Here is a 115343-nt window from a genome sequence, read left to right as displayed (position 1 = left end):
CGTCCTTTTTCTCCCAGGTTTCGCAGACCTGATCCACCACTTCCACGGCGTGTTTCCAGCCTTCATGGGAGATGGCGTCGCCGTATTTATTGACCAGGTACACCGCGTCCATCAGTTCGCCAAAGATATCCAGCTGGATCTGGTCGTAAGCCTGATTGCCAATGCGCACCGGTATTGCGCCGCCGTGACCGGACAGGTGCGAGAGTTCGGTTTCCGGTAATTCCTGGCGGCCGTCAATGGCGTAGAGAATGTTGAGTTTCATCGATTTGCCGTGGCAATCGCTGACCCTCCCGCGTAGCCAGCGCATGTAATCATTGGCTTCCTGAACGAACCCCAGGCGCATGAACGCGTAGACGGTGAACGAGGCGTCGCGAATCCACGTGTAACGGTAATCCCAATTGCGCTCGCCGCCAGGCGTTTCCGGCAGGCCGAAGGTCGCGGCGGCGAGGATTGCGCCATGTTTGCGCGAGGTCAGCAGCTTCAGCGCCAAGGCCGAGCGATTGACCATCTCCCGCCAGCGGCCGCGGTAGTTGGATTGGCCGATCCAGTCGCGCCAGAACTTCAGGGTCCGCTCCAGGCAGATCGCGGCGGCGCCTTCCTTGAACCGCGGGTCGTCGATACCGCCAAGCATGAATGCGGCGCTCTGGTCTTGTTCGAGGGTGAATTCGGCGACCGCCGCATGGCCGTCTATACGTAAAACCTGGTCCGAAGACAGGCGCAGGGACGGCTGATCGGCGGCCTCGAAGGCCACGTCTTTTTCATCCATGCGTGCGCGGGTCTTGGCGCGAGCGTAGTCATGACGCACGGCGCAGCGCATGTGAAACGTTGCCTCGCCGCTGACCACACGAACCCGGCGCATCAGCACCGGCGTGTCATCTTCGCTGTCGCCGATGGGCATCAGATCGGTCACTTCGACGACTGCGCGGTCGCTGAGCCATCGGGTTTGCAGCACATTGGTGTCGGGCAGGTAAATCTGTTCGCGGCGAGCATCGGGTAAATCCGGGGACAGTTGGAAAATCCCGGCTTCAGGGGTGTCCAGCAGCGAGCAAAAGATCGACGGGCTGTCGAATTCCGGCCAGCAGAAAAAATCCACGCTGCCTTTGTCGTTGACCAGTGCCGCGCTGCGCATGTCGCCGATGATGCCATGGGCATCAATAGCGCTTTGTCGTTCGGAATGATGATCAGCCATTGCCGCGAAACTCCGGATAAAGGCTCATGCCGCCGTCGATGAACAGGGTGGTACCGACGATGTAGTCGGAGGCATCGGAGGCGAGGAAGACCACCGCGTTGGCGATGTCCTCGACATCACCGACCCGGCCATAAGGAATGAGTTTGAGCAGTTCCTGTTCGTGGTCGCCTTCGGTGGCGGCGCGATTGATCGCCGTGCGTATGGCGCCCGGCGCGATGCCGTTGATGCGGATCCGCTGGTGGCTGACTTCCTGGGCGAGGGTTTGCATCAGCATGTCGACGCCGCCCTTGGACGCGGCGTAATTGACACGACCGGCCCAGGGAATGCGTTGGTGCACCGAACTCATGTGGATGATCTTGCCAGCGGCCCGCGAGACTCCGTCGCGGATGCCTTGTTGGTTGAAAATTCGCAGGGCGGCGCGGGCGCAGAGGAACTGGCCGGTGAGGTTGACGCCGATCACCTGGTTCCAGTCGTCGAGGCTCATGTCCACGGCCGGTGCGTCTTTCTGCATGCCCGAGTTGGCGACCAGAATGTCCAGAAAACCGAAGGCTTCGAGGGTTTGTGCGAATAACCGTTCGACGTCTTCTTCTTTGGATACGTCGGCGCCAATGGCGATGGCTCGACCGCCTTCAGCATTGATCGTCCGGGCCAGCGCCTCGGCGGGGGCGGCCTGGGCGTTGTAGTTGATCACCACGGCGGCACCGGCGGCGGCCAGGGCCTTGGCGGCGCCTGCGCCGATGCCGGAACTGGCACCGGTGATCAGGGCGACTTGTTGGTCGAGGGAAATCTGCATGAACGCTAGCGCCTTGAATTGGGGGCCTAATTAGCTGACTGGCGGGCGGTAGAGAGAGTTCACGTCGAACCATGAAAAGATCGTCACCTGATCGTTCCCACGCTCCGCGTGGGAATGCCTCATTGGACGCTCTGCGTCCAATTGGGACGCAGAGCGTCCCTGGCTGCGTTCCCACGCGGAGCGTGGGAACGATCAGGTCATGGGGGCCTTCACATTCAACCAACAATTAGCCACTTTCCCCTCGCTCAGCCTTATGGCAAGTTGCAGGCCCTTGCTGAGACCCGAACCATGGCAAACCCCTACCGCGAACTATTCAACGCCCCCGGCAGCAGAGCCTTTGTGCTGGCCGGCATGATCGCGCGCATGCCGATTTCCATGACCGGCATCGGCCTGATCACCATGCTCTCGCAATTGCAGGGTGGCTACGGATTGGCCGGCGCGGTAGCGGCGACGTTTGCCCTGGCCACGGCGTTTTGCGCGCCGCAGGTCTCGCGGCTGGTGGACCGCTTCGGGCAGCGCCGGATCTTGCCGGTATCGGCACTGATCGGTGGCGGGGCGTTGTTGCTGGTGTTGCTTTGCACTCGTTTTCAGGCGCCGCACTGGACGTTGTTTGTGTTCGCAGCGCTGGCCGGTTGCATGCCGAGCATGTCGGCGATGGTGCGGGCACGCTGGACCGAGGTGTATCGCGGCCAACCTGAACTGCACACCGCTTATGCGCTGGAGTCGGTGCTGGACGAAGTCTGCTTTATTGTCGGGCCGCCACTGTCGGTGGGGGTGTGCGTGGTGGCGTTCCCCGAAGCCGGGCCGTTGGCGGCGTTGCTGATGCTGGCGATCGGGGTCACGGCGTTTGTGTTGCAACGTGACACCGAGCCGGCGGTTCATCCGCATGAAGAACATCATCAAGGTTCGATCATTCGTTCTGGCGAGATTCAACTGCTGATGCTGTTGATGGTCGCGATGGGCACCATCGTCGGTGTGGTGGATGTGGTCAGCGTGGCGTTCGCCCAGCAACAGGGCCAACCGGCGGCGGCGAGCATTGTGCTGTCGGTGTATGCCATCGGCTCGTGCCTGGCCGGGCTGGCGTTCGGGGCATTGCGCTCGAAACTGCCGCTGCCGCGACTGTTTCTGTACGGCGGGTGGCGACGGCGGTGACCACGTTGCCGTTGTTGCTGGCGACGAACATTCTGGGGCTGTCGCTGGCGGTGTTTGTCGCCGGGTTGTTCTTTGCGCCGACGCTGATTGTGGCGATGGCGTTGGTGGAGCGCATCGTGCCGCCGGCCAAACTGACTGAGGGCCTGACCTGGCTTGTCACTGGGTTGAGTATTGGCGTGGCGATTGGTGCGGCCAGTTCGGGTTGGCTGATCGATGCATTCGGAGCGCGTAGCGGGTTCTGGGTGGCGATTGCTGCTGGCGCCGTGGTCCTCGGTTCCGCAGTCCAAAGCTTTCGCCACCTTAAATAGGCATTCGTTCAGTGACATTCGCGGCGTCTCTTTCGCGGGCAAGCCTCGCTCCTACAGGCTCAAACCGGACCGTAGGAGCGAGGCTTGCCCGCGAAGTCGTCTTCAGAGACGACTAATTCCCCGCGGCGCTCATCCGTTCTCTATACAGACAACTTTTCGAGGTAAGCCCGGTGACCCAGCTGACATTGCTCTGCCTGCCCTATTCGGGCGCGAGTGCCATGGTCTACAGCCGCTGGCGGCGCAAACTTCCGGAGTGGCTCAAGCTACAACCCGTGGAACTTCCGGGGCGTGGCGCCCGGTTTGGCGAACCCTTGCACACCGACATGCGGCGCTTGGCGTTGCAACTTGCGCAGGAACAAAAAGCCACGCTCAAGGCGCCGTATGCGCTGTTCGGTCATAGCCTTGGCGCGTTGCTGGCCTGTGAGATGGCCCATGCGTTTCGCTCGCTGGGCTGCCCGGAACCGGTGGCGCTGTTTGCTTCGGGCACCGCCGCACCGACCCTGCGTGCCGACTACGATCGCGGTTTCGCCGAACCGAAAACCGATGCCGAATTGATCGAGCAATTGCGCACCCTCAATGGCACCAGCGAAGAGGTGTTGGCCAATGAAGAGCTGATAAGCCTGACGCTGCCAGTGCTGCGCGCGGACTTTCTATTGTGCGGACGTTTCGAACCGCAGCTGCGCCCGTTGCTCAAGTGCCCTATCCATGTGCTCGGCGGCAAGGCCGACTGCGCCACCACCGAGCAGCTGATCGGCTGGAGCAAGGAAACCGTTGGCAGTTTCTCGGTGGACATGCTCGCTGGCGGTCACTTCTTCATCCATGAGCACGAGGCCAAGGTGTTGCGGGTGATCAAGGATCAGCTCGACGTTCACCATCGCCGGCATGCCATGGCTGCCAGCGCCTGACACCGTCCCCCCTTGTAGGAGCCGAGCTTGCTCGCGATGGCGGACTGACATTCAACATCGATGTCGACAGTTACACCGCTATCGCGAGCAAGCTCGGCTCCTACAGGGTTCACCTTATATCCCGTAATCTCCCCTCGTTTTACCTCCTTTCTGATACTTGTTCTCATTCGCTAATTTTTCCGGTCTGCATTCGTTTTATAGGGACGACGTGCCTTTGTGCTTCCCGCCACTGATCCGGATGCTAAGAAATGAATGCTGAAGACTCCTTGAAACTTGCTCGCCGGTTTATCGGGTTGCCCCTGGAAAAGCGCCAGATGTTCCTTGCGGCCTTGCACAAGGAGGGCGTTGATTTCGCCCGGTTTCCGATTCCTGCCGGCGTAGACGCCGACGATCGCCAGGCGTTGTCGTACGCCCAGCAGCGCATGTGGTTTCTTTGGCAACTGGACCCGCAAAGCGGCGCGTACAACCTGCCCGGTGCGGTGCGTCTGACCGGGCAATTGAACCTGTTAGCGCTGGAGCAAGCCTTCGCCAGCCTCGTGGCGCGCCACGAAACCCTGCGCACGGTGTTCCAGCGTCCGGCCGACGGCAACCTGCTGCAAGTGCCGGCCAGTGCGCCGCTGGTCATTGATCAGGTGGATTTCAGCGCGTTGCCGGCCATTGAACGCGAGCAAGCAGTCGCCCGCGCGGCGGAGCAGCAATCCGTGCTGCCGTTCGATCTATCAGTCGGCCCGCTGCTGCGCGTCACCTTGCTCAAACTCGCCGAGCAGGAACACGTCCTGCTGCTGACCCTGCACCACATCGTTTCCGACGGCTGGTCGATGAACGTGCTGATCGACGAGTTCATCCGCTGCTACGACGCCTTTGAGGCGGGCGCGCAACCGCAACTCACGCCATTGCCGATCCAGTACAGCGACTATGCCCTGTGGCAACGCCGCTGGCTGGAGGCCGGCGAGCAGGCCCGCCAACTCGACTATTGGCAGGCGCAACTGGGCGACGAGCACCCGGTGCTGGAACTGCCCACCGATCACCCGCGCCCGGCGATGCCGAGCTACCGCGGCACCCGCTACGAATTCGCGATCGACGCGCAACTGGCCGAACAACTGCGGACCACGGCGCAGAAGCACAACATCACGCTGTTCATGCTGTTACTCGGTGCGTTCAACGCGCTGCTGCATCGCTACACCGGGCAGACCGATATTCGCGTCGGCGTGCCAATCGCCAACCGTAACCGCGCCGAGATCGAAGGCCTGATCGGCTTCTTCGTCAACACCCAGGTGCTGCGCACCAAGCTCGACGGCCAGACCCGGGTCGACGATTTGCTGCGCGCCATCAAGGAAACCGCCCTCGGTGCCCAGGCCCACCAGGACTTGCCGTTCGAGCGTTTGGTCGAGGCGCTGAAACTGGAACGCAGCCTCAGCCACACGCCGCTGTTCCAGGTGATGTACAACCACCAGCCGCAGGTTGCGGACATTTCCGCCGTCAGCACCGCGTCCGGTCTGGCGCTGGGCGCGATCGAGTGGCAAGGGCGCACCACCCAGTTCGACCTGACCCTCGATACCTATGAAAAGAGCGGCAAGCTGCACGCGGCGCTGACTTACGCCAACGACCTGTTCGACGCCGCGACCATCGCGCGTATTGCGCAGCACTGGACGCATTTGCTGCACGGCATGGTCAGTGATTCGCAACAACGCATCAGTGATTTGCCGCTGCTTGAGCGCGCGGAATATCAGCGCATCGTGCATGACTGGAATCGCGCTGACGAAGGCTTCGCCCAGGACCTGTGCATTCATGAGTTGATCGCCCGGCAAGTCGCTGCGAACCCGACTGCATTGGCAGTAACCTTCGCGACCAAACAGCTGACTTACAGCGAACTCGACACTCGGGCCAATCGCCTGGCCCACAAATTGATCGAACTGGGCGTTGGCCCGGAAGTCCGGGTCGGCGTGGCGATGCAGCGTTCCGAAAACTTGCTGGTGGCGTTGCTGGCCGTGCTCAAGGCCGGTGGCGCCTACGTGCCGCTGGACCCGGATTACCCCGCAGAACGCGTTGCCTACATGCTTGAAGACAGCCGCGCGCTGGTGCTGCTGACTGAACAGGCTGTCGCCGCGACATTGACCGTCGCCACCGACACTCAAGTGTTGCTGATGGACGATATCGAGTCGGCGCTCACCGCTTATCCAAGCAACGCGCCGATGACCCGCGTCACGCCGGATAACCTCGCCTACGTCATTTACACCTCCGGTTCCACCGGCAAACCCAAAGGCGTGGCCATCGCCCATCGCAACGTGCTGGCGCTGATCGACTGGTCGCAGTCGGTCTACAGTCGTGAAGACATTCAAGGGGTGCTGGCCTCGACGTCGGTGTGCTTCGACCTGTCGGTGTGGGAGCTGTTTGTCACCCTGGCCAACGGCGGTTCGGTGATCATCGCCCGCAATGCCCTGGAATTGCCGCAACTGCCGGCCCGGGATCAGGTGCGCCTGATCAACACCGTGCCGTCGGCGATCAATGCGTTGCAGCGTGACGGCCAGATCCCGCCGAGCGTGCGCATCATCAACCTCGCCGGCGAGCCGCTGAAGCAAAGCCTGGTGGACGCGTTGTATCAGCAGCCGACCGTCGAGCATCTCTACGATTTGTACGGTCCGTCGGAAGACACCACCTATTCGACCTGGACCCGCCGCGAGGCCAATGGCCGCGCAAACATCGGCCGGCCACTCAAGCACACCGCCAGCTATTTGCTGGACGCTGACCTGCAACCGGTGCCGCAAGGCGTGTCCGCCGAGCTGTACCTGGCTGGCGCTGGCATCACCCGCGGTTACCTGGCGCGATCGGGCATGACCGCTGAAAAGTATGTACCAAACCCGTTTTCCAGCAATGGCGAGCGCCTGTACCGCACCGGCGACCTGACCCGTTATCAGGCCGACGGCACGCTGCAATACGTCGGTCGCATCGACCATCAGGTCAAGGTCCGCGGTTTCCGAATCGAACTCGGTGAGATCGAAGCCCGGCTGTTGCAGCAGGACGCCGTTCATGAGCTGGCTGTGTTGGTGCAGGACGGCGTCAACGGTCAGCAACTGGTCGCCTACATCGTGCCATCCGATCCGGCCATGTTGCTGGATAGTGATGCTCAGGCAACCCTGCGTGAAACCCTGAAAGCTGCACTGCGTCAGCACCTGCCGGACTACATGGTCCCGGCGTTTCTGCTGTTCCTCGAACACCTGCCGCTGACCCCCAACGGCAAACTCGACCGCAAGGCCTTGCCGGCGATTGACGGCTCTGCGCAACAACGCGAACACGTCGCGCCACGCAGCGCTCTGGAAAAGGCCCTCGCGGCCATTTGGCACGACGTGCTGGCCATCGACAACGTCGGTCTTGAAGACAACTTCTTCGAACTGGGCGGCGACTCCATCGTTTCCATGCAAGTGGTCAGCCGTGCGCGTCAGGCCGGCATCGTGTTGAGCCCGAAAGACCTGTTCCAGCACCAGACCCTCCGCGGCCTGGCCCAAGCGGCCCGCTGCGGCGAGCAGCCGTTGATCGATCAAGGCCCTGCGGTTGGCGCGGTGGCGCTGGCGCCGGTGCAACAGTGGTTCTTCGAGCAAGCCATTCCTGAGCGTCAGCACTGGAACCAGTCGCTGCTGCTGGTGCCGCGCGAGGCGTTGAACGTCGAGGCGCTGAATCGCGCGTTTGAGCAACTGCTGACCCATCACGACAGCTTGCGCCTGCGTTACGAACAGACCGCCGAAGGTTGGCAGCAAGCCTACGCCGTGCCGACCACTGAGTCGGTGTTGTGGCAGCGTCAGGCGCAATCGGTCGCGGAACTCAACGCCTTGTGCGACGAAGCCCAACGCAGTCTCGATTTGCAAAATGGCCCGCTGATGCGCGCGCTGCTGGTTGCGATGGCCGACGGTACCGAGCGATTACTGCTGGTGATTCATCACTTGGCGGTGGACGGTGTTTCCTGGCGCGTGTTGCTCGAAGACCTCCAGCAGTTTTATAGCGGCGGTAATGTTTCGCTGGCGAAAACCAGCACCTATCAACGCTGGGTCGCCCGTCTGCACGATCATCTTCCAGCCTTTGAAAACAGTCTCGATCACTGGCAGGCCCAACTGCGCGACGCGCCGACCGATCTGCCGTGCGAGCGCCCAACCGGCGCGCTGGAAAACCGCTTCGAACAGAAACTCGAACTCAAACTCGACGCCGAGCAAACCCGCAAACTGCTGCAACAGGCCCCGGCGGCCTATCGCACGCAGGTCAACGACCTGCTGCTGACCGCCCTGGCGCGAGCGGTTCGCCGCTGGAGCGGGCAGGGCAGCACGCTGATCCAGCTCGAAGGCCATGGCCGCGAAGACCTGTTCGATGACATCGACCTGACCCGCACCGTCGGCTGGTTCACCAGCCTGTTCCCGGTCAACCTGATGCCTTCCAGCGATCTCGGCGCGTCGATCAAAACCATCAAGGAACAACTGCGCGCGGTGCCGGACAAAGGTCTCGGCTACGGTGCGTTGCGTTACCTCGGCACCCCGGCGATTCGCGCTGAACTGGCGGCGTTGCCGCAACCGCGTATCACCTTCAATTACCTGGGGCAGTTCGACCGTCAGTTCGACGATGCCGCAATGTTTGTCCCGTCCACCGAAGGCAACGGTGTGGCGCAGGACCCCTCGGCGCCATTGGGCAACTGGCTGACGGTCGAAGGCCAGGTCTACGGCGGCCAGTTGTCGCTGAGCTGGGGCTTCAGTCGTGAGATGTTCGACAGCGCAACCATCCAGTGTCTGGCGGACGATTACGCACTGGAACTCAACGCGCTGATCGAGCATTGCTGCACGCTTGAGGCAACCCAGGCCACACCGTCGGACTTCCCGCTAGCGCGTATCAATCAGGCGCAACTCGACACATTGCCGGTCGCCCTCTCGACCCTCGAAGACCTTTATCCACTGTCGCCGATGCAGGAGGGCATGCTGTTTCACACGTTGTACGAACCCGAAGTCGGTGCCTACATCAGCCAGCTGCGCCTCGACATTCAAGGACTCGATCCGCAGCGATTCGCTCAGGCCTGGCAAACCGCGCTGGAGCGTCATGACATTCTGCGCAGCAGCTTTCACTGGCAAGGCCTCGACACCGCGCACCAGGCGATTGTCCGCAGCGTTGCGTTGCCGCTTGAAGTGCTTGAAGCGACCGACACCGATGCGCTGGCCGACGCCGAACGCGCCGAAGGTTTTGAACTGGGCAGCGCGCCGCTGTTCCGCTTGAAGCTCGTCCGCACGGGGGCCAATGACTGGCACCTGATCTACTCCAGCCATCACATTTTGATGGACGGCTGGAGCAACGCGCAGTTGCTCGCCGAAGTGATCCAGCACTACGCCGCCGGGCAGTCGCTGCCGGCGCCGACCGGGCAATACCGCGATTATCTGGGCTGGTTACAGCAACAATCTGCGGTCGCTGGCGAGCAGTTCTGGAAAGCGGCATTGGCACCGCTCGAAGCGCCGACGTTGCTGGCCGAAGCCTTGCGACCTCCGATGGGCACTGAGGGAAGTGAGGAGTTACGCGTCGCCCTTGATAGCCGCGCGACCCAGCGTCTGGCCGGGTTCGCCCGTCAGCAGAAGGTCACCCTCAACACCGTGCTGCAAGCGGCTTGGAGCCTGTTGCTGCAACGCTACACCGGTCAGGATTGCGTAGTGTTCGGCGCCACCGTGGCCGGGCGTTCTGCTCCGTTGCCAGGCATCGAAGAGCAGCTCGGGCTGTTCATCAACACGTTGCCGCTGGTGTGCGCGATGAAGCCGGATCAAACCGTCAGCCAATGGCTGAGCGAGCTGCAAGGGCTGAACCTGGCCATGCGCGAGTTCGAGCATGTGCCGCTTTACGATATTCAGGGCTGGGCGGGGCAGCAGGGTTCGGCGCTGTTCGACAGCCTGCTGGTGTTCGAAAACTTCCCGGTGGCCGAGGTGCTGAAACAGGGTGCGCCGGCCGGGCTGTCGTTCGGCAACCTGCACAATCACGAGCGCACGCACTATCCGTTGACGCTGGGCATCGAACTCGGCGCAGGCCTGAGCCTGGACTTCAGCTACGACGCGGCGCGGTTCAGTGCCGCTCAGGTCACTGAGTTGTCGGCCAATCTGCAGCATCTGCTGACGCAATTGGTGGCGCTGCCGGATGCGGCATTGGGCACGCTGGAGTTGCTTGATGAGGCCGGAAAAAATGCTGTGCTCGTTGTCAGCCAACCGACTGCCGTTGAGTTATCCACAGCATTTTTGGCGCACGAACAGATCGCGGCTCAGGCCGCCGCTACCCCAGACGCGATGGCGTTGCAGGTGAACGGCCAGTCGTTGAGCTACGGTCAGTTGAACGCTCAGGCCAACCGCTTGGCCCATCGCCTGATCGACAACGGCGTCGGTCCAGGCTCGCGTGTCGGTCTGGCGCTCCATCGCGGTCCGCAACTGATCATCAGCCTGCTGGCGGTGCTCAAATCCGGCGCGGCCTATGTGCCTTTGGACCCGAAATACCCGGCCGAACGTCTGGCGTACATGATCGACGACAGCCGTCTCGACGTGCTGCTGTGCGAGTCTGGTCTGCTGGAAGATGTGCCAGGCGTGCGACATCTCAGCCTTGAAGACACTGCCGGTTACCCGGACAGCGATCCGCACAACCATGCGGTCGCCGAAGACCTGGCCTACATCGTCTACACCTCCGGTTCCACCGGCCAACCCAAAGGCGTGGCCATCGCCCATGCGGCGCTGCGCGAGTTCTGCCAGACCGCCGCCGACTATTCGGTGCTGTCGGCGTCCGACCGCGTGTTGCAGTTCGCGACCTTCAGCTTCGATGGCTTCGTCGAGCAGTGCTACCCGGCGCTGTGCGTCGGCGCGGCGTTGATCATGCGTGGCGATGACGTGTGGGACGCCGGCCGACTCGCCACCGAAATCGTCCAGCAGGGCGTGACCGTGGCGGACTTGCCGGCCGCTTACTGGTACTTGCTGGCCCGCGAATGTGCGAGCGGTGCGGTGAGCCACCTGGGTGATTTGCGCCAGGTTCACGTTGGCGGCGAAGCCATGTCGGTCGAAGGTCTGCGCTTGTGGTATCAAGCCGGTTTGAGCCACGTGCGTTTGCTCAACACCTACGGCCCGACTGAGGCGACGGTGGTGTCCAGCGTTCATGAATGTCGACTGATCGATGCCAGCGACGCGTTTGGCATCCCGATCGGTCGAGCCATCGCGGGTCGGGCGCTGTACGTGCTGGACGCGGCCGGTCAATTGTTGCCAAGCGGTGGCGTCGGTGAATTATGCATCGGCGCCCCGGCCAGCCTGGCGCAAAGCTACTTTGACCGCCCGGCGCTGACCGCCGAACGTTTCCTGCCAGACCCGTTTGCCCGTGAACCGGGTGCGCGTTTGTACCGCAGCGGTGATTTGGCGCGTTACAACGCTGAAGGGCATCTGGAATACGTCGGCCGCATCGACCATCAAGTGAAGATTCGCGGTTTCCGCATTGAAATGGGCGAAATCGAAGCGTGCCTGCAAGCGCGGGATCAGGTGCGCGAAGCGGCCGTGATCGCTCAGGACGGCACGCGACTGGTGGCGTACATCGTGGCCAGCGACGACACACTTATCCACAGTGCTGCGGCGGATCAGGCCGAATTTCTGGAAACGCTCAAGGTGGTTCTGCGTCAGTCGTTGCCTGAATACATGGTGCCAAACCACCTGATCCTGCTGGCCAAACTGCCGCTCAACAACAACGGCAAACTCGACCGCAAAGCCTTGCCGCGAGCTTCCGCCTGCGATGCACAACGGGCGTTCGTGGCTCCGGCCGAAGGGCTTGAAACGCAACTGGCGTTGATCTGGCAAGCGGTGTTGCAGGTCGAACGCGTGGGCCGCGACGACAACTTCTTCGAGTTGGGCGGGCACTCGTTGCTGGTGCTTCAAGTGATCTCCCGTGTGCGTCAGCAACTGCAGCGCGAACTGTCTGTGAGCAGCTTGTTCTCCGCCGCCAATCTGGCGCAATTTGCCGAGCGTGCTGCACTGGCGAACGCCAGCGGCCAGCCGGTCCTGCAACGTGCAACGGCCGATCAGCCACAGATCCTGTCGTACGCTCAACAGCGCCAATGGATTCTCTGGCAGCTGGACCCGCAAAGCTCCGCTTACAACATTCCCGCCGCGCTGCGCCTGAAGGGATCGCTGAACCGCGACGCCCTGCATGATGCCTTCGCCCAATTGCAGGCCCGTCACCAAACCCTGCGTACGACCTTCGAACAGGATGGCCAGCAGGCGCGTCCGGTGCTCCACGAAAACCTGTCGCTGCAACTGGAGGAGCGCCATTCAGATCAGTCCTCGATCGACAGTGCCGTCGCCGAAGAAATCGCCCGGCCGTTCGACCTGCGCAACGGTCCGCTGTGGCGCGTATTGCTGCTGCAAGTGAACACCGACGAACACGTGCTGGTGCTGACCGTGCACCACATCGCCGCCGATGGCTGGTCGATGCAGGTCATGGTCGATGAATTCAGCGCGCTGTATCAGGCTGCCGTCGAAGGTAACGCCGCCAACCTCAACCACCTGCCAGTGAACTACAGCGACTACGCCCGTTGGCAGCGCGACTGGCTGGAAGCCGGGGAGGGCGCACGCCAACTGACGTGGTGGAGCGAGCAACTGGCGGGCAGCCAGGCACCGCTTGAGTTGCCAAGTGAACTGACCCGTCCTGCCCGTCGCACCGATCGCGGCGCCAGCCTTGCATTGAACGTTGATCGCGAGTTGCTGGCCGGTTTGCGCCAACGCGCCCAGGAACAACAGGTGACGTTGTTCATGCTGTTGCTGGCGAGTTTCCAGACCTTGCTGCACCGCCAGAGCGGGCAGTCGAGCATCAGTGTCGGCGTGCCGAGCGCCGGTCGGTCGCGCCTCGAAACCGAAGGCCTGATCGGCTTCTTCATTAACACCCAAGTGCTGCGTGCCGAGATCGACGGACAGCAGACGTTCAGCACCTTGCTGCAACAGGTCAAACAGGTCGCATTGGGCGCGCAGGCCAATCAGGACTTGCCGTTCGAGCAGTTGGTCGACGCCTTGCAGCCTGACCGCAGCCTCAATCACAGCCCATTGTTCCAGGTGCTCTACAACCATCAACAGCAGTTGGGCGCGAGCGTTGAGCGCAGCGTCGCCGACTTGCAGGCCGAGCGTCTGCACTGGCAGCAGCACACCACACAATTCGATCTGGTGCTCGACACTCAAGAGCAGGGCGAAGCGCTGGATGTCAGCCTGACCTACGCCACGGATGTGTACGACGAGGCGTCGATGAAGCGCCTCGCCGAGCAGTGGCTGAACCTGTTGCGAGCGGTGGTCGAAGATCCGCAGCAACGCGTCGCCGAACTGCCACTCATTGACGGGTCGCAACGGGATGCTTTGGTGCAGCACTGGAACCCAGCGTTCGAGGCGCAACCGCAATCGCCAACCTTGCATCAGTTGTTCGAAGTTCAAGCCGCACAACGGCCGAACGCAATCGCGCTGGTCTACGAAGGCGAGCAACTGACCTACGCCGCGCTCAACGCCCAGGCCAATCGACTGGCGCGCAAACTGCGTGAGCAGGGCGTCGGGCCAGAGGTGCGGGTCGGCATTGCCACCGAGCGAGCGATGCCGCTGGTGGTGGGCTTGCTGGCGATTCTCAAGGCCGGCGGCGCCTACGTGCCGCTGGACCCGCACTACCCGGCCGAGCGCTTAAGCTACATGATCGAAGACAGCGGCATCACGCTGCTCCTGACCCAGCAACACCTGATCGACGGTTTGCCGTCCCGCGACGGCGTGCAAGTGTTGAGCCTGGAGTCGTTGCAACTGGACGACTACTGCGCCGACAACTTGCCAGCGCTGGCGTCCCCGGACAACCTCGCCTACGTGATCTACACCTCCGGCTCCACCGGCCGGCCAAAAGGTGCATTGCTCAGCCATGGCAACGTCGGGCGTCTGCTCACGGCCACCGCTGGCGAGTTCAACTTCGGCCCGGACGATGTCTGGACGCTGTTCCATTCCTACGCCTTCGATTTCTCGGTGTGGGAGCTGTTCGGCTCGTTGTGCACCGGCGGGCGTCTGGTGATCGTGCCGTATGACATCAGCCGCGAGCCGCAAGCGTTCCACCGCTTGCTCTGTGATGAGGGCGTGACGGTGTTGAACCAGACGCCGACTGCTTTCCGTCAACTGTTGCCGATTGCCTGCGCCAGTGAGCGAAACCTGGCACTGCGTCAGGTGATATTCGGCGGCGAAGCCCTGGAAGTCGCAAGCCTGCGTCCCTGGTTCGAACGCTTCGGCGACCGTCAGCCAACTCTGGTCAACATGTACGGCATCACCGAAACCACGGTGCACGTGACCTACCGCGCCATCCGTCTGGCCGACCTCGATGGCAAGGCCCAGAGCCCGATTGGCCTGCCGATCCGCGACCTGCGCTGGTACTTGCTCGACAGCCAGTTGCAACCGGTGCTGGTGGGTGTGGCGGGTGAGTTGTACATCGCTGGCGCCGGGCTGGCGCGCGGTTATCACGGACGTTTCGGCCTGACGGCCGAGCGTTTTGTACCGAGCCCGTTCGAGGTTTCGCAGCGCCTCTATCGCAGCGGCGACCTGGCGCGTCAGCGTGCCGACGGCAGCATCGATTACCTCGGGCGGATTGACCAGCAAGTGAAGATCCGTGGCTTCCGCATCGAACTCGGGGAAATCGAAGCGGCATTGCTGGCCCAACCGGGCGTGCGCCAGGCCGTATTGAGCGTGCATGCAGGCGACAGCGGGCCGCAGCTGTGCGCCTACGTGGTGGCCGAGCAAACCCCGCATGACCCAATCGCCTGGCGCGACAACCTGCGCGCCGCGCTCAAGGTGGATCTGCCGGATTACATGGTGCCGAGCCACTGGCTGCTGCTCGATGCCTTGCCGCTGACCGGTAACGGCAAGCTCGACCGCAAGGCCTTGCCGGTGCCCGATGCCCAGGAATGGCAACGACCGTTCGAAGCCCCCGAGAGCGATCTCGAACAGCAACTGGCCGCGATCTGGGCCGATGTGCTGGGCGTGGCGCAGATTGGCCGACGCGACAACTTCTTTGAACTGGGTGGGCATTCGTTGCTCGCCGCCCAGGCCAGTGCCCGTGTGGAACTGGAGCTGGGCATCGAGCTGCCGCTGCGCGCGCTGTTCGAATCCAACGACCTTCAGGCTTATGCCGCCATGGCCGGGCAACTCGCCCCGGCTGACAACGATGCACGTCTTGATGCGCTTGAGTCGCTTCTCGACGAGATGGAGATCAACTGATGGAATACACGACCGCCCAGCGTATCGCCACCCGCTTCGCCGGCCTGCCGGCTGACAAGCGCCGCGAGTTTCTGCAACGCATGCAAGAGCAGGGCGTGAGCTTCGGTCAATTGCCGATTCCGCCTGCTGCCGAGCCGCAAGCGACCTTCGAACTGTCGTACGCGCAGCAGCGCCAATGGTTCCTCTGGCAGCTTGATCCGCAGAGCTCGGCCTACAACATTCCTGCCGCGTTGCGTTTGCACGGGCCGCTGAATGTCGCGGCGTTGCAGCAGAGTTTCGACGTGTTGCTGGAGCGGCATCAGAGCCTGCGCAGCCGGTTCGTCGAGGACAACGGGCAGGTGGTGCAGACACTGGCCGAGTTCACATCGCTGCCGATCGAACAGATCGACCTGCGCGCCGAACCTCAGGAACAGCGCCTCGATCTGGCGATGAACAGCGTCGAGCAGGACATTGCCCGGCCGTTCGATCTTCAACACGGTCCGCTGTTGCGGGTCAGCCTGTTGCAGCTCGATGCCGAGGACCATGTGCTGTTGCTGACGCTGCACCACATCGTCACCGATGGCTGGTCGATGGGTGTGTTGGTCGAAGAGTTTTCACGACTCTACGCCGCGTATTGCCAAGGGCAGAACGCTGCGCTGGAAGCGTTGCCGATCCAGTATTCCGACTACGCGATGTGGCAACGTCGCTGGATGGATGCGGGGGAGCTGGAGCGTCAGCTCAACTGGTGGCGTGAAACACTGGGCAGCGAACAACCGCTGCTCGAACTGCCGACCGACCGTCCACGCCCGGCGCAACCGAGTCAGCGCGGTGCGCGTCTGGATTTCGCCCTCGATGCGACCTTGGCCAGCGGCCTGATGAGCCTGGCCAAACAGCGCGGCGTCACGCCGTTCATGCTGTTGCTGGCGAGCTTTCAGGCGTTGCTCTATCGCTACAGCGGCCAGTCCGATCTGCGGGTCGGCGTGCCGATTGCCAACCGTAATCGCGCGGAAACCCGGGGTCTGATCGGTTTTTTCGTCAACACCCAAGTGATGCGTGCCGTGCTCGATGGACGTCTGCCGTTCAGCCAGTTGCTCGACCAGACCCGTGCCGCGTCGCTGGATGCCCAGGCCTATCAAGATTTGCCGTTCGAACGTTTGGTGCAAGCGTTGCAAGGTGAACGCAGCCTCAGCCACAGCCCGTTGTTCCAGGTGATGTTCAACCACCAGCAAGCCAAACCGACGGCGGTCAGCGGCTTGCTCGCAGGCCTGCGCGTCGAAGCACTGAACGCGACGGCGCACACCACGCAATTTGACCTGCAACTGGATACTCAGGAAGAGGGCGACAAGCTGTTCGCTAGCCTGACGTATGCCACCGATCTGTTCGACGCCGAGCGCATCGAGCATCTAGCTCAGCATTGGCGCAATCTGTTGGCCGGCGTGCTGGCGAATCCGCAATGCCCGCTCGCCGAGTTGCCATTGCTGGACGCCAACGAGCGTCTGCGCATTCTTGATGACCTCAACGACACGGCTCAAACCTATCCGGGCGAAGTCTGCGTGCAGCGGCATTTCGAAGCGCGCGTGGCTGAAGACGGTGAAGCGACGGCGCTGGTATTTCAGGGCCAGAGCCTGAGTTACGCCGAGCTGAACCAGCGCGCCAACCGCTTGGCCCATCACTTGCGCGCCCAGGGCGTCGGCCCGGAAGTGCTGGTGGGAATTGCCTGCGACCGTTCGTTCGAAATGGTCGTCGGCCTGCTGGCGATTCTCAAGGCCGGTGGCGCTTATGTACCGCTGGACCCGGAATACCCGCTTGATCGCTTGAGCTACATGATCGAAGACAGCGGTATTTCGCTGTTGCTGACCCAGGAACATTTGCTGGCGCAATTGCCGACCCCGGACACCGTGCGCACTTTGTGCCTGCACGCCAAGGCCGATTGGCTGAGCGACTTGCCGGGCACCGATCTTGCGAACCTTGCAGTCGCGGAAAACCTCGCCTATGTGATTTACACCTCCGGTTCCACCGGTAAACCCAAAGGCGCGGGCAACCGCCATGTGGCGCTGCATAACCGTCTGGAGTGGATGCAGCAAGCCTACAACCTGCTGCCGAGCGACCGCGTGCTGCAAAAGACGCCGTTCAGTTTCGACGTGTCGGTGTGGGAGTTTTTCTGGCCGCTGATGAAGGGCGCCACGTTGGTCATCGCCGCACCGGGTGAACATCGCGATCCACAACGCCTCGCCGCGCTGATCGTCGAGCAGGCGATCACCACGCTGCACTTTGTGCCGTCGATGCTCTCGGCCTTCATCGGTGCCGATGAGGCGTTGGCCTGCACCACGTTGCAACGGATCATTTGCAGCGGTGAAGCGCTGCCGATGGAGCTGCAACGCCAGACCCTGCGCAGCCTGCCGCAAGCCAATCTCTACAACCTGTATGGTCCGACCGAAGCGGCCATCGACGTGACCCACTGGACCTGCGTGGAAGAGGGCCGCGACAGCGTGCCGATCGGCCGCCCGATCGCCAACCTGCGCACCTGCATCCTCGACAGTGAACTGCAACCGTTGCCGCTGGGCGCGGTGGGCGAGTTATACCTCGGCGGCGTCGGCCTGGCGCGCGGTTACCACCGTCGTGGCGCGCTGACCGCCGAGCGTTTCGTGGTCGACCCGTTCGGCAGCGGCGAGCGTTTGTACCGCACCGGTGACCTGGCGCGTTATCGCGCTGACGGCGCCATCGACTACTGCGGGCGTATCGACCATCAAGTGAAGATTCGCGGTTTGCGCATCGAACTGGGCGAAATCGAAGCGCGTCTGCAAGAGCATGCCGACGTTCAGGAAGCCGTGGTGCTGGCCCTCGTTGGTCCAAGCGGCAAGCAACTGGTTGCGTACATCGTGCCGCAAGATCGAGCCTTGGTCAGCGTCGATGCCGAGCAACAAGGCGCGTGGCGCGAAACCCTGAAAAGCCATTTGCTCGCCAGCCTGCCGGATTACATGGTGCCGGCGCAGACCGTGCTGATCGAGCAGATGCCGCTGAGTCCCAACGGCAAACTCGACCGCAAATGCCTGCCTGCGCCCACCGCGCAAGTCAGCCAACGCGCGTTCGAAGCGCCACGCAGCGAGCACGAGCAAGTGCTGGCGCAGATCTGGCAAGACGTGTTGGGTGTGGAGCAGGTTGGGCGTCTGGATAACTTCTTCGAACTGGGCGGCGACTCGATCATTTCGATTCAGGTGGTCAGCCGTGCCCGTCGTGCAGGCCTGAGCCTGCAACCGCGAGACCTGTTCCAACAGCAAACCTTGCAAGCGCTGGCCGCCGTGGTCAAGGAACAGGCGGCTCCGCTGGCACAACAAGGCCCAGTGGAAGGCCTGCAAAAACTCACGCCGATCCAGCGCTGGTTCTTCGACGAACCGATCCCGCAACGCGCGCACTGGAACCAGGCGGTGCTGCTGGTGCCGCGCGAAACCCTCGAATTGCCGCGTCTGCATGCCGCGCTGCAACGTCTGCTCAAGCAACACGATGCGCTGCGTTTGCGCTTCAGTCAGGTCGACGGCCAATGGTCGGCGCGCTATGTCGGGGCCGACAGCTGCGATGTCATCGACATGCTCTGGACCGCTCGGGTGGCCAGCGATGCCTCGCTGGAAGCGGTGTGCGATGAAGCGCAACGCAGCCTCAGTCTGCAAGACGGTCCGTTGCTGCGCGTCGCGCTAATCGCTCAGGCCGATGGCTCGCAGCGTTTGCTGTTGGTCATCCATCACTTGGCCGTGGACGGTGTTTCCTGGCGGGTGTTGCTGGAAGATTTGCAGGCGGCCTACCAAGAGCAAGACCTGCCGCCGAAGACCAGTGCCTTCCAGGCCTGGGCCGATAAGCTCGACGCTTATGCACGTTCCGAAGCCGCCGCCAGCGAACTGAACTGGTGGCAAGGTCAACTGGCTGATGCGAGCGACTCGCTGCCAGCCGCCAACGCTCAGGCCAGTCAGGCCGGGCATCTGCGTCAGGGCATCAGCATCGGGCTGGACCGCGAACAAACCCTCAAGCTGCTGCAACAGGCGCCAGCTATCTACCGCACGCAAGTCAACGACCTGCTGCTGACCGCGCTGGCCCGAACCCTCAGCCGCTGGACCGGCCACGAATCGGCGCTGATTCAGCTCGAAGGCCACGGCCGCGAAGAACTGTTCGACGACATCGACCTGACCCGCACCGTCGGCTGGTTCTCCAGCCTGTTCCCGGTGCGCCTGACGCCGGCCGCCGACCTTGCGGGTTCGATCAAGGCGATCAAGCAGCAACTGCGCGAAATCCCCGGCAAAGGCATGGGCTACGGCCTGTTGCGCTACATGGGCGATGCCGCGACCCAAGCGGCATTGGCCGCGTTGCCGCAAGCGCGCGTGACGTTCAACTACCTCGGCCAGTTCGACCAGAGCTTTGCCGAAGACGCACTGTTCATTCCGGCCCGGGAATCCAGCGGTACCGCGCAATCGGCGGACGCGCCGTTGCCGAACTGGCTGTCGGTGGACGGCCAGGTGTATGGCGGTGAACTGAAACTCGACTGGACCTTCAGCCGCGAATGCTTTGACCAGCGTGAGATCGAAGCGCTGGCGGCGGATTTCCGCAGTGAGTTGTTAGCGTTGATCGCCCATTGCCTGAGCGATGGCGCAGGCGGCGTGACCCCGGCGGACTTCCCACTGGCGCGTCTGACCCAGGCGCAACTCGACGGCCTGCCGGTGCCACCGGCGCAGATCGAGGACCTGTATCCGCTGTCACCGATGCAGGCCGGTTTGCTGTTCCACAGCTTGTACGAATCCGATTCCGGCGCCTACGTGAACCAGCTCAGCGTCGAAGCCCGTGGGCTCGATGCCGAACGGCTGGGCCGCGCGTGGCAAGCGGTGCTCGACACCCATCCGATCCTGCGCAGCAGTTTCCACTTCCCCGACGGCTTCGAAGCGCCGGTGCAGTTGGTCCACCGTCATCTGCAATTGCCGCTGACCTGCCTCGATTGGCGCAGCCGCAGCGATCAGGCCGAAGCATTGGTTCAACTGATCGACAGCGAGCGTCTGCAACTCGATTCGACTCGCGCGCCGTTGATGCGTTTGACCCTGGTGCAGCTGGACGATGAGCGTCAGCAACTGATCTACACCCACCATCACTTGTTGCTTGATGGCTGGAGTAACTCACTGCTGTTGAGCGAAGTCCTGCAGCGTTATGCCGGGCAAGCAGTGCAGGCGCCAACCGGGCGTTTTGCCGATTACATCGGCTGGCTGCAACGTCAGGATGCGCAGGCTGATGAACTGTTCTGGCGCGAGCAACTGGCGACCCTCGACAACCCGACCCTGTTGGCGCAGAGCCTGGCGCATGTCGATCTCAAACAGCAGGCGACGGCAGCGTTCGCCGACCATCACCAGACCTTCGATGTCGCCACCAGCAAGCGTTTCAGTGAGTTTGCCCGTCAGCAAAAAGTGACGCTCAACACCTTGGTCCAAGGTGCCTGGGCACTCTTGCTGCAACGCTACAGCGGTCAGCGCAGCGTCGCGTTTGGCGCGACAGTGGCGGGGCGTCCGGTGGACTTGCCGGGTGCTGAAAGCCAGCTCGGCCTGTTCATCAATACTTTGCCGGTGATCAGCACGCCGGACGCGGTTGAGAGCGTCGGCCAGTGGCTGACCCGCTTGCAGGCGCAGAACCTGGAATTGCGTGAGCATGAATTCACCGCCCTCGGTGATATTCAGCGTTGGGCTGGACGCGCCGGGGAACCGCTGTTCGACAGCCTGCTGGTGTTCGAAAACTTCCCGGTGGCTGAAGCCTTGCAACAAGGCGCGCCGGCCGGGTTGAGCTTCTCGATTGCGCAGAACCATGAACGCACCAACTTCCCGCTGACGCTGGCGGCCACCGCCGAAAGTCAGTTGAGCCTGAACTGGAGCTACCAGTGCAGCCACTTCAGCGCCGAGGCGATTGCCCGCATGAACGAGCATCTGGCGGCGCTGCTGGCGGCGATGGTCGCCGCGCCACACGCGGCATTGAGTGAGCTGAACCTGCTGAGCGCGCCGGAGCGTGCGCAGCAGTTGCTGGAGTGGAACCCACCGTTCACCGCAACGGAAAACCCGCTCTGCGTGCATCAGTTGATCGAGGCCCAGGCCGTCGCCCGACCGGACGCCACGGCACTGATCTTCAACGACCTGGAATTGAGCTTCGACCAACTCAACCGCCGCGCCAACCCATTGGCCCATCGCCTGCGCGCACTGGGCATCGGCCCGGAAGTGCGGGTCGGCCTGGCGATGCAGCGTTCGCCGGAGATGATCATTGGTCTGCTGGCGATCCTCAAGGCGGGCGGTGCTTACGTGCCGCTGGACCCGGCGTACCCGGCCGAACGCCTGCGCTATTTGATGGAAGACAGCGGCATTTCGCTGCTGCTCAGCCAATCGTGGCTGCGAGAAAAACTGCCCTTGCCGGAAGGCTTGTCGGTGCTGGAAATCGACCGCGAACCGCTGGCGTTCATGGCTGACACCAACCCGGTCAACCGGACCTGCGGCGAGAACCTCGCGTACCTGATTTACACCTCGGGCTCCACCGGCCGGCCGAAAGGCGTCAGCGTGGCCCACGGTCCGTTGGCCATGCATTGCCTGTCGATCGGCGAGTTGTACGGCATGACCCCGGACGACCGCGAGCTGCAATTTGCCTCGATCAGCTTCGACGGCGCCCACGAGCGCTGGCTGACGCCGCTGGTGTTCGGTTCGGCGGTGATGCCGCGCGACGACGAGTTGTGGAGCGTGGAGCGCACCTGCGCCGAAATCGAAAAGCACGGCATCACCATCGCCTGCTTCACCCCGACCTATTTGGCGCAGATCGCCGATTTTATGGGCGAAGCGGGGCGTGATTTGCCGATCCGCTCCTACACCCCGTGCGGTGAGGGCATGGCTAAACATGCGTTCGACGAGGTTCAGCAGGTGCTGCAACCGAAGCGCCTGATCAACGGCTATGGCCCGACCGAAACGGTGATCACGCCGCTGATCTGGCTGGCGTATCCCGATACTGAATTCGACTCGGCGTTCATGCCGATTGGTCGGCCGGTCGGCAACCGCAGCGCCTACATTCTGGACGGCGGTTTGCAGCCGTTGCCGGTTGGCGTGGCGGGCGAGTTGTACCTGGGCGGCGAGGGCGTCGCTCGTGGGTACCATCAACGTCCGGACCTGACCGCTGAACGTTTCGTGCCGGATCCGTTCGTGCCCGGTGCGCGTTTGTATCGCAGTGGCGACCTCGCACGGTTCCGCGCCGACGGCGTTGTCGAGTACCTCGGCCGCATCGACCAGCAAGTGAAGATTCGCGGGTTCCGCATAGAGCTCGGCGAAATCGAAGCCTGCCTGCTTGAGCACGAAGGTGTGCGTGAAGCCTTTGTGATCGATCGCGAAGGCCCGGTGAGCCGCCAGTTGGTCGGTTACGTGGTGCCGCGTGATCCGCTCGCTGATGAGCAGGATCTGCGTGAAGCGCTGACGGTGCACCTGCGCAGCCGTCTGCCGGTGCACATGTTGCCGGCGCACTTGATGTGCCTGGCCGCGTTGCCGCTGACGCCAAACGGCAAGCTCGACCGTCAGGGCTTGCCAGCGCCCGAAGCGTCGCGTCAGCACCACGATCAAGTGGCCGCCGCGTCGCCGGCCGAAGCGTTGCTGGTGGAGATCTGGCAGGAACTGCTGGGGCTGGAGTCGGTGGGTGTCACCGAGAACTTCTTCGAACTGGGCGGTGATTCGATCATCTCGCTGCAGGCGGTAAGTCGTGCCGGGCAGCGCGGGCTGGTATTCAGCCCGAAGCAACTGTTCGAGCAGCAGACGATTCGTGCTCTGGCCGCAGTCGCCAGCAGCCGTGAAGCAGCGTTGATCGAAGCGCCGAAAGTCCCTGCTTTTGCGCTGGTGCCGCACATCGACATCGCTGCCCGCGACGGTCTGCAAGATCTGTATCCGCTGTCGCCGATGCAGCAAGGCATGTTGTTCCATTGCCTCGATTCGCCGGAGCTGAACCCCTACGTCAACCAGTTGAGCGTGGCGGTGGATGGTTTGCAGGTGCCGCGTTTCCGTGCCGCTTGGCAAACCCTGGTGGAACGTCATGAAGTGCTGCGCGCGGCGTTCCGCTGGCGCGATGGTCTGGCCGATCCGCTGCAAGCGGTGTTCGCCGATGTCGAGCTGCCGATCGAAGAACTTGACTGGCGTGATCGCACCGACACCGATCAGGCGCTGAACGAACTGGCGGCTGCGGAACAGGCCAAGGGCTTCGACCTGAGCTGTCCGCCGTTGATGCGCTTCATTCTGGTTCGTCTGGGCGATGACCGTTACCAGATGATCTGGATTTACCATCACCTGTTGCTGGACGGCTGGAGTGCTTCGCGCCTGTTGGGCGACATGTTGCGCCTGTACCACAACGACAGCTTGCCGACCCCGACCGGTCGATACGCTGACTACATTGCCTGGTTGCAACGCCAGGACGGTGCGCAGGCCGAAGGCTTCTGGCGTGAGCGCCTGGCGTTGCTTGAAGAACCGACCATTCTGGCCAAGGCCTCGGGCGCCGCAGGTTCTGGTCACGGCGTGATGTACAGCAACCTCGACGCCGAGGCGACGCGCAAACTGCACAGCTTCGCCAAGCGTCAGCGCGTGACGCTGAATACGCTGGTGCAAGGCGCCTGGCTGCTGTTGCTGCAACGCCACAGCGGCCAACGCAGCGTCGCGTTCGGCGCCACGGTGGCGGGGCGTCCGACGGGACTTGCCGGGGCGCAGGACATGCTCGGCTTGTTCATCAACACCTTGCCGGTGATCCAGACCCTCGATCCGCAACAGCCGTTGGGCGAGTGGCTGCGCGACTTGCAGGATTACAACCTGATGGTCCGTGACTACGAGCACACGCCGTTGTCGGACATTCAGCGCTGGGCCGGGCAGGGTGGCCAAGGCTTGTTCGACAGCATCATCGTGTTCGAAAACCATCCGGTCGACCGTGCCTTGCGCGGGGGCGAAGAAGGTGAGTTGCGCTTTGCCGAAGTCGGCAGCGGCGGGGTGACCAACTTCCCGATGGACTTGATGGTCAGCACCAACGAAGAAGGGCTGGAGGTCGAATACCTGTTCCTGCGTGATCGCTTCAGTGAAGTGGAAGTGCAGTGGATTCGTGCGCAGCTCGAGGGATTGCTGCGTGCGTTGCCCGAGAATGCCACGCGCCTGCTTGGCAATATTGGCTTGCCTGAGGCGCGTTTGAGTCTGCCGCAGGTGTCCGACGACAACGCCGATTTGCTGCATGCCTTCAATCAGCATGTGCACACGCAGCCGCAGAAAATCGCCCTGATCTGCGAGGATCGGGAGGTCAGTTATGCCGAGCTTGAGGCTCAGGCCAATGAGCTGGCGCAGCGATTGATCGGTCGCGGCATCGGGCCGGAAAGTCTGGTGGCGGTGGCGCTGCCGCGTTCCGAGCGCACCATCGTCGCGTTCCTCGCGGTGCTCAAGGCAGGGGCGGCTTTTCTGCCGCTGGACCTCGCGTACCCGGCCGAGCGACTGGCCTACATGCTCAGCGATTCGGCCGCCAGCCTGTTGCTCTGCGACAGCGGTCTGGGTGATCGACTGACCCTGGCCGACAGCCCGCCACGTCTGTTGCTCGATCAACTGAACGTTGCCGCCAACGTTGCGTGCCCGGTTTCACAGCCGTTGCCGGGGCACCTGGCGTATCTGATTTACACCTCCGGTTCCACCGGTCACCCGAAGGGCGTGGCCGTGGCGCGCGGACCGATTGCCCGGCATTGCCGCGGCATCATCGAGCTCTACGAACTGGCACCACGCAGCCGCGAGTTGCACTTCATGTCGTTCGCCTTCGATGGCGCTCAGGAGCGTTGGCTGAGTGTGCTGTTGGCCGGTGGCAGTCTGGTGATCCGCGATGACAGTTTGTGGACGCCGGAGCAAACCCTGGAAGTGCTGCAGCGTCATGGTGTCACCGTGGCCTGCTTCCCGCCGGCGTACCTGCAACAGATGGCCGAAGTGGCTGAACGTCTGGGCAATCCACCCGCGGTCGAGGTGTATTGCTTTGGCGGTGATGCGGTGCCGGAGGCCAGTTTTGAACAGGTCAAACGCGCCTTGCGCCCGCAGCGTCTGGTCAATGGTTACGGCCCGACCGAAACCGTGGTCACGCCGCTGTTGTGGCGCGCCGAAGTCAGCGAAACCTGCGACGCGGCGTATGCGCCGATCGGTCGGGGTGTGGCCGGGCGTGGTTTGTATGTGCTCGACGCCGACCTCAATCCGTTGCCAGTCGGTGTCAGCGGCGAGTTGTACTTGGGTGGCGAATGCCTGGCGCGCGGTTACCACCAGCGTCCCGGCATGAGCGCCGAACGCTTCATCCCGGATCCGTTCGAGGCCGGTGGCCGCATGTACCGCACCGGTGACCTGGTGCGCCAGCGTGAATGCGGGTTGATCGACTACCTGGGGCGTCTCGACCAGCAAGTGAAGATCCGTGGTTTCCGCATTGAACTGGGCGAAATCGAAGCCCGACTGCGCGACTGCATCGGCGTGCAGGATGCCGCCGTGGTGGTGCATGACACGCCGACTGGCAAGCAATTGGTCGGTTATGTGGTGGCTGCCGGTGCTGTTGGGCTTGATCGCCGCTTGAAGTCTGAACTGCAAGCGCAACTGCCGGACTACATGGTGCCGGCGCGAATCCTGGTGCTGGAGCGCTTCCCGCTGTCGGCCAACGGCAAGCTCGACCGTCGCGCACTGCCTACGCCTGAATGGGCGCTCGGCGGTTATCGCGCGCCGCGTAATGCACTGGAAACGGCATTGACGGCGATCTGGCAAGAGGTGCTCGGCGTGCCGCAAGTGGGCATCGACGATAACTTCTTCGAATTGGGCGGCGACTCGTTGCAGGTGCTCAAAGTCATCTCGCGGGTGCGCAGTCAGCCGCAACTGGGCTTCGAGTTGAAGCTGCGGGATTTGATGCAGAAACCCTGCATCGCCGAACTCAGTGGCTATCAGGTCGCCGAGCCGACCAAGGCGCCGGACCCATTGCTGGCGCTCAATGCGCGGATCCCCAACGTGCCGGCGCTGTTCTGCCTGCACGCCGGTTTCGGCACGGTGTTCGACTACGAACCGCTGGCCCGTCGACTGGAAGGACGGCGCACGGTGTACGGCCTGCAATGCCGCATGCTGCTCGACCCGCACTGGCAGGACGAGTCGCTGCTGGCGATGGCTCAGGCCTACACGCAACGGATTCGCAGTCAGCAGGCCAAGGGGCCGTATTACTTGCTGGGTTGGTCCTTGGGCGGCGCGTTGACGCAACTGGTCGCTCACGAACTGGAAACCCAGGGTGAGACGGTCGCGTTTGCCGGGCTGGTCGACAGCTATGTGGCCGGCACCGCAGAAGCGGGGGACTGGCGTGAGGACCTGGGAGACTTCCTGACATTTGTGCTGGGCCTGCCGGCTGATGAGGCTCAGGCACTGATTGCGCTGAAAGCCGCTGATTTGAATGAGCGCGAGGGTGCAATCGCGGTGATTGAGGCGGCCATGCACGGCTCCAATGAGCAAGCCGCGTTGGGTGCCGGGGAACTCACACAGATCTTCGCCACCGGTTCACGGCTCAAGCAACTGGCGCTGGCTCAACGGCAGCTGCCGGCGATTCAGATCAAGGCGCATCGCTGGTGGGTGGCCGAGCGCGACGACGAACGTCGAGTGTTCGAGGCCCAGGTCGGCAGCCACGGCGTTGATCGCTTGTTAGCGGGCGGGCACTACGAGTTGCTGCGCGGTGACGAGTTGCTCGACGAGCTTGAAGACCTCTTGGAACGCCATCCAGCCATTGCATAACCGCTTTTTGTAGGAGCACGGCTTGCCGGCGATGGCGCACTTGAGATCGCCATCGCGGGCAAGCCTCGCTCCTACAGGTCCGGTTTCCTTGCCCGCTTTTTCATCTCATTATTTAAAGGATTCGTCCCATGGCTGTTTTGCCAGAACTTGAAGCATTTTTAGAACTCGCCGAGTTCGGCCGGATGACCGGCAAAAGTCGCGCGATGCATGAACAGTCGCCACAACAGGCGCGGATCGATTTTGAAGCGTCCTCCGGGTTTCTCGATGTGCCGCTGGACAGCGTTTCCTGCGAGGACTTCACCATTGCCGCGCGGGACGGCCACAGCCTGTCGGCGCGGCTGTACCGTGACGGGCAATCGGTCGCAGGGTTGCAACCGGTGGTGTTGTATTTTCATGGCGGCGGCTACGTGGTCGGCAGCCTTGATTCCCATGATGCGCTGTGCCGGCGGATGGCCTCCCAGGGTGGTTTCGCGCTGTTGACGGTGGATTATCGCCTGGCACCGGAATGGCGTTTCCCGACGCCGGTGCAGGATGCCTGCGATGCGGGAAACTGGCTGGTCCGCGAAGGCGCAGCACATGGCCTGGACGCGACGCGGGTGGCCGTGGCCGGTGACAGCGTGGGTGCGACGCTGGCGACGGTGTTGTCGATCATGGCGGTGCGTGAACCTCAGGAACTGGCGTTGAAGCCGAAGGCGCAATTGCTGGTGTACCCGGTGACAGATGCCACGAAGAAACGGGCGTCGCATCGGGATTTCGCCGAGGGTTATTTGCTGGAGACGCCGACGCTGGACTGGTTCTACGGGCATTACGGGCGAACGCCGCAGGATCTGGCGGATTGGCGGTGCTCGCCGTTGCTGGCGGCGGATCTGTCGGGTGTGGCGCCGGCGTTGGTGTATTTGGCCGGGCATGATCCGTTGCATGACGAAGGGTTGGCGTATGCCGATGTGTTACGTGCTGCGGGGAATGAGGTGACGTTGTTGGAGCAGCCGGGCATGACCCATGACTTTTTGCGCATGGCGGGGTTGTTGGGGGAGGTTGAGGGGATTCATGCGGAAGTGGCGGGGTGGGTGCATTCGCGGTTGTGAGCTGAAGTCAGATCGTTCCCACGCGCAGCAAAGGAATGCCGCCAGGGACGCTCCGCGTCCGCTTCTGGATGTGACGCAGAGCGTCACGGGATGCATTCCCACGCAGAGCGTGGGAACGATCAACAGCGCTTGTTTAATTCCCCGCAACGTTACTTCATGAAAGCTACAGCGCCTTGCGTCGTTGCCTACAGTTACGCCAGAATCCGCCGGCTTGTGCGTCTTGGGGCCGGTCGGTAACTTGGTTCCCGTCACTGATTGTCAGTGATCGGGTTTAGTAGCCCGGCTAAGGTAATTGCGGTCGCATGAGCATCATCAGTCAGGTTTCCGCCTGCGCTTGATGGTAGCTGTGCGCATGGCGTCCTCGGACGCGCCGGTTTTTGCTTACCTTTCCGGTCTACTAACTTGCGCACAGCTGCCACCCTTTCGTGTAGTAGCGAGATGGTTGCGGCCCAACTACCAAAGGGAAGCATCTATGTTCAAACCGACACCAAACCCGCCGGACACCGATCCGGCATCCCCGTATGAAAGCCCCGATTCAAAAAAACTCCACGAAGCCGCCGACCGCGCCCTCGATTACCACCTCAACCCTGCCGCTTTCATCAACGCCACCCCACGCAAACTCAGCACCATGTTCATCGTCAACCCGGAGCTCGATACCGAAACCCTGCTGGCCCATGCGTGCGAGTCGCTGGCATCGGCCAATGTCATGGCCATGGATTTGGCGGACCATATGGATGGGCCCAGTCGAAATTCCCTGCTGGGGATTGCGCAAGTCATCATGCTGGGGGAGCTGGCGGTGAACCGGGCGCTGGATAGGCTTGATTCGGCTGAGTAGTGACTGCTGTCCAGAACAGGTTTTTTTGCTGTCTCGACCATCGCCTTCGCGGGCAAGCCTCGCTCCTACAAGGTTAGCGTCGAGCCACGAATAAATGACCGACACTAAACCTGTAGGAGCGAGCGGTGCGGCGATCCGACTTGCCCGCGAAGACGGCCTGCCAGTCAGCACAAATCCATCGCCTATAAAAAATGCCCGCATCTCACGATGCGGGCATTTTCATTTCAGCTCAGCCACTCAGAAATCATACTTCGCGGTGAGTTGCAGGTTACGTGGCTCGCCGTAGAACGTGGTATCGAAGTTGCCCAGGCCCGTCAGGTACGTCTTGTCGAAGACGTTTTTGGCATTGACGGTGAAGCTCAGGTGGTCGTCGTACTGATAACGGGTCATCAGGTCCACGAGGGTGTAGCCGCCTTGCTTGATCTGGGTGTAGTCGCCGACGGTAGGGCTGTAGATCTTGCCGTAGAAAGCGCTCTGCCAGCTGACGCCGCCGCCGACGGTGAACTTGTTCATGACGCCTGGTAGACGGTAGGTCGTGAACGTACGTACGACGTGTTCCGGCCGGGTGGTGGACAACGGGTATCCGAAGATACGTTGCTCGTCCTGGTCACGGGTACGGGCGTAGGTGTAGCCGGCGGACAGGTTCCAGCCTTCGGCCAGTTCACCCGCCAGTTCCAGTTCCACGCCTTTGGTGGTGGCGCCGTCGATGGCTTTGTAAATGCCTTCGTTGGTGACCGGGTTGGTGCCGATCGATTCGGCGACGTTGTCCTGCTCGATGCGGAAGAAGGCCAGGCTGGCGTTCAGTTTGCCTTCAAAGTAGGCCGCTTTCAGACCGGTTTCGTAGGCGTTGCCTTCCACCGGTTCCAGGGTCGATCCGTTGGCGTCCTTGTAGATTTGTGGCTGGTAGATGTTGGTGTAGCTGGCGTAGGCCGAGTACGTGTCGTTCAGGTCATAGACCACACCGGCGTAAGGCGTGACGACGCCATGTTCCTTGTAGCTGGCATGGGTGTCGCTCAGGGTGCCGCCCGGATAGTAGGAGTAATCTTCGTTGTACTTGAAGGTGCTCAGACGGCTGCCGAGGATGAACGACAGGTCGTCGGTCGGACGCAGGCGCGTGGCTAGGTAAATACCGTTTTGGCTCTGGGTGCGTTCGTATTTGCCGTTTTTCGGGAACTCCTGTTTCGGCAGATTACCTTCCCAGTCATAGATGCTGCCCGGCACCAGTTGGAAGGCGCTGGTGTCGTAAGTCGAGCCGGTCTGGCGCGAGTGCGATGCCATGACACCGGCAACCACTTCGTGTTCGCGACCGCCGAGGGTGAACGGGCCGGAGACGTTTACGTCAGCGGTGTTCTGCACGCGATGGCCTTCCCAGCGACCCCAGTAAAGGAACATGCCTTCACCGGTGGCGCGGTCCGGGTTGCCGCCGCTGGCTGAGGCCAGTTGGGTGTCGTGATCTGTGGTTTTTTGGTCCAGGCTGACTTTGAGTTTCCAGTCATTGGCCAACGCTTGTTCCAGCGATGCGAAGTAAGTGGTGCTCTCGAAATCACGACGGCTCCAGTCGGCGCCCGGGTTGAAGCTGCGAGAGAAGTCGGTACGGCCGCCATCGGCGAAGTAGGTCGGGTTACCCGTCCAGGATGTACCGCGCGGGGTCGCACTGGATTTGTCGATGCCGAAGGTCAGCAGGGTGTCGTCCGTGAGGTCGGCTTCGAGGACGCCATAAAACAGGTCTTTTTTCTGGCTGTAATGATCCAGGTAAGAGTTGGCGTCCTGATAAGTGCTCACGAAGCGACCGCGCACGTTGCCGGAATCGGTCAGCGAGCCGGAAATGTCGCCTTCTGCGCGGTATTTATCCCATGAGCCGGCGGTGGCGCTGACCGAGGCCTTGAATTCCTTGGTCGGCTTCTTGCGGATCAGGTTGACCGTGGCGGAAGGGTCGCCGGTGCCGGTCATCAGGCCGGTAGCGCCTTTGATGACCTCGATGTGGTCCAGGCTGGCAGTGTCGTCGCTGTTGTTCGGGTTTTCACCGTAAACACCGTCGTAGATGGTGTTGACGCCATCGTACTGAAAGTTGGTGATGGCCTGGCCACGGGCGGAAAACTCGGTACGGTCGCTGTCGTACTTCTGCGACGAAATGCCAGGGGTGTTGCGCAAGGCGTCGCCGACGCTTTGAACGCCGCGATCGTCCATCTGCTGACGCGTGACAACGGTCACCGATTGCGGCGTTTCACGAAGGGTCAACGGCAACTTGGTCGCGGTGGTGGTCGCGCCGGTGGTGTAGGAACCGGTGTCTTCAGTGGTCAGGCCCAGGGCCTGGCCGGAAATGGTGGTGGCGCCCAGTTGCAGGCTCGAACCGCCGCCGGACACCAGGGTGACGCTGTTGCCGTTGATCTGGAACGAGATGCCGGTGCCTTGCAGCATGGCCTTCAGGGCGTCGGACGGTTCCAGCGAACCGGACACTGCGCGGGACTTGATGCCTGCAACCTGGTCCGGGCTGTAGAGGATTTGCAGATTGGTCTGCATACCCAGCTCGGTCAGCGCGTTGGAAAGCGATTGACCTGCAATGTTCACTTTCACAGGTGCAGCATTGGCCATCGAGCTCCCCAGCAAGGTGGCGGTCAGCAGTACGCTAGTGAACAGGGTGCGATGCAAAGTCGGGCGCTGTACGGCCAGCGCGAGAGGTGTGCGGCGTGTTTGAGGTCGCATTACTTACCTGAGCTCCTGAAAAAGTGTTGTGCAGAGTTTTTGTTAATAGGAATGATTATTAGACGCAGCACGAACGTGAAACCGGAAAGAAACCGGAAAAATAAATGTCGAAAGGCGGTTGTAGGAGCCAGGCTTGCCGGCGAGGGCGTCCTCAAGATCGCTTTCGCCGGCAAGCCTGGCTCCTACGGGGACCGGGTTGTCAGGCAGGGGCCAGCTCGGTGACGACCCGTCCGCTTTCCATGCGCACCAGTTGGTCCGCCACGTCGAAATAACGGTCATCGTGGGAGATCACGATGATGGTCTTGCCCAGACGTTTGAGGTCCGGCAGCAGCTCGGTGTAGAAAATCCGCCGGAATGTCGGGTCCTGGTCGGCCGCCCATTCATCGAACACCAGCACCGGACGTTCCTCCAGCCAGGCATTGACCAGGGCCAGGCGTTTGCGCTGGCCGGTGGAGAGGTCGGTGGTGGTGAAGTTGCCGTCCTTGACGCTGACCTTGTGCGCGATCTCCAGCCGTTGCAGGTATTGGTTGGCATCTTCGGGGATGTGCTGGTCGCCCTGGACCACATCATCGAACAGGTAATAGTCGGCAAAGATGGTGGTGAACAACTGGCGATAGTCATCGCGGTTCTGCGCGTCGATCGCCTCGCCGTTGACGCGGATTTCGCCCTGTTGTGGGGTGTACAGGCCCAGCAGCAGCTTGATCAGCGTGGTCTTGCCGCACCCGTTCTCGCCGACAATAAAGGTGATGTCGCCTTGCTTGATCGTCAGGTTCACCGGCCCCAACTGGAACGGTGCAGCCCCTTCGGCGGCCGGAAAGCTGAAACGCACATCGGCCAGTTTCAGTTCGTGTACCGCTTGCTTGACGTTGCCTTTATCGCTGAGCAGCAGATGAGGTTCCGGGGTGGAAAACTGCTCCGAGAGTTCGGCAATGCGGCGGAAGGCAATCTGCGCGCGGCTGACGATCGGCAGGGTGCTGATCAAATGCTCCAGCGGGCCTTTCATATAAAGCAGCACCAGCACAAAGCCGCTCATCACGGTTTTGTCGGCACTCGGCCAAAAGGATTGCAGGGCCAAGGCCAGGCCGATCACCACAAAGAACAGCATCGAGCCAAACGTCTTGGCGATCACGAACGTATTGATCGAACGCACCTGGGTGTTGCAGATAAACTCGGCCGTAGCCTTGATGCCCGAGACGAACATGCGCTGGCGCCGTGGACGATGAATGCGCAGTTCCTTGGCACCTTCGGCAATCGCGTTGTAGTGCTTTTGCAGTTCATCTTCGGCCTCACGGGCGGCCATGAAACCCTGCACGCCTTTGCTCTGGGCGTAGGCCTGGATCGCGGTTCCGATCAGGATGGCGGCGACCATGATCAGGAACATCGGCCACGACAGAATCGCCAGGTAACCCATGCAACCCAGGGTCACGGTGACGGAAATGGCCAACGGCGCGAAGGCGAAAGCGAAGTCGCTGATGGTGTCGACGTCGTGGGTCAGCACCGGAATCAACCGGTGGCTGCGATAGCGCTCGATTTGTTCGATCGGTGCCGACAGGACTTTTTCGCCCAACTGTTTACGCAGCTTGGCGATGATGTGCTGGCCGACATAGTTGGTGCCGATGTCCGAGCAGATCGAACTGGCCAGGGCCAGCAGGCACAGGCCGGCGAACAGGGTGACGACGCCTTGGGTCAGGCCAGTGTCTGAATGCAGGGCGTTGTTGATGGTCGCCAGCAATACCGTGACGCTCAGGCCGCCGACCATGCCCAGGAAAATGGACGCGGCAACGATGAGCCGAAAGGGTTTCAACAGGGCGAACAATTCGCCGATGGCGCCACGGGTAGGCTGGGTCATGGAAGACAGTTCCTTGGGTCGTGAAGGCAGATACCCAGTAGAACGTCTGGTGGGAGGCTTAATTTAGAGGGTCACCGACTGGTGGTGAGTCCGACTCAGAACACTGACTACACACATTGATCGTTCCCACGCAGAGCGCTCATCGTTCTACATAACTCTGTTTTCAAGTATTTTTGAAACTCGAAGAAATGGAGAACGAAGATTGAATTGGGCACAGGACGAAATGAAAACCGCCGACTTGGGTGATGGCCGTTTAAATGCCAGGCTCGCCAGCTTTTTAGGACGCCTAGCCGATCATCCCGGCAACAGCATCCCGACCGCTTGTCGAGGGCTGGCAGAAACCACGGCGGCCTATCGATTTCTTGATAATGAGAAAGTCACGTTCCAGAAGGTGTTGCGGCCCCATCAGGACGCGACCCTGCAACGGATGCAAAGCAGTCCCGTGGTGCTGTTGGCGCAAGACACGACCGAGATGGACAAATGGGTCAATCTCGGTCCCAAAGGAATGGGCACGATCAAGGCGCAGAAGAAGTTTTCTCGACGTCTGCACCCAACCATTGCCTTTACCCCCGAACGTATTTGTCTGGGCGTCGTCGATGCTCAGTGGTGGAGCCGCGATAAACCGAGCCCCCGCCATGAGCGCCGAGATAAAGGGATTGATGAGAAAGAGAGTCAGCGCTGGATTGACAGTTATCAAACCAGTTGCGCGATTCAGGGGCAGCTACCGCAGACCCTGGTGGTCAACCTCGCCGATGCTGAGGGCGATCTGTACGAATGGTTTGTTGATCATCAAGAGTTCAGTCCAGACACCCGGGCCCAATGGATCGTGCGGGCGGCTCAAGACAGGCGCTTGCTGGGGGCTGACAACGGGAAGTTGTGGTCGGCACTGGATCAGGCACCGTCCTTGGGAACACTCAAGGTTGAAGTCAAAGCTCGTCCCCAGCGCCCCGCCCGACTGGCTGATGTCACCTTGCGCGCGGCAACCGTGACCCTGCGTGCCCCCGACAGGTCGGGTTACAAATTGCCCAGTGTCTCGATCAATGCTGTGTTGGCCCGTGAAGAAAACGCCATAGACGGTGTTGAACCTCTGGAGTGGCTGCTGCTGACCAGTCTGCCGGTCACTAGCCTGGAGCAGGCGAGCACCGTGGTTGAGTGGTACGGGGTACGCTGGTCTATCGAAGTGTTTTTCAATGTGCTGAAGAATGGTTGTCAGGTCAGTCGATTGCAGCTGGAGACCGAGGAACGGTTGTTGCCCTGCATTGGTTTGTACCTGATCACGACCTGGCGTGTGCTGTACAGCCTGATGCTGGGACGTGCTTGTCCCGATCTAAGCTGCGAGATGGTGTTTGAGGCTTCGGAGTGGAAAGCAGCCTATATCGTGGTCAAACGGTGCCAACCGCCCACTGCGCCCCCTTCTTTAGGAGAAATGGTTTTACTGGTCACGAGCCTGGGAGGCTACTTGGGGCGTAAAAATGACGGACCTCCCGGCCCCAAGGCCATGTGGATAGGGATGCAACGAATACGTGAGTTTGTTATCGCATTAGACGCCCAGCGTGCGCTCATCGAGAGTTGTGTAGAACGATGAGCGCTCTGCGTGGGAATGCCTCAATGGACGCTCTGCGTCCGCTCTTGGGACGCGGAGCGTCCCGGGCTGCATTCCCACGCAGAGCGTGGGAACGATCAACGGCAGAAAGCTTACAACTCACGCACGATGCGGAAACCCATCCAGTCGCCGCGCTCTTGCGGGTACTGGCTGTTGCGGTTGCCGGAGCGGGAGAACACTGGCGCTTCACCCCAGTCATTGCCGCGAATCCGCACCGCTTCGCAAGTGGCTTCGACCCAGGCGCTGCCATCGGTGGGGGCACCGACGTAATCAGGGTGTTCGCAGTCTTCGACCCATTCGTAGACGTTGCCGTGCATGTCGTACAGGCCGAAGGCGTTCGGCGGGTAGCTGCCCACTGGCGAGCTGTAGCTGTAACCGTCCGCCGGGCCATAGGTGTTGGCGTGCTTGGCGATGCTGTATTCCTTGCCTTCATCGAACGGGAAGGGGAACGGCCCTTTGCTGCCGCCACGCGCGGCATATTCGCGTTGGGCCTCGCTGACCATGTGGTACTTCTGGCCGGTCTTCTTCGACAGCCAGGCGACGTAGTTCTTCACGTCATCGAAGTTCATGCACACCGCCGGCTGACGCGGGCTCTGCGGATAACGTGGCTTGCTGGCGACGCACTCGCGACCCGGCCGGGTGTCGCCATTGGCGATGGTCACGCCACTTTCGCGTACGTAGCTGTCCCATTCGCCGGCGGTGACCTGGAAGCGGCTCATGGCGAACGGTTTGGCAAAGGTCACCTTGTGCATCGGACTTTCATCAGGTTCGCGCCCGACTTCGTCATCGGGGGTGCCCATGGTGAAGGTGCCAGCCGGCAGCACGACCATTTCCGGGCAGTCCCGGCAGTCCTTGAACACTTTGCCCGGTTGCGCGGGTGCGGCCGCCTGAGCGGCAGTCGGCAGCAGTCCTGCGAGGAGGGCAGTCAGCGCCAGGGTCAACAGATCACGGTTCATGAGTCATCTCGATTAAAGGAAATCACACGCTCTTGCTCAACACAGCCATGAAACGGTCGATATCGTTTTCAGTGTTGAGCAGGCCGGGGGCGATGCGGATCACCGGGCCGACGTCGCGGTCCACCGAGTCGCAGACCACGCGGTTTTTCATCAGTTGGACAGCGACTTTTTCGCAGTCCCGATCCTTGATCCGGAAGAAGGTAAAACCGGCTGAAAGGTCTGGTTTTTTTGGCGTTACCAATTCGATCTGCGGGTGCTCCAGCAAACGGTTTTTTGCGTAGGTATTGAGCGCATGGATGCGCGCTTGCACCTCGGCCTTGCCCAAATCCAGGTGCAGCTTGAAGGCTTCATTCAGGGCCCAGCGGTGCTCAAAGCTGTGATAGCCGCCGGGGGTCATGATGGTCGAGAAGGTGGTGGCTTCGGAGAACGTCGGGATGGTTGGCGTCACGTCCTTGAGCTCGGCCGAACGCGCGCAGATGATCCCGGTACCGCGAGGGCCGAACATCCATTTGTGCGTACCGGCAATGAAGAAATCGCAGTGCATGTCAGGGAAGTCGAGGTCCTCGACGCCGAAGCCATGGACGCCGTCGACCACATACAGGATGCGGTCCTTTTCCTCGCGGTTGCGGTTCTGTTCGTCCACCAGTTTGCCGATCTCGCCGATCGGCAGTTTCACACCGCTGCCCGATTGCACCCACGTCATGCCGAGCACTCGGGTTTCGGGGCGAATGCCTTTGGCAATCGAGCCCAGTACTTCATCCACGGAAAGGGTGTAACTGTTCTCGAACAGCTTGAGCTTGCGAACCTTGACGCCGTCCTTTTGCTGGCGATACCCCAGCGCGTAGTTGGTCGCGTAGTGTTCGTGTTCGCTGGTGAGGATTTCCTGATCCGGGCGCACATGAATGCCGCCGTAAATCAGCGACAGGCCTTCGGTGGTGCTGCCAGTGAGGGCGATCTGCTCAGGCTTGGCCTTGAGATAACGACCGGCCCAGACGCGCACTGCTTGCTCGCGCTTTTCGGTTTCCCCCAGGTCCCAGTCCATGGCCCGACCGGGATTACGGTCGAGGTTGGCACGGTGCATGTCGATGGCTTCACGCACCGGTCTTGGGTGTGAGGTCACCAGAAAATTGGCGAAGTGCAGGTAATCCGGGTCCTGATTGAACAGCTGGCGTAGTTGCGCCCATTTATCCTTCGGCAGCGGCGCCGGATTGGCTGCCAACGCCGGCAGGTTCACGGCAGCACCCAGGGGCAGGCCGGCCACGAGAATACCGGCCTGCTTGAGGAATGAACGACGGTTGGTCATGAGCTCGGTTCGCTTTTGCAAAAGAGGGGATCAGTTTTTCGCCACAGGCTTGGAAGACTTCTGCACCTGGTCCCAGACCCGCAGGAAATTGCCACCCCAGAGCTTGGCGATATCGGCTTCGCTGTAGCCGCGGCTGATCAGCTCGGCGGTCACGTTGCGGGCCTCGCTGACGTCCTTCCAGCCATCCAGACCGCCGCCGTCGTTGAAATCGGAACTGATGCCGACGTGGTCGATGCCGATTTTCTTCACGGCATAGTCGATCGCGTCGCCGTAGTCCTTGAGGTTTGCCTTGGGCTCCTCGTCGACGATGGCGTAGAGCTGACTGGCGTACTCGCCGAAGCGCTGTTCGGACCAGACGGTGATCACCGGGTCCCCTGGCATCAACGCCATCTCCAGGCCTTGCAACGGTTGCAGGTCGAAGCGTGCGCGCAGGGTGTTGAGTTTGTCCTGGGTGGCCTGGCTCAGTGGGCGAATGTAGGTCGGGAAACCGACAATCTGCACCACGCCGCCGCTGTTCTTGATCAGCTGCATTTCCTGGTCGCTGAGGTTGCGCGGGATGTCCACCAGCCCGCGTGGCGCCGAGTGGGACGCGACCATCGGTGCACGGCTCAGCTGGGCAACTTGCTCCAGCGCCTTGGTGGACATCTGCGAAACATCGATGATCACGCCGAGGTCGTTGAGGCGGTGCACGGCTTGCTTGCCGATCTCCGAGAGGCCGCCGAGGGCGTCCCGCGAGTCATTGAAAAACGGCAACGGTCGGGATGAGTCGGCCCAGGCGTTGTTGCCCACGTAACTGAAGCCGAACATGCGCATGCCCCGGGCCGCCCATTTGTCCAGGGCGTTCAGGTCGTTACCCAGCGGATAGGCGTTGAGCATGCTCATGAAAATCGCGAACTTGCCTTCGCCGTGCAGGCGGCGGAAATCGTCGGGTGTGTAGGCGATGGCGACCTGATTGGGGAAGTCACGAACCAGGGTACTGATGATTTTGTAGCGGGTTTCCTGCTCGAACCGAGCTTCGTCGACGAAACCGGCGGTGGGGCGGTGCGGGGCGCTGGCGCCGTTCCAGATTTCCGGCCAGCCGAAGATCGTCAGCGCCGCGCCGGACAAACGTCCGCGCCCGGTCTTGACCAGGTCAAACTGCCCGGTGCCATCCTTGTCCGCTTCATTGCCGGCGGTGCCGAAGTCCAGCGGGACGGTGACGTGGCTGTCGAAGGAAAGGATTCGCTCGTGCAACTCATCGGCCTGTTTCATCACCTTGACCGGGTAACCGGGATTGTCCTTGAACCAGTAATCCCAAGCCGCAAAGCCTGCACCGGCGCTGATCGCCAGGGCCAGCGGCAGGCCGATGTAAAGCGCCTTTTTCGAACGTGGTTTTGTCATTGCCGTCTCAGTCAGGTTCGCCGTTGGGGTGCAGGCGCAGGGGCCATTGCTATCTGGGAAGAACGAGTGGTTGACCAAGGAATTTAGTGTTTGTAGTGATCGTTCCCACGCTCTGCGTGGGAATGCAGCCCGGGACGCTCCGCGTCCCTTCCAAAGCCGAACGCGGAGCGTCCGTTGTGGCATTCCCACGCAGAGCGTGGGAACGATCTTTCGGGGGGCACCATAAATTTGTAGAGGCAACAAACGTTCTAGCTTGGATAAAGCCTGCTTCATGGCTGACACAGGTAGGGCAATGACGATTTCTCGACGATGGTTCATGGCAGGCCTGGCGCTGACCGGCGCCGCCGTGCCTGCGGCTTTTTATGGGCATCGTGAATGGACGAAACCGGATCCGACGATCACCCCCGGCGAAGCGTCATTCGATGTCGCGGATGTCGCTGGCCAGCACCTGGCGAACACCTTGCGGGGTGTCTGGCAGATTCGTTTCGAAGGTCGTGACGCCGGCATCGAAGGCCTGCCACGGGACGGGCTGGAGGTGTTTCTCGACATCGGTCACAAAGGTCGCGGCTTGAACGGGTTCCTCGACACCGCCGAGCGCTTGCGTTCGAGCGAAGCGCCCCGTTATCGGGTACTCGGCGATCTGGCCGGCGCCAATCCGGCGCAATTGAGCTGGCGACTGCTCAGCGCCAGCGGCACAGCGGACTATGAATTCAGCATGGCGCTGGACGAAGTCTGGGCCGGTTTCGGCAACGCCGGCAGCGGCACCCTCAGTGGTCGGGTGTTGAATCTGGACCGTCCGTTGATGTTGACGGCGCAGGACAATCGCTTCATTGCCGTCAAGCGCGTGTTCCCCGAAGCCCGCGAGCGAACCGCTCTCAATCCGGCGCTGCTAACCTGGCTGATCTCGCCCGAGCATCGACTGTTTCACCAACTCTGGCATGCCTCCCGGGACAAATGGCACACACTTTCCGAAGACAAGCGCGGCGCCCTGCGCGGCATTGGCTGGCAGCCTGGCCCGCGAGACAAGGAGCGTGATGCCCGTGGCACGCGCAAGGATCGTAACGGCTCGGGTGTGGATTTTTTCTTCATGCACCGACACATGCTCGGCAAGGCGCGCTCCCTGCAGGACTTGCCGTCCTGGTCGCACTTCCCATTGCCACAGCCGGAACTGGCCCGTGATCGTGTCGGGTTCGCGCGGTATTTCGACAACCACGACGGCACCGCATTGCCGCCGACATGGCTGGCCGACGACGATGCCGAGTACTCGCAATGGGTCAGTGACATCAAGACCGCCGAGACCTACCACAGCAATTTCCAGGTCTGGGAGTCGCAGTACCGCGATCCGCGTTATCTGTCGACATTGACCCTGGGTCAGTTCGGTTCAGAGGTGGAATTGGGGCTGCACGACTGGCTGCACATGCGTTGGGCCTCAGTGCCGCGTGATCCATCCAACGGCCAGCCAGTGCCGTTTGCCCGGGATCCGGCGGACTTCTCCGTGCGCTGGTATGCGCCGGAAAACGACTTCCTCGGCGATCCGTTTTCCTCTCACGTAAACCCGGTGTTCTGGCACTTCCATGGCTGGATCGACGATCGTCTGGAAGACTGGTTCCGCGCGCATGAGCGCTTTCATCCGGGGGAGGTCAGTCGCCTTGAGGTGAATGGCGTGCCCTGGTTTGCGCCCGGCCGTTGGGTCGAGATCGACGACCCGTGGCTCGGCCCGAGCACGCATGGTTGCAGCACCACGCCGGGGTTGCAGACGGGCAAGTCGGTTGAGATGGACCCGGAAAGCATGAAGCTGGCGTTGCGGATTACCTTTGGTGATGATGAGAAGAAATTGGCGGATTTGTTCCGCAAAGTGCCGCAGCGGCCTTGGTATGCGCGGCATTTGAAGGCCAGGCCGGTCGTCGTCACATGATCGTTCCCACGCTCTGCGTGGGAATGCAGCCCGGGACGCTCTGCGTCCCCATCAAGAGCCGAACGCGGAGCGTCCGTTGAGGCATTCCCACGCAGAGCGTGGGAACGATCACCCCCGTGGCGACGCAAATTACAGAGTCTGCCACCCCCCACCCAGCGCCTTGTACAACGCAATACTCGCCTGCAACCGTGACAACCGCAGCTGCACATTCAAATCCTGCGCCGCATACAGCGTGCGCTGTGTCTCCAGCACCGTCAGCAAATCCTCGGCACCGGCCTGATAACGGCTTTGCGCAATGTTGAATGCCGTCTGCGCCTGGTTCAGTTCTTCAGCTTGCCACTGCCGCTGCTCGTCCAGACCGCGAATGCTGTTCAACGCTTTTTCCACATCGGCGAAGCCATTGATGATCGCCCCGCGATACGCCTCCAGCAGTTCTTCCTGGCGGGCCGTGGCCTTGTCGCGTGCAGCGCTCAGTCGACCATTGTTGAAGACCGGTGCGAGCAGTCCGGCGGTGAGGTTGTAGAAGGGGTTGCGCAGGACGTCGGCGGCGCGGTCGGCACCGGAGCCGATTTCTGCGCTGAGGGTCACAGCCGGCAACATGGCGGCGCGGGCGACGGTGACGTCGGCTTGTGCGGCGGCCAATTGCGCTTCGGCGCGGGCGATGTCCGGGCGGCGGCTGATCAGTTCACTGGGCACACCGGCAGCGATGGTTGGCCATGACAGTTGATCAAAGCGCTCCTCACCCAAGCTCAATTCCTGAACGGGCCGGCCGAGCAGGGCGGCGAGGCTGATCTTCGCGTCCTGAGCCTGTTGCTGCACCAGCGGCAATTGTCGTTGTTGCGCGGCGACCAGACTCTTCTGTTGCGCCAGTTCCAACGCCGTCGCCGAGCCCGAGTCAAAACGGGTCTGCACCCGTTGCAAGACGTTCTGCGCGTTCGCCAGGTTCAGCTCGGCGATGCGACTTTGCTCACGTAACGACAAGCTTTGCGCGTAGCTGTTGGCGACGCCGCTGAGCAGCGTCAACTCCACCGTCGCCTGATCGAACTCGCTCGCCTGCAGCCCGAATTGCGCACTGGCGCGGGAAGCGCGCTGCCCGCCCCAGAAGTCGATTTCGTAACTGGCGCTGAGGCTGGCGTTGAAGTAATCGACTGCCTTGTTGTCGCTGTCGGCATCGAGCTGGCTGTAGCCGTTGCCGCGCAGGAGTTTTTGCCGATTGGCGTTCAGACCGGCCTTGACCTCGGGTAACAGCGAGCCACCGGCAACTACCGTTTCAGCCTGCGCTTGCCGCACCCGGGCGATGGCAGCGGCCAGATCGTAGCTGCCGAGCCGCGCCTGTTCGATCAGGCGATCAAGCTCTGGGCTACCGAACTGCGTCCACCATTGCAGGTTACTGCGGGTGGCGCTTTCCGTGTGCGGCGATTGCCAGGAGGCGGGCGGCTGGAGGCCGCTGTCCGGGCGCTGGGCGGGACTGCCACAGGCGCCGAGCAACAGGCAGAGGGTCAGCAAACTCAGTTGCGGCTTCATGGAGAGATCATTCACTGGTTAGGGCCGTGACCGGGTCGAGTCGGGCAGCTTTGCGGGCCGGCATGAAGCCGAAGACAACACCGGTGACCAGGGCGCAGCCGAAGGCGCCGAGCACCGCTATCAAGGAGAACGCGACGGCGACTTCGCTGAGGATCAGCACGCCGCCGACGATCAGCGCCAGGGCGATCCCGGCGAGCCCGCCGACCACCGAAAGCATCACCGCTTCGGTGAGGAATTGGCGCAGGATGTCGCGTTGACGGGCGCCGGTGGCCATGCGGATGCCGATCTCGCGGGTGCGTTCGCGCACGGTCATGAGCATGATGTTCATCACACCGATCCCGCCGACCAGCAACGAAATCGCGGCAATCGAGCCGAGCATCAGCGACAGCGTATTTTGCGTGCGCGCTTCGGCCTGGATCATCGCCGCGTTGTTGGTCAGTTCGAAATCCTTTTTGCCGTTGTGCAGGCGCAGCATCAATTGCTCGATGGCTTTTTCCGTCTCTTTGACCTTGCGCGCATCGGCGGCGGCGATGGCCACGTATTCGGGATTGTGGGTGCCGAACAGCCGCACACTCGCAGCGGAGTAGGGGATGGCGATGCGGTCGTCGCTGTCGGAGTCGCCGGAGCTGGCGCCTTTTTCCGCGAGCACGCCGACCACCTGGAACGGCACGTTCTCGATGAGGATGTACTGGCCGATCGGGTTGGCCACGTCCTTGAGCAACTTGGTCCGCACCTTGTGGCCTATCACTGCCACGGCCGCCGCGTTGCGTTCATCGTCCTGGGTGAAATAGCTGCCTTCCACCACCGGCCAGTTGAAAATCGCCGGGAAATTAGTGTCGTTGCCGCCGACGTAACTCAAGTGGTCGAGGTTGCCGAAACGCACCCCGGCCTCCTGGCCATTGACCGGCATGATCCGCATCACCTGCGGCAAGCTCGCCACCGCTGCGACGTCATCCAGGGTGACGATGCCCAGCGGTGTTCGCGGATTTGGCGACGAGCCGCTGAGGTAAATGATGTTGGAACCGAACGCGCCCATTTGCGCCATCACCTGGCGCTTGCTGCCTTCACCCACCGCCAGCATCACCACCACCGACGCGACGCCAATGATGATGCCGAGCAGCGTCAGCGCGGTGCGAAAGCGGTTGATCCACATCACCCGCCAGGCGGCCTGTACCGCATCGACCAGTTCGCCTTTCCAGGCCCCGGTGGCTTCGGCGCCTTCGGTCAGCCGCTTGCGTAAGTCCACCGCTTGCAGCGCGCCGGGATTGGCCGACGTCTGTGCTTGGGGGGTGTCTCGGGCGCTGTCGCTGATGATCAGCCCGTCGCGAATTTCGATGATGCGTTTGGCCCGGGCCGCGACTTCGCGGTCGTGGGTGATGAGGATCACCACGTGGCCCTGGCTCGCCAGTTCGTCGAGCAGGGTCATGACCTCGGCGCCGCTGTGGCTGTCGAGGGCGCCGGTGGGTTCGTCGGCGAGGATGATGTGGCCGCCGTTCATCAAGGCGCGGGCGATCGACACCCGTTGTTGCTGGCCGCCGGAGAGCTGGTGCGGACGATTACCGGTGCGTGAAGCCAGGCCGAGACGGTCGAGCAGGGCGGCAGCGCGGGCGTGGCGTTCGGCGGCCGGAGTGCCGGCGTAGATGGCCGGCATCTCGACGTTTTCCTGGGCCGAGCCGGACGGGATCAGGTGGTAACCCTGAAAGACAAAACCAAAGGCTTCGCGACGCAGCCAGGCCAGCTCGTCGCTGTCGAGCGCGGCAACGTTTTCCCCGGCGAAGCGGTATTCGCCCGACGTGGGGCGGTCGAGGCAGCCGAGGATGTTCATCAGCGTCGACTTGCCGGAGCCGGAAGCACCGACGATCGCCACGAACTCCCCGGCATGGATCGACAGGTCGATGCCGCGCAGCACATGAACTTCCGGTGAGTCGCCACCGCCGTAGGCTTTGCGGATGTCCTGCAGGTCAATCAGGGGCGTCTGCATTCAGCCGCCACTCCCGTCGGCCGGGCCGATCAACAGGTGATCGCCTTCCTGCAAGCCGTCGAGGATCTGCACCCGCAGGCGATCGCTGATGCCGGTGCGAACGTCGCGCAACTCGATGCGGCCATTTTTGGCGACGACCTGCGCGGTCTGATTGTCCGTTCCAGTGCCGGCTTGCAGGGCAGAGATGGGCGCGGTGAGGACGTTTTTCGCCTGCTCGGCGACGAAGAAGACTTGCGTGGTCATTTCCGCCATCAGCGCGTTGTCGGCGTTGTCGACGTCGAGCAATACGGTGTACAGCACCACGCGAGCGCTGCCGCTTTTGCTCGAACTGGCGGGGCTGCCGCCGCCCTGGCTGGTCTGGTCCAGCGGCTTGGGCGGCACCGGCAGAATCTGCCGCACGGTGCTGTTCCAGCGACGGTTGCCGCCGCTGAGGGTGGTGAACCAGGCCGTCATGCCCGGTTTGACGTGACCGATGTCGGCTTCCGACACCTCGGCCCAGACGGTCATCGGCGACAGTTTGGCGATGCGCAGAATCAGTGGCGTCTGCTGCTGGGCGTTGAGGGTCTGGCCGACCCGGGCGTCGAGTGCGACGACGGTTCCGCTCATGGGCGCATAAATTCGGGTGTAACCCAGTTCCGCCTGATCGCTGCGCAGGCTGGCCTGGGCTTGGCGGATCTGTGCCTGGAACATGTCGATACGGGCCTGGGTGGCGCGCAGTTCGGCCTCGGCGGTCTGCACGTCTTCTTCGCGGGTGGCGCCACCGGCCTTGAGGTTCTGCTGACGCTGAAATTTCTGCCGGGCGAGGTCGTGCTGCGCCCGTTGCTCCTGCAGCTGTGCCTTGAGGTTTTCGATGGAGAAACGCCCGGCGTCGAGTTTGGCCTGCTGCGTAGACGGATCGATTTCCACCAGCAACTGGCCTTCCTTGACGGTGTCACCGACTTCCACGTGGAGCTTGTGGATCTGCCCGGACGCCTGGGCACCCACGTCGACATAGCGTCGAGGTTGCAGAGTGCCCAGCGCGGTGACACTGCTTTCGATGTCGGCGCGGGTGACCTGAACGGTGGCGAACTGGTCACGGCCGGGCGGGATTATCTGCCAGGCGGCCACGGCGATAACGGGGATCAGACAAAGTGCTACAAGCAGGGCGCGTCGGGTCTGTCGGGGACGTTTCATGCAGGGTTCCGGCCAATGAATATCGGCCCGTCGCTCAGCCTGCGCACAAAAACGGGCAACAGCAGAGCGCTGTCGGGGGGCCGACAGAGACGGGGAGCTGTCCTGTAAACGAGGAACGTACTGGGGAATTTAGGCGCGGACAATCAAACTGTGGGAGCGAGCCTGCTCGCGAAAGCGATTTTACTTCAACACAAATGTTGTCTGGCCAGACGCCTTCGCGAGCAGGCTCGCTCCCACAGTTCATGACTATTTGTCGGGCAAGACGAAGCAATACTTTAAATCTATATGAGAATTACTATAAATTACGCGCCTCGAACTGCCACTATCGTGCCACTGCCTATTTCGGCGAGTGCCGATCTGGCTCAAGGACAGAAACCGCACCCCTGCGGCCGGGAGTCATGTTGGAAAACTACTATCGCGAGCTGGTGTGTTTTTTGAACGCCAAGCTGGGCAACCGTCAGGTGGCCGAAGATGTGGTGCATGACGCTTATCTGCGGGTCCTGGAGCGGTCCAGCGACACACCGATCGAGCAGCCTCGGGCGTTCCTGTATCGCACCGCGCTCAATCTGGTGATCGACGACCATCGGCGCAATGCCCTGCGTCAGGTCGAATCGCTGGAAGTGCTCGACAACGAAGAGCGCTACTTCACGCCATCGCCCCATCACAGCCTCGATCACGGTCAACGCCTGGAGATGCTCCAGCGGGCATTGGCGGAATTGCCACGGTTGTGCCGCGAGAGTTTCCTGCTGCGCAAGATCGATGGCCTGTCGCACCCGGAAATTGCTGAGCACCTCGGTATCTCGCGCGCGCTGGTGGAGAAGCACATCGTCAATGCCATGAAGCATTGCCGCGTGCGGATGCGGCAGTGGGACGCCCACTGATCTCTTCTCTCTAAATTTTTTTTCATTGTCCTCGTCCCTACTCAACAGACGACCTGCTGTCCTGCATCAGGTCACTTAGGCTTACTCCCCGTTGCTCGGGGGTTCATCCAGAGGACACTGGAAATGACACAGGCAATTGCATCGCCCATCGTTCACGACCTGATCGGCGTCGGTTTCGGCCCTTCGAACCTGGCGCTGGCCATCGCTCTGCAAGAGCGCGGGCCGAGTCAGGGCGAGCTGGATGTTCTGTTTCTCGACAAGCAGGCCGACTACCGCTGGCACGGCAACACCCTGGTGACCCAGAGCGAGTTGCAGATTTCCTTCCTCAAGGACCTGGTGACCCTGCGCAACCCGACCAGCCCTTACTCGTTCGTCAACTACCTCAAGCACCACGGCCGTCTGGTGGACTTCATCAACCTGGGCACCTTCTACCCGTGCCGCATGGAGTACAACGATTACCTGCGCTGGGTCGCCGGACAATTTACCGAACAGAGCCGCTACGGCGAAGAAGTGCTGACCATCGAGCCGGTGCTGCACAACCAGCAGGTCGAAGCACTGCGGGTGATCTCGCGCGATACCCAAGGTCATCAGCACGTGCGCACCACCCGTTCGGTGGTGGTCAGCGCCGGCGGCACACCGCGCATTCCCGAAGCGTTCAAGGCGCTCAAGGGTGACAGCCGCGTGTTCCACCACTCCCAGTACCTGGCGCAGATGGCCAAGCAACCGTGCGTGAACAACCAGCCGATGAGCATCGCGATCATCGGCGGCGGGCAGAGCGCGGCGGAAGCCTTTATCGATCTGAACGACAGCTTCCCGTCGGTGCAGGTGGACATGATCCTGCGTGGCTCGGCCCTGAAGCCGGCGGACGATAGCCCCTTCGTCAACGAAGTGTTCTCGCCGGAGTTCACTGACCTGGTGTTCCAGCAGGCGAGCAGCGAGCGCGAGCGACTGGTCAACGAGTACCACAACACCAACTATTCGGTGGTGGACATCGACCTGATCGAACGCATCTACGGCATCTTCTATCGTCAGAAAGTATCGGGCATCGCGCGCCATGCGTTCCGCACCCTGACCACTCTCTCAAAAGCCACCGCCACCGAGCGCGGTATCGAGTTGACGGTACGCAACAACGCCACGGGTGAAGTCACGGTCCGTCATTACGACGCCGTGGTGCTGGCCACCGGTTACGAGCGCCAGATGCACCGCAAACTGCTGGCGCCGCTGGAGCAGTACCTGGGCGATTTCGAAGTCGATCGCAACTACAAACTGATCACTGATGAGCGCTGCAAGGCTGGCATTTATATGCAGGGCTTCTGCCAGGCCAGCCACGGCTTGAGCGACACCTTGCTGTCGATCCTGCCGATCCGTGCCGATGAGATTGCCGGTTCGTTGTATGACCATGGCAAGGCACGTGGGCAGGGTCGGTCGGTGATGGATTTGTTGTTGGCGACTGCCAGCTGACCCTCACCCTGATCGTTCCCACGCTCTGCGTGGGAATGCCTCAATGAACGCTCTGCGTCCGCTTCGGAAGGGACGCGGAGCGTCCCGGGCTGCATTCCCACGCGGAGCGTGGGAACGATCATCCTGAACCCTTCCTGAAGAACCCCGCGATTCCCCCATCCCACGCCCCAGCATCGTTTACTCTCCAGAAATCGGGGCGTAAGCTTCGCGCGTTTTCAATCAATAGCGGAGACCCACAGTGGGTACTTGTTCGAGTGACAGTAGTCGGCCGGTTTCGATAACCGGCACCTTCCCGGCAAGATAACGCGCAACGTTTTGTGCCGTTGTCTCGCCGAAAAGCGAGCAGCGGCATCCCGATCGCGGTCAGTCCTGGCCCGATTCCCGACGTCCTCTCATCGACGCTGAACCGTGCGTGATGTTCGACCTTTTTGTCGTCATCGCGGCGTATCGACACGCCTGCTCGAAGGTTTCCCGGCTGACCCTGGGGGAACTGCCATGAACCTGACCCTGCTCAAAGAATTCTTCGCCGGATTCCTGCGCACCCGCCACATCGCCCGACACTTCCGTCGATTGGCGCTGCTGGAAAACTTCACCGACACCACTGTCAGCCGCGAAGTGCCGCCCACCTTGGCGCAAACACTGGTGAGCGCCGCCAACAGCGACACCGGCCAACTGCTGGACACTCTCGGCAGCCACACCGATGGCTTGAGCGAACTCGAAGCCGATGCACTGCGCGTGCAATACGGCCTCAATGAAGTCGAGCACGAACAGCCTCTGCCGTGGTGGACCCACCTGTGGCACTGCTACAAAAACCCGTTCAACCTGCTGCTGACGTTGCTCGCGGTGATCTCCTGGCTGACTGAAGACATGAAAGCCGCCATCGTGATTTTCTCCATGGTGGTGCTCTCGACCTTGTTGCGCTTCTGGCAGGAAACCAAATCCAACCAGGCTGCTGACGCCCTCAAGGCGATGGTGAGCAACACCGCCACGGTGTTGCGTCGGGACGCGCCACGCACCGAGTTGCCAATCAAACAGTTGGTGCCGGGCGATCTGATCGTATTGTCGGCCGGTGACATGATCCCCGCCGATTGCCGGGTGCTCGGCGCCAAGGACTTGTTCGTCAGCCAGGCCGCGATGACCGGCGAATCGATGCCGGTGGAAAAATTCCCCCGTCAACAGGACAGCGACACCCGCAACCCGCTGGACCTCGACAACATTCTGTTCATGGGCACCAACGTGGTGTCCGGCACGGCGATGGCGGTGATTCTCACCACCGGCAACAACACCTATTTCGGTGCCCTGGCGCAGCGGGTCGGCGCTACGGATCGCGCACCCACCTCATTCCAGACCGGCGTCAACAAAGTCAGCTGGCTGTTGATCCGTTTTATGTTCGTTATGGCACCGCTGGTGTTGTTCATCAATGGCTTCACCAAGGGTGACTGGACCGAAGCGCTGCTGTTCGCGCTGTCGATTGCCGTGGGCCTGACCCCGGAAATGCTGCCGATGATCGTCACCTCGACCCTGGCCAAGGGTGCGGTGTTCCTGTCGCGCAAAAAAGTCATCGTCAAGCGCCTCGACGCGATCCAGAACTTCGGCGCCATGGACGTGCTGTGCACCGACAAGACCGGCACGCTGACTCAGGACAAGATCTTCCTGGCGCGCAATGTCGATGTCTGGGGCAACGACTCCGATGACGTGCTGGAAATGGCCTACCTCAACAGCTACTACCAGACCGGCCTGAAAAACCTGCTGGACGTGGCGGTGCTGGAACACGTGGAAATCCACCGTGAACTGAAAGTCGGCACGGCGTTTCGCAAGGTCGACGAGATCCCATTCGACTTCACTCGCCGGCGGATGTCCGTGGTGGTCGCCGAGCGAGATCATTCGCACTTGCTGATCTGCAAGGGCGCGGTGGAAGAAGTGCTGGCGGTCTGCACGCGGGTGCGTCACGGCGAGGTCGATGAAGCACTGAGCGATGAACTGTTGGCGCGGATTCGTCAGGTCACTGCCACGTTCAATGCCGAGGGCTTGCGGGTGGTGGCGGTTGCCGCGCGGCCGATGATTGAAGCGCGCGATACCTACAGCCTGGCCGATGAGCAGGCGCTGACGCTGATCGGCTACGTAGCCTTCCTCGATCCACCCAAAGAAAGCACCGCGCCGGCCCTCAAGGCATTGGCCGCTCACGGCGTGGCGGTGAAAGTGCTGACGGGCGACAACGAACTGGTGACCGCGAAGATTTGCCGCGAAGTCGGCCTGGAGCAGCAAGGGCTGTTGATGGGTAACGACATCGAGCGCATGAGCGACGCCGAACTGTCGGTGGCGGTGGAGACCACCAATGTCTTCGCCAAGCTCACCCCATCGCACAAGGAGCGCATCGTGCGTCTGCTCAAGGGCAACGGTCATGTGGTCGGCTTCATGGGTGACGGCATCAACGACGCGCCAGCGCTGCGCACCGCCGACATCGGCATTTCGGTGGACAGCGCCGTGGACATCGCCAAGGAAGCGGCGGACATCATCCTGCTGGAGAAAAGCCTGATGGTGCTGGAGGAGGGCGTACTGGAAGGGCGCCGGACCTTCGCCAACATGCTCAAGTACATCAAAATGACCGCCAGCTCGAACTTCGGCAACGTGTTCTCGGTGCTGGTGGCCAGTGCGTTCATCCCGTTCCTGCCGATGCTGCCGATGCACCTGCTGGTGCAGAACCTGCTGTATGACATTTCGCAGATCGTTATCCCGTTCGATAACGTCGACGAGGACATGCTGAAAAAACCACAGCGCTGGCAGCCGGCGGACGTCGGTCGTTTCATGCTGTTTTTCGGACCGATCAGCTCGATCTTCGACATCACCACGTTCGTCTTGATGTGGTACGTCTTCGATGCCAACACCCCGGACCATCAAACCCTGTTCCAGTCCGGCTGGTTCGTGGTCGGGCTGCTGACCCAGACCCTGATCGTGCACATGATCCGCACGCCGAAAATTCCGTTCCTGCAAAGCCGCGCGGCGATGCCACTGATGGTGATGACTGGAGTCATCATGGCCGTGGGTATCTTCCTGCCGATGGGACCACTGGCGCACTACTTCAAATTGCAGGCGTTGCCGTCGCTGTACTTTGTGTTTTTGCCGGTGATTTTGCTGACCTACATGGCGCTGACCCAAGCGGTGAAAGGCTTCTACATTCGCCGGTTTGGTTGGCAGTAAAGCGTGCACATTTAGGAAAAGTCCTACAGAAAGCTCGACAGGTCTTCCGTAGCCTTGCGCCCTCACGAATCCGACACCCTCCTGGGGGCCCCTGTTGTCGAACAAAGCCTTACGTATCCTGATCGCCGACAAGCTGCATTTTCACCGCATGAAGGTTGAGCGACTGTTCAATCAACTCGACTACTACCGGATTGCACCGGTGCACAGCCTGGAAGAACTATTGACCCTGGTCGAATACGATTGCGAGCCATTTGATCTGGTGGTCATCAATGCAACGCTGGCGGGTGGAGCGTTGAACCTGCTCGATTTTTTCCTCGATAGCCAACAGGTTCATCACGCCTTGATCTACAACGGCCAGCAGGCGCAGTTGCCGCCCATTCCTGCCTGCGTTCAACAGACTGTTCAGGTGAGCCATGCGACGTTGCCTGATCTGGCGTCCATCCAGGGGCTGATGGCGATTGTCGATCCTCCTCTACCGTTCGTCGGCACTGTCATTTCTGTCAGGTAGTGGCGTCCGGATTTTCATGCAAAAGTCTTTGCGCAGCCGGTGCGTTTAACCGGGTCGGGCTCATGGGCATTGATCTCTCAATCGTCGTGTTTTTTGCGCAGGAAGTTGCCATGAAGTCAGTGCTGATTGTGGACGATCATCCGGTGGTCCGCGCCGCAGTCAAGCTTGTAGTTGAGCGGGAAGGTTTCAAACGGATTGATGAGGCGTCCAGCGTGGGTGAAGCGTTGTCGATACTTCGGGAGCATACGTTCGATCTGGTCTTATTGGATCTGGTCATGCCGGGCGGCAACGGCATGGATGTGCTGGAGCGAATCAAAGTCAATGGGTGGATCTGTGTGGTGCTGGTGTTCACTTCTCTTGATCCGCTGTTTTTTCAAGAACGCTGCGTGCGCGCCGGGGCCTTGGGATATGTCTCAAAGACCAACGATCTGAGCCATTTGCATAAAGCCGTGCAGGCCGTCATGGCGCGGTATACCTATTTCGCGCAGCTACCCACCGGGTCGCTGGACCCGCTGCAACACAACGAAAAGCAGATGATCGACAAACTCTCAAACCGCGAACTGACCATCCTGCAGTACCTGGCCCGGGGTATTAAAAACAAAGAGATTGCAGAGTTCATGCACCTGAGCCACAAGACCGTCAGCACCTACAAGACTCGTTTGATCGAAAAACTCGGATTGAGCTCGGCCGTGCACTTGCGCGATTTCGCCATACGCAATCACCTGATCTGAGTGAGCCTGATCATGCGCAATTGTTTGTGGGCGCTATTGCTGGTCGGTGTACTGGGAGCACCGGTGACGGCGGCCGATGAACCAAAGCTTTTGCATGTGCTGGGGCGATCCACGGTGGAGGGTTATCAGGTCCAGCTGGATGAAAGGGACTGGCAGTGGCTGCGCGATAAGCGAGTCTTGCGCCTCGGGGTGTCGGGGGCGGACTACCCGCCGTTCGAGATCACGCGTAAGGCTGATGTGCTGGAAGGCATCACCGCAGACTATGCCGCGCTGTTGGCGCAACTGCTGCACGTCAAAATCGAGGTGCTTCGTTACCGCACACGCGAAGCGGCCATGAATGCGCTCAAACGCGATGATCTGGATCTGCTCGGCACGTCCAACAATTTCGAGGCGGCCGATCCCGAACTGAACCGATCCACTGCTTATGCTGAAGATCAGCCAATGCTGGTCACGCGGCTGGACGAACAGGTGCCCGCCGATCTTGCGGGTATACGCATCGCCATGGTCGATGACTATCTGCAGGCGCAGACCGTCGAAGCCTACTATCCCGAGGCCCGCCTGCAACTTTATTCGTCGGCGCTCGAAGCGCTCGGGGCGGTGGCGTTCGGGCCGGCTGATGTGTACCTCGGGGATTTCATCAGCGCCAACTACCTCATCAACAACAACTACCTCAGTAACGTTCACCTGGTGGGGCCTTCCGGCCTTGACGCCAATCCGTTCGGCTTTGCCCTCGCCCGAGGCAACCCGCGTCTGAAGAGCATTGTCGACAAGGCCCTGGCGGCGATTCCCATGGACCAACGCTCGGCCATCGAGCAGCGCTGGAGTGCTGGCAGGGCCAATATGACAGGCCTGCAGCGAGTGAGTCTGAGCCCCAGTGAACAACGCTGGCTGGATCGGCATCCGACAGTGACCGTCGGAGCTGTCGAGAACTTTGCACCGCTGAGTTTCTATGATGCCCAGGGCCGGTTCAGCGGACTGACGGCGCAGTTGCTGACCTTGATCAGCCAGCGCAGCGGTTTGAACTTCAACGTGCAGAGGGGCAACTCACTGGACCAGCAGATCCAGCGACTCAAGGCCGGGGCGGTTGACGTGTTGCCCGCGATCATACCCAGTGTCGAAGGCGAATCCGAGTTGAGCTTCACCCGTGCCTACCTGAGTAATCCGTTTGTACTGGTTAGCGCCACAACCCGGGGCAGTCCCAAGACCCTGGACGATCTGGCCGGTAAACGCCTGGCGATCTATCACAGCCATCCGCTGCGCGAGATGATTCGGGCAAAGGTACCGGATGTGCGGTTTGTGGACGTGCAGAGCCCGGTTCAGGGCCTGGAATTGGTGACGAAGGGCCAGGCCGATGCCGCGCTCAGCTCATTGTTCATGACGCGTTACCTGATTACCCGGCATTACCGCGAGCGCCTGCGAATCACCGGTGCCGTGGGCGATGAACCGGCGCGCATCGCCCTGGCCACCGCCCGGGGCGCTGTGGAATTGCACTCGATTCTGAACAAGGCACTGCTGAGCATCTCGCCCCAGGAGATGGATGAGCTGTTAGCCCGCTGGAGCAATGATGTGGTGGAGAAGGGCAGCTATTGGCTGCTTCATCGCGAAGAAATTCTCCAGGCATTTGCCGCGGCCGGCGCCTTGTTGTTGCTCGCGCTGGTGTGGATTGCCTGGCAGCGCCGGCAGATCCGCCAGCGCCAACAACTGCTCGGGCAATTGCAAGACGCCAAGAACGCTGCCGACGATGCCAACCGCGCCAAAACCACGTTTTTGGCGACCATGAGCCATGAAATCCGCACGCCGATGAATGCCCTGATCGGCATGCTCGAATTGGCGCTGAAGCGAGCGGAGGAGGGCGTCACTGACCGTTCTTCCATTGAGGTGGCGTCCGAAGCCGCGCAGCAATTGCTGGCGTTGATTGGCGACATCCTGGACATCGCCCGCATTGAATCCAGGCATTTGTCGTTGACCCCTGAGCGGGCCAATTTACGGACGCTGGTGGAGTCGGTGTGTCGGGTTTTCGAGGGGCTGGCACGGCAGAAGAATGTGCAGTTGCGGGTCGAACTGGGCGAGCAAAGCGACTGTGACGTGTTGGTCGACTCCATCCGCCTCAAGCAGGTGCTGTCCAATCTGCTGAGCAATGCGATCAAGTTCACCCGGGAAGGTGAGGTGAGCCTGACGCTGCAAGTGGACCCGGGTTTGCCGGGGCATTTGGCCGTCAGTGTGCGCATTGAGGACAGCGGCATCGGTATCAGTCTGGTCGATCAACAGCGATTGTTCAGCCCGTTCGTGCAGGCCGGCAACAGCCAGCAGTCAGGACGAAACGGGTCCGGCCTGGGACTGGTCATCAGCCGCTATCTGTGCGAAATGATGGGTGGCCGATTGCAGCTCAACAGCGCCCTCGGACAGGGTACGCAGGTCGACGTCAGCCTTGATCTGATTGCGTTGCAAGCGTTGTTGCCCCGCGAGGGAGCGGATAGCGGTTTGCAGGTGCTCACCCGGTCGCTGAGAATTCTGGTGGTCGACGATTACCCGGCCAATCGATTGTTGCTCTCACGCCAGCTGAGCTATCTGGGACATCGTGTGTTGGAGGTGGAGAATGGCGAGCGCGGTCTGGCGCAGTGGCGCGAACATGAACTCGATTTGGTCATTACCGACTGTTATATGCCAGTGGTCAGTGGTTATGAGCTGGCAGGTGCAATACGCGATGAAGAGCGCGCCCATGGATTACCGCCGACGCCGATTCTGGGATTTACCGCCAATGCACAACCCGAGGAGAAGGTCCGCTGCCTGGAGGCGGGCATGGACGACTGCCTGTTCAAACCGATCCGGCTGGCAGATTTGAGTGCCTGGTTGGCGTCCCGATTTGTGAGTGAGCCGCCAGCACCGGTTGAAGAGCCATCAACGTCCGAGATCGATTTGACCGGCCTGGAGTTATACGTCGGTGACGACCGGACGCTGATCAATCAGTTGTTGCGCGAACTGGCCGAGACCAACCGCTACGATCGCGATGATCTGCTTGCAGCGCACGTCAGTGGCAATTGCCACCGCCTGGAGGACCTGGCGCACCGCATCAAAGGTGGTGCGCGCATGGTCCGTGCAGAACGTTTGATCGAGTGCTGCGAACATCTGGAACGTGCCTGCGCCGAGGGGCGCGCGGCGTTGATTGACGAGGCCGTCGATCAATTGCAGCACGCCATGGCACGCCTGGATCAGAGCCTCAAGCGAGACTGACGCTTAATCCCAGTGTGGCGCGATGCCTTTGGGGCTGGTCAGTCGATGGCCGCGATCCAGACCGGCGATCAACGCCATGTCGGCGTCGCTCAAGGTCATGGCGCAAGCTTTCAGGTTGCTGGCGAGGTTGGCGCGTTTGGTCGACGAAGGGATCACTGCGTAACCCAGTTGCATGGCCCAGGCCAGGGTGACGTGTGCCGGTGTCGCCTGAAGGCGATCGGCGATCTGCTGGATCACCGGGTCTTTCAGCACTTCGCCGTAAGCGAGCGTCATGTACGAGGTGATCTGGATGCCCTGGCTTTGCGCGAACTCGACGACCTTGCGGTTTTGCAGGTAGGGGTGCAATTCGATCTGGTTGGTCGCGATGTTTTCGGCCCCGACCGCGGCGATGGCCTGTTTCATCAGGTCGACGGTGAAGTTGGACACCCCGATCTGCCGGGTCAGGCCGAGTTTTTTGGCTTCGAGCAGGACGTCCATGAATTCTTCGACCGGCACCTGGTCTTCCGGGGACGGCCAGTGGATCAGGGTCAGGTCCAGGTAGTCGGTTTGCAGCTTTTGCAGGCTTTCTTTGAGGCTGTCGATCAGTCGATCCCTGGCAAAGTTGGCGACCCAGATCTTGCTGGTGATGAACAGCTCTTCACGGGCGATGCCGCTGGCGACGATGGCCTCGCCGACCTCGGCTTCGTTCTCGTAGATTTGCGCGGTATCGATGGCTCGATAGCCAAGCTCCAGGCCAGTGCTCACCGAATCGATGACCACCTGGCCTTGCAAGCGAAAAGTACCAAGACCGAATGCGGGAATAGACATCAATGACTCCAGGGTTGCAGTGGGAATGGGCACGAGTATCCGCGCCTGCATCCTTGAGAAAAACCGCTGGATCGGCAAAGCAATGTTTACCGCAAGTCATGAATCGAGTCGGCAGAAGGTTTTGTGGTGTTTGATCTGGCGCCTTCGCGAGCAGGCTCGCTCCCACATTGGATTTGCGTACACCACAGATCCCCTGTGGGAGCGAGCCTGCTCGCGAAGGCCGCGACTCGGTTTAAAGTCTTACACCCGAGCCTCAAGAATCATGCAGGTGGTCGACCCCGTCGCATACAACCGCCCATCCACGTCATAAATCCGCCCCTCGGCCAACGCCGTCGAGCGCCCCAGATGAACAATCTTGCCCTCGGCCCGCACCGGTCCGCTGGCATGGTTCAGCGCACGAACATAGCTGATTCGCAAATCCAGCGTCGTATAACCCTGACCCTTTTTCAGCTGCGTATGAATCGCACAGCCCATGCACGAATCCAGCAAGGTCGCGGCATAGCCGCCATGCACGCTGCCCAACGGGTTGTAATGCCGCGAATCCGGCGTGCCTTGAAAGATGAACATTCCGGCGGACCATTCGATCGGGATGAAGTCCATTAGCGCGCCGATCGGCGGCGAGGGCAGTTCACCGTCGCCGATGCCTTCGAAAAACTCGGCGGGTGACAGGGCGCTGACCTCGGCCATGGACAGACTGCCCGGGCCGGCGAGGCGGGCGCGCATGGCCTGTTCCTGGGCGATCCATTGGGCGAGCGTGGCTTCGCGGTTCGGGCTTTGCATGAGCATGTCCTCGGACGGGAATGGATATTATGGTTGTAATTCAGGCCAATATTATGTCCGAAATAAAAACTCCGCCAGCCCCGCGTGTCGTGTCCCTCAAGCAATATCGCTGTGGCTGAATTCCTCGCCCAGAAAGTCGATCAACGTCCGTACCGACGGCAGCAGCCCCCGGCGTGACGGGAAAATCGCGTGGACGATCCCGCACTTGGGGGCCCAGCCTGGCACCAGCTCCACCAGGCGTCCGGCAGCGATGTCATCGCGCACCACCACGCTGGGCAGGTGGGCGATGCCAATCCCCGCGAGCACCGCGTGACGCAATGCCAACAGGTCATCGGTGACCATTCGCGGCGTGTGTCGAATCAATGCGCTAGCGCCCTGCGCACCGAACAGTTCCCACTGATATTCACGCTGCGCCGCACCCCAGTGCAGACTCGGCAGACCGCTGAGGTCGGCCGGGGACGCGGGTGACGAAAGGCCTTTGCCAAAGGTCGGAGCGCCCACCAGGCACTGGGTGCTGTTGCCCAGTACCTTCATCACCATGTCGGTGTTTTCCAGCGGCGGAAAGCGCACCCGCAAAGCAATGTCGAAACCCTCATGGATCAGGTCGACCCGCCGGTTAGTGCTCTCGATGAACAACTCCACCAACGGGTACTTGAGCATGTAGCGGGTCAGCATCGGCCCGACCCAGGAATTGAGCAGGGCTGTGGGGCAACTGATGCGCACCAGCCCTTGGGGTTCGGAGCGATTGCGCTCTATCAGTTCGGCAGCGCTTTCCGCTTCCACGCGCATGGCCAGGCAACGCTGGTAATAGGCCTGGCCGATTTCTGTCAGTGAACAATGCCGGCTGGTGCGGTGCAGCAGGCGCACACCGAGGCGTTCTTCGAGTTCGGCAATGCGTCGGCTGAGCTTCGATTTGGGCATGTCCAGCGCCCGGCCTGCCGGGGCGAAACCGTGGTGTTCCACCACTTGGGTGAAGTAGTAGAGGGTGTTGAGGTCTTCCACTATCGTTCTCCCTATAGAACGCTAAGGCTGATTTTTGCAGTCTAGTGCATCAAAGGGTTCAGTTTTAAGCTTTGTCCATCGCGTCACTCACCCCATTCGGAGACACCATGAAAAACATCATCGGTATCTACACCAGCCCACGGACCCATTGGGTCGGCGATGGGTTTCCGGTTCGCACGCTGTTTTCCTACGACAACCTGGGCAAGCACATCAGCCCGTTTTTGCTGCTCGATCACGCCGGTCCCGCCGAATTCACCCCGACCACTGAGCGCCGTGGCGTTGGTCAGCATCCACACCGCGGTTTCGAAACCGTGACTATCGTTTATAAGGGCGAACTGGAGCACCGCGACTCCACCGGCAGCGGCGGCAAGATCGGCCCTGGCGACGTGCAATGGATGACCGCAGCGTCGGGGATTCTCCACGAAGAATTCCACTCCGAAGGGTTCGCCAAGCGCGGCGGCACCCTGGAAATGGTTCAGCTGTGGGTCAACCTGCCGGCCAAGGACAAAATGGCCGACGCCGGTTACCAGACGATTCTCGATGGCGACATCCCGAGCATCGCGCTCAAGGACCAGGCCGGCAGCCTGCGCTTGATTGCCGGTCAGTTCGACGGCCATAGCGGCCCGGCGCGGACGTTTACCCCGATTGACGTATGGGACCTGCGCCTCAATGGCGGCAAGTTGCTGACTCTGGACCTGCACGAAGGTCGTAACACGGCACTTGTAGTGTTGCGTGGCACTGTTCAGGTCAACGGTGTGGAACTGGTGCGCGAAGGGCAGTTGGCGTTGTTCGAACGCGATGGCCGGCAGATCAGCCTGGAAGCCAATAACGACGCCGTCGTGTTGTTGCTCAGTGGCGAGCCGATCGACGAGCCGATCGTCGGTCACGGTCCGTTCGTGATGAACACCGAGCAAGAGATTCACCAAGCCTTCGCCGACTTCCAGTCCGGCCGGTTTGGTCAGATGCACGGTTAACCCGTACAGGTTCAACAACCCGCTCTACACAGGATGCGTAGGCCGGTTCCCGGGCCAGGGATGGCTGTTGCCTGAAAGAAAGAGGAGACGCACATGAGTACCGTCAACGCGGCCAACTTCAATGGCCAGAAACCGACCATCGATCCCAACGACAGCGCGATGCTGTTGATCGACCACCAGAGCGGATTGTTCCAGATCGTCAAGGACATCGACGTGCCGCAACTGCGCGCCAACGCGATTGCCCTGGCCAAAGCCGCGACCCTGCTGAAGATGCCGGTGATCACCACCGCCTCCGTACCGCAAGGGCCGAACGGGCCGCTGATTCCAGAGATTCACGAGGCAGCACCGCACGCCCAATACGTGGCACGCAAAGGTGAAATCAACGCCTGGGACAATCAGGAATTCCATGCGGCAGTAAAAGCTACCGGCAAGAAAACCCTGGTGATCGCCGGCACCCTGACCAGCGTTTGCCTGGCGTTCCCGTCCATCGCGGCGGTGCATGAAGGCTACAAAGTGTTTGCGGTGGTCGACGCTAGCGGCAACCACTCGAAACTGGCCACTGATCTGACAATTGCCCGATTGACGCAAGCCGGGGTGGTGCCTATCGACATCATGGCTACGCTCTCTGAGCTGCAAGGCTCGTGGAACCGTCCAGACGCTGAGCAGTGGGCGGCGGTCTACGCCCAGGCCATGCCGCATTATCAATTGTTGATCGAGAGCTATCTGAAGGCTCAGCAAGTGGCGAACGAACACGAAGTGCTGGACTCCCAGCGCTAACCGGGTACCCCACGCCGACTTCCATTCGGCATCGATAAAAAGCGAGGATTACTCCCATGACTACCTCTTACAAACGTCTCGATAAGGATAACGCCGCCGTTCTGTTGGTCGATCACCAGGCGGGTCTGCTTTCTCTGGTGCGCGACATCGAGCCGGACCGTTTCAAGAACAACGTGCTGGCCCTGGCTGACCTGGCCAAGTACTTCAAGCTGCCGACCATCCTCACCACCAGTTTCGAAACCGGCCCCAACGGCCCGCTGGTCCCTGAGCTCAAGGCGCTGTTCCCGGACGCGCCGTACATCGCCCGTCCTGGCCAGATCAATGCCTGGGACAACGAAGACTTCGTCAAGGCGATCAAGGCCACCGGCAAGAAACAACTGATCATCGCTGGCGTGGTGACCGAAGTGTGCGTGGCCTTCCCGGCGCTGTCGGCCCTGGCGGAAGGCTTCGACGTGTTTGTGGTGACTGACGCTTCCGGCACCTTCAACGAGCTGACCCGTCAATCGGCCTGGGACCGCATGTCGGCCTCTGGCGCGCAACTGATGACCTGGTTCGGCCTGGCCTGTGAGCTGCATCGCGACTGGCGCAATGATGTGGAAGGCTTGGGTACTTTGTTCTCCAACCACATCCCGGACTACCGCAACCTGTTTACCAGCTACAACGCCCTGACCAACAGCAAGTAATGTTGGATTGATGAATAGAAAAGGGCCTCATTCGAGGCCCTTTTTTGTTTTTCAAAGCTATAACTCCACAAGGGAAATATGTGCGATCTTCCGTTCATTGGCCTTCGCTGGAGTTGCTTGATGCTGTCACTGCTCACCGATCACCCACTGCTCTGCGCCATGGTTTTGATCCTTATCGATCTTGGGCTGTGGCGCCTGCTCAGTGCCAATGGCAGCCACTGGAAACTGGCCATACGGCTGGTGATTTTCTCTTTGTTCAGTGTCCTGCTGTTCAACGAAGGCATGAACCCCATGGAGACGGCGCCCTGGCCCGACAATGTCCCGCTGCACCTGGCGGCCACCGGTTTGCAGATCGGCTGGTGGCTGTTCGGCGCACGAACCCTGACAGTGCTGATCGGCACGGTGATGATGCAACGGGTCGGGCACACCGGGCGCTTGCTGCAGGATCTGCTCGGCGCGGTGATTTTCCTGATTGCGATCATCGCCGCCCTGGCGTACGTACTCGATCTGCCGGTCAAGGGTGTGCTGGCAACGTCCGGGGCGTTGGCGATCATTGTCGGCCTGGCCTTGCAAAGTACCCTCAGCGACGTGTTCTCCGGGATCGTTCTGAACACCACCAAACCCTATCAACTGGATGACTGGATCTCCATCGACGGCACCGAAGGTCGAGTCACCGATATCGACTGGCGCGCGACGCGCCTGCAAACGGCCCAGGGCAGCATGGCGGTGATCCCCAACTCCCTGGCAGCCAAGGCCAAGATCATCAACTTCAGCCGGCCCAGTGACATTTTCGGCGTATCCATCAGCTTGCAACTGAGCCCGCACGCTCGTCCGCAAACGGTGATCGACGCCCTGGAACGGGCGATGCAAGGATGCCGCTATCTGTTGAACAAACCGGCACCGAGCGTAGCGTTGAAAGGCTCCAGCGCCACGGGTGTGGAATACGAAATCAGCGGTTTCGTGGTCTCCATGGATCAGAAGCGCATGGTCCGTAATCTGCTGTTCGACCTGGCGTTCCGGCACTTGCAGGCGTCGGGTGTCAGCTTGTTGTCGAGCGTCGAACCGAATGCACCTGCCAACCTGTCACGGCCACGGGCATTGCTGGACGCCTCGAACATTTTCTCGACCCTGCGTCAGGAGGAGAAAGAAACCTTCAGTCAGAACATGACACTGCAAACCTTCCGCGCCGGTGAAATGATCCTGCCGGCGGGGGAGGTCAGCGATCATTTGTTCATCATCGAATCCGGCGTCGTGTCCGTGGAGCTGAGCCGCGGTGGGGTCAAGTTCGAGTCCGGGCGCATGGGGCCGGGTGAGGTGATCGGCGAGGGCGGGATTTTGTCCGATACGGCGCTACCGGCGGACTTCAGTGCCAAGACGTTCTGCAGCTTGTACCGGATCGAGAGGGAATACCTCAAACCGTGTCTGGATGCGCGGCATGACATCAGTGAAGCGATGAAGGCGTTGCTGGATTTCCGCTTGAACAAGGCTCAGTCGCTGACTCAGGAAGCGCCTAAGGTTGTGGAGAAGAAGGGATTTTTGAAGTGGTTGCGTAGTCGGACATAGCGATGGGCGATGGCCGGTTCACCCTGGAATTCAGATCAGAAATCAACAGTCGCCGAAATCTTCGAAGTGCGCGGCGCACTTTCTTTTCGCAGCCCCAATGGCTTCCTCGATTTCTGAAATATTGGCTATTTGTAAGATGGACGCATGGGATTAACGTAGCCCCACACCCTTTGTGACTGGAGCCCACCATGCAACCGCGTATCGATTTCTACACTGCTTCCCCTGACGCACTGAAAGCCATGATCGCTCTGGAAACCGCTGTGTCGAAGCTGCCTCTGGAAAAGACGCTGATCGAACTGGTCAAGCTGCGCGCTTCCCAGATCAACGGCTGCGCCTTCTGCGTCGACATGCACACCGCCGATGCCCGCAAGGGTGGCGAAACCGAACGTCGGCTGTACGCGGTGTCGGTCTGGCGTGAAACGCCGTTCTTCACCCCGCGTGAACGCGCGGCGCTGGCCTGGACCGAATCCCTCACGCTGCTGAGCCAGACCCACGCTCCGGACGAAGATTACGAACTGGCTACTTCCGAGTTCAGTCCCAAGGAAATGGTCGACTTGACCGTGGCCATTACGACCATCAACGCCTGGAACCGCCTGGCGGTTGGCTTCCGCAAAATGCCTCAGGCCTGATTTTTTTGGAGCAACCCCAGGACTCAATGAGCATCCGCACTCGGCGCGGCCGGTGGTTGCACCCTGCGCATCAAGGGCACCATCGCCGTGGCGAGGATGAAGCAGACCATGATCATCAGGAAGGCGTCGCCGTAGGTTTGTGTCTGCGCTTCACGGTAGGTCAGCAGCCAGAGCTGATGCAGGCTGGCGGTGACGCCCGCGTCGCCGCTTTGGCCGAGGGCGGCGAAGTTGTTGCCGACCTGGGACAGCCACTGATTCAGTGCTTCGTTGGTGCTGTTGAGGTTTTCCGCCAACCGGGTGAAGTGCAGGTTGGTGCGGTCATTGAGAATGGTCGCGCACGCGGCAATACCAATGGCGCCACCCAGGTTTCGCATCAGGTTGAATAGTCCCGAAGCATGTTTGAGCCGCGCCGGTGCCAGCCCTCCCAAGGTCAACGTCACCGCCGGCGGCACCGCCAATTGCTGGGCAATCCCGCGCAAGGCTTGCGGCAACATCAATTCTTTAGCCCCCCAGTCATGGGTGATCGGGCTGAAATCCCACATCGACAACGCGAACAATCCCAGGCCGGTCATCATGATCCAGCGCAGATCAATGCGGTTGGCCAGAAAGGCGTACAGCGGAATCGCCATGATCTGGAACACCCCGGTGGAGAAAACCGCCAGACCAATGTCCAGTGCACCGTAGCCACGCACCCGGCCGAGAAACAGCGGCGTCAGGTAAATGGTGGCGAACAGGCCGATCCCGGTGACGAACGAAAAGAAACAGCCAAGGGCGAAGTTGCGATCTTTCAAGGCGCGCAGATCGACGACCGGGTTGGCGACGTGCAGGGTTCGACCGATGAACGCCAGGCCGGCCAGTCCGCTGATCCACGCCGTGGTCAGAATCGTGCTGTCGCTGAACCAGTTCCAGCGTGGGCCTTCTTCGAGGGTGTATTCCAGGCAACCGAGAAACAGCGCCATGAACACCATGCTCAAGTAGTCGGCACCTTTGAGCAGTGACAGTTCCGGTTGGTCGATTTTCACCAGCATCGGCACCGCCACCGCGACGAATATCCCCGGTACCAGGTTGATATAGAACAGCCAGTGCCAGGATGAAACGTCGGTAATCCAGCCACCGATGACCGGCCCCAGGGTCGGTGCCAACGATGCCACCGCGCCAATGGTTGCAGCAGCGATCACCCGTTGCTTGCCGGTGAAGAAAAAGAATGCGGTGGTGAACACCAGCGGGATCATCGAACCACCGAGAAACCCTTGGAGGGCGCGGAAGGCGATCATGCTCTGGATGTTCCAGGCTGCGCCGCAGAGCAGGCTGGCCAAGGTGAAGCCCACCGCCGAAGCGCAGAACAGCCAGCGTGTCGAGAACACTCGGGAGAGCCAGCCGGACAGCGGGATCACGATGATTTCGGCGATCAGGTAACTGGTTTGCACCCACGCCGTTTCGTCGGTGCCGGCCGAGAGCCCGCCGCCGATATCACGCAACGATGCCGAGACGATCTGAATATCCAGCAGCGCAATGAACATGCCGATGCACATGGTGGCGAAGGCGAAGACCTTGGTCGCCGTTGCCATGTCGGCGGCATTGAATGGTTGCGCGGGGGCGGCGAGGGCGCGGCTCATGGCGCGCTGGCTACGGCTGGCGTTTGAGGTTCCTTGCGCGTGTCCACTTCAGCGGTGACCGACAGGCCCGGACGCAGATGGCCCAGCACGCCATCGGCCGGATCAAGAACGATGCGCACCGGCACCCGCTGAACGATTTTGGTGAAGTTGCCGGTGGCGTTTTCCGGTGGCAGTACGCTGAACTGCGCGCCGCTGGCCGGCGCGAGGCTGTCCAGATGACCGTGGAATACCTGCCCCGAGAGCACGTCGGCATGAATGATCACCCGTTGCCCCGGCGTCATCCTCGCCAGTTGATCTTCCTTGAAGTTCGCGTCGACCCACAGCCCGCTGGCAGGTACCACCGACAGCAGTTGCGAACCGGCCTGGGCATACGCGCCGACTCGCGCCCGGCGATTGCCGATCACACCGTCTACCGGGGCTTTCAGTTCGGTGTAGCCCACATTCAATTGCGCCAAATCACGTTCGGCCCGGGCCTGCATCAGTGCAGCGCGGGCTTGCTGTTTCTGGGTTGCTATCACGTTCAGCTGACGCTGGGACGCTAGCAGTTCAGCCTGGGCCCGGGCACTGAGGGCCTGGGCGGTCTTGAAGGTGGCGTTGGCTCGTTGGGCGCTTTCCACCGAGACGGCGTTGCTGCCGACCAGTTTTTTGTAACGAGCATCGTCATCCCGGGAGCGGGCGGTTTCGGCGCCGGCTGCATCGATCCCGGCGCGGGCCTGGCCGATCACCGCGTGCTGCAATTCTTCGGTGGCATCGAGGTTGGCGAGCAGCGCTTCTTCGGCAGCCACCGCACCTTCGGCCTTGGCCAGGTTGGCGCGGTAGTCGCGGGAGTCGAGACGAATCAGCACATCGCCGGCCTTGACCTTCTGGTTGTCGTTCACCAGCACTTCTTCGATGTAACCCGCCACCTTCGGCCCGATCACCGTCACGTCGCCGCCGATGTAAGCGTCGTCGGTCTCTTCGATGAAACGGCCGGCGGTCCACCAGTGAGTTGCATACAGCCCGGCGAACACCAGGGCAGCAATGACCGCAGCGAGCAAGATCAACCGTTTGAGCAGAGGAGGCTTGGGTGTGCTCACCGGGACAGCAAGGTCGGTTTCAAGGCTGGGCATGCTGGTCATGGAGAAATACCTGTTGGAATCGGGTCTTTATTACGCGTGTAATATGACGCAGGTAATATTTTGTGGCAATTGATTTTTGTTGCCGGTCGTCAGGTGCGTGTTTGCAAGCTGGGAAGGTGGGAGATCGGTTTAATCGTGCAGGGCGTAAGAAACATCCGGAAAAAAGCGCATGGACACAGAATTTTGCTGCCTGTGCTAGCTTCAATAGCTGATTTGAAACGTACGCAAAACAGGAGTTTTGCTAAATGGCGGCTCAAATCGATCCACAAGGTATTCGAAAATCAAACTCGCAAGGAAGCTCCTCATGCCGCTATAACGGCCCATTTCCTCCCTGCCGGCCTATGACGCCTTTGGAAATCCCTTTCAGGTGAAAGTCTGCGTCGTACCGATGACTACAACGTTGGCCAAACAATGGCATGAAAAAGTTCAGCCTCTCGTCAATAGCCATTACTCACATGATGGGGCAACGAACAGGCGAGTTCGCGCTGACGTTGGATGGCGATGGCCAACGTATCTAAGATTTGTGGCGATCCATAACTACCTCACCCAAATGCCTGGTAATTCCTCCGAAAAAGGTAAGGCAATGTGCGTTATCGTTTCGAAAGGTGAGCAAGAGTTTCCGATTGGGATGCTATCCATCGTTCCGAAACTGCATTGCAATGTCGAGGGCGTGGAACGGCAGCGCGCGTTCACTTGGTACCTTTCCGATGCTCCGTCAGAAGCCTATGAGCAGTTTTTGGAGCAGCCAGTGGTCCGTGGTGTTGCCAAGGCATTGATTGATTGCACGATTCAGGCGGCCCTGGATGAGGGCGATGACGGGGAATTATTGCTGCGTGCAGATCCTAAAGGTGGCAGGAAACTCATCGAGTTCTACGGAACCAGTTGCAAGATGAGACGTCTTTTGCCCACCAACGGCTGCATCACGGCAGTATGGCGCAGGGGACGACCTGAAGAGTATTTCCACTTCAACGGAGCGGACGCACAGGCGTTTTCTGCTCTATATGATGCTCGGCGATAGGCGGTCTTGGTTACGCTTTGCGCTGCTGAAGGCCGAAAGGTAGAGTGAATTTTATGACAGATGCCAGACCTAGACTCTCCAAGGCTGAACTTGCCCACGCACTTCGCGAAATGAAGGGCTTCAGTGCTGATCTGGATACTCAAAATGGTTACGAAGCGTCAGCGGCGCTGCTCTCCGAGATCATGGCCGACCCGACTCAACGAGATCGGCTCGTTTCACTGCTGGAGCATTTTGAAGATGAGCATCCTCAAAGTTCGCCTACCAGCTGGGTAAATGATGGTAAGCCTTTTGACAGGATTTCAGAGTCATTGGTTTTTGATGATCTTTATTTAGATTTGCCGACAGGAACTGAAGATTCTGGTTTGATGGCCGGATCTACCGGGTCGACTATTAAAAAATTCTTGAACATGTATAAAAAAGAAATGGTCACCTCTGTTTCTTATGGCACTTGCATGTCTCCCAGGTTGCAATATGTACTCAATGAGTCGCCCACTGAGTGCGGCGAATGCCCTCAATACGTTTCGTTTGACGTTGATGCTTGGAGTCAAGTATTGGTCCTGGCCAAGCAGCGACTGCAGAGGGAAGCTACTCGTCGGGCTTCTTTTCTATCAAGGCTTGCTCAGGTTTTTTATGTGGACGAGCCTCCAGAGTGGGAAGTTGAAAAGTGCCCGATTACCAGAAATTCATTTTTAATAATTTTGAATCATGGTGACGATCGCGCATCCATCGGTTTTATAGGCAACGGTCAAAGTGCTTTTGTCATGGTGTCCGTCAACGACACTGCTCTGACAATGAATGAATCCTTCCAAAATACTCAAAAGTTTGCAGCGCGTATCGCGGACTTTTTTACCGATGCTCCAAAGTCCGGCCACAAAGCTATCCAACATATGCTTCGAGCACTGTGATGAAAATGGCATAATCACGCCGTTTTCCCACGGTCGCAACGCCGCTGGATAACGGCAGTCAATGTCGTTTCCCGTCAAGTGCGCGCAAGGCGTCTCTCTACACTGCCAAGCATCCGGTTAAACGAATGGTGGGGGACGCGATGAATCAACCTGTCGAGCAACTGAGAATCCGCCTGGCCTGCGCCTTTCGCTGGGCGGCGCGGCTGAACCTGCATGAGTCCATCGCCAATCACTTCAGCGTGGCGGTATCGGGTGACGGGCGGGAATTTTTGATCAATCCGTACGGCAAGCATTTCTCACGGATCAAGGCCAGCGACCTGCTGCTGGTGAATGCCGATGACCCTGCGAGCCTGGATCGCCCGGACGCGCCGGACATCACCGCATGGGCCTTGCACAGCGCCTTGCATCGCAACCAGCCGCACGCCCGTTGCATCCTCCACACGCATTCCAGATATGCGACGGCGCTGGCCTGCCTGACGGATTCGCGGCTGCCGCCGATCGAGCAGAACGCCATGCGGTTTTTTGAGCGGGTGGCCATCGACGACGGATTCGATGGCATGGGCTTGGGGGACGAAGCCGAGCGCGTCAGCCATGTGCTGGGAGACAAACCGATTCTGCTGATGGGCAACCATGGCCTGCTGGTCGCGGCGCCGACCATCGCCCAGGCGTTCGATGATCTGTACTACTTCGAACGGGCCTGCGAGACCTACATCACCGCGCTTTCAACCGGCCGCGAGTTGCGCATCGCCAGTGATGAAATCGCCCGCAAGACCTGTCGACAATGGCTCGATTACCCAGGCTTCGCCGACAAACATTTCAACGCGCTGATGGGCATTCTGGACGAGGAAGAAGCGGGTTATCGGCTATGAATTCAATCCGCCTCGGCGGGCCGGTGCTCCTTGCGCAGCGGCTGACGCATCACCGGGGCGGTCCAGACCTGGCTGCGGTCCTCACTGGGCGGGCAACCGAAGCGGGCGCGATAGGTGCGGGAAAAGTGCTCCAGCGAACCAAACCCTGAGCAGGCCGCCACTTGCGCGACGCTCAGGCGCGTCTGTTGCAGCAAACTGTGGGCCTTGGCCAGTCGCAAAGTGATGTAGTACTTGAGCGGCGACAGGCCGGTCTGATGCTTGAACTGCCGCTCCAGTTGTCGCCGCGAGAGGCCGACCTGGCTGGCAATCGCCTCGCAATCGAGTGGTTCTTCCAGCGCCTTTTCCATCAACTGTACCGCACGACGAATCTTGCTGCCGTACAGGCCGGTGTTGGTCAGGCCGCCATCGAGTTGATTGTCCGCCGGTGCACGTACATGGCCCATCAGCAGGTGCATGCCGATCTCCCGCGCCAGATCGCTGTCGATGCTTTGGCCGATCCAGCCGAGCAGCATGTCCAGCGTCGTCGTTGCGCCGGCGCAGGTCATGCGCTGGCGCTCAAGCGTATAGAGCTGCGGCTTGGCGTGAACGCGGGGATAGCTCTCCTGAAAGCCCTGAAGATTGTCCCAGTGCACCGCGGCTTCATAGCCATCGAGCACGCCGGCGGCCGCGAGTAATTCAGTGCCGGTTTCCACACCCATCAACACCGCGCCGAACAACGCCTGTTTGCGCAGCCAGCTTTTGAGCGCCAGGTTGCGGCTGTGTTTGTGCACATCGAAACTGGCGATCACCAGGCACACATCGAAACCCTGATCGGCGCACAGACCCTCGTTGGCCACGGTGCTCAGGCCATTGCTGGCCTGCACCGGTTCACCGTCCAGCGATAACAATGTCCACTCAAACAGTTGGCGCTGGGTCAGCCAGTTGGCGATGGCCAGCGGCTCCAGCACCGCGGCTAACCCGAAGTTGGAAAATGACGGCAACAGCAGCACCGCCACCCGCAACGGCGCGACATCGCCGCGCCGCCAGGTGAAACGGGTTTCGGGGGGCGCTGCGCTGTCGGACGGTTGATTGCTCATGAGTCATCTCTGCGTTCAAACATCATCGTTGCCGCGTCTGCCACTGCGGATGTATCCACACCGGCGCATCAGAGGGCGGCAGGGGCATCAATCCGCGAATCATGTCGCTGGCCTTTTCCGCGATCATCACCGTCGGCGCATTGGTGTTGCCGCTGACGATCACCGGCATGATCGAGGCGTCCACCACCCGCAAGCCGTCGAGGCCATGCACTCGCAGCTGCGCATCGACCACCGCTTCCGGATCAACGGCCGGTCCCATCTTGCAGGTGCCGCTGGCATGGTAGCCGGTTGCCGTGACCTGCCTGGCCCAGGCATCCAGCGCTTCATCGCTCTGTGCGCCGGGGCCCGGGACCAACTCTTCACCTTTGAACGCGGCCATGGCCGGTTGCTCGATAATCTCGCGCACCAGCCGCGCACCGGCGCGCATGTCAGCGCGATCCTGCTCGGTTTTCAGGTAATTGAACAGGATGCGCGGCGGCTGTCGAGGGTCGGCGCTGTTCAGCGTGACGCTGCCCAGGCTGGTGGGGCGCATCAGGTCGATATGGATCTGGAAGGCGTGGCCGGGCACCAGATCGACGCTGCCCGGTTGTACGGCCAGCGGCATGAAGGTCAGTTGCAAATCCGGGTGTTCTACGCCCGCGCGGGAGCGGATGAACGCGCCGGCCTCGAAATGATTGCTCGCCGCCAATCCGTCGTGGGTGGCGAACCAGCGTGCGCCGATCCACCACTTGCCCGGCGCGGTGGTCCACGGATACAGCGACACCGGTTTCTTGCACAGGTACTGCACGACGGTGTCCGGATGGTCGTTGAGCCGGCGGCCAACACCGGGCAGGTCATGTTTCACCGTGATCCCCAGATCCCGCAATTCGGCCGCCGGACCCACGCCCGACAGCAACAACAACTGCGGTGAGTTGATCGCTCCGGCAGTCAGTAATACTTCTCGTCGGGCGTGAGCGTTATGAGTCTCACCGTTCTGCTCGTATTCGATTCCGACAGCGCGATTGCCATCGAACAGGATGCGCAACGCCAACGCGTCGGTGGCCACCCGAACATTGCCCCGAGCCAGCGCCTCGCTCAGATAACCCCGCGAAGTGCTCCAGCGCCGCCCGGCGCGAGTGGTGCGATCCACTGGCCCGAAAGCTTCCTGTCGATAACCGTTCAAGTCGCTGCTCAAGCCATACCCGGCCTCGGCGCCAGCAGCTAAAAATGCGGCACACAAGGGGGTCGCCGTATCGCCCGGTGTGACGTGCAAATGCCCTGTCGCCCCTCGGTAATCATCCGCGCCGTCGGCGTGGGTTTGCGCTCGCTTGAAGTACGGCAGCACTTGCTGATAACGCCAGCCCTCGCAGCCTTGCTCAGCCCAACCGTCGTAATCCCGGGCATGGCCACGGATGTAGACCATGCCGTTGATCGACGACGAACCGCCCAGCGTCCGACCTCGTGGTGTGCCGATCCGGCGTCCCTGCAGATACGGTTCCGGCTCGGAGCTGTAGCTCCAGTTGTAGCGCGTACCGCCGACCACGATTCCCACCGCGGAGGGCATGTCGATGGTCCAGCTCTTGTCCGCCGGGCCGGCTTCCAGCACTAAAATCTGCACCGACGGGTCTTCACCCAAACGGTTGGCCAACACGCAGCCCGCAGACCCGGCGCCCACAATCAGGTAATCAAACGCATGATCGGCCATGGTTCGCTGTGCTCCATTAATTAAAAATCACGACACAAAACCTGTGGGAGCGAGCCTGCTCGCGATGAGGGAGTGTCAGTAGACATTTGTGTTGCTGATACACCGCAATCGCGGGCAAGTCGGATCGCCGCACCGCCGCTCCCACAGGTACTGTGATGTCTCAGACTGAAGACGGCCCGTGAATACCGTTGAACACCAGGCGATGGAAGTGATGCACCAGGTGCTCGCTTTCATTGCTGCGCTGGGCGTCGATCATGTAACGACCCTGGTCGTAGCCCAGAGAGTGCAGGCCTTTCTGCACCGAGATGTTCAACGCGATGTCTTCCGGTCCCAAATCCTCATTCATCCACTTCATGCAGGACTCGGTGACCGCAGCGGTCTCGGTGTGGGGGGAGTAGTAACCAAAGCGCAGCAGCGAGCGTTCGGCATCCAGCGGAATCATGATGAACGAGCCGAGAAACTCCGAGAACGGGAAGGTATAGAACGTGTTGTTCGGCCACAGGCCGATGTTGAAAAAGCACTCGTTGGGGTTCACCTGGCTTTTCAGCGGTACGCCATAGGCTTCGGTCACCGAGAGGTTGGCCGGGGCGACGTAGGTCCACCAGTTGTCGCGTTTGGTCAACTGATAGCCCTTGAAGTCGATCAGCTTGGCGAGGTCGATGTGGCACGGCCCGGACAACTTGAAGTGATAGCCCTCGATGGAGTTGTCCATGATCACCTTCCAGTTGGCCGGCACGATCACGTCCTGCTCCTTGATCAGGCGCATGTTCGCAAGGTCCGGAAACACCCGACGCATTTCCTCATCGGCACCGGGGAACAGGTCCCGCAACGACGGCGCCGCCGGGTCGAGGTTGAAGTAAATGAACCCGCCCAGTTCTTCGGTGCGGATCTGCGGAATGTTGAACTGTTGCAGCTCGAAGTTCTTCATCTTCTCGCAACGCGGCGCGCTGCGCAGGCTGCCGTCCATCTCGTAGCACCACGAGTGATAGGCGCAGCGGACCACGCCGCCGGTAGTGCCGCGACGCGCTTCGAGCAAGCGGTTGCCGCGATGCTGGCAAACGTTGTGGAACGCATGGATCTGGCCCTGACGATTCTTCGCCACCACCACGCTCTGGTCGAACAGATCCGTCACCACGTACTGCCCCGGCTCGGCGAATTCGCTGACGTGCCCGGCCACGTGCCAGGCGTGCATGAAAATGTTGTCGCGTTCGGCCTTGAACAGGGTCTCGTCGAAGAAGTAACGCGAGGGCAGGGTGAAGGCCTCTTCCGGGTCCTGATGGTCCCAGCCGTCGACGGGGCTTTGCTGTTTGCGGGTTTGGAAACTTTGCATGGGGCGATCTCCACAGTGACTGGCCGCACGGCACGGCTGCTTGTTCTGGGAGTTAATCTAGGGCGCGGGGAGGCGGCGGGATTGATGGATTGCGACCAGTTGCAGGGAGAAATCATCAAGCGTTTGAAACGGGTCATCAGGGGTGACTGGTTGGAAAATCCCTCGGGAATCCAGCAAAGAACTGACACAAACGGAAATCGGAGACGGTCATTTCGGAAACCTCCCACACCCAGAGTTTGAGCTTCCCGGTAGGGTCAACGGCCCGGCACCCTGCCGAGACACCCCAAGGAAGAACGAACCATGACCAGAAAGGCCGTTATCGTTTTCAGCGGCGGACAAGACTCAACCACCTGCTTGATCCATGCATTGCCGATGTACGATGAAATTCATTGCATTACGTTTGATTATGGCCAGTGCCATCGTGCGGAAATCGAAGTGGCGCAACAACTTTCAAAACAGCTTGGTGTGAAGGTACACAAAGTATTGGACGCTTCATTGCTAAACGAACTGGCCATTAGCAGTTTGACGCGTGACAACATTCCAATTGCAAGGAGTACGGGGGACGGCGTGCCTGATACGTTCGTACCTGGCAGGAATATTCTTTTTTTAACGTTGGCTTCTATTTATGCCTATCAAGTGGGTGCTGAAGCTGTCATCACAGGTGTTTGTGAAACAGAGAGTTCTGGCTACCCGGATTGTGGCGATGAGTTTGTTAAGGTGTTGAACAGCGCCATCCACTTGGGCATGGACTATAAGATACGAATCGAGACGCCGCTTATGCGGCTGAATAAGGCAGAGACTTGGGCCTTGGCTGATTACCATAAGCAGCTGGATTTGATTCGGTGCCACACGTTGACTTGCTACAACGGGATAATGGGGAGTGGGTGCGGCGACTGTGATGCATGTGCTCTTCGTGCAAAAGGATTGAGTAAGTTTCTGGAAAATAGAGTGGAAGTTTTGGATAGTCTAAAAATAAAAATGGAATTATAGATAGACATTGTGTTGCTGGGAGGGTGCGCAATTGTAATAAGCTCACTCTCCCCGAGTTTTAGGTGGTTTTGGCTCCTGCTATATATCTTTTAAATAATGACCTTGCTCCGTAAGCTGGAAAAATGTTCAATACAGCGAAGCACATTTTTATCGCTATCTGCGCGTAAACCATATTAAGTATATCGCTATTTTGCATTGCGCCATAAAACGCAATGTAGCAAAAAAGAATGCTATCTATTATCACTGCGAAGAAAGTGCTAAAAAATACGCGCAAAAATAGAAGTCTGGAGTTGGTAAGCTCTTTTATTTTACAAAGCAAGTAAGAGTTTACGTATTCCGAAAAAAGAAACGAAACGGATGATGCTACTAGAACTGACGACACGTGAGTGACGACTTCTTCATACGGTACATCAAGTTTCCATCCAGGTAATCCAGGGAGATAAATGACTGCGTTCATTAGTAAAACAACTAGAGCGTTACTTGAAAAAGCAAATAGCAGGGCTCTCCTTGCCAGTCTAAGCCCGTAGGTCTCGTTCAACAAATCAACGACTAAAAATGTTAGAGGGTAAAGGAAAACAGCAGGAGGTACGACAAGATCAAACCATTGCAAATAAACAAGTTTAGTCGCGGCAATGTTTGTGAAGATGTAAAGTGAAAGCAGAAGTACATTTAGAACAACATAGATCATCCAGGATCGTTCATGGCGATCATTCATTTCGTAGGTGGTTGGCGCGGTCCCGCCAGAGTAATATTTCCGGTATATGTCCTTGATTTCCAGCTTGCTTAGGTTGTCTATTATTTCGCTTCTTAATACCTCACCTATCTTTATTTTTATAATTTTTCCTGTGGAGATCACCATAATAATGACAAGGTTTTTATTTTTCTCAAAACCCAACAATTTGTATTTGCTGTTTTCGGCTTCGTTGTTAATTACCATTAAATCTTTCCTCGATCACTGCTCCAATAATGTAGCTAGTGTCAGTGTCAAAGCCGTCACTGGTAATACGCAGTTTTTTTGTTGTTTTGTCGTACGCCAATTTGTCTCCGTCACCACTCGATAACCCCTTCTTCACTATCAAAATATCACCTGGTTCGTTCATTCCACAAATTTCATTCTCCAGAAGCACACCTATTAAGTTGCAGGCCGTGCCGAAGTAATATGTCAGCGGATGCGTGATGGCCAACTCACCAATTCTTTTGTCCAGACTTTCAATTAGCAAGCTCTCTCTAATGACCGGGACTGCTGCCGGATTCATATTTCCATGTAGTGAGACGCTACTCTCTATTATTTCTTTCTCTTCAAAATCTACCGTCTCTATTTCCTTATAAGACACGCCAAAAAAATCCGATATTTTTCGAATGGTAGATTGTTGTACATGGACAACCCTTCCTTCCAAAATGTTATAGATTGTCGTTCTGGTCAATCCGCTAGCATTGCACAAGGAAAGCCTAGTCTCCCCACGGCTCTTTATCAGGTACTTGATGTTATTTTTTAATTTTTCCGTTCTGTCTTTCTTGTGCATTAAATATTTACCATTTGCTTGCCGTTGCAATAGATCGCACGTATGGAGGTGATTCGCTTTGAATGCAACATCCTACACGCCTAGCCCCTGGACAAAAAAGATAATTTTTTACGCAGCTTAAACAGCTGTGGATTATTTCCTATTGCCGCGATTGGGTTCTGATAGTGTATGTAAGACGCTGCCTACTCGATTAATAGAAGTTTCTTACAGTAACTAGGAAGAGCCGAAAAACATTAATCAGGCGAGAATCATTTAATTACACAGATGTTCATTTATTTGATTAATTAAATAGAATTTTCTGGTAATAAATATACCGGTCCGCCCTGCATAGCCGTCACCCAATCCTGGTTGAAGGCAAGAGACGGGCGCTTTCTACCCTTGCAAGGAGCTCTGTTATGAAAAAATCCGCCACCCAATCCGCGGAATCACCAAACCATTCCCCCAACGACACCGTCAATTCATCCAGTCCCGCCAAAGTCACCGAACAACTCGTCAGCGTGCCCCTGCGCAATCACCCACGTCCCAAATCTGCCAACCATTTCTTCGCCGTCGTTCCGGATGTCGACATGGAATCCCTGCTCTGTCACGCCTCTGAAACCCTCGCCTCCCTCAGTGTCATGGCCACCGATCTCGCCCGTGAACTGGAAGGCCCTCGTCGCCATGTCATTGTGGGTATTCAGCAACTGTCCGCGCTGGGCGAATTGCTGGTCAATCGAGCGCTGGACAACCTGGAACCACCTCGGGGATCGTCTGCAGTTCGTCCAACGGCCAATGCTGAATAATCGTGTGCCTTTACCCAATGGAGGTTTTTCGTCATGGATCGATACACGCCTGTTACCGGCGTCGACTGCAACGTCCCATCATTGTTGATTGACACTGAAGCACCACTGGACGTGTTGCATGAAACCGCGGCCTACCGCATTCGTACCGCAACGCAACTGCTGGAAAGTTTTGCGTTTGGCGAGGGTGCCTATAGTGAGCTGGCGCGGGTATTGGTGACTTCACTGCGCGATGGCTGTGATTTGATGGATGTCGTCGGACGACGATTGCAGGCGCAGGTTTCAGCGTAGAAAAAAAGGGCGCCATTCGGCGCCCCTTTACAAACAGGTTGGTTTTTTATCGTCCTGTACGTGTCAGGTCTGTTTTCAAACCCGCTCAAAAATCGCCGCAATCCCCTGCCCACCACCAATGCACATGGTCACCAGCGCATAACGACCGTTGGTGCGATGCAGTTCATGGATGGCTTTGGTGGCGATGATCGCCCCTGTCGCACCCACCGGGTGGCCCAGGGAAATGCCCGAACCGTTCGGGTTGACCTTGGCCGGGTCGAGGTCCAGTTCCTGGCTGACCGCACAGGCCTGGGCGGCGAAGGCGATGTTGGCTTCGATCACGTCCAGATCAGCCACGGTCAAACCTGCGCGCTTGAGTGCGAGGCGCGTGGCGGGAATCGGTCCGAGGCCCATCAGTTCCGGTTCGACGCCAGCGTGGGCATAGCTGACCAAGCGGGCGAGCGGGCGCAGGTTGTTGACCTGAACCGCGCTGCCGGTGGCCATGACCAGCGCCGCAGCACCGTCGTTCAGGCCCGAAGCATTGCCGGCCGTGACCGAACCGTCCTTCTTGAACGCCGGTTTCATCTGCGCCAGTAGTTCCAGCGAGGTGGCACGAGGGTGTTCGTCGATGCTGAACAGCTTGGTTTCCTTGCGATCACGGATTTCGACGGCGGCGATTTGCTCGCTGAAGTAGCCATTGGCAATTGCGAACGCCGCGCGTTTTTGATCTTCGAGGGCTAGCGCATCCTGCATTTCGCGCGTGATGCCGTTGCGCTCGGCGACGTTCTCGGCGGTGATGCCCATGTGGATGCCCTGGAACGGGTCATGCAGGATGCCCAACATGTAGTCGATGGCCTGAACGTTGCCCATGCGCGAACCCCAACGCGCGGAAGGCATCAGGTACGGTCCGCGGCTCATGGACTCGGCACCGGCACCGATCGCAATCTCGGCATCGCCCAGCAACAAGGTCTGGGCCGCGCTGATAATGGCTTGCAGGCCGGAACCGCAGAGGCGGTTGACGTTGTACGCCGGCGTCTCTTTCGGGATGCCGGCGTTTATCGCGGCAATCCGGGAAATATAGGCATCCCGGGTTTCGGTCGGGATCACGTTGCCCATCACCAGATGGCCGATCTGCGCCGGGTCGACGCCGGAACGTTGCAAGGCTGCCTTGACGGCCGTGGTCGCCAGATCGGCCAGGGGAACGTCCTTGAGCGAGCCACCGAAGGTGCCGATGGCGGTGCGCGCGGCGCTGACTACAAAAACTTCTGGGGTGTTCATGACGGCGTTCCTATGGATGAGTTTTTTTCTGTACTGCGATTAAGTATGGCGTTCAACGCCGTCTGCGCTTCAGGGCTTTTCAGGCGCTTGATGAACAGCAGGTTCTCTTGACGAATGGTGGCCTGAAGTTCCGGCATCGACGTCTGTTTGAGTAATTGCCGGGTCTGGCGCAGGGCCTCCTGGGGTAAGGCCAGCAGTCGCCGGGCCAGTTGCTGCGCGGCCGCCAGGCATTGCTGCCCGTCATCGAACAGTTCGTTGGCCAGTCCACACGCAACGGCGTCGGCACCGTCCAGGCTGTCGCCCCATAGCAGCAGACGTGCCGCCCGGGCATGGCCGAGCAGGCGAGGCAGCAACAGGCTTGCGCCAAACTCCGGGCACAGGCCCAGGTTCACGAACGGCATGCGCAGCTTGGCGTTTCGCGTGACCAGTACCTGATCGCAATGCAGCAGCAGGGTGGTGCCAATCCCGATGGCCGCTCCGCAAACGGCTGCGATCAACGGCTTCTGCAGATGGATGACCACGCGCATCAGGCGAAACGCCGGGCTGTCCAGATCGGTCGGGGGATGCTGAAGAAAATCCGCCAGATCGTTGCCACTGGTAAAACACGAGGCTCCACCCGTGAGAATGATCACCCGGGTTTCGTCGTCTTCATCTGCGGCCAACAACAGGTCGGCCAGCTGCGTATACATGCTGTTGTTCAGTGCGTTGAGTTTGTCGGGGCGGTCAAAAGTGAGCGTCAGTACGCCTTCGTTTCGTTGTTGTTTGATCAGGTCGTTCATTGAGTGCCCTGGCTGTTCTGTGCGTGGGGCACTCTAAGCGCCCGACCCGCGCCGGATCTATGACAAAACGAGTCAACGAAACTGCTGCTTTTTGCCATGTCGCGCCACACCGAGCGCCGTAAACCGGTGCACACACCCATTCGGGGTATGGTGCCGTTTGCCGAATCGCTGAATAGTGGATTCATCCGGTCATCCAGAACGGAACTCGCTTGATAAGGTGAATTTGCTATGCGCAAGGCCTTCATGGTGATTCTTGGTGCGTTACTTGTGCCGCTGTCGGCGGGCGTCCACGGCGCCGAAGTGGACGATAGCAATACGCTGCGGCTTTATAACTGGGCGGATTACATCGGCGAAAAAACCATTGCCAACTTTCAGAAAGCCACAGGCATCAAGGTTATTTACGACACCTTCGATGCCTACGAAACGGTTCAGGCAAAGTTGCTCACCGGCCACTCCGGATATGACTTGGTGGTGTTGAATGCTTCCCTTGCGCCGCCACTGATCAAAGCCAAGGTGTTTCAACCGCTGGATAAAAAGTTACTGCCTGGCTGGACGAACCTTGACCCGAAAGTCTTGCAGGACTTGCAGGGATTTGATGCCGGCACGCTGTATTCCGCGCCTTATACCTGGGGCAGTAACGGCATTACCTACAACGTAGACAAGATCAAGGAACGCATGCCGGATGCGCCGATTGGTTCGCTGGCGATGATCTTCGATCCGAAAATCGTCTCGCGCTTTGCCGATTGCGGCGTCACCCTGGTCGACGCGCCCACCGAAGTCATTCCGCTGGCCCTCAAGTATCTGGGGCGAGACCCGAGAAGCGCCGCGGCTGAAGATCTTGAAGCTGCACAGGAATTGCTGCTGTCGATCAGGCCGTACATCCGCAAGTTCGATTCGGTCAACTACCTGACCAGTCTGCCCAACGGCGATGTGTGCATGGCCATGACCTGGTCTGGCGATTACGCAACGGCCATGGCCCGCGCCGAAGAAGCCAAGCTGAAGATCAAACTGGCTTACTTCATTCCCAAGGAAGGTTCGCTGATCTGGTTTGACAACATGTACATCCCGGCCGATGCGCCGCATGTCGCCAATGCGCACAAGTTCCTTGAGTACTTGATGCAGCCACAGGTGATGGCGGACGTGACTGACTACATTCATTACGCCAACAGCAACGCGGCGGCCACCCCGTTAGTGCAGGCGGATGTGCGAACCAATCCGGCAATTTATCCCGATGAGGCAACCCGCCTACGCCTGTTTCCGCAAAAAACCCAGGATGCGAAAGACATGCGCGCCATGACCCGCGTCTGGAGCACGGTGAAGAGCGGGATTTGATCGTTCAATTATTCGGTTTGAGGTTTTCGTATGGCTACTCCAACTCAGAAAGTAGTGTCCGCCGTTGATGACTCCCGGCTAGTTAAAGCCGATAAAGCTCACTACATGCACGGCTACCACATGTTTGACGAGCACAGCGAACAGGGCTCCCTGAACATTGTTGCCGGTGATGGCGCCTACATTTACGACACTCAGGGCAGTCGTTTTCTGGACGCTGTCGGTGGCATGTGGTGCACGAACATCGGTTTGGGGCGCGAGGAAATGGCGCTGGCGATTGCCGATCAGGTCCGGCAACTGGCGTATTCGAACCCGTTTTCCGACATGTCCAACAACGTGGCCATCCAGTTGTGCGAGAAGCTCGCCAGCCTGGCGCCGGGGGATCTCGATCATGTGTTCCTCACCACCGGCGGCTCCACCGCCGTGGACACCGCGTACCGACTGATTCAGTACTACCAGAACTGCCGTGGCAAACCGGAGAAGAAGCACGTCATCGCCCGTTTTAACGCCTATCACGGTTCCACCACTCTGACGATGTCGATCGGCAACAAGGCCGCCGACCGTGTGCCGGAATTCGATTACGCCAACGACAAGATTCACCACGTGTCCAACCCCAATCCTTATCGGGCACCGGACGGTATGGACGAGGCGCAGTTTCTCGAGTTTCTGATCAAGGAGTTCGAGGACAAGATTCTGTCGATCGGCGCGGACAAGGTTGCGGGTTTTTTTGCCGAACCGATCATGGGCTCCGGCGGGGTGATTATTCCACCCAAGGGTTATCTGAAACGCATGTGGGAAGTCTGCCAGCGCTACGACATCTTGTTTGTCGCCGATGAAGTAGTGACTTCGTTCGGGCGCTTGGGCAAGTTCTTCGCTTCATACGATTTGTTCGAGGTGCAGCCCGATATCATCACCACAGCCAAAGGGCTGACGTCCGCCTATTTGCCGTTGGGTGCCTGCATCTTTTCCGACCGCATCTGGAAAGTCATCGCCGAGCCCGGAAAGGGTCGCTGCTTTACCCATGGCTTCACCTACAGCGGCCATCCGGTCTGCTGCACGGCGGCGCTGAAAAACATCGAAATCATCGAGCGGGAAAACCTGCTGGAACATGTCGACGTTGTCGGCGCGTATCTGGAAGAGCGGCTCGCCACGCTCAGCGACTTGCCGTTAGTGGGTGATGTGCGCTGCCAGAAGTTCATGGCGTGCGTGGAGTTTGTCGCCGACAAGCGCACCAAGGCGTTGTTTGCCGACGAGATCAACATTGGCGAGATGATTCACTCGCGTGCACAGGCTCGAGGGTTGCTGGTGCGGCCGATCATGCACCTCAATGTCATGTCGCCGCCGCTGATTCTCTCTTGCGTCCAGGTCGATGAAATCGTCGAAATCCTGCGCGTGTGCATTCTTGAAGTGGCGGCCGAGCTTGAGCAAAACGGCCAGTATTTCGGGCAATGAATTCACCGAATCTGCAGTTACCCGTTGCCGGTTCACCCGCTAGACTGCGGGGCATGAGCAAACCAAAAGACGATACGTTGATCGCCTTGCCCTTCGGGGCATTGCATAAATGGCACGGGGAAATGCGCGAGGCATTCGCCCATATCGATGAGCCTGACGCGCTTCGCTACCTGGCGTCGGCCTTCGGGCATCTGGTGTCCATCGAGTCGGTGATGATCAGCCTGGAGCACAAGGACCGCCCGCCGCAATTGCTGTATCAGCGCGGTATTGCGGACAAATACCGGGAGTCGATCATCGACCGCTATTTTTCCGGGGGCTACCTGCTTGACCCGTTCTGTCTGGCGGTGGAGCAAGGATTGGCGGAAGGGTTTTATCACCTGGAGGAAATTGCACCGGACAACTTCTTCGATACCGAGTACTACAAAACTTACTACTTGAAGGCCGGAAGTTCGGAAGACAGTTTTTACATTGTCGATACCGGTAATGACACGAAGGTTTCGGTGAGCCTGTTTCAAGGATTCGGCGGGGAAGGGCTGAGGGCTGAACAACTCAATCTGCTGCGGGCGGTTGAGCCGTTGGTGCGGGAATTTATCAGCGAATATGGACGCCGCGGTTTGCAGCACAGCACCGTCAATCAAGGCGTGCGTGACGATCTCAAGCAACGAGTGCAGTCCGCTTTCGAAAACTTCGGCTGCGACTTGCTGACTGAACGGGAGCGGGAAGTGGCACACATGGTGCTCCGAGGGCACTCCGTCAAATCCACGGCCAGCCAAATGAGCATTTCGCCGGAGACGGTCCGCATGCACCGCAAGAATCTTTATCTGAAGTTGAATATCGGTTCACAGTCGGAGCTGTTTGCACTGTTTATCGAGTGGTTGCGCAAGCACTAGACGGTCGTCCACAGGAACTGTGGTCCATCGAGAACCCTGTGGGAGCGGGCTTGCCCGCGATAGCATCACCTCGGTCTCCAAGTTGCACCGACGACGACGGTACGTCAGGCGCACTCTCAGGCTGACTGACTAACGGTGAACCCGCCGACGTGGAATCCATTGCTTCCAGTTAATAGGAAGCATTATTATTCGCGCTCCGTCTCCACAGCACACCGCAATGACCCCCAAGCTGCCCCGCAGACACGGCTTTTTCGAGCACTACGAAGAGTTGGTCGGGACCTGGACCCGTCGCCTGAGAAATCGTCAGCAGGCCGAGGACCTGGCCCACGACACCTTTGTGAGGGTGCTTGAGTCCGATTCGGCTTTGGTTGCACAACCTCGGGCGTATTTGCACCAGACCGCGCGCAACATCGCGGTGGATGGTTATCGGCGTGAGGATCGGCGGGGCGCCATGGAGTCGGAGGCGATCGATCACAGTGCGTCGTCGTCCGGCGACCCGGAGCATTTCATGCAGGCGATCCAGTTGGCTGACTCCATCGAACGGGCACTCAGCGAGCTGCCGATCAATTGCCGCAAGGTGTTTGTCTGGCAGAAGATCGAAGGCCTGACCCAGGCCGAAATCGCCGAACGCCTGGGACTGTCCAAGAACATGGTGGAAAAGTATATGATCCGCACGCTGCGGCATCTGCGCGACCGCCTTGACGGATTGCAGCCATGATCGGCCGTGCCTTCTCATCCCCAGCCAAACAGGAACTTCCATGATGGATACTCGTGATTGTGCGTGCGGGCAAACAACGGTTCGCGACGATGCGGCGCGATGGTTTGTGCGTTTGCAGGAGCCTGCGATGAATGTCGAAGAGTATCGGCATTTCGACGCCTGGCTGGACGAACACCCTCAGCATCGCGACGAATTCCAGTTACTGCAGGGATTGTGGGCGGCGGCTGATGTGCTGCCGGCGGCGCGTCTGCAAGCCTTGTGTGAAACCGAGCCGGCGCGCGGAAAGCGCCGCCCGCTGGTGCGTTATGCGGTGGCCGCCAGTGTGTTGGCCGTCGCGCTCGGTTTGGGGCTGTTCAGCGGTTTGAATCATCCAGCGACTTACACGGCGGAGTTTTCAACGGCCCTGGGTGAGCGTCGTCATGTGGCGTTGCCGGATGGTTCGGTGATCGACCTGAACAGCCGCAGCCGCGTTCAGGTGCGCTATGAAAACGACCGTCGCAGCATCGAGCTGACCCAGGGCGAAGCAATGTTCAGCGTCGAGCACGACACTCGTCGACCCTTCGTGGTCGAGGCCGGCAGCGGCAAAGTCACGGTCACCGGCACCCGTTTTGATGTGCGCCGCGACACTGCCCAAACCCGGGTCGCGGTGGAGCAGGGCACCGTCAAGGTTCAGGGCCGCACAGCGGCAGACAGCGAGTTCATCAGCCTGACCGCCGGCCTCGGCACGCACATCGATGCACAAGGCAAAGTGGCTGCCGCCTACGCGGTCAATCCTGCCGAGCTGACCGCCTGGCGCAGCGGCAAACTGGTGTTCAACAACGCCAGGCTTAGCGACGTCGCCGAGGAAGTCTCGCGCTATCGGGAGAAACCGCTCACCGTCGGCAACGACAAAGTGGGCAATCTGCGCCTGACCAGCGTGTTCAAATCCGACAACACCGATGCGTTGCTCAAGGCCTTGCCGACCATTCTGCCGGTGGCCGTGCGCACCCTCGATGACGGCAGTCAGGAAATAATTTCAAAATAAATTCAGGTTTTTTTCGAGTTGATCGTCTTCCTGTCCAACTGCAACTGGTTTGCATTAACAAGCGCACACCCTTGCGATCCACAGGACTCCGTTCGACGTGAAAAAATCCACCGCTAAAAACAACAAATCCCCTTGGTTGCGCCTCGCTCTCGCCCTGGCCGTCAGCACGTCGCTGCCCCAGGCCTTTGCTGCCGACGCGATTCACATCCCGGCGCAACCCCTGGGTCAGGCCCTGAGTCAACTGGGCCAGCAAACTTCGCTGCAGGTGTTCTTCAGCCCTGAGCTGGTCGCCGGCAAACAGGCCCCAGCGGTGGACGGTAACCTCTTGCCGGAAGACGCGCTGCGCCAGCTGCTGCAAGGCAGCGGTCTGCAATACCAGATCGACGAAGGTTCGGTCACGTTGATGCCAGCACCGACTTCTGCTGCGAACGGCCCGCTGGAACTGGGCGTGACCGACATCAAAGTGGTCGGCGACTGGCTCGGTGACGCCGATGCCGCCGTGGTGCAGAACCACCCCGGCGCGCGTACGGTGATTCGCCGCGAGGCGATGGTTGAGCAGGGCGCGATGAACGTCGGCGACGTGTTGAAGCGCGTGCCCGGTGTGCAAGTGCAAGATGCCAACGGCACCGGCGGCAGCGACATTTCCTTGAACGTCGGCGTGCGTGGCCTGACTTCACGCCTGTCGCCACGCTCCACCGTGTTGATTGACGGCGTGCCGGCAGCGTTCGCCCCGTACGGCCAGCCGCAGTTGTCCATGGCACCGATTTCCTCCGGCAACCTTGACAGCATCGACGTGGTTCGCGGCGCCGGCTCCGTGCGTTACGGGCCGCAGAACGTCGGTGGCGTGATCAACTTCGTCACGCGCGCGATTCCGGAAAAAGCCACCGGTGAAATCGGCAGCACCCTGGAAACCTCCCAGCACGGTGGCTGGAAGCATATCGATACGGCGTTTCTCGGCGGCACCGCAGACAATGGCATCGGCATGGCGCTGTTGTACTCGGGCGTGAACGGCAACGGTTACCGTGAGCGCAACAACGGCAACGACATCGACGACGTGATCCTCAAGACCCACTGGGCACCCACCGATGTGGACGATTTCAGCCTCAACTTTCACTACTACGACGCCAGCGCCGACATGCCCGGCGGCCTGACCCAGGCGCAGTACGACGCCGATCCGTTTCAGTCCGACCGCAACAACGACAACTTCAGCGGACGCCGCAAGGACGTCTCGTTCAAGTGGGCACGCCAGATCGACGAGCGCACCCAGGCCGAAGTGCTGACTTACTATTCCGACAGCTTCCGTGGCAGCAACATCGCCGCTCGCGATCAGAAAACCCTCGGTTCGTTCCCGCGTACTTACTACACCTTCGGGATTGAACCGCGGGTCTCCCGTGTGTTCGATGTCGGCCCGACCACCCAGGAAGTCAGTGTCGGTTATCGCTACCTCAAGGAAGGCATGCACGAAGAGGCGAGCCGCCTGGCGCTGGTCAACAACGAGCCGGTCGTGACCCAGAGCTCGGACGGCCATGTCTATCAGGACCGCACCGGTGGCACTGAAGCCAACTCGGTGTACGTCGATAACAAAATCGACGTTGGCAACTGGACCATCACCCCCGGCATCCGCTTTGAACACATCAGCACCGACTGGCACGACCGCCCTGTGCTCGACACCGCCGGCAAACCGGTGCTGGAAAAGAACCGCAGTATCGAAAGCAACGAGCCACTGCCGGCCGTGAGCGTGATGTATCACGTGTCGGAAGAGTGGAAGCTGTTTGCCAACTACGAAACCTCGTTCGGCAGCCTGCAGTATTTCCAGCTCGGCCAGGGTGGCACGGGTGACAACACCGCCAATGGCCTGGAACCGGAAAAGGCCAAGACCTACGAGGTCGGCACGCGCTACAACAATGATGTGTGGGGCGGGGAAGTGACGCTGTTCTACATCGACTTCGATAAAGAGTTGCAGTACATCAGCAACGATGCGGGCTGGACCAACCTCGGCGCGACCACACACCAAGGCCTCGAAGCCTCGGTGCATTACGACATGGCGGCACTGGACCCACGGCTCGACGGCCTGACCGCCAATGCCGGCTTCACCTACACCCGCGCCGTTTATGAAGGCGAGATCCCAGGCTTCAAGGGCCGTGACCTGCCGTTCTATTCGCGTCAGGTGGCGACTGCCGGCCTGCGATACGACATCAACCGCTGGACCTACAACCTTGACGCCTTTGCCCAGTCCAAGCAGCGCTCACCAGGCGTTGCCGTGAACGCCGACGGCAGTTTCAGCGGCAACTACATCACCGAAGGCACCGCGGACGGCCAGTACGGCGACATCCCGGGCTATGTCACCTGGAACGTGCGCGGCGGTTATGACTTCGGCGCGCAGCTGTCGAATCTGAAAGTCGGCGCCGGGGTGAAGAACGTTTTCGACAAGCAGTACTTCACCCGCTCCAGCGACAACAACTCGGGGATGTACGTCGGCGCACCGCGCACGTTCTTTGTGCAGGCCAGCGTCGGGTTCTGATAACGCGAGTCACGCAGCCTTGATTGTTCCCGCAGATCCTTCATTGAACTGCGGGAACAGGTTTCGTGCTTACTCGGGAAGCCGGAAGTCGCTGATGGGGGAAGGGTTGCCCGCCAGGTCCTTGGTTTTGAGACAAACCTTCATCGGGCCATTTTTAACGTCAACCTCAAAAATACCAATTGATGGTTGTAGTTTTACGTAGTCTTGCGCGTCGAGACAGTCGGTGTTTTCGCTTGAGCCTACTTTGTATTGGTAGGAATAGGCATCCAGATCGGGGGAGACCGGAAATGCTCTGACTTCGTACAGAGACGGGTCGTGCGGACTTTGGTTGATAGAAAAAATAGGGGCGAGCTTGTTCGGCCCCTCCATCATCCAGCGCCAGTAGATTCTTGCATTACGCGCATCCCATTGACCAGGAGCACCGATTTTCTGATCCTGCCCCATGACGCATAACAGGTACATGCCTGCACCATCGTGTAGTTCTCGACGAAGTTCATTCTCGCCACTTGTATTGCTGACGATTGCCTCGCTGTAGCCACCGGATGCGCCACACTCATCCAGTGTCCGCGTGAACTTGTATTGGTAGTAAGGGCGATTAACAGCGAAGGGTTGGATCCATAGCCATGGGATGACTTGTCCGGAAGGGTCACGCTCAAGCTTTATAAAAGTATTCGTGGGTGGGGTGGCGGCAAAAGTGAAGTTTGGGCCCAACGTGCAGGATCCGTTAAGACGATCAAAATGACCCTTGTTAAAACATGCCAGTAAACCGATTGCTGGCGTGGCGTAATTGGTGTTCAGCTTTTTGCTTACCTGGCCATCTACCACTTCACAGGGCGCACCCTGGCTGCATCGCGCTTGTCCACTGCCTTGGGTAGTTGTACCCACCACTGCAATAATCTCATTGTTGTAGCGGCCCAATAGTGGTGAGCCTGAAATTCCGCTCACCACATCCTGACAGCGATTACTGATTTGATTCAGCCATGACCAGGGGTTTTCAACGACGCCTGTTGAATGTTCCCGCGGGCAGGCCATTCGTTGAATGTGGCGTTGTTGAGGCGCCCCAACGATTAATAGGTCGACATTTGTAGGCAGATGGGTTGCTATTTCCAGTGGTTGAATACCGTCACTTATCAATTGCGAGATAGTCCGGTCCAGTTGAATGATCGAAATATCCTGCCCCCGAATAGTGCTCCAGTTAATTCGGCTAACGGGGTACGACTTGGTGTGTTCGCTAGTGTCCTGAAAGAAATTGAAAATTACCCTACCGGTAGCAACCGCATCTTCCACAACCACGTTGGGGTTCAAGTTTGCGCAATGCCCGGATGTCAATACATAGGCCGGGCTATCCTGCTCATCGGTGGCCTGGCGTGTGTCAATCAACGCGCCCGAGCAAGTCATGCCATTAGCGATCTCTACTCGACCAATCGATTGCCAGTGATCGTATCGACCGCTCGCATTGCTCAAAAGCTGTGCCGGCGTAAAGTTTTCTACTCCTTCCCCCCAGTCGCGATCAATAGCTTGTGGAAGAACTATGCAAGCGGACAGTTTGATCAAGAGCGCAGGAGCCAGTAAAAGTTTTATGAAGGGAGATTTCATGACTTATCCATAAGTTGAAGGAGCTCAACCTAGGTTGTAATTCGATGCCCTTTACGTCTACTGACAGAAATAACAGTACATTGGCCAGGAAATGACCGTTTGTCGAAAAATCGGTGTCTTAGACTTTCAACACCTTCCCGCCAATGGCCACCGCCACCAGCAACACCGCCATCAGTCCGAAGGCAAAACTCAAACTGCTGCCATGAGCGATAAACCCGATTAACGCAGGTCCCGCAAGAATTCCCGCATACCCCAGCGTGGTAATGGCCGGCACGGCGATGCTTTCGGGCATCACCGTCTGTTTGCCCACCGCGGTGTACAACACCGGCACAATGTTCGAACAGCCAGCCCCCAACAATGCATAACCCACCAACGCCGCTTCCCAACTCGGTGCGAAGGTCGCCACAAACAGGCCCGCCGCGGCCGTCAACCCGCCGAACACAATCACCCGCGTAGCGCCGAGACGACGCACGATCACATCACCGGTCAAGCGTCCGACGGTCATGGTCAGCGCAAACGCCGCGTAACCCAGCCCCGCATACGCAGTGTCGATCCCGCGCTCCTGCGCCAGGAACACCGCGCTCCAGTCGAGCGCCGCGCCTTCGGCGAGGAACACGATGAAACACATCCCGCCGATGAACAGCACGATGTCATGGGGAACGGCAAACGCCGGCCCCGAACTTTCGCTGCCGTAAGGCAACAGGTGCGGCGCTGCCTTGAACAGCGCGATCAGCAGCATCACGATCACCACCAACGTCGCCCCCAGCGGTGAAACCCCGAAGCCGAGCAGGGCGCTGACACCCGCCGCACCGACAATCCCGCCAAGGCTGAACAGCCCATGAAAGCCCGACATCATGGTCTTGCCGCTGGCCCGTTCGACGATCACCGCTTGCAGGTTCACCGTCGAATCCACCGTGCCAAGGCCTGCGCCGAACATGAACAACGTGGCAATCAACGCCGGAATCGATGACACCGTCGCCAACAGCGGCAGGGCCGCACAGATCAGCAACACCCCGGCGCTCACCACCCGGCGACAGCCGAAACGCGTGGCCAGAATCCCCGCCATCGGCATCGCCAGAATCGACCCCACCCCCAGGCACAACAGCAGCAAACCGAGCGTCCCTTCATCCAGCCCGGCCCGAGCCTTGGCGTAGGGCACCAGTGGCGCCCACGCAGCGATGCCTAAACCAGCAATGAAAAAGGCGATGCGCGTGGACATTTGCTCCAGGCGTCCGGGAACAAATGCGGTTTGAGTGTTGAGGTTGGTCATATCAATCCTTGGCAAAAAACGTCGCGTACCCAAGGGACAGTGACTCACCGGTGAGGTTCGATCAGCGTCCGCCCAGGTTCGCGGTCAGGCAGGGTGACATCCTTGCACAGCCAGTTGCGGTTTCGCGATATGTTGTCGCCTTCGATGTTTGTACAGGAGGCGCCATGACGCCGCTCTACGATGCTCGAGGCAACATCTACGGGGTAGTGGCGCCTGACGCGGTGCGTCGCTTAGGGATTGATTTACCGAAACAGGCCAGCCTGGCTGCGCAAACCCGCGCGGTATGGGCGTTATCGGCTATCGAGGCTTTCTGTGCCTGGGCGCCGGGCGCGCAACCGCCCGGCAGCAAGAACCATCGCTGCGACGGGCTGCTGGTGGGGCCCTTTCAATCAGCGCCGCCGTTCGATCTGCTGATCGTCAACACCGACGGCACCCTGGCCGAGCGCAGTGGCAACGGGTTGACGATTTTTTCTCAGGCTCTGGGTGAGCAAAGTCTGCTGCCGAGGGGCGAGGCTTGTTTGCTCAGGGTTCATCACGACAAGGCTGACGCGGTTTCACCGGTGGGCACTTCGGTGAAACCGGCGGAGATCGAGGGTGTGAAAGGGTTCTGGCTGGATCTGGGCAAACCCTCGTTTGGGCCGGACGCGGTGGGGGCTAAAGGGGTTGAAAGCGTGCCGTTGAACGGTCGCGACGTCAGCCATGTGCAGCCGTTGTCGGCGCTCGATCCCGCATGGTCTCGAAGCCAGTTCGTGCGCATCGGCAATCCACATTGCGTGACGCTTTTAGAGAACGCCGAGGCATTGCCGAGCAATGAGCAGATGCGCGATCCGGGGTTGTCCGAAGGGCTGACGCGTATCGCTTACGCCATGCCGACCGGGGCGGGGGAACCGTGTCCTGCTGGAGTCAATCTGCAATGGGCGATGCTTGAGTCTGAAGGGCGAGTCGTCGCGCGGGTATTTGAACGCGGAGAAGGGCCGACGGCGTCGTCGGGCACCAGCGCCAGTGCGGTGGCTTGCGCGGCTTGGCGGGTGGGTTGGGTCAGTGCCGGGGAAGTGAAGGTGGTGATGCCCGGCGGCACGGCGCCGATTTTGTTGGAAGAACAAGATGGCGAGTTGAGTTGGGTCAGGTTGTTCGGCACGGCGCGGTTGATGGGGTGAATTCAAGATTGCCTTCGCGGGCAAGCCTCGCTCCTACAAGTGCAGCGCGGTCCCATGTAGGAGCGAGCGGTGCGGCGATCCGACTTGCCCGCGAAGGGGCCCGCAAGGTCAACATCGCTTCAGGGCTGATCCGCCCATTCCACCACCGGCATCTGCCGCTTCATCAACACCTTGCCATCACGCACCGAATACAGCGGCAGGCCCTGGCTGCGGATCACCTCGTAATCGCTGTCCGCCGACAGAATCAGCAAATTCGCCGGCCGCCCGCGTTCCAGTCCATACCGATCACCGAGGTTCATGGCCTTGGCGCTGTTGTCGGTGACCAGGTCCAGTGCGCTTTGCAGGTTGCGGTAACCGAGCATGTGGCAGATGTGCAGGCCAGCTTCGAGCACCCGCAAGATGTTGCCGTTGCCCAGCGGATACCACGGGTCGACGATCGAATCCTGGCCGAAACACACGTTCATCCCCGCTTCCAGCAACTCATTCACTCGGGTCACGCCACGGCGTTTCGGGAAGTTGTCGAAGCGCCCTTGCAGGTGAATGCTTTCGGTGGGGCAGGAGACAAAACTGATCCCCGAATGCCCGAGCAGGCGAAACAGTTTGGCGCAGTAAGCGTTGTCGTAAGAGCCCATGGCCGTGGTGTGGCTGGCGGTGACCCGCGAGCCCATGTCGCGGCTGCGGGCTTCTTCAGCCAGCACCTCTAGAAATCGTGAGTGCGGGTCGTCGGTTTCATCGCAATGCACGTCCACCAGGCAACCGGTGCGCTCGGCCAGGTCCATCAGGAATTTCACTGAGCTCACGCCTTGATCGCGGGTGTACTCGAAATGCGGAATGCCGCCGACCACATCGGCGCCCATGCGGATCGCTTCTTCCATCAACTCCCGACCGTTGCGGTATGACTCGATGCCTTCCTGCGGGAACGCAACGATCTGCATATCGATCAGGTGACGGCTTTCCTCGCGCACTTCGAGCATCGCCTTCAGCGCAGTGAGCTGCGGGTCGGTGACGTCGACGTGGGTGCGTACGTGCTGGATACCGTGGGCGGCGAGGGCCTGGATGGTTTTCTTGGCTCGGGTTTTGGTGTCCTCTTCGGTGATCGTCACCTTGCGCTCGCCCCAGCACTCGATGCCTTCGAACAGCGTGCCGCTCATGTTCCAGCGCGGCTCGCCGGCAGTGAGCGTAGCGTCGAGGTGAATGTGTGGCTCGACGAAGGGCGGCACCACCAGGTTGCCGCCGGCGTCCAGATCATCGGGGCCCAGGGTTGGTGCTTCGGTCTGTCGGGCGATGTTGCTGATCAGACCGTTTTCCAAGTGCAACTCATGCAGGCCATCTTGGTTGCGCAGGCGGGCGTTGATGATGTGCATCAGACGAATCCTTTTATAGATCTTGTAATGGTGCGTTGGCAGTACGGGCACCCAGCACGCCGGTCAGTAACACATACGTTAGCGCGGCAGCGGCAATCCCTACCAGCGGCGCGACCCACGGTGAACTGAACGCGGCGACGGTGCCGACCGCGTAGGCGCCCAGGCCCGACCAGTTGAATGCTGGCAACCGGGCATCCTCCAGACGTGGATATTGACCACGATAGCGAAAGAAAAAGTCCGCCATGATCACGCCACCAATCGGCGGAATCACGGTGCCCAGCAGAATCAGGTAGGGCACCAGCATGTCGTACATGCCCAGTAGCGCCAGCAACGTGCCGATCACCGCGCCGGCCAGGGTCACGGTTTTGCGACGGCCGGTGCGCAGCAGGTTGCAACCGGCGACGGCGAAGTTGTAGATGGTGTTGTCCTGGGTGCTCCAGATATTGAGCAGCAACATCGCCATCGCCGCCGTGGCGAAGCCTTGCAACAGCAACACTTCGACCACGTCCGGTTGCTGATAAACGATGGCCCCGTAGGCACCGATCAACACCATCAGACCGTTGCCGATGAAGAAGCCGATCAGGCTCGCCAGCACCGCGACTCGCGCTGAACGGGAGAAACGCGTCCAGTTGGTCGCCTGGGTTGCACCGCTGACGAAGGTGCCGAATACCAGCGTAATCGCGGTCGACCAGTCCAGTGTCCCCGTCGGGACTACCGCGAGCAAACCGTCGAGCCCGCCGACCTTCACCGTGGCCACCCACATCGATAGCATCAGCAACAACATCATTGCCGGTACAGCGATGTACGACAGAATCTCCAATCCGCGATAACCGACATACGCGGTCGCGCAAAACACTAGGCCGAACAGCACCATCAGCCCGAGAACGGTGCCCTCGCTCAATTCGAAATACTTGCCCAGCACCACGGCGGCAGTGGCTGTGCCCCAGGCGTACCAGCCGATCTGGGTAAAGCCGAGGATCAGGTCGCTGAGCTTGCTGCCCATTTCACCGAAGCAAAAGCGTCCCATCAGCACCGAATTCAGGCCGCTCTTGAAGGCGATGTAGCCCAGGCTAGCGGCGTAAATCCCCAGCAGCAGATTGCCGACGATAATCACCGCCATCATCTCGCCGAAACTGAACGCCACACCCAGCTTGCCGCCGGCAAACATGGTGGCGGTAAAAAAGGTGAAACCCAGTAACACCATGGCCGTGGAGGCCAGGCCTTTGCGGGCGTGCATCGGGACTTCGCTGAGGGGGTAATCGTTGCCGGGATCGTTCTGCGTCATGTGGCGTTCCTTGCTGAATGGGTGACGCGAGGGAATGCTGCAGTGGTCGTGCCAAGCGGGGTTGGTGTTGTTATTTATAGTCGAGCGGGGGGATTTGGTACGGGAAGGGGGCGAAAGCGGTACACCGCAGTTGATCGTTCCCACGCTCTGCGTAGGAACGCCTCAATGGACGCTCTGCGTCCGCTTCGGCAGGGACGCGGAGCGTCCCGGGCTGCATTCCGTTGCTGCGCGTGGGAACGATCATCAATCGAGCATCAACCGGCCGAAGGCAAAAACCGCAGTAACGCCGCGACGATCGCTTCCGGTGCATCTTCCTGGACCAAATGCCCGGCATTGGCAATGGGGTGAAATTGCGACCCGGCAATCATCTGATGCAACGCCCGCCCACGCTCGATGGGAATCCACTGATCGTCTTCCCCCCAAAGAATCTGCACCGGGCAGCGAATCGTCGGGTACAACCCTTCGGCCTCACGGGTATAACGCTCATCCATCTGCGCGATCTGCCGATAGAACGCCGCTTGCCCCGGATCGCCCAGCCACGGCTGCACGTAAGGCGCGAGTTCGTCGTCCGGGATTTCGCGCTTGATCGCCCCGCGAATATAGGTCGGCACGATCGCCTGCTGAATGTAATCAGGCAGGCCACTGAACGCCGCCTCATGCTGACGCACATGCTGCACAAACGGCGAACCCCAGGGCGTCAGTGCCACAGGATCAATCAGCGTCAGGCTGCGGTAGTCCTTGCCGTTCAGCAGGTGAGCACGCAGGGCGGTGGCGCCGCCGAAGTCGTGAGCGACGACGTCTGGTCGCCCAAGCCCCCAGTGATCCAGCAAATGAGCCAACAGGTCGTTCTGTACACCCAGCGACACATCGCCCTCGACTTTCTCGGACAGCCCATAGCCCAGCAGGTCGAAGTAATGCACTCGGTGCGTGGTGATGAAGTGCGGCGCAATCCGGTGCCACACGTAAGAAGAGAAAGGCGTGCCATGCACGAACACCAGCGGGGGGCCGTCACCCCGTACGGCGTAGCGAACGGAGTGCCCGTTGAAGCGATAGGTCTGAGCCAGCGGCCAGTCAGTCATGCGCGTGTCCTCTTGGCGTGTTCGAGCCAAAAAGCATAGGCATAAAAAAACCACCGGTCTCGGTGGTTTTTTTGATCTATCGACTTACTCGCCGTGATAGATGCAGCCGCTGGTGCACGTCTCGTGGATACGAATCGCGCTGAGTTCCGGCAGCAGAGGCTTCAATTCTTTCCAGATGAATTTGGCCAGGACTTCACTGGTCGGGTTTTCCAGGCCGGGAATGTCGTTCAAGTAGTTGTGGTCCAGACGCTCATACAGCGGCTTGAAGATCGCCTTGATTTCCGAGAAATCGCGGATCCAGCCCGTGTGCGGATCGAGGTCGCCGCTCAGGTGGATCGCCACTTTGAACGAGTGACCGTGCAGGCGGCCGCACTTGTGGCCTTCCGGCACGTGGGGCAGTCGGTGGGCGGATTCGAAGGTAAATTCTTTGAAGATTTCCACAGTGGTTTGAGCTCTGTCAGGTGGCGATCGCCGCAGCGATGTGGGCAGGCGGCGAGTTTAACAGTTTGCGTTTGGCGTTGCGGGAAAACACTGACTAAAGGGTCAGCAAGCGCTCGCCGAGGCGACCATTGGCAGCGAGTTCGAGGAATTCGTCACCGAGCCTGCGGCTTTCATCCATCGTTGTACGCCAGTATTTCTGCCGGCTCGCTGCATCGCCCATGAAGCGCTTGAAGTCGTTACGGTCCGGGAGTTTGCCGTAGGGCAGGCGCGCCAGGTATTCCTTCGACGGTGCCAGCAACAGGACATCCTGCAAACGCGCAGGACAAGCGCGGCGCCAGGGCAGGGTCTTGTCGAACCAGCCGGGAATGACCCGGTCGGTGAAATGCGGATAGAGCACGATGTCGTTGCCGCTGTAGGGCAGGTCGAGGTGATAGTCCAGCAGACCGCCATCGCGAAACGTCCCTATACCGGCGCCCGGCAGGTCACGCACGCCTTCCATCACCATCGGGATCGAGCCCGAGGCGAGCAAGGCCTGACGCAGGTTACCGGCCTCCAGCGCAATGAAGCGCGAGGGGAAATCGTTCAGGGCATTGACCGGCGGTGCCAGCCGCGGGTCGTGAATGATCAGCCGTTCGAAATGCCGCGACAACCGCCCGCGCCCCCGCAGGTTGTCGGCGATCACCGATGACAGGCCCAGCCCCAGTCGGCCGCGATGATCGTCCGCCAACAGGCCGTGGCTTTTGACCACCATGATGTTCAGTCGGTAATGAGCGTTGTCCAGAATCGAGGCGTCGCGGCCGTCGAGCAACTCATCGAGCATGCGCCGGGAGCTCTGGCTGACCTGCGCCATGGTCACGCCCTTGGCGAAGTTTTGCTCGGTGTAGAGGTGACCGAGGCGGCGGATGCCTTCGGCGGCATCCGGTAGACAAGCGCTGGCGAAGCGCCAGGAACCCACCGACGCGCCGATCAGCGAACGTTCCCGTGGCGCCGCCGGTAGCCATTCACCGAACAACGCCAAGTCCAGACCTTGAATCCCCAACGCTTTGGGACCACCGGCGGCCCCTGGCAGTGTGCCGACATCGGCGGCGCTCAAACCGTTTTCACGGATGCGCGCCAAGGCGCGAGGGCCGGCCTTGAGGGTCAGGGAGGGGAACTTGATGTGGATGGCGGTCATACCGGTCTCGAATTCAGGCAAGCCGAGGATTATAAACATGTGTCCTGCCAACTGTAGGAGACAGCGGTGCGGCGATCCGACTTGCCGGCGAAGGCAATTTCAAGGACGCCTTCGCCGGCAAGTCGGATCGCCGCACCGCTGGCTCCTACAGGGTTTTGTGTAGGCCGGTGATGTCTCTATGTCATCACCAATGATGGCAATTCAGTTTCAATTAAGTTCGCCCCGTTAAGGTGCACTCCGTAGGCAACACATAAAAAAATACGGAGACACCCCATGAAAACCCTGACTGCCCTGTTCACCGCGTCCATCATCGGCATGACCGCCAGCATCGCCCACGCTCGCGACCTCGGCCCCGACGAAGCCCTGAGGCTGCGTGACGCTGGTACCATTGTGTCTTTCGAGAAGCTCAACGCCATCGCTCTGGCCAAACATCCCGGCGCCAAGGTCACCGAAACCGAGCTGGAAGAAGAGTACGGCAAGTACATCTACCAGGTGGAGTTGCGCGACCCACAGGGCCTTGAGTGGGACCTGGAATTGGACGCTGTCAGCGGGCAGATTCTCAAGGATCATCAGGATACGTAATGAAGGTAAATCTATGCACCAGCAGTCGAATGGCTCTGGTGCTTCTGGCTTTTTGCTCGGTGGTCATGGCCCGGGACCTGGATCAGGACGAGGCCCTGCGCCTGCGTCAACAGGGCGTGATCCTGCCGCTGGAGCAGCTGTTGCAGCAAGCGCTGGACCGCTATCCCGGGGCCAAATTGCTGGAAGCCGAGCTTGAAGAAAAACACGACGTCTACGTTTATGAAGTCGAGCTGCTGACCACCGAAGGCGTGGTCCGCGAACTGGACCTCGACGCCACCACTGGCCAGTTACTCAAAGACAAGGAAGATTGATCGATGCGTTTGCTTCTGGTGGAAGACCATGTGCCGCTGGCCGACGAATTGATGGCCGGCCTCAACCGGCAGGGGTACGCCGTGGACTGGCTGGCCGACGGTCGCGATGCGGTGTATCAGGGCAGTAGCGAGTCTTATGACCTGATCATCCTCGACCTCGGTCTGCCGGGTTTGCCAGGGCTCGACGTGCTGACCCAATGGCGGGCCGGTGGCCTGGCCACGCCAGTGCTGATCCTCACGGCCCGTGATTCCTGGGCCGAACGGATCGAAGGCCTCAAGGCCGGCGCCGACGATTACCTGACCAAACCCTTCCATCCCGAAGAGCTGCACCTGCGAGTCCAGGCGCTGTTGCGTCGCTCCCATGGCCATGCCAACCAGCCGACACTCAAGGCTGCCGGACTGCATCTGGACGAAGGCCGTCAATGCGTGACCCGCGACGGCGCCGACATCCAGCTCACCGCCGCTGAATTCCGCCTGCTGCGTTATTTCATGCTGCACCCCGAGCAGATCCTTTCCAAAAGCCACCTCGCCGAACACCTCTATGACGGTGAAACCGAGCGTGACTCCAACGTGCTCGAAGTCCACGTTAACCATCTGCGGCGCAAACTCGGGCGCAGCGTCATCGAAACCCGTCGCGGCCAGGGTTACCTGTTCGGCGGGCAATCCCGGTGAGGTCGATCCAACGCCGCTTGAGTCTGGGGCTGATCAGCGTGATGGTGATCGTCGGCCTGGTGCTGGCGCAGACCAGCCTGTGGCTGTTCGAAATGGGTTTGCAGCGCTACCTCGAAGCCGGGCTGCGCGACGACAGCGAAAACCTGCTGGTGGCGCTGGTGCGTGGGCCGCAGGGGTTGCAGCTGGATGAGCGGCACCTGTCGCCGGCCTATCAGCGACCGTTTTCCGGGCATTACTTTCGCATCGACTTTGCCGACAGCCATTGGCGCTCCCGTTCGCTATGGGATCAGGAACTGCCGCGCCTCGACCATGCCGGCCTGCACAGCAACCTGCAATTGGGGCCGGAAGGGCAGCAATTGCTGGTGCTGCGTTCGGACTATCGACGACTCGGCCAATCAATTTCGATCAGCGTGGCCCAGGATTACACGCCGGTACGCGAGAGCTTCCTGCGTATGCAACAGGTCGGTCTCGGTCTGGGATTGGCGGGGTTGCTGCTGATTCTGCTGCTGCAACGGATTACCGTACGCCGCGCCTTGCGCCCACTGGAAAAGGCTCGTGAGCAGATCGCCCAGCTGCAGCAGGGCCAGCGCTCGCAACTCGATGACCAGGTGCCGGTAGAACTTGAACCGCTGGTGGCGCAGATCAACCATTTGCTGGCGCACACCGAAGACAGCCTCAAGCGTTCGCGCAATGCGCTGGGCAACCTCGGCCACGCCTTGAAAACCCCGTTGGCGGTGTTGTTGAGCCTGGCTTCAAGCGAGAAGCTCGACGCGCAGCCGGAGCTGCGCAAGGTGATGCAGGCGCAGCTTGAGCAAGTGCAGCAGCGACTCAATCGTGAACTCAATCGTGCACGGTTATCCGGCGATGCGCTGCCGGGGGCGTTGTTTGATTGCGATGCGGAGTTGCCGGGGTTGTTGGCGACGTTGAACATGATTCATGGTGAACATCTTGATCTCAGCTACCGTGCACGGGCCGGTTTGCAACTGCCGTGGGACCGTGAGGATTTGCTCGAACTGCTCGGTAACCTGCTGGACAACGCCTGCAAGTGGGCGGACGCCGAGGTTCGGTTGAGCGTGGTCGAGACGGCCGAAGGGTTTGAGTTAAGCGTGGAAGACGATGGGCCGGGGATTCCCGAACACCAGCGCGATCAGGTGTTCAGCCGAGGGACTCGGCTTGATGAACAGACGGATGGGCATGGGTTGGGGTTGGGGATCGTGCGGGATATTGTTGATACGTGGGGCGGGGTTTTGAGGTTGGAGGAGAGTGAGTGGGGTGGGTTGAGGGTGGTGATTGAGTTGCCTAAGCGTTCAGGCTGAAAACCACCCCTCACCCCAGCCCTCTCCCCAGAGGGGAGAGGGGGAAAGGGAGCCGATCTCCAGCGCTTTCAGATCCTGAGTTCGACTCTATATTTCAGGTCGATGTAGTTCTAAGAACAACTCGGTCAGTCCCCTCTACCCTCTGGGGAGAGGGTTAGGGTGAGGGGTGGTTCTTAGACCCGAAACTGATCCATCAAACGCTGCTGCTGATTCGCCAGGCTATTGAGCGACTGACTCACCCGCGCCGACTCATTGGCCTGCCCCGACAACGACTCCGTCACATCCCGAATGGTCGCCACGTTGTTGTTGATCTCCTCAGCCACCGCACTTTGCTCCTCTGCGGCACTGGCAATCTGCAAGTTCATGTCGCTGATCACCGTCACCGCCTCACCAATCTGCCGCAGCGCCGTCACCGCTTGACCCACCTGTTCGACACTGCCCTGAGCCTGACGATGGCTGTTGTTCATCGAGCCGACCACGTCCTGAGTGCCGCTCTGCAATTGCTCGATCACTAGACGGGTTTCTTCGACAGACTCCTGGGTCCGGCGTGCCAGGTTGCGCACTTCATCGGCCACAACGGCAAAACCGCGTCCGGCCTCACCGGCACGAGCGGCCTCGATGGCGGCGTTAAGCGCCAGCAGGTTGGTCTGTTCGGCGATGGCCCGAATCACTTCCAGTACCGAACCGATCTTCTCGCTATTGGCCGCCAGGCCTTCGACTTGAACCATCGCCGCGCTCATGTCGGCGGCGAGGTTGTCGATGCTGGTGGTGGTGCGGTCGATCACGGTCAAACCGCGACGGGTTGCCTGATCCGCATCCCGCGCCGCCTGTGCCGCTTGCGCTGCACTGCGAGCGACGTCTTGAGCGGTGGCGCTCATTTCGTGGGAAGCAGTAGCGACCTGATCCACCTGACGGTATTGCTGCTCCATGCCGGCGCTGGTCTGCGTGGCGATGGCGGACGACTGATCCGCCGTGCTGCGGGCGTCCTGCACCGAGCGTTTGACCTCGGCGATGATCGGTTGCAGCTTGTCGAGGAAGCGGTTGAACCAGCCGGCCAATTGGCCGAGTTCGTCGTTTTTGTCGTAGGCCAGGCGGCGGGTCAGATCGCCTTCGCCGCTGGCAATGTCTTCGAGCATGTGTGCCACACCCAGGATCGGTTTGGTCACGCTGCGGGCCATCAGCCACACCAGCAACAGGCCAATCAACGCGGCCAGCACGCCCAGGCCGAGTTCGACCAGGGTGCCGGCGGTGTTGCTGTCATCGAGTTGTTTTTTCAGCGCTTCGGCGGGGCCGACCAGGACTTTCTCCGGCACATCGAGCAGCACGCCCCAGGACTTGCCACCGGGAATTGGCTGGAACGGCGACAGCACTTTGAGCTGTTGATTATTGTGCAGGCTTTCGGTCTTGCTGCTGGCGGCGAGCAGGCGGATCAACTCGGCCCCGTTGGTTTTGTCCACGCTGTCCAGGCGCTGGCTGAGCTTGCTGGCGTCCGGGCTGTAGCCGGCCAGCAAACCGACCGGGCTGATGATGCTGACGTTGGTCTGGCCGTCATAGAGTTTCTTGCTCGCGCCCTGGCTGATGGCTTGCAGGCTGTTGAGGTTGATGTCCACCGACAGCGAAGCGATGATTTTGCCGTTGACCATCAGCGGGAAAACGATGCTGGTCATCAGCACATTCTGGCCGTCGATCACATAGAAGTAGGGTTCGATCACGCAGGGCTTGAGGGTCGTGCGCGGGCAAGTGAACCAGGCGTTGGCCGGTTCGCCGCTGGGGCCGGTGCTGGTGTCGGCCATGTCGCTTTCGGGCAGCGCCATGGACGTCACCTTGCCCGGTGTCGGTTGCGACCAGTACAAGGCAAAACGGCCCTTGTCGTTGCTGCCCAGCTCCGCTTGACCGGCGAACAGGTCGTCCTTGCCATCCAGCGCATTGGCTTCGAACACCAGCGACAGACCGAGCAGTTCAGGGTTGGCTTGCAGGGCCGATTTGACTTGGCGAGTCAGGTCTTCACGCAGGTCAAAGGCATCGAGGAAGCGCTTCTCGGCCTGGTCGCGCAGGAACAGCACCTGACGCGAAAAGCCGTGGCCATATTGATAGGCGTCCATGAACTGCTGGCGAATCCCCAGCGCCTGGTTTTCACCCTGGGATTCGATCCGGGCCTGGGCGGCTTCGGTGAGCATCTCCATGCTCGAGGCTTTCACCAGCGCGGAGCTTTGCTCCATGCGATACAGCGAAAGACCCACCAGCAGGGTCACGATTCCCGCCAGGCAAAGCCCGGCCAGCAGGGTGATTTTCCATTGAATGGAAAGTTGTCTGAGCGACATGGAGACGTCCTTTATTCGATAAATATCTGAGACTCCGCACTATAACGGCCGCGAATCGGCTTTCTTGAGGCTTGCGGCTTGCTGCTGCTTCCTTCAAAGTGCGCGCCCTCTAATAAAACCCTCTCTTTAATCCGCTGGCGGCTCTTTGCAGACTGCCGGCCGGACTCATTCCGTTTGCCTTGAGGTAACGATGATTAATGCTGTAATTGCCGCGGTCGGCGTCATGCTGATCCTCAGCCTGTCCCGCGTGCACGTAGTAATCGCGCTGATCGTGGGCGCCCTGGTGGGTGGTTTGACCGGTGGCCTGGGCATCGAGGCAACATTAAAAGCCTTCAACAGCGGCCTCGGTGGTGGCGCGACGGTCGCGTTGTCCTACGCATTGCTCGGCGCTTTCGCCGTGGCCATTGCCAAGTCCGGCCTGGCCCATGCCCTGGCAGACAAAGCCTTGGTGATGGTCGACCGCCAGCACGCCAGTGGTGGCCGCCAGGTCAAATGGCTGTTGATCGGTTTGCTGTGGGGGGTGGCCATCGCGTCCCAGAACATCTTGCCGATACATATCGCCTTTATTCCGTTGCTGGTACCGCCACTGTTATATGTACTGACCAAGCTGCAACTGGATCGCCGGCTGATTGCCTGCGTCATGACGTTCGGTTTGATTACGCCGTACATGTTCCTGCCCGTGGGCTTCGGCAACATCTTCCTTAATGAAATCCTGCTGGCCAACGTCGCCCGTAGTGGTGTGGACATCAGCGGCATCAACGTCACCCATGCCATGGGTATTCCGGCATTGGGCATGGTCGTCGGGCTCGCGGCAGCGTTTGTCAGCTATCGCAAGAAGCGCGTCTACGATCTGGAAAAGATCGAGCAAGTCGAACAGGTCGCGGTGCAGTACAACCCGCTGAGCCTGATGGTTGCCGGTCTGGCCATCGCGGTGGCGTTCATCATTCAGCTGCTGCTGGACTCGATGATCATCGGCGCGCTAACGGGTTTCCTGATCTTCTCGGTCTCGGGCGTGGTGAAGTGGCGCGACACCGATGACCTGTTCACCGAAGGCATGAAGATGATGGCGATGATCGGCTTCATCATGATCGCCGCGTCCGGTTTTGCCGAAGTGATGAAAGCCACCGGCCAGGTACAGACATTGGTCGAAGCCTCGGCCTCGTGGATCGGCCACAGCAAAGGCATTGGCGCGTTGCTGATGTTGCTGGTTGGCCTCTTGGTAACCATGGGCATCGGTTCATCGTTTTCCACCGTACCGATCCTGGCAGCGATTTTTGTGCCGTTGTGCGTGCAGCTGGGCTTCAGCCCATTGGCGATCGTTTGCATCGTCGGCACTGCCGGCGCCTTGGGTGACGCCGGTTCGCCAGCCTCGGACTCGACCCTCGGCCCGACCTCCGGCCTGAACATCGACGGCCAGCATCACCACATCTGGGACACCGTGGTCCCGACCTTCCTGCACTACAACCTGCCGTTGCTGGCGTTCGGCTGGGTGGCAGCGATGGTCCTGTGACCACATCTCCCCCTGACTGATCGTTCCCACGCTCTGCGTGGAATGCAGCCCGGGACGCTCCGCGTCCCAACAGCGTGACGCAGAGCGTCACAGGAGGCATTACCACGCAGAGCGTGGGAACGATCAATACCAGGCGCATTCAACTTTTGGTTTCGCGTGCCGTTAAAGCCTTTAACCACGCCAATAAAATCAAAAGAGTGAACCGTCATGCGCATGAGTCTGAAGGCTAAAGTCCTGTCCCTTGCCGTCCTCCCGGTGTTGCTCTTTGCGCTGGTCATCAGCCTGACCACGCTGTTCATTCTGCAGGAGCAGGCCCGCAAGGAAGTTGAGGAAACACGCCAGCGCCTGCTCAGCGATGCCAAGGCGACGTTGCAAAGTTACGTCGCCGTGGCCATGACCACGATCAAACCCCTTTACGACGCAGCCGCCCCTGGTGATGACGCAGCGCGGGCCCAGGTGGTCAAGTTGCTGTCGAGCATCACCTACGGCAAGGACGGCTACTTCTTCGGCTACGACTCCAACACCGTGCGTCTGTTCAAGGCCAGCAGCCCTGAAGGCGTGGGTCAGAGCTTCAAGGACAACCGTGATCCGAACGGTGTCTACGTCAACCGCGACCTGGTGAAAGTCGCCAAGGACGGCACCCACTACCTGCAATACAGCTCGCCGCTGCCCGGCAACACCCAAGTGCTGGTGCCTAAACTGGGCTACACCGAATACCTGCCGAAGTGGGACATGGCGTTCGGTACGTCGGTGAACCTTGACGGCATTGAAGCGCAAGTGGCGTTGGTCCAGGCCAAAGTTCAGGAGCGTATGGAAGGCGTGGTGCTGAGCATCGTCGGGGTGGCGTTGGTGGTGCTGTTGGTGATCGCGGCTGCCGGGATGTTGCTGGCCAATACCATCCTGCGTCCGTTGACCCTGATGAAAGCCAACCTTGATGACATCGCGGCGGGCGAGGGCGACCTGACTCGTCGTTTGACCATCACCAGCCAGGACGAACTCGGCGAACTGGCCGGCTCGTTCAACCGCTTCGTCGACAAGATCCACGGCCTGGTGCGCCAGATTACTGAGATGACCTCGCAACTGACTGGGCTGGTGAATCAGGTCTCCGACCAGGCCCAGCGTTCGGATCAGGCGATGGAGCGTCAGCGTCACGAAACCGATCAGGTCGCGACGGCGATCAACCAAATGTCGGCGGCGGCCCAGGAAGTGGCGAAGAGTGCGCAAAACGCAGCGGTGGCTGCCCAGCAGACCGACGAAGAAGGCCAGGCTGCCAAGCGCGTGGTAGCCGGCAGCATCGTGAAGATTCATGCGTTGGTGGACGACATTCGCAGCAGCGGCGTGTCCCTCGACAGCCTGCAAAAAGACGTGTCATCGATTGTCAGCGTGCTCGGCGTGATCCGTTCGATTGCCGAACAGACCAACCTGTTGGCACTCAACGCCGCCATTGAAGCCGCCCGTGCCGGTGAGGCCGGTCGTGGTTTTGCCGTGGTGGCCGACGAGGTTCGAGCGCTGGCCAGTCGCACGCAAATCAGCACCCAGGAAATCCAGGGCATGATCGACCGCTTGCAGGCCGGTACCCAATCGGCCGTGGAAGCGATGCGCCGTTCCAGTGAGGCCGGCGACGGCACATCCGTTCAGGCCAATGAAGCCGGCGCTTCGCTCGATACCATGGCCCAACTGATCGGCACCATCAATTCGATGAACGCGCAGATCGCCAGCGCTGCCGAAGAGCAGACCGCCGTGGCTGAAGAGATCAACCGCAGCGTGCATCAGATCGCCGTGGCCGTGGACAGCGTCGCCGACGAAACTCAACTCGGCGCCCAGACTTCCCGCAGCCTCGCCGACCTCGGGCAACGCCTGGGCAAACTGGTGGGTCAGTTCCGCATCTGACACCACCCCAAAACTGTAGGAGCACGGCTTGCCGGCGATGGCGATCTCAAGAACGTCATCGCGAGCAAGCTCAGCTCCTACAAAGGCGGGGGTTTAGGGTCTGTCCCAGTAGGGCACCGCTCCAAAACACTCGACAAAGAAATCGATCACTGTCCGCACCTTCACCGACAATCGGCGGCTGCCGGGCCAGAGCACGGCAATCTGCTGCGGCTCAAGGCTGTTGGACACCTGATATGCGCCAAGCACCGGCACCAGCGTGCCGTTGCGCACCGCTTCGCCAATCAGCCACGACGGAAACATCACCAGCCCCAAGCCTTGTTCGGCGGCTTGCGTCAGGGTGTCGGCGTGGTTGCCGGTGATCGGCCCCTTCACCGACCAGGGCGTCCAGTCCTGCTGATCCTTGCGGAAAAACCAGCGTTGCTGGCCGGTCACGCCTTTGTAGGCCAGGCATTGATGCGCGGCCAGTTCTTCGGGATGTTGCGGCGTGCCGTGACGTTCTAAATAGGCCGGGCTGGCGGCGACTTGAAAACGATGGGGCGCCAGAATGCGCGCCTGCATGCTCGAATCGTGCAGCGGCCCGATGCGAAACAGCAGGTCGGCGCCTTCCTGCAGTGGGTCGACGTAGCTGTCGGTCTGCTGGATATCCAGTTGCAGTTTCGGGTAGCGCTCGCAGAGCTGCCCCAGCCAGGGCGTCAGGTGCCGTTGACCAAACACCACTGGCGCATTGATCCGCACCAGTCCGCTCGGTTCGCTTTGCTGTTCCTGCAAGGCCTGTTCGGCCTCTTCGAGTTGCACCAGCACCAGCCGCGCGTGATGACCGAGCATGCGTCCGGCTTCGGTGGGCGAAACGGCGCGGGTGTGGCGGTAAAGCAATTGCTGGCTCAGGGCCTGTTCCATCAATTGGATCTGCCGGGAAATCGAAGAGGGCGCCAGGCCTTCGCGGCGGGCGACTTCGGAAAAACTGCCGTGGTCGAGCACAGCGACAAACAGGCGAAGTGACTTGAATCCCAGTTCATTGAGGCCGTGCATGGCGAATCCTGCTGTGCGAGTTGCGCAAAAGTGTTGTCCGGATGCTCCCATTTATCGCAAAGCTTTGCCAACCGATAATGCGCGCCATTGTTTACTTCAGGCAGGTTTTCTCTATGCACACTTCTTCAATCGACGACGTTGGCGTTGTCGCCACGCCGACCACCCGACCGAGGTTGCGGCTATTGCTGCTGCCCCTGGTGATTCTGGCTGGCATGGGCCTTTCCGTGGAGGCCGGTTTGCTCGGGCCGCTCGGGGTTCAGGTCGGGCACTTGTGGGCGACTTTGAGCATCTTCGGTGTGGGCTCGGCGATTCTGTTTTTGCTGTTGCTGTTCAGCGGTCCGCAACAGGGCCCCGCCTTGAATGAGCTGCCGCGCTGGCAATTGATCGGCGGTTTCCTGGGGCCGATGTACGTGATCGTGCTGACCTTGGCCACGCCGCACATCGGCATTGCCATGACGATGATCGCGATACTCTCCGGGCAGGTCGGCAAAAGCGTGTTGATCGACCACTTCGGCTGGTTCGGCGCTGCCCGCAAAAAGGTCAACGGTGAACGTTGGCTGGCCTTGCTGCTAATTGTCGCGGCACTTGTTCTGATCGCTCGGGGTTGATGATGAATCTGATTATTTTGTTGGCGGTGGTCGTGGCGGCCGGCGCGGTGTTGAGTGTGCAGGCGGCGATTAATGGGCGGCTGGGCGAAACGGTTGGCGTGTTGCGCAGCAGTTTGCTGACCTTCGTGGTCGGTGCAGTGACCACCGGGTTGCTGATCGTATTTTTCGAACCGTCCCATGCCGTGAGTGTGCTGGACGTGCCGAAATGGCAGCTCAGCGGCGCGCTGTTCGGGGTGGTGTACATGATGGTGATGGTCGGCGCGGTGCCACGGGTCGGCACGGCGGTGGCGACGGTGGCGGTGATCGTCGGGCAACTGGGCATGGGGATGTTGATTGATAACTTCGGCTGGCTGGGGAACCCGGCGATCGAGTTGTCGAGTAGCCGGATGCTGGCGATGGTGTGTCTCGCGTTGGCGTTGGTGTTCATGTATCGCAGCAGCACGCGGCAGGGCTGACGCAAGCTCCTACACTGGTTATACGGGCCGCGTTCGCGGCAACCGGACGACCACAACCATGGAGTCAGACTCATGATCGACAGTGAAAGTATCTGCGACTGCCCCAAATGTTCCTGCAAACTGGGCGAACATCCGATCGCGCGCCACGGCAAGCACTATTGCTGCGAAGCCTGCGCCAAGCACCACGAACATGGCGAAGAATGTGCCAGCAAGGGCTGCAAGTGCGCCCATGCTAAATAGCTTCAATCAAGTGAAGTGGAGCCGCTCGGGCTCCACTTTCAGTTTGTGACTTCTCTATCCTCCTTGATTCAGTTCGCCGGCCGCCACTTCACATTTTCGACCCCGAACTTCTCCGCCATCGGCTTGCTGGTTTTTTGCACCTTCTCTCGGCCGAATCGAGGGATTCGTCCGACCCCCGCGTCGCAACTTGCCCAATGCCAAGCCTCCGCGTTATCCATCTTGTCCAGGCGGATGATGAAAGACTTGGGGGCGCCATGAAGGGTGTATTCAATGACGAAAAGTTTTGCGTTGTTCATATAGCCCGTATTCCTCCCTGTGGTAATACAAGGATCGTTGGGGTTACGGAAAATTCACTCGGATTGTCAGACGGATGCCGCCAGTAGCGACAAGGGCGGTGGCTCGTTACCATGCATTCTCTGAAATCCCCAACGATTGCTGCCCATGGCCCTTGCCGCGCCCCCAGACCTGAGTGACACCGACGTGCCCGTGCAACCGCTGGCGCGCACCTATCCGCGCGGGTTGTACATCGAGCCGCATGAGCATGTATGGGGGCAGTTGCTGTATGCGATGAGCGGGGTGATGTGGGTCGAGACGCCCCATGAAGCGCTGGTGGTGCCACCGCAACGTGCGGTGTGGCTGCCGCCGGGTGTGCCCCACGGGATTCGCGTAGTCTCGGACTTGCAGATGCGCAATATCTACCTCCGGCCGTCATTGGCGGCAACGCTTGATGACAGTGTCCAGGTGATCGAAGTCGGCGGGCTCCTGCGTGAGCTGATCGTCGGGCTGGTGGAGCAGGGCAATGATGGCGCGCCCGAGTATTACGAAGCGCTGGTCGGCCTGGCGTTGCTGGAGCTTAGGCGAGCCAGGCGCTCGCTGCTGAAAATCCCACTGCCGGATGATTCCGACCGGCGCCTGATGAACCTGTGTCAGGCGGTCATGGCCGCGCCATCGCTGGACATTGCCTTCGAACAACATGCCGAAAACGCCGGTGCCAGCGTGCGTACCCTGGCGCGGCTGTTCAAGGACGGTTTGGGCATGGGCTTCGCCGAATGGCGGCGCCAGGTGCAACTGGCGACGGCGGTGGCTGAGTTGATCCAGGGCGTACCGGTCAGTGCGATTGCCCGGGAGCTGGGTTATTCGCCGAGCAGCTTCAGCGACATGTTCCGCCGGGAACTGGGTGTCGCGCCTTCGCAGTTTTCGGCGAGCCAACGTCAGGATTGAAAACGCTTTGGCCGATATTCAGAAGCACTTGGCCGGTGCTCGTTGCTACCGATCTCTAGACTCTGGGCATACCTTAATTGCCCACGGAGTCAGCCATGAGCTACCTCATCTCATTGGTCATCGGCCTGGGCGTCGGTCTGCTCTACGGCGCTCTGGATTTTCGTTCCCCCGCACCACCGGCCATCGCGCTGGTGGGGCTGCTTGGCATGCTTGCCGGTGAAAAGTTGTGGCCAATGGGTCGGCAACTGGTGGCTGGCTGGATCTCCTGAAATCCTTCAACTATTCGATGGAAACTCCCATGAAAGCACTGCAGTTCGACAAGACCGGTGACCTCTCGGCCCTGCGCTACGTTGAGGTTCCCACCCCCGTCCCCGGCGCCGATGAAGTGCTGGTCCAGATCAAGGCTGCCGGCCTCAACCCCAGCGATGTGAAGAACGTGTTGGGGCGCTTTCCCTACACCACCCTGCCGCGGATTCCAGGTCGTGATTTCGCCGGTGTGGTCGTTGAAGGCCCGCAGGCGCTGATCGGCCAGGAAGTCTGGGGCACCGGCCGTGAATTGGGTTTTTTCTCCGATGGCTCGCATGCGCAATTCGTCAAACTGCCGGCCAATGGCGTGGCGCAAAAGCCGACCCATCTGAGCTTTGCCCAGGCTGCAAGCCTCGGCGTGCCGTACACCACGGCGTGGGATGCGTTGGAGCGCAGCCTGGTGACGGCCAGCACTCGCGTGTTGGTGATCGGCGGTGGGGCGGTTGGCAGCGCGGCGTTGGCGCTGGCCAAGGTGCGTGGCGCCCAGGTATTGGCTGCGGCGCGGCGGCCCGAGCAGGTCAAGGATTTGCAGGCCCAGGGGTATCAGGCGCTGCAACTGGATAAACCCGAGGATCTCGGTGCGCAAGTGAATGCCGTGTATGCCGGCGGCGCCGATGTGATATTCGATACCACCGGTTTCTGGCTGCCGGCCTCGGTACCTGCACTGGCCGCGTTCGGTCGCATCGCGATCATCGCCGCGCCGGTGGACGGGATGGTGCAATTGCCGGCCCTGGCGCTGTATCGCAAAGGCGGTTCGGTGGTGGGGATTAACTCGTTGCTGTACGACGTCCAGGCGTGTGCGGCGATGCTTGATCAGTTCGGCAAATTCTTCGATCAGGGGTTGTTGCCGTTGCCCGAGGGCTTGCTTGAATCGCCGTTGGCGGAAGGGCTGGCGCGGTATGCGGAAGTGAATCAGGGCGGCAGTGACAAGGTGATTTTGTTGCCATAACCCCATTCAAATGTGGGAGCGGCGGCCGCACCGCCGCTCCCACAAGGTTTTGTATTGCCAGATCAAGCCTCGGGGACGCCGTTCTCCCACGCCGACCAGTTCTTCAAAATCTCCTGCACCAACGGATTCCCCGTCCGGTACAGGTTCTCCAGCGCCGGCACAAACCCACCTTGATCCGCGTACTTGAGCAGGTTATCCACCTCGCTCTGGCCCGGAGCCGGCCGATCAAAATCGGAACCCGCACGCACCACCGCCAGCCGCTGGACATCGACCAATCCCTCACGACTGGCCCGCAGCAGCGCTTCATAAGTGGAGTTGTCTTCCTGCTGCGTCGTGCAGTACTCACCTTTGTTATCGGTCAGCAGTTTGGTCCAGACCTCGGCGCGCTCACTCAACCGCGTCCCGGAAAACCAAGTATTGCCCGCCAGCGTGTCGCACTGAGTCACGGCCGGCGGCTGATTGGCCGGGGCAGACGGATACTTCATCCGCCACGCCATCGACTCCTTGCTCTCGCTCAGCTCGACGTTGTGGCTCAGGGCAAAGGCCTTGGCCTGCAACGTCGGGTTGAGTTCGAAGACTTCGGTCTTGTAATCCAGTGGCGGCTTTTCGTTCGGGCCTTTGGTGTTGATGCCGATATAACCGGTCGGCCAGTCTTTCGGCGCGTCCCGGGAATCCAGCTCCCATTGGGTGCCGAATTCCACCAGATAGTGTGCCCACGCGGTGGTGCCGATGGTGCCGTGTTTGGGGCTGATGCCGGCAATCCCGGCGATCAGGAAATAGCTTTTACGCAGGTCGAATTTAGACGACAGCGCCAGGGCCAGGGTAGAAGCCGCGGCGTTGGTCTGGCCCATGCCGGTGACCATCAGGCACACCTGCTGGCTGTTGCAGCGAACGGTCGGGTACTCGGCGGACAGGCCCGGCACCCGCACTTCCTGCTTGAGTTCCAATCGATCGATCCAGTTTTGAGCCTCGGGGGCGAACATGGTGATCAGCATCACTTTCGGCTGGATCGGCGCTTCAGTCGCCCAGGCCGTTGAAGAGAGCAGGGCGGCACAGGCCAGGGAAAGACGCGTCATTGCATGCATAAAACCTCCTGATTCAAACACGTTTAAAACTGATAACCGACGCCGGCGTAGTAACCCCAGCCGTCGGAACGGGCGCGGAAATTACCGTCGCCGAAATTCAACTCGCTGCCATCCTCCCAGTTGCCGCCGTTGTGGAAATAACGGCCGACCAGAGTGAAGCGCAAGTGGGTAAACGAGTAGAGCAAGACGTTGGTGGCCACCGTGGCGTTGGCCGTGCGAGCCGGGTTGTCCTTGTGCAGGTCCGAGCCGAAGTCGAAGTTGGTGAACCCGATGTAGGTCAATGACGCGCCGTTGCTGAAGCTGCTGATCGGCACGATGTATTTGAGCTGGGCGCGATAGCCGTCCCACGAATATTCATTGCTGGCGCCGTAGTTTTCCCACTGGTAGCGCCCATAGAAGTTGGCCGACAGGTTGACCCGCGAATGGGTGTCGATGTCGGTGCCCAAACCGCTGTACAGCGTATTGGCGCGGTTGGCGCTGTTGCTGCCGTGGTCATAGATCCAGTCGAAGGCGACGTACCATTCCTTGAACGGCCCGATGGCCAGGCTACGGCCGGCGAGGTAGTCGATGGAAATTCGCGGTTCGTGCTCCATGAACACCGGCGAGCCGTGGTCCCACACACCTTTGTCATGGCTGTTGCCGATGTCGAAAATTTTCGGGATGTCGATGTAGCCATACAACTCGAACGGCCCCTTGCGCCCGAAGTACTCGTATTCCAGATAAATGTCGTCGGCCGGTTGCGGGCCGAAACTGATGTCTTTGCTGCCGATGACAGTCAGGTCCTGGTTGAACCAGTCCGAGAGGTACACGCCTTTTTTCGGTGGGCTGGCTTCAGGACTGAGTGTTTCGCCCTGGGCGGATTCTTCGGCGGGGGCGGGTTGCGCCAAAACGGTGCTGCTGAGTAGTCCTGTAACGCTGGCCAGCAGCAAGGAAACAGCAAAAGTGCGCGAGCAAGTCACGCGGCTGGACGTGCGGTGCATTAAAAGTCCCTTTTCGTGCGGATCGAAGGCCCGGTTCTGCGGGCTTGCGCAGTTATGTAGCGAAAACGCTTGTATCAGCGACTCGCAAACGTTTGCACAAGGCATACCAGTTTTGCTCAATGCACGGAAAAGGCTAGGGAATTGCTGGCTTAACTGTCCTTTCGGTCAACGATTCGTGGGGCCTCGGGGGAGACGACGTTGATGTAGACTCTTCGGCACTGACTTCACGAGGTGTGTCCCCCCATGAGCGAACCGATTCGTCTGACCCAGTACAGCCACGGCGCAGGATGCGGCTGCAAAATCTCCCCGCAGGTGCTGGAGGTGATTCTGGCCGGCAGCGGGGCGCAGAACCTTGATCCGAAACTCTGGGTAGGCAACGCCTCGCGCGATGACGCGGCGGTGTACGCCATCGATGAAGAACGCGGCGTGGTGTCGACCACCGACTTTTTCATGCCGATCGTCGACGACCCGTTCGATTTCGGCCGCATCGCCGCCACCAATGCCATCAGCGACATCTACGCCATGGGCGGCGATCCGTTGATGGCGATTGCGATCCTTGGCTGGCCGGTCAACGTACTGGCGCCGGAGATTGCCCGGGAGGTGATTCGCGGTGGGCGTTCGGTCTGCGATGAAGCGGGGATCCCGCTGGCGGGTGGGCATTCCATCGATGCGCCGGAACCGATCTTCGGCCTCGCCGTGACCGGTTTAGTGCAAAAGCGCCACATGAAGCGCAACGACACCGCCACCGCCGGTTGCCTGCTCTACCTCACCAAACCTCTGGGCATCGGCATCCTCACCACCGCCGAGAAGAAGGGCAAGTTGCGCCATGCCGACATCGGCCTGGCGCGCGACTGGATGTGCACCCTGAACAAGCCCGGCAGCCGCTTCGGCAAACTCGAGTGCGTCACCGCGATGACCGACGTCACCGGTTTTGGTCTGCTGGGGCATTTGGTGGAAATGGCCGACGGCAGCAACGTGACCGCTCGCATCGAGTACGACCGTGTGCCGCGTCTGCCGGGTGTCGAGTATTACCTCGACCAAGGCTGCGTGCCGGGCGGGACGCTGCGTAACTTCGACAGCTACGCCAGCAAGCTTGGACGTCTTCAGGAAATGCACAAACGCGTGCTCTGCGATCCGCAGACCAGCGGTGGCCTGCTGGTTGCGGTCACCCCCGAAGGCAACGAACACTTCCTCAAAGTGGCCACTGAGCTTGGTCTGAACCTTGAGCCGATCGGTGAACTGATCGAGCGACAGACCAACGCGGTTGAGGTGTCTTAATGTCTATGGACTCCACCGATTATCGCGACATCTTCCTCAACGACCGACCGATGATGGATGCCCGCGCGCCGGTTGAGTTTCTCAAAGGTTCGTTCCCTGGTGTGGTCAATCTGCCGTTGATGAATGACCACGAGCGGCAACGGGTTGGCACCTGTTACAAGCAACACGGTCAACAAGCGGCCATTTCCCTGGGGCATCAATTGGTGTCCGGTGACATCAAGGCAGAGCGCATCCAGGCCTGGGCCGATTTTGCCCGGGCTCATCCAGATGGGTATGTGTATTGTTTTCGCGGTGGATTGCGTTCGCAGATCGTCCAGCAATGGCTCAAGGACGAGGTGGGCATCGACTATCCGCGCGTCGGTGGCGGCTACAAGGCCATGCGCACGTTCTTGCTCGACACGGTCGATCAGGCCATTGCCCGGTGTGATTTTGTCTTGCTGGGCGGCATGACCGGCACTGGCAAAACCGAAGTGCTCACGCAGTTGAGCAACGGGCTGGACCTTGAAGGTCACGCCCATCATCGCGGCTCCAGTTTCGGTAAACGCGCCACCGGCCAACCCTCCAACATCGATTTTGAAAACCGCCTGGCGGTGGACGTGCTGAAGAAGCGCGCCCACGGCATCGAGCAGTTTGTGCTGGAGGACGAGAGCCGCGCGATCGGCAGTTGTGCGCTGCCGTTGCCGCTGTATCAGGGCATGCAACAGTTTCCGATGGTCTGGCTTGAAGACAGCCTGGAAGGGCGGGTCGAACGGATCCTGCGCGATTACGTGGTGGACTTGTGTGCCGAGTTCATCGGCGTGCATGGCGATGAAGGCTTTGCGCTGTTTTCCGAGCGCTTGCTGGAGAGCCTGAACAATGTGCAGAAACGGTTGGGCGGTGAACGGCATCGGCGGATGTTGATTTTGATGGAAGACGCGCTGGCGGCGCAGGCGAGCAGTGGGGCAGTGGACCTGCATCGGGGGTGGATCGAAGGGTTGCTTCGCGAGTATTACGACCCGATGTATGCGTTTCAGCGGGAGAAGAAGGGGTTGCGCATTGAGTTTGCCGGGGAGCGGGATGCCGTGCTCGAATACTTGCGAGATCGAGTCAGTCAGCGAGGATGACGGTGGTTTTTCCGGCCTTTTCGTCGGAACGCCGCCCGGAGCAGGCTCGCTCCCACAGGGTCTTCAGTGAATACAGTGTTTGTGTACGACGAAAATCAACTGTGGGAGCGAGCCTGCTCCGGGCGGCGTTCCGACGAAGAGGCCGTAACAGGCACTACAAAACTTGAAGCACCCATCCTTACGTTGGACAGGTTACGCGCCCGTTATCCAGGCCTTGCTTGTAGGCGTGGCTCTGCACACTGGCCTTGCCGTTGTGCCAGGTCAGGGTGAGCACGTACAGCGAGTCGTAGTCGCTGGACTCCCAGTCATCGGTGATGTTCTGTTTCTTGCCGACGGCTTCTCCAGCGACCTTGTTGATCAGCTCGGGCAGGTAGCCGTGGGACCAGGCGGTGTAGATGACCGAGTTGTGATACTTGTCGTGGAGCAATTCATCGGCCAGGTCGCTGGTGTCGTTGGCCGAGAAGTTGATGTTCACCGGCAAGCCAAGCTTGATCGCGCTGGGGTTGATGGTCATCAGGGGGCGGATGTAGCTGTAGGAGTTGTCCTGTTCGCCTTCCTCGACATTGCGTGTCGGGTTGGCGGCAAACACGTAGTTGGCCTTGCCGAATTTTTCCGGCAGCAAGGTGGCCAGGTCGATGGCGCGATTCAGGCCCTGGCAGTTGAGCTGGCCGAGGCCACCTTCGGGTTTTTCCGCGTGGCGCAGGAACACCAGCGTCTGGGTGCCGTCTGCCGGTTGAGCGCGGCTTTCGCTGGACTCAAGGAACAGGAACAGCGCGCTGGCCGCCAACAGGGAGGGCAGGACGACATACGCGCGATGTTTGAAGCGTTTGACGAGTTTCAAAAGGTTCATCATTTGAATAGGTGATCTTCAGCGCATTCGGTTAAGGCTGACAAACCTTTACACCACGAGCTCCCAGCTTCGGGTGTTTTCCATGTCGTTGCGCCGGTCCGTTTCCGAAAAGGCAATCTTCAGAGTCCTCTGAAGCCCAATTGGTTCGATCCGAGCGAGTGCGCAGCACTGTATCGGCAACCTGAGATGGGATGGCGCAGAGGTTATCGACAGAATGTTGCGGATTTATGGACACAGTACACGTGAGGCGTCGCTGAAAGGTTGCAATCTTTTGATCTCGCTCATCAGCAATATTGATAACGCCAAAAGATCGCAGCCTACGGCAGGTCCTACATTATGATTAGCGCCTACTTTATCTGCGTGGATGCTCCCCCATGACCGATTTGTCCGCATTCCCCATCACTCAAAAATGGCCCGCCCAGTACCCCGAGTGGATCCAGCTTTACTCCTTGCCGACACCCAACGGCGTCAAGGTGTCGATCATGCTTGAAGAGATCGGACTGCCCTATGAACCGCATCGGGTGGGCTTCGATGCCAATGATCAGCTGTCCCGCGAATTTCTTTCGCTGAACCCCAACAACAAGATCCCGGCGATCCTCGACCCCCACGGTCCGGGGGACCAACCCCTGGCGCTGTTCGAATCCGGGGCGATTCTGATCTACTTGGCCGACAAGAGCGGGCAATTGTTGGCCCAGGAATCGGCAGCGCGTTACGAAACCATTCAGTGGCTGATGTTTCAGATGGGCGGCATCGGGCCGATGTTCGGCCAGCTCGGTTTTTTCAACAAATTTGCCGGCAAGGACTACGAGGACAAACGTCCGCGCGACCGCTACGTCGATGAAAGCCAACGCCTGCTCAATGTCCTCAACCACCGCCTGGAAGGGCGCGACTGGATCATGGGTGAGCGTTACACCATCGCGGACATCGCGACCTTCCCCTGGGTGCGTAACCTGATCGGCTTCTATGAGGCCGGCGAGCTGGTGGGCATCAACGACTTCCCGAACGTCACGCGGGTGCTGGAGCGCTTTCTGGCGCGGCCGGCGGTGATGCGCGGGCTGGAAATCCCCCAGTAAAACGCTTCGATTTGATCAAGACCAAGGCAGGCCATGCACTCATTCGATTTCAAGCAAGTAGATGTCTTCAGCCGCGTTGCACTCAAGGGCAATCCGCTGGCCGTGGTGTTCGGCGCCGATGAGCTCAGCGATGAGCGCATGG

The 115343-nt window shown here is 60.2% G+C and carries 81 protein-coding genes and 4 pseudogenes (2 of these 85 only partly in view); 49 read left to right on the top strand and 36 right to left on the bottom strand.

Annotated features, from left to right (window positions below; all coding sequences use genetic code 11):
- On the bottom strand, nucleotides 1-1189 hold the 5' portion of the coding sequence (locus tag ACYZT5_RS15245; protein ID WP_462051822.1) for a glycoside hydrolase family 15 protein. The gene continues 638 nt to the left of window position 1, outside the view; the window shows 1189 of its 1827 coding nt (coding positions 1-1189); it begins with the start codon at nucleotides 1187-1189; its stop codon lies beyond the left edge, outside the window.
- Complete coding sequence (locus ACYZT5_RS15240; protein WP_462051821.1) at nucleotides 1182-1982, bottom strand: glucose 1-dehydrogenase; 801 nt, start codon at nucleotides 1980-1982, stop codon at nucleotides 1182-1184. Before ACYZT5_RS15240 ends, ACYZT5_RS15245 begins: the two co-directional genes overlap by 8 nt.
- A gap of 288 nt (nucleotides 1983-2270) precedes the next feature.
- Here ACYZT5_RS15240 and ACYZT5_RS15235 point away from each other — a divergent pair.
- From ACYZT5_RS15235 to ACYZT5_RS15210, 6 genes and pseudogenes are all read left to right on the top strand, one after another.
- A pseudogene (locus ACYZT5_RS15235) lies at nucleotides 2271-3442 on the top strand (MFS transporter).
- A gap of 170 nt (nucleotides 3443-3612) precedes the next feature.
- Nucleotides 3613-4347 carry a thioesterase II family protein gene (locus ACYZT5_RS15230; protein WP_462051820.1) on the top strand — a complete coding sequence of 245 codons (735 nt, stop codon included), beginning with the start codon at nucleotides 3613-3615 and terminating at the stop codon, nucleotides 4345-4347.
- Nucleotides 4348-4595: 248 nt separating this feature from the next.
- Nucleotides 4596-15593, top strand: coding sequence for an amino acid adenylation domain-containing protein (locus ACYZT5_RS15225; RefSeq protein ID WP_462051819.1), 10998 nt, complete (start codon nucleotides 4596-4598; stop codon nucleotides 15591-15593).
- On the top strand, nucleotides 15593-27355 hold the full coding sequence (locus ACYZT5_RS15220) for a non-ribosomal peptide synthase/polyketide synthase (protein ID WP_462051818.1): 11763 nt from the start codon (nucleotides 15593-15595) through the stop codon (nucleotides 27353-27355). Before ACYZT5_RS15225 ends, ACYZT5_RS15220 begins: the two co-directional genes overlap by 1 nt.
- Before the next feature lie 128 nt (nucleotides 27356-27483).
- A complete protein-coding gene (locus ACYZT5_RS15215; protein WP_462051817.1) occupies nucleotides 27484-28440 on the top strand; it encodes an alpha/beta hydrolase in 957 nt (318 codons plus the stop codon).
- A 472-nt stretch (nucleotides 28441-28912) separates the two neighbouring features.
- Nucleotides 28913-29275 (top strand): DUF6124 family protein, encoded by a 363-nt coding sequence (locus tag ACYZT5_RS15210; RefSeq protein WP_462051816.1) that lies wholly within the window; start codon nucleotides 28913-28915, stop codon nucleotides 29273-29275.
- 237 nt (nucleotides 29276-29512) lie between these two features.
- On the opposite strand, the gene ACYZT5_RS15205 is transcribed toward ACYZT5_RS15210, so the two are convergent.
- Both ACYZT5_RS15205 and ACYZT5_RS15200 read right to left on the bottom strand, forming a co-directional pair.
- A complete protein-coding gene (locus ACYZT5_RS15205; RefSeq protein WP_462051815.1) occupies nucleotides 29513-31978 on the bottom strand; it encodes a TonB-dependent siderophore receptor in 2466 nt (821 codons plus the stop codon).
- Between the two features lie 199 nt (nucleotides 31979-32177).
- Nucleotides 32178-33827, bottom strand: a complete 1650-nt coding sequence (locus tag ACYZT5_RS15200) for a cyclic peptide export ABC transporter (protein ID WP_462051814.1) — start codon at nucleotides 33825-33827, stop codon at nucleotides 32178-32180.
- A gap of 223 nt (nucleotides 33828-34050) precedes the next feature.
- Here ACYZT5_RS15200 and ACYZT5_RS15195 point away from each other — a divergent pair, with 223 nt between their 5' ends.
- Complete coding sequence (locus tag ACYZT5_RS15195; RefSeq protein WP_462047587.1) at nucleotides 34051-35412, top strand: IS4 family transposase; 1362 nt, start codon at nucleotides 34051-34053, stop codon at nucleotides 35410-35412.
- A gap of 110 nt (nucleotides 35413-35522) precedes the next feature.
- Here ACYZT5_RS15195 and pvdO read toward each other — a convergent pair whose 3' ends face one another.
- Genes pvdO through pvdM form a run of 3 tightly spaced genes read right to left on the bottom strand, consistent with a single transcriptional unit; the run spans nucleotide 35523 to nucleotide 39069 of the window.
- On the bottom strand, nucleotides 35523-36386 hold the full coding sequence (gene pvdO / locus ACYZT5_RS15190) for a dihydropyoverdine dehydrogenase (protein WP_462051813.1): 864 nt from the start codon (nucleotides 36384-36386) through the stop codon (nucleotides 35523-35525).
- A 22-nt stretch (nucleotides 36387-36408) separates the two neighbouring features.
- Entirely contained in the window at nucleotides 36409-37689 is a 1281-nt protein-coding gene (pvdN, locus tag ACYZT5_RS15185; protein WP_462051812.1) for a pyoverdine-tailoring periplasmic protein PvdN, read from the bottom strand.
- 30 nt (nucleotides 37690-37719) lie between these two features.
- Nucleotides 37720-39069: a pyoverdine-tailoring dipeptidase-like protein PvdM gene (gene pvdM / locus ACYZT5_RS15180; RefSeq protein ID WP_462051811.1), complete on the bottom strand. Its 1350-nt coding sequence runs from the start codon at nucleotides 39067-39069 to the stop codon at nucleotides 37720-37722.
- Between the two features lie 292 nt (nucleotides 39070-39361).
- On the opposite strand from pvdM, the gene pvdP reads away from it, so the two are divergent.
- Nucleotides 39362-40984, top strand: coding sequence for a pyoverdine maturation tyrosinase PvdP (gene pvdP / locus ACYZT5_RS15175; protein ID WP_462051810.1), 1623 nt, complete (start codon nucleotides 39362-39364; stop codon nucleotides 40982-40984).
- Between the two features lie 129 nt (nucleotides 40985-41113).
- Here pvdP and ACYZT5_RS15170 read toward each other — a convergent pair whose 3' ends face one another.
- The 3 genes from ACYZT5_RS15170 to ACYZT5_RS15160 are packed head-to-tail and all read right to left on the bottom strand — an operon-like array spanning nucleotide 41114 to nucleotide 45662.
- Nucleotides 41114-42508 (bottom strand): efflux transporter outer membrane subunit, encoded by a 1395-nt coding sequence (locus tag ACYZT5_RS15170; RefSeq protein WP_462051809.1) that lies wholly within the window; start codon nucleotides 42506-42508, stop codon nucleotides 41114-41116.
- Nucleotides 42509-42515: 7 nt separating this feature from the next.
- A complete protein-coding gene (locus ACYZT5_RS15165) occupies nucleotides 42516-44489 on the bottom strand; it encodes a MacB family efflux pump subunit (protein WP_462051808.1) in 1974 nt (657 codons plus the stop codon).
- A complete protein-coding gene (locus tag ACYZT5_RS15160; protein WP_462051807.1) occupies nucleotides 44490-45662 on the bottom strand; it encodes an efflux RND transporter periplasmic adaptor subunit in 1173 nt (390 codons plus the stop codon).
- Nucleotides 45663-46060: 398 nt separating this feature from the next.
- Here ACYZT5_RS15160 and ACYZT5_RS15155 point away from each other — a divergent pair, with 398 nt between their 5' ends.
- From ACYZT5_RS15155 to ACYZT5_RS15130, 6 genes are all read left to right on the top strand, one after another.
- Nucleotides 46061-46543, top strand: coding sequence for a sigma-70 family RNA polymerase sigma factor (locus tag ACYZT5_RS15155; protein WP_033061135.1), 483 nt, complete (start codon nucleotides 46061-46063; stop codon nucleotides 46541-46543).
- A 123-nt stretch (nucleotides 46544-46666) separates the two neighbouring features.
- Nucleotides 46667-48004, top strand: coding sequence for a lysine N(6)-hydroxylase/L-ornithine N(5)-oxygenase family protein (locus tag ACYZT5_RS15150; RefSeq protein ID WP_462051806.1), 1338 nt, complete (start codon nucleotides 46667-46669; stop codon nucleotides 48002-48004).
- 495 nt (nucleotides 48005-48499) lie between these two features.
- Nucleotides 48500-51202 carry a magnesium-translocating P-type ATPase gene (mgtA, locus tag ACYZT5_RS15145; RefSeq protein WP_462051805.1) on the top strand — a complete coding sequence of 901 codons (2703 nt, stop codon included), beginning with the start codon at nucleotides 48500-48502 and terminating at the stop codon, nucleotides 51200-51202.
- Between the two features lie 94 nt (nucleotides 51203-51296).
- Nucleotides 51297-51710, top strand: a complete 414-nt coding sequence (locus ACYZT5_RS15140; RefSeq protein WP_462051804.1) for a response regulator — start codon at nucleotides 51297-51299, stop codon at nucleotides 51708-51710.
- A gap of 110 nt (nucleotides 51711-51820) precedes the next feature.
- Complete coding sequence (locus tag ACYZT5_RS15135; RefSeq protein WP_462051803.1) at nucleotides 51821-52441, top strand: response regulator; 621 nt, start codon at nucleotides 51821-51823, stop codon at nucleotides 52439-52441.
- A 12-nt stretch (nucleotides 52442-52453) separates the two neighbouring features.
- On the top strand, nucleotides 52454-55672 hold the full coding sequence (locus tag ACYZT5_RS15130) for a transporter substrate-binding domain-containing protein (RefSeq protein ID WP_462051802.1): 3219 nt from the start codon (nucleotides 52454-52456) through the stop codon (nucleotides 55670-55672).
- 3 nt (nucleotides 55673-55675) lie between these two features.
- On the opposite strand, the gene dkgB is transcribed toward ACYZT5_RS15130, so the two are convergent.
- The 3 genes from dkgB to ACYZT5_RS15115 all read right to left on the bottom strand — a co-directional run bounded on the left by dkgB (nucleotide 55676) and on the right by ACYZT5_RS15115 (nucleotide 58261).
- Nucleotides 55676-56479 (bottom strand): 2,5-didehydrogluconate reductase DkgB, encoded by an 804-nt coding sequence (gene dkgB, locus ACYZT5_RS15125; protein ID WP_462051801.1) that lies wholly within the window; start codon nucleotides 56477-56479, stop codon nucleotides 55676-55678.
- A 240-nt stretch (nucleotides 56480-56719) separates the two neighbouring features.
- A complete protein-coding gene (locus ACYZT5_RS15120; protein ID WP_462051800.1) occupies nucleotides 56720-57259 on the bottom strand; it encodes a PaaI family thioesterase in 540 nt (179 codons plus the stop codon).
- 96 nt (nucleotides 57260-57355) lie between these two features.
- Nucleotides 57356-58261: a LysR substrate-binding domain-containing protein gene (locus ACYZT5_RS15115; RefSeq protein ID WP_462051799.1), complete on the bottom strand. Its 906-nt coding sequence runs from the start codon at nucleotides 58259-58261 to the stop codon at nucleotides 57356-57358.
- Between the two features lie 107 nt (nucleotides 58262-58368).
- On the opposite strand from ACYZT5_RS15115, the gene ACYZT5_RS15110 reads away from it, so the two are divergent.
- The 5 genes from ACYZT5_RS15110 to ACYZT5_RS15090 all read left to right on the top strand — a co-directional run bounded on the left by ACYZT5_RS15110 (nucleotide 58369) and on the right by ACYZT5_RS15090 (nucleotide 62887).
- On the top strand, nucleotides 58369-59235 hold the full coding sequence (locus ACYZT5_RS15110) for a pirin family protein (protein ID WP_462051798.1): 867 nt from the start codon (nucleotides 58369-58371) through the stop codon (nucleotides 59233-59235).
- Nucleotides 59236-59328: 93 nt separating this feature from the next.
- A complete protein-coding gene (locus ACYZT5_RS15105) occupies nucleotides 59329-60012 on the top strand; it encodes an isochorismatase family protein (protein ID WP_462051797.1) in 684 nt (227 codons plus the stop codon).
- 56 nt (nucleotides 60013-60068) lie between these two features.
- On the top strand, nucleotides 60069-60695 hold the full coding sequence (gene ycaC, locus ACYZT5_RS15100) for an isochorismate family cysteine hydrolase YcaC (RefSeq protein ID WP_348128206.1): 627 nt from the start codon (nucleotides 60069-60071) through the stop codon (nucleotides 60693-60695).
- Between the two features lie 120 nt (nucleotides 60696-60815).
- Nucleotides 60816-62258, top strand: coding sequence for a mechanosensitive ion channel domain-containing protein (locus tag ACYZT5_RS15095; RefSeq protein WP_462051796.1), 1443 nt, complete (start codon nucleotides 60816-60818; stop codon nucleotides 62256-62258).
- 188 nt (nucleotides 62259-62446) lie between these two features.
- Entirely contained in the window at nucleotides 62447-62887 is a 441-nt protein-coding gene (locus ACYZT5_RS15090; protein ID WP_462051795.1) for a carboxymuconolactone decarboxylase family protein, read from the top strand.
- 23 nt (nucleotides 62888-62910) lie between these two features.
- On the opposite strand, the gene ACYZT5_RS15085 is transcribed toward ACYZT5_RS15090, so the two are convergent.
- Complete coding sequence (locus ACYZT5_RS15085; protein WP_462051794.1) at nucleotides 62911-64503, bottom strand: DHA2 family efflux MFS transporter permease subunit; 1593 nt, start codon at nucleotides 64501-64503, stop codon at nucleotides 62911-62913.
- On the bottom strand, nucleotides 64500-65621 hold the full coding sequence (locus ACYZT5_RS15080) for an HlyD family secretion protein (protein ID WP_462051793.1): 1122 nt from the start codon (nucleotides 65619-65621) through the stop codon (nucleotides 64500-64502). Before ACYZT5_RS15080 ends, ACYZT5_RS15085 begins: the two co-directional genes overlap by 4 nt.
- Before the next feature lie 400 nt (nucleotides 65622-66021).
- Between ACYZT5_RS15080 and ACYZT5_RS15075 the strand changes: the two genes are divergently transcribed.
- The 3 genes from ACYZT5_RS15075 (at nucleotide 66022) to ACYZT5_RS15065 (ending at nucleotide 68413) form a co-directional block, all read left to right on the top strand.
- Nucleotides 66022-66639 (top strand): hypothetical protein, encoded by a 618-nt coding sequence (locus tag ACYZT5_RS15075; protein WP_462051792.1) that lies wholly within the window; start codon nucleotides 66022-66024, stop codon nucleotides 66637-66639.
- A gap of 53 nt (nucleotides 66640-66692) precedes the next feature.
- Entirely contained in the window at nucleotides 66693-67544 is an 852-nt protein-coding gene (locus ACYZT5_RS15070) for a hypothetical protein (RefSeq protein ID WP_462051791.1), read from the top strand.
- Between the two features lie 140 nt (nucleotides 67545-67684).
- On the top strand, nucleotides 67685-68413 hold the full coding sequence (locus ACYZT5_RS15065; protein WP_462051790.1) for a class II aldolase and adducin N-terminal domain-containing protein: 729 nt from the start codon (nucleotides 67685-67687) through the stop codon (nucleotides 68411-68413).
- Between the two features lie 2 nt (nucleotides 68414-68415).
- On the opposite strand, the gene ACYZT5_RS15060 is transcribed toward ACYZT5_RS15065, so the two are convergent.
- The 3 genes from ACYZT5_RS15060 to ACYZT5_RS15050 all read right to left on the bottom strand — a co-directional run bounded on the left by ACYZT5_RS15060 (nucleotide 68416) and on the right by ACYZT5_RS15050 (nucleotide 72503).
- Nucleotides 68416-69489: a GlxA family transcriptional regulator gene (locus ACYZT5_RS15060; protein WP_462051789.1), complete on the bottom strand. Its 1074-nt coding sequence runs from the start codon at nucleotides 69487-69489 to the stop codon at nucleotides 68416-68418.
- A gap of 22 nt (nucleotides 69490-69511) precedes the next feature.
- Nucleotides 69512-71173: a choline dehydrogenase gene (locus ACYZT5_RS15055; RefSeq protein WP_462051788.1), complete on the bottom strand. Its 1662-nt coding sequence runs from the start codon at nucleotides 71171-71173 to the stop codon at nucleotides 69512-69514.
- A 160-nt stretch (nucleotides 71174-71333) separates the two neighbouring features.
- Nucleotides 71334-72503, bottom strand: a complete 1170-nt coding sequence (locus ACYZT5_RS15050; protein ID WP_462051787.1) for an aromatic ring-hydroxylating oxygenase subunit alpha — start codon at nucleotides 72501-72503, stop codon at nucleotides 71334-71336.
- 300 nt (nucleotides 72504-72803) lie between these two features.
- Here ACYZT5_RS15050 and queC point away from each other — a divergent pair, with 300 nt between their 5' ends.
- Nucleotides 72804-73493: a 7-cyano-7-deazaguanine synthase QueC gene (queC, locus tag ACYZT5_RS15045; protein ID WP_462051786.1), complete on the top strand. Its 690-nt coding sequence runs from the start codon at nucleotides 72804-72806 to the stop codon at nucleotides 73491-73493.
- 58 nt (nucleotides 73494-73551) lie between these two features.
- On the opposite strand, the gene ACYZT5_RS15040 is transcribed toward queC, so the two are convergent.
- Together ACYZT5_RS15040 and ACYZT5_RS15035 are read right to left on the bottom strand one after the other, a co-directional pair.
- Complete coding sequence (locus tag ACYZT5_RS15040; protein WP_462051785.1) at nucleotides 73552-74430, bottom strand: queuosine precursor transporter; 879 nt, start codon at nucleotides 74428-74430, stop codon at nucleotides 73552-73554.
- On the bottom strand, nucleotides 74420-75016 hold the full coding sequence (locus ACYZT5_RS15035) for a helix-turn-helix transcriptional regulator (RefSeq protein WP_462051784.1): 597 nt from the start codon (nucleotides 75014-75016) through the stop codon (nucleotides 74420-74422). Before ACYZT5_RS15035 ends, ACYZT5_RS15040 begins: the two co-directional genes overlap by 11 nt.
- Before the next feature lie 395 nt (nucleotides 75017-75411).
- On the opposite strand from ACYZT5_RS15035, the gene ACYZT5_RS15030 reads away from it, so the two are divergent.
- Nucleotides 75412-75798, top strand: coding sequence for a DUF6124 family protein (locus ACYZT5_RS15030; RefSeq protein WP_462051783.1), 387 nt, complete (start codon nucleotides 75412-75414; stop codon nucleotides 75796-75798).
- Nucleotides 75799-75831: 33 nt separating this feature from the next.
- Nucleotides 75832-76086 (top strand): hypothetical protein, encoded by a 255-nt coding sequence (locus ACYZT5_RS15025; protein ID WP_462051782.1) that lies wholly within the window; start codon nucleotides 75832-75834, stop codon nucleotides 76084-76086.
- Nucleotides 76087-76161: 75 nt separating this feature from the next.
- On the opposite strand, the gene ACYZT5_RS15020 is transcribed toward ACYZT5_RS15025, so the two are convergent.
- Together ACYZT5_RS15020 and ACYZT5_RS15015 are read right to left on the bottom strand one after the other, a co-directional pair.
- The gene (locus tag ACYZT5_RS15020) at nucleotides 76162-77343 is read right to left on the bottom strand and encodes an acetyl-CoA C-acyltransferase family protein (RefSeq protein WP_462051781.1); all 1182 of its coding nucleotides are present in this window, start codon (nucleotides 77341-77343) and stop codon (nucleotides 76162-76164) included.
- Nucleotides 77340-78122 carry an enoyl-CoA hydratase gene (locus ACYZT5_RS15015; protein ID WP_462051780.1) on the bottom strand — a complete coding sequence of 261 codons (783 nt, stop codon included), beginning with the start codon at nucleotides 78120-78122 and terminating at the stop codon, nucleotides 77340-77342. The genes ACYZT5_RS15020 and ACYZT5_RS15015 overlap by 4 nt, the downstream gene beginning before the upstream one ends.
- Before the next feature lie 228 nt (nucleotides 78123-78350).
- On the opposite strand from ACYZT5_RS15015, the gene ACYZT5_RS15010 reads away from it, so the two are divergent.
- From ACYZT5_RS15010 to ACYZT5_RS14985, 6 genes are all read left to right on the top strand, one after another.
- Nucleotides 78351-79454: a polyamine ABC transporter substrate-binding protein gene (locus ACYZT5_RS15010; protein WP_462051779.1), complete on the top strand. Its 1104-nt coding sequence runs from the start codon at nucleotides 78351-78353 to the stop codon at nucleotides 79452-79454.
- Nucleotides 79455-79484: 30 nt separating this feature from the next.
- The gene (locus ACYZT5_RS15005; protein ID WP_462051778.1) at nucleotides 79485-80903 is read left to right on the top strand and encodes an aminotransferase; all 1419 of its coding nucleotides are present in this window, start codon (nucleotides 79485-79487) and stop codon (nucleotides 80901-80903) included.
- The gene (locus tag ACYZT5_RS15000; protein ID WP_462051777.1) at nucleotides 80900-81793 is read left to right on the top strand and encodes a helix-turn-helix transcriptional regulator; all 894 of its coding nucleotides are present in this window, start codon (nucleotides 80900-80902) and stop codon (nucleotides 81791-81793) included. Before ACYZT5_RS15005 ends, ACYZT5_RS15000 begins: the two co-directional genes overlap by 4 nt.
- Nucleotides 81794-82010: 217 nt before the next feature.
- Complete coding sequence (locus ACYZT5_RS14995; RefSeq protein ID WP_462051776.1) at nucleotides 82011-82511, top strand: sigma-70 family RNA polymerase sigma factor; 501 nt, start codon at nucleotides 82011-82013, stop codon at nucleotides 82509-82511.
- Nucleotides 82512-82551: 40 nt separating this feature from the next.
- Nucleotides 82552-83535 (top strand): FecR family protein, encoded by a 984-nt coding sequence (locus ACYZT5_RS14990; RefSeq protein WP_462051775.1) that lies wholly within the window; start codon nucleotides 82552-82554, stop codon nucleotides 83533-83535.
- A 97-nt stretch (nucleotides 83536-83632) separates the two neighbouring features.
- A complete protein-coding gene (locus ACYZT5_RS14985) occupies nucleotides 83633-86056 on the top strand; it encodes a TonB-dependent siderophore receptor (RefSeq protein ID WP_462051774.1) in 2424 nt (807 codons plus the stop codon).
- A 69-nt stretch (nucleotides 86057-86125) separates the two neighbouring features.
- On the opposite strand, the gene ACYZT5_RS14980 is transcribed toward ACYZT5_RS14985, so the two are convergent.
- Both ACYZT5_RS14980 and ACYZT5_RS14975 read right to left on the bottom strand, forming a co-directional pair.
- The gene (locus ACYZT5_RS14980) at nucleotides 86126-87652 is read right to left on the bottom strand and encodes a trypsin-like serine peptidase (protein ID WP_462051773.1); all 1527 of its coding nucleotides are present in this window, start codon (nucleotides 87650-87652) and stop codon (nucleotides 86126-86128) included.
- 118 nt (nucleotides 87653-87770) lie between these two features.
- Complete coding sequence (locus ACYZT5_RS14975; protein ID WP_462051772.1) at nucleotides 87771-88922, bottom strand: MFS transporter; 1152 nt, start codon at nucleotides 88920-88922, stop codon at nucleotides 87771-87773.
- Between the two features lie 164 nt (nucleotides 88923-89086).
- Between ACYZT5_RS14975 and ACYZT5_RS14970 the strand changes: the two genes are divergently transcribed.
- Complete coding sequence (locus tag ACYZT5_RS14970) at nucleotides 89087-90079, top strand: diaminopimelate epimerase (RefSeq protein ID WP_462051771.1); 993 nt, start codon at nucleotides 89087-89089, stop codon at nucleotides 90077-90079.
- Nucleotides 90080-90198: 119 nt separating this feature from the next.
- Here the strand turns inward: ACYZT5_RS14970 and codA are convergent, their stop codons facing one another.
- The 5 genes from codA to ACYZT5_RS14945 all read right to left on the bottom strand — a co-directional run bounded on the left by codA (nucleotide 90199) and on the right by ACYZT5_RS14945 (nucleotide 95422).
- Nucleotides 90199-91443, bottom strand: a complete 1245-nt coding sequence (gene codA / locus ACYZT5_RS14965; protein WP_462051770.1) for a cytosine deaminase — start codon at nucleotides 91441-91443, stop codon at nucleotides 90199-90201.
- Nucleotides 91444-91456: 13 nt separating this feature from the next.
- Complete coding sequence (codB, locus tag ACYZT5_RS14960; protein WP_462051769.1) at nucleotides 91457-92728, bottom strand: cytosine permease; 1272 nt, start codon at nucleotides 92726-92728, stop codon at nucleotides 91457-91459.
- Nucleotides 92729-92982: 254 nt separating this feature from the next.
- Nucleotides 92983-93807 carry an alpha/beta fold hydrolase gene (locus tag ACYZT5_RS14955; protein ID WP_462051768.1) on the bottom strand — a complete coding sequence of 275 codons (825 nt, stop codon included), beginning with the start codon at nucleotides 93805-93807 and terminating at the stop codon, nucleotides 92983-92985.
- 84 nt (nucleotides 93808-93891) lie between these two features.
- Nucleotides 93892-94248 carry a 6-carboxytetrahydropterin synthase QueD gene (queD, locus tag ACYZT5_RS14950; protein WP_008152165.1) on the bottom strand — a complete coding sequence of 119 codons (357 nt, stop codon included), beginning with the start codon at nucleotides 94246-94248 and terminating at the stop codon, nucleotides 93892-93894.
- A 94-nt stretch (nucleotides 94249-94342) separates the two neighbouring features.
- Nucleotides 94343-95422, bottom strand: coding sequence for a patatin-like phospholipase family protein (locus ACYZT5_RS14945; RefSeq protein ID WP_462052255.1), 1080 nt, complete (start codon nucleotides 95420-95422; stop codon nucleotides 94343-94345).
- Nucleotides 95423-95695: 273 nt separating this feature from the next.
- Between ACYZT5_RS14945 and ACYZT5_RS14940 the strand changes: the two genes are divergently transcribed.
- Genes ACYZT5_RS14940 through ACYZT5_RS14925 form a run of 4 tightly spaced genes read left to right on the top strand, consistent with a single transcriptional unit; the run spans nucleotide 95696 to nucleotide 98303 of the window.
- A complete protein-coding gene (locus ACYZT5_RS14940; protein WP_462051767.1) occupies nucleotides 95696-96004 on the top strand; it encodes a PepSY domain-containing protein in 309 nt (102 codons plus the stop codon).
- Nucleotides 96004-96315 (top strand): PepSY domain-containing protein, encoded by a 312-nt coding sequence (locus tag ACYZT5_RS14935; RefSeq protein WP_462051766.1) that lies wholly within the window; start codon nucleotides 96004-96006, stop codon nucleotides 96313-96315. Before ACYZT5_RS14940 ends, ACYZT5_RS14935 begins: the two co-directional genes overlap by 1 nt.
- A gap of 3 nt (nucleotides 96316-96318) precedes the next feature.
- Entirely contained in the window at nucleotides 96319-96987 is a 669-nt protein-coding gene (locus ACYZT5_RS14930; protein WP_462051765.1) for a response regulator transcription factor, read from the top strand.
- Nucleotides 96984-98303, top strand: a complete 1320-nt coding sequence (locus tag ACYZT5_RS14925) for a sensor histidine kinase (RefSeq protein WP_462051764.1) — start codon at nucleotides 96984-96986, stop codon at nucleotides 98301-98303. The genes ACYZT5_RS14930 and ACYZT5_RS14925 overlap by 4 nt, the downstream gene beginning before the upstream one ends.
- Nucleotides 98304-98476: 173 nt before the next feature.
- Here the strand turns inward: ACYZT5_RS14925 and ACYZT5_RS14920 are convergent.
- Both ACYZT5_RS14920 and ACYZT5_RS14915 read right to left on the bottom strand, forming a co-directional pair.
- Nucleotides 98477-98989 (bottom strand): annotated as a pseudogene (locus tag ACYZT5_RS14920) (methyl-accepting chemotaxis protein); the annotation flags it as partial.
- 393 nt (nucleotides 98990-99382) lie between these two features.
- A pseudogene (locus tag ACYZT5_RS14915) lies at nucleotides 99383-100405 on the bottom strand (PDC sensor domain-containing protein); the annotation flags it as partial.
- A gap of 412 nt (nucleotides 100406-100817) precedes the next feature.
- On the opposite strand from ACYZT5_RS14915, the gene ACYZT5_RS14910 reads away from it, so the two are divergent.
- The 3 genes and pseudogenes from ACYZT5_RS14910 to ACYZT5_RS14900 all read left to right on the top strand — a co-directional run bounded on the left by ACYZT5_RS14910 (nucleotide 100818) and on the right by ACYZT5_RS14900 (nucleotide 104024).
- Nucleotides 100818-102134 carry a Na+/H+ antiporter family protein gene (locus ACYZT5_RS14910; protein ID WP_462052254.1) on the top strand — a complete coding sequence of 439 codons (1317 nt, stop codon included), beginning with the start codon at nucleotides 100818-100820 and terminating at the stop codon, nucleotides 102132-102134.
- 207 nt (nucleotides 102135-102341) lie between these two features.
- Nucleotides 102342-103118: pseudogene (locus tag ACYZT5_RS14905) on the top strand (cache domain-containing protein); the annotation flags it as partial.
- An 84-nt stretch (nucleotides 103119-103202) separates the two neighbouring features.
- The gene (locus ACYZT5_RS14900; protein ID WP_462052253.1) at nucleotides 103203-104024 is read left to right on the top strand and encodes a methyl-accepting chemotaxis protein; all 822 of its coding nucleotides are present in this window, start codon (nucleotides 103203-103205) and stop codon (nucleotides 104022-104024) included.
- Between the two features lie 93 nt (nucleotides 104025-104117).
- Here ACYZT5_RS14900 and ACYZT5_RS14895 read toward each other — a convergent pair whose 3' ends face one another.
- Nucleotides 104118-105053, bottom strand: a complete 936-nt coding sequence (locus ACYZT5_RS14895; protein ID WP_462051763.1) for a LysR family transcriptional regulator — start codon at nucleotides 105051-105053, stop codon at nucleotides 104118-104120.
- Between the two features lie 113 nt (nucleotides 105054-105166).
- Here ACYZT5_RS14895 and ACYZT5_RS14890 point away from each other — a divergent pair, with 113 nt between their 5' ends.
- The 3 genes from ACYZT5_RS14890 to ACYZT5_RS14880 all read left to right on the top strand — a co-directional run bounded on the left by ACYZT5_RS14890 (nucleotide 105167) and on the right by ACYZT5_RS14880 (nucleotide 106356).
- The gene (locus tag ACYZT5_RS14890; RefSeq protein ID WP_462051762.1) at nucleotides 105167-105661 is read left to right on the top strand and encodes a DMT family transporter; all 495 of its coding nucleotides are present in this window, start codon (nucleotides 105167-105169) and stop codon (nucleotides 105659-105661) included.
- Complete coding sequence (locus ACYZT5_RS14885) at nucleotides 105661-106116, top strand: DMT family transporter (RefSeq protein WP_462051761.1); 456 nt, start codon at nucleotides 105661-105663, stop codon at nucleotides 106114-106116. Before ACYZT5_RS14890 ends, ACYZT5_RS14885 begins: the two co-directional genes overlap by 1 nt.
- Nucleotides 106117-106188: 72 nt before the next feature.
- Nucleotides 106189-106356: a metallothionein gene (locus tag ACYZT5_RS14880; RefSeq protein ID WP_150766720.1), complete on the top strand. Its 168-nt coding sequence runs from the start codon at nucleotides 106189-106191 to the stop codon at nucleotides 106354-106356.
- Between the two features lie 68 nt (nucleotides 106357-106424).
- Here the strand turns inward: ACYZT5_RS14880 and ACYZT5_RS14875 are convergent, their stop codons facing one another.
- Nucleotides 106425-106652, bottom strand: a complete 228-nt coding sequence (locus tag ACYZT5_RS14875) for a DUF6555 family protein (RefSeq protein ID WP_008152143.1) — start codon at nucleotides 106650-106652, stop codon at nucleotides 106425-106427.
- A gap of 145 nt (nucleotides 106653-106797) precedes the next feature.
- Here ACYZT5_RS14875 and ACYZT5_RS14870 point away from each other — a divergent pair, with 145 nt between their 5' ends.
- The 3 genes from ACYZT5_RS14870 (at nucleotide 106798) to ACYZT5_RS14860 (ending at nucleotide 108832) form a co-directional block, all read left to right on the top strand.
- Nucleotides 106798-107577 (top strand): AraC family transcriptional regulator, encoded by a 780-nt coding sequence (locus tag ACYZT5_RS14870; protein ID WP_462051760.1) that lies wholly within the window; start codon nucleotides 106798-106800, stop codon nucleotides 107575-107577.
- Nucleotides 107578-107672: 95 nt separating this feature from the next.
- Nucleotides 107673-107846, top strand: coding sequence for a DUF1427 family protein (locus ACYZT5_RS14865; protein WP_081744004.1), 174 nt, complete (start codon nucleotides 107673-107675; stop codon nucleotides 107844-107846).
- Nucleotides 107847-107875: 29 nt separating this feature from the next.
- A complete protein-coding gene (locus ACYZT5_RS14860; protein ID WP_462051759.1) occupies nucleotides 107876-108832 on the top strand; it encodes a quinone oxidoreductase family protein in 957 nt (318 codons plus the stop codon).
- Between the two features lie 62 nt (nucleotides 108833-108894).
- Here the strand turns inward: ACYZT5_RS14860 and ACYZT5_RS14855 are convergent, their stop codons facing one another.
- Complete coding sequence (locus tag ACYZT5_RS14855; RefSeq protein ID WP_462051758.1) at nucleotides 108895-109917, bottom strand: purine-nucleoside phosphorylase; 1023 nt, start codon at nucleotides 109915-109917, stop codon at nucleotides 108895-108897.
- Nucleotides 109918-109940: 23 nt separating this feature from the next.
- On the bottom strand, nucleotides 109941-110897 hold the full coding sequence (locus ACYZT5_RS14850) for a nucleoside-specific channel-forming protein Tsx (protein WP_095128842.1): 957 nt from the start codon (nucleotides 110895-110897) through the stop codon (nucleotides 109941-109943).
- A gap of 243 nt (nucleotides 110898-111140) precedes the next feature.
- On the opposite strand from ACYZT5_RS14850, the gene selD reads away from it, so the two are divergent.
- Nucleotides 111141-112175 carry a selenide, water dikinase SelD gene (gene selD / locus ACYZT5_RS14845; RefSeq protein ID WP_462051757.1) on the top strand — a complete coding sequence of 345 codons (1035 nt, stop codon included), beginning with the start codon at nucleotides 111141-111143 and terminating at the stop codon, nucleotides 112173-112175.
- Nucleotides 112175-113278 carry a tRNA 2-selenouridine(34) synthase MnmH gene (mnmH, locus tag ACYZT5_RS14840; RefSeq protein ID WP_462051756.1) on the top strand — a complete coding sequence of 368 codons (1104 nt, stop codon included), beginning with the start codon at nucleotides 112175-112177 and terminating at the stop codon, nucleotides 113276-113278. The genes selD and mnmH overlap by 1 nt, the downstream gene beginning before the upstream one ends.
- A gap of 178 nt (nucleotides 113279-113456) precedes the next feature.
- Here the strand turns inward: mnmH and ACYZT5_RS14835 are convergent, their stop codons facing one another.
- Nucleotides 113457-114131, bottom strand: coding sequence for a histidine phosphatase family protein (locus tag ACYZT5_RS14835; protein WP_462051755.1), 675 nt, complete (start codon nucleotides 114129-114131; stop codon nucleotides 113457-113459).
- A 371-nt stretch (nucleotides 114132-114502) separates the two neighbouring features.
- On the opposite strand from ACYZT5_RS14835, the gene ACYZT5_RS14830 reads away from it, so the two are divergent.
- Together ACYZT5_RS14830 and ACYZT5_RS14825 are read left to right on the top strand one after the other, a co-directional pair.
- Entirely contained in the window at nucleotides 114503-115201 is a 699-nt protein-coding gene (locus tag ACYZT5_RS14830; RefSeq protein WP_462051754.1) for a glutathione binding-like protein, read from the top strand.
- 33 nt (nucleotides 115202-115234) lie between these two features.
- On the top strand, nucleotides 115235-115343 hold the 5' portion of the coding sequence (locus ACYZT5_RS14825) for a PhzF family phenazine biosynthesis protein (RefSeq protein ID WP_462051753.1). Its footprint extends 734 nt past the window's final position; 109 of the gene's 843 nt are visible here — the first part of the coding sequence; the start codon lies at nucleotides 115235-115237; the stop codon falls past the right edge of the window.

Source organism: Pseudomonas sp. LB3P14 (genome assembly GCF_054898045.1).
The sequence above is the reverse complement of the archived record's forward strand: the minus strand, read 5'-3'. Positions and strand labels throughout refer to the sequence as shown.

Coding starts and splice junctions, on each gene's coding strand:
- ACYZT5_RS15240 (WP_462051821.1), bottom strand. CDS start 1,982: ATGCAGATTTCCCTCGACCAACAAGTCGCCCTGATCACCGGTGCCAGT.
- ACYZT5_RS15225 (WP_462051819.1), top strand. CDS start 4,596: ATGAATGCTGAAGACTCCTTGAAACTTGCTCGCCGGTTTATCGGGTTG.
- ACYZT5_RS15220 (WP_462051818.1), top strand. CDS start 15,593: ATGGAATACACGACCGCCCAGCGTATCGCCACCCGCTTCGCCGGCCTG.
- ACYZT5_RS15215 (WP_462051817.1), top strand. CDS start 27,484: ATGGCTGTTTTGCCAGAACTTGAAGCATTTTTAGAACTCGCCGAGTTC.
- ACYZT5_RS15210 (WP_462051816.1), top strand. CDS start 28,913: ATGTTCAAACCGACACCAAACCCGCCGGACACCGATCCGGCATCCCCG.
- ACYZT5_RS15205 (WP_462051815.1), bottom strand. CDS start 31,978: ATGCGACCTCAAACACGCCGCACACCTCTCGCGCTGGCCGTACAGCGC.
- ACYZT5_RS15200 (WP_462051814.1), bottom strand. CDS start 33,827: ATGACCCAGCCTACCCGTGGCGCCATCGGCGAATTGTTCGCCCTGTTG.
- ACYZT5_RS15195 (WP_462047587.1), top strand. CDS start 34,051: ATGAAAACCGCCGACTTGGGTGATGGCCGTTTAAATGCCAGGCTCGCC.
- pvdO (WP_462051813.1), bottom strand. CDS start 36,386: ATGAACCGTGATCTGTTGACCCTGGCGCTGACTGCCCTCCTCGCAGGA.
- pvdN (WP_462051812.1), bottom strand. CDS start 37,689: ATGACCAACCGTCGTTCATTCCTCAAGCAGGCCGGTATTCTCGTGGCC.
- pvdM (WP_462051811.1), bottom strand. CDS start 39,069: ATGACAAAACCACGTTCGAAAAAGGCGCTTTACATCGGCCTGCCGCTG.
- pvdP (WP_462051810.1), top strand. CDS start 39,362: ATGACGATTTCTCGACGATGGTTCATGGCAGGCCTGGCGCTGACCGGC.
- ACYZT5_RS15170 (WP_462051809.1), bottom strand. CDS start 42,508: ATGAAGCCGCAACTGAGTTTGCTGACCCTCTGCCTGTTGCTCGGCGCC.
- ACYZT5_RS15165 (WP_462051808.1), bottom strand. CDS start 44,489: ATGCAGACGCCCCTGATTGACCTGCAGGACATCCGCAAAGCCTACGGC.
- ACYZT5_RS15160 (WP_462051807.1), bottom strand. CDS start 45,662: ATGAAACGTCCCCGACAGACCCGACGCGCCCTGCTTGTAGCACTTTGT.
- ACYZT5_RS15155 (WP_033061135.1), top strand. CDS start 46,061: ATGTTGGAAAACTACTATCGCGAGCTGGTGTGTTTTTTGAACGCCAAG.
- ACYZT5_RS15150 (WP_462051806.1), top strand. CDS start 46,667: ATGACACAGGCAATTGCATCGCCCATCGTTCACGACCTGATCGGCGTC.
- mgtA (WP_462051805.1), top strand. CDS start 48,500: ATGAACCTGACCCTGCTCAAAGAATTCTTCGCCGGATTCCTGCGCACC.
- ACYZT5_RS15135 (WP_462051803.1), top strand. CDS start 51,821: ATGAAGTCAGTGCTGATTGTGGACGATCATCCGGTGGTCCGCGCCGCA.
- ACYZT5_RS15130 (WP_462051802.1), top strand. CDS start 52,454: ATGCGCAATTGTTTGTGGGCGCTATTGCTGGTCGGTGTACTGGGAGCA.
- dkgB (WP_462051801.1), bottom strand. CDS start 56,479: ATGTCTATTCCCGCATTCGGTCTTGGTACTTTTCGCTTGCAAGGCCAG.
- ACYZT5_RS15120 (WP_462051800.1), bottom strand. CDS start 57,259: ATGCAAAGCCCGAACCGCGAAGCCACGCTCGCCCAATGGATCGCCCAG.
- ACYZT5_RS15110 (WP_462051798.1), top strand. CDS start 58,369: ATGAAAAACATCATCGGTATCTACACCAGCCCACGGACCCATTGGGTC.
- ACYZT5_RS15105 (WP_462051797.1), top strand. CDS start 59,329: ATGAGTACCGTCAACGCGGCCAACTTCAATGGCCAGAAACCGACCATC.
- ycaC (WP_348128206.1), top strand. CDS start 60,069: ATGACTACCTCTTACAAACGTCTCGATAAGGATAACGCCGCCGTTCTG.
- ACYZT5_RS15095 (WP_462051796.1), top strand. CDS start 60,816: ATGCTGTCACTGCTCACCGATCACCCACTGCTCTGCGCCATGGTTTTG.
- ACYZT5_RS15090 (WP_462051795.1), top strand. CDS start 62,447: ATGCAACCGCGTATCGATTTCTACACTGCTTCCCCTGACGCACTGAAA.
- ACYZT5_RS15085 (WP_462051794.1), bottom strand. CDS start 64,503: ATGAGCCGCGCCCTCGCCGCCCCCGCGCAACCATTCAATGCCGCCGAC.
- ACYZT5_RS15080 (WP_462051793.1), bottom strand. CDS start 65,621: ATGACCAGCATGCCCAGCCTTGAAACCGACCTTGCTGTCCCGGTGAGC.
- ACYZT5_RS15070 (WP_462051791.1), top strand. CDS start 66,693: ATGACAGATGCCAGACCTAGACTCTCCAAGGCTGAACTTGCCCACGCA.
- ACYZT5_RS15065 (WP_462051790.1), top strand. CDS start 67,685: ATGAATCAACCTGTCGAGCAACTGAGAATCCGCCTGGCCTGCGCCTTT.
- ACYZT5_RS15060 (WP_462051789.1), bottom strand. CDS start 69,489: ATGAGCAATCAACCGTCCGACAGCGCAGCGCCCCCCGAAACCCGTTTC.
- ACYZT5_RS15055 (WP_462051788.1), bottom strand. CDS start 71,173: ATGGCCGATCATGCGTTTGATTACCTGATTGTGGGCGCCGGGTCTGCG.
- ACYZT5_RS15050 (WP_462051787.1), bottom strand. CDS start 72,503: ATGCAAAGTTTCCAAACCCGCAAACAGCAAAGCCCCGTCGACGGCTGG.
- queC (WP_462051786.1), top strand. CDS start 72,804: ATGACCAGAAAGGCCGTTATCGTTTTCAGCGGCGGACAAGACTCAACC.
- ACYZT5_RS15040 (WP_462051785.1), bottom strand. CDS start 74,430: ATGGTAATTAACAACGAAGCCGAAAACAGCAAATACAAATTGTTGGGT.
- ACYZT5_RS15035 (WP_462051784.1), bottom strand. CDS start 75,016: ATGCACAAGAAAGACAGAACGGAAAAATTAAAAAATAACATCAAGTAC.
- ACYZT5_RS15030 (WP_462051783.1), top strand. CDS start 75,412: ATGAAAAAATCCGCCACCCAATCCGCGGAATCACCAAACCATTCCCCC.
- ACYZT5_RS15025 (WP_462051782.1), top strand. CDS start 75,832: ATGGATCGATACACGCCTGTTACCGGCGTCGACTGCAACGTCCCATCA.
- ACYZT5_RS15020 (WP_462051781.1), bottom strand. CDS start 77,343: ATGAACACCCCAGAAGTTTTTGTAGTCAGCGCCGCGCGCACCGCCATC.
- ACYZT5_RS15015 (WP_462051780.1), bottom strand. CDS start 78,122: ATGAACGACCTGATCAAACAACAACGAAACGAAGGCGTACTGACGCTC.
- ACYZT5_RS15010 (WP_462051779.1), top strand. CDS start 78,351: ATGCGCAAGGCCTTCATGGTGATTCTTGGTGCGTTACTTGTGCCGCTG.
- ACYZT5_RS15005 (WP_462051778.1), top strand. CDS start 79,485: ATGGCTACTCCAACTCAGAAAGTAGTGTCCGCCGTTGATGACTCCCGG.
- ACYZT5_RS15000 (WP_462051777.1), top strand. CDS start 80,900: ATGAATTCACCGAATCTGCAGTTACCCGTTGCCGGTTCACCCGCTAGA.
- ACYZT5_RS14995 (WP_462051776.1), top strand. CDS start 82,011: ATGACCCCCAAGCTGCCCCGCAGACACGGCTTTTTCGAGCACTACGAA.
- ACYZT5_RS14990 (WP_462051775.1), top strand. CDS start 82,552: ATGATGGATACTCGTGATTGTGCGTGCGGGCAAACAACGGTTCGCGAC.
- ACYZT5_RS14980 (WP_462051773.1), bottom strand. CDS start 87,652: ATGAAATCTCCCTTCATAAAACTTTTACTGGCTCCTGCGCTCTTGATC.
- ACYZT5_RS14975 (WP_462051772.1), bottom strand. CDS start 88,922: ATGACCAACCTCAACACTCAAACCGCATTTGTTCCCGGACGCCTGGAG.
- ACYZT5_RS14970 (WP_462051771.1), top strand. CDS start 89,087: ATGACGCCGCTCTACGATGCTCGAGGCAACATCTACGGGGTAGTGGCG.
- codA (WP_462051770.1), bottom strand. CDS start 91,443: ATGCACATCATCAACGCCCGCCTGCGCAACCAAGATGGCCTGCATGAG.
- codB (WP_462051769.1), bottom strand. CDS start 92,728: ATGACGCAGAACGATCCCGGCAACGATTACCCCCTCAGCGAAGTCCCG.
- ACYZT5_RS14955 (WP_462051768.1), bottom strand. CDS start 93,807: ATGACTGACTGGCCGCTGGCTCAGACCTATCGCTTCAACGGGCACTCC.
- ACYZT5_RS14945 (WP_462052255.1), bottom strand. CDS start 95,422: ATGACCGCCATCCACATCAAGTTCCCCTCCCTGACCCTCAAGGCCGGC.
- ACYZT5_RS14940 (WP_462051767.1), top strand. CDS start 95,696: ATGAAAACCCTGACTGCCCTGTTCACCGCGTCCATCATCGGCATGACC.
- ACYZT5_RS14935 (WP_462051766.1), top strand. CDS start 96,004: ATGAAGGTAAATCTATGCACCAGCAGTCGAATGGCTCTGGTGCTTCTG.
- ACYZT5_RS14930 (WP_462051765.1), top strand. CDS start 96,319: ATGCGTTTGCTTCTGGTGGAAGACCATGTGCCGCTGGCCGACGAATTG.
- ACYZT5_RS14900 (WP_462052253.1), top strand. CDS start 103,203: ATGACCTCGCAACTGACTGGGCTGGTGAATCAGGTCTCCGACCAGGCC.
- ACYZT5_RS14895 (WP_462051763.1), bottom strand. CDS start 105,053: ATGCACGGCCTCAATGAACTGGGATTCAAGTCACTTCGCCTGTTTGTC.
- ACYZT5_RS14890 (WP_462051762.1), top strand. CDS start 105,167: ATGCACACTTCTTCAATCGACGACGTTGGCGTTGTCGCCACGCCGACC.
- ACYZT5_RS14885 (WP_462051761.1), top strand. CDS start 105,661: ATGATGAATCTGATTATTTTGTTGGCGGTGGTCGTGGCGGCCGGCGCG.
- ACYZT5_RS14880 (WP_150766720.1), top strand. CDS start 106,189: ATGATCGACAGTGAAAGTATCTGCGACTGCCCCAAATGTTCCTGCAAA.
- ACYZT5_RS14875 (WP_008152143.1), bottom strand. CDS start 106,652: ATGAACAACGCAAAACTTTTCGTCATTGAATACACCCTTCATGGCGCC.
- ACYZT5_RS14870 (WP_462051760.1), top strand. CDS start 106,798: ATGGCCCTTGCCGCGCCCCCAGACCTGAGTGACACCGACGTGCCCGTG.
- ACYZT5_RS14865 (WP_081744004.1), top strand. CDS start 107,673: ATGAGCTACCTCATCTCATTGGTCATCGGCCTGGGCGTCGGTCTGCTC.
- ACYZT5_RS14860 (WP_462051759.1), top strand. CDS start 107,876: ATGAAAGCACTGCAGTTCGACAAGACCGGTGACCTCTCGGCCCTGCGC.
- ACYZT5_RS14855 (WP_462051758.1), bottom strand. CDS start 109,917: ATGCATGCAATGACGCGTCTTTCCCTGGCCTGTGCCGCCCTGCTCTCT.
- ACYZT5_RS14850 (WP_095128842.1), bottom strand. CDS start 110,897: ATGCACCGCACGTCCAGCCGCGTGACTTGCTCGCGCACTTTTGCTGTT.
- selD (WP_462051757.1), top strand. CDS start 111,141: ATGAGCGAACCGATTCGTCTGACCCAGTACAGCCACGGCGCAGGATGC.
- mnmH (WP_462051756.1), top strand. CDS start 112,175: ATGTCTATGGACTCCACCGATTATCGCGACATCTTCCTCAACGACCGA.
- ACYZT5_RS14835 (WP_462051755.1), bottom strand. CDS start 114,131: ATGATGAACCTTTTGAAACTCGTCAAACGCTTCAAACATCGCGCGTAT.
- ACYZT5_RS14830 (WP_462051754.1), top strand. CDS start 114,503: ATGACCGATTTGTCCGCATTCCCCATCACTCAAAAATGGCCCGCCCAG.